The organism is Paenibacillus sp. Y280, assembly GCF_056786335.1.
On record NZ_JBXCIW010000001.1, the window covers coordinates 403701 to 519043 of the forward strand.

Consider the following 115343-nt stretch of genomic DNA (forward strand, 5'->3'; position numbering starts at 1 on the left):
TTTCTTACGGCGCTGGACAATGACAATATGGCTGATCAGCTTGCCAGACATCCCGATCGGTTCACCGGCTTCGCGTATCATTCCATTGAAGAACCAGGGGCGGAAGCGGAGCTGCGCAGAGCTGTCAACGAACTTGGGCTAAAAGGCTATAAGCTGTTCGGGCCGCTAATGTCCATTCCCTTCGATGATCCCTCCCTTACTCCCATATGGACCTTTCTAGCAGAGAAACGGCTGCCCGTACTCATTCACTTCGGCTTGCTTGGCCATGCCGGAGGTATTGCACATCATCCGAACATCAGTCCTTTAGCTATCTTCAATACCGCTCGCAGCTTCCCCGATATTCCGTTCATTATTCCGCATTTCGGGGCGGGGTATTTTCAAGAGCTGCTTCATCTGTGCTGGAGCTGCCCGAATGTCTACGTCGACACATCCGGCTCCAATCAATGGATGCGCTGGATGCCATATGAGCTGACGTTGGAATCGGTGCTTCGCAAAACCTATGAGCTTATAGGGCCGGAGCGGATCATCTTTGGGACGGATGCAAGCGGCTTTCCTAGAGGCTACCCTTACCGGTATTTGCAGGATCAGGTTCGCGCTTGCCGAGAGCTGCGATTCAACGAGACGGATATTGAGAACATTTTTGGCAATAACGCAAGGCGGCTGTTTGGGCTTACGCTGACTCAGAGCATGAGCACGCAGCAGTATGGCAGAAACGAGCAAGCATAATCGTTAGTATACAAAGAGGAGTGGGTATGGATGAATGGCCAAAAATGGATGACATTATTATCGGGACTGCTCATTGTTATTGTTGCCTTAACCGGCTGCGGCAGTGGAAATAAGAGCAGAGGCAATGAACAGGCAAACACCGCAAAGGAAAATAACAATGACAGCACAAGCTCCCCGGAAGCGGAAGCAACGGATAAAAAAGTAACGATTGAATATTGGCAATATGAGTTTCCGGCCAAGGTCGAGCTGATTAACGAGCTCATTAAAGAATTTCAATCGGCTCATCCGAACATTACGATCAAGCAAACCAACTTCCCCTATGACCAATACAATCAGAAGGTTGCAACGCTAGTTCCTGCTGGCAAAGGCCCAGATATCATCAACCTCTATTATGGCTGGCTGCCGAAATACGTTTCCTCTGGTTATTTGCAGCCGCTGCCTGAGGACGTTTTCCCGACTGCAGAGATTGAAAGCAGCTTCTATCCTCTGGTGAGTGCCGCCAAAATCGACGGCTCCTATTACGCTATCCCTACCGCCGTAAGAACACTCGCTCTTTTCTACAATAAAGATCTATTGTCCAAAGCCCAAATTACAGAGCTGCCGACCAGTTGGGAGCAGCTGGTCGACGTATCCAAGAAGCTGACGGAGATTGACGCCAAAGGGCAGTTCGTTGTTGAAGGCTTCGCTTGGGAGCCGGGCGCGCAGTTGCACCATTGGTATCGCGACGGTCTGCTGCATCAAGCAGGAGGACAAGATTTGAGCGAGGACCGCCGGCAAATTTTATGGACGCAGACGCCGGCAGGCTTAGAGGCGTTCCAGTATTTGATCGATTTTGCTATTAAGCATAAAGTCGGCATTAACGGCTTCTACGAGAACGACAGCAACGCCTTTATGACCGGCCATGCAGCAATCAACATTGACGGCTCCTTCCGGCTTGGCTCGATTAAGAAGGACTTTCCTGATCTGAAGTACGGCGTAGCCCCGCTTCCGTCATACAAAAGCAAGTCCGCTCCGTCCTCCTTCTGGGCGAATGCGATTCCCAAAAACGTAGAAGGCGACAAGCTAAAGGCTGCTTCCGAGTTTTTGAAGTTTCTGACCAGCAAGGAGGTCCAAGAACGATGGGTCGAACAAATCGGCGAGCTGCCTGCACAGAAAGCAGTTGCGACGCAGGACAAATACGTTAACGACGAGAAGCTTGGCCCATTCATTTCCCAATTGAACGACAGCCGAGCCCATTTCTTCATCGACGAAACGCAGGAAAGGACGCTGTTTGTTGATGCGACAAATGAAGTGCTGCTGAACAACGTCCCTGTAGAAAAAGCCTTTCTAGATCTTGCGGCCAAAACACAAAAGCTTTATGACGACTACTGGGCGTCGGTCGACAAGAAATAACCGGCAGCCTTGGCAGGAGCGCCAGCCTAGTGCGGGCGCTCCGTTTCTAATGGAGAAGGAGGCGAAATTCATTATGCTGGGGCATGCTCTACGTTTAACCGCACGCAAGGGCCGCGAGCTGATTCGCATACGGCTTACCTACCGTACGCAGCGTTATTTGTTTATCTATATCATCCTCGGTATTCCCCTGCTGTACTTTCTGAGCACGCGATTGCTGCCGATTCTATATGCCTTCAACGTAAGCGTGCGCGAATGGGATTTATTGTCCGCTGACAAGCCATACGTAGCATTCGCTAACTTCAAAGCGTTGTTTGAGGACGAAATCTTCCTGCGGTCGATCGGCAATACGTTCAAGTTCGTTCTGCTGGGCGTGCCTGGGCAATTGCTTGTCGGCCTGTCCGTCGCACTCCTGCTGCATAACGTGCGGCGACTTCGCGGACTCTTCCGTACGGTATACTTCATCCCCTACGTGACCAGCATCATCGCAGTCAGCTGGGTATTTCGCTGGATTCTTATGCGCAACGGCTGGTTAAATGAAACACTATTAAACCTAGGTCTCGAGCCGCAATTATTTTTGCAATCGCCCCGCCAAGCTCTGATTCTCATCACCTTGACGATGATTTGGCAAAGCATCGGCTTTCAAATGCTGATCTTCATGACCGGATTGGAAGCAATTCCGCGAATGTACTACGAGGCTGCTTCTATCGATGGCGCCGGAGCATGGCGGAAATTCCATCTTATTACGCTGCCGCTGCTTAATCCCGTTATCGTATTTTCCGCCGTCATTGGCGTTATTTCCTATCTGCAGTCCTTCGGGCAGGTGCTGAGCATGACGAACGGAGGGCCGTTAAACGCCACAACCACCATGGTGCTTCACATCTACAATTTGGCGTTTCAGCAGTTTAAGATGGGGAGCGCTGCGGCAGCGACCGTCGTGCTGTTCATCGTCATTTTGGCGCTCACCTTGCTGCAATTAAAAGTGTTGAATAAAAAAGTGGAATATTGAGGGGAGGCCGAATACGTGAGTTCATTAAAGGTATACAGATTGCGCGGCAAGTCGCCCGCAGCGAGGGTGAGCACCTTCATCATCTACCTGCTGCTTGCGGCTGGCGCCTTAACGATGCTGTTTCCGTTTTTATGGATGGTCGCCACCTCCTTTAAGCTTCCGCAGGATGTTTACAATTTGCGTCTCATTCCTGAGACGATTACGTTCGGCAACTATATCGCTATTTTCGAAAAGGCTCCCTTTGGCGCTTGGATCAAAAATACGCTGCTTATTTCCCTCATCGCTACAAGCACCGTTCTGATCTTTGATACGGCGGCAGGCTACGTACTCGCCAAATTTTCGTTTGCGGGCAAGCAGCTTATCTTCTTGCTCATTATCAGCACTTTAATGGTGCCAACGGAAATGCTTATTATTCCTTGGTATTTGATTGCAAACGATTTGGGATGGTCCGATACATATTGGGGTGTGCTGTTTCCCGGCATTATTACGGCATTCGGCATCTTTCTAATGCGGCAATTTATGGACTCCATTCCCTCGGACTTGCTGGATGCAGCGCGAATCGACGGATTGAACGAATGGCGTATTCTGCTGCATATCGCTATTCCGATAGTGAAGCCGGCTATCGTAACGTTGATCATTCTTACTTTTATCGGCAGCTGGAACCAGTTTATTTGGCCGCTTATCGTGCTGCAAACGGAGTCGAAGTTTACGTTGCCTGTCGGAATCGTCTATTTCTCCAGCGAGCTGAAGGATACGAGCAATTGGATACTGATTATGGCAGGGACGACGATTTCCATCGCGCCGCTAATTATTCTCTTTCTTATCTTTCAAAAGCAAATCATTCGCGGAATCGCACTCAGCGGGATGAAGTAACCGGTAAAGGTGATGAGACTTAGCAAATCAAACTGCCGAATGATTCTGAAATATGGTCGTATGAAGGCTCTTGGGATGAGTGGGGGGAATGCTGAGGACACCGAGGACGAGATCAGCAAATGCCGAAGTCTGCAAGGATTGATAGACTATATAGGAGAAGAGGAGAAGGGAGCAACTGCGCTCCCTTCTCCTCTTCTTATTACAGTAATAAAGCAGCTATTAATACAGTTTTTGCAGAGCATTCGTATCATAGTCAAGCAGCTCATTCGTGCGATGATCGCGAATTTTGGCTGCCCATTCGGGATCAGCCAGCAGCGCCCTGCCTACTGCGACCAGATCAAACTCCTCATTTTCCAGCCTCTCGATCAAGCCTGCAAGTGAAGCAGGCTGCGCAGCATCTCCACGGCTGCTTCTAAATTCATTGTCGAGACCGACAGAGCCTACCGTTATCGTCGGTTTTCCTGTCAGCTTCTTCGTCCACCCTGCCAAATTCAATTCGGATCCTTCAAACTCCGGCTCCCAATAACGCCGTGTCGAGCTATGAAAAACATCGACTCCCGCGTCTGCGAGCGGCGTCAAAAATTGCGAAAGCTGCTCCGGCGTCTCCGTCAGCCTTGCCGTATAATTGCCAGCTTTCCATTGCGAGAATCGGAGTATGATTGGAAAATCATCCCCAACAGCCCGTCGGCATGCCTCTACAACCTCAACCGCAAAACGAGTTCTCGCAGCGATATCTCCGCCATAGCGATCGGTGCGCGTATTCGTTTTGTCCCAGAAAAACTGATCGATTAAATAACCATGTGCGCCGTGAAGCTCGATACCGTCAAACCCGATTCTAGCTGCGTCTGCCGCAGCCTGCGCGTATGCTGCAATAACATCCGCGATTTCATTTTCAGTCAGCGGCTCCGTTATTTTCTCACCGGAAAGATTCAGCCCAGAGGGCCCGATCGGCAATGCTTCCGGATTAGGCAGATCGCCGATTTTGCGCGTTAACCCGATATGCCACAGTTGCGGAACGATTTTGCCTCCGGCCTCATGTACCGCGTTTACGACGTTAGACCATTGATTTAATGCTTCCTCGCCGTGAAAGTTAGGCACGTTAGGACTAGCCCCAGCTGCGGGATGATTTATAAGCGTCCCTTCGGTAACGATAAGTCCGACCCCGTTCTCCGCACGGCGGCGATAATAGGCGGCTACGTCCTCTCCAGGAACTCCGTTCGGGGAATATCCTCTAGTCATCGGCGCCATCACTATTCGATTAGCAACCTCTAGCTTCTTTGATTTAAAAGGCTTAAACAACGCTTCAACCGCTACTTCGTTCTTCGCAGTAGACATTTGGATTCCTCCCGTGTATTTGTTATGGATACAGTTTCACTTTTACAATCCCATATTACCACTAATTACCGTGTATTCCCAGTATTTTAATTGTAGTTCACTCAACTTTATGAGGAGCTCCCTTTCCGGTATACGGCCGATCGCATTCTCATATATAATCCAGCTGTTTCCTGTCATGGAATTAATCCGAACATAATAGAATTAATCCGAACATAGCTGTTTTATTTCGTTAAAGAGCAGTTGAATAGTATGAACAGGAAAAGCTCCATCTATTTTTTCCGAACAGAGGGCAGTTTGAGCATTTAGCTGGAAAACCTCCCGTTAATCGGAGCATTTTATCTCAATTTGGGTCAAAAAACAAAAATATAACAGGAGAAAATCCATCTAATACGAAATTTTTCCACAAATCCCTCAATATAGATGGAGTTTTTCCCGTTAATCTTGCTTCCTGTGGTTTCAATTCAGCCTCAACCACAAGCGCGGCAGCGAAATTAGGATGATGCATCCTTTCAAAACCAATCGCATTCTCTCGTTCTAGGTGACGCATATTATCCGGGTTTTCGCTCAGCGAAGCCCATTCTGCACATGGACCAGTCAAAGGTTGTATTTTGGATTTTTTCGCATAAGTCCCACAGATTATCAATTAGCCGCACTTCAATATTTCTACTAATTAGTTCTCCAAATAAATCATGAATGACAATCGTATTGACCGGAATCTGACATTTCTCACTTACGTAATACCCAGCGCAACGATCATTAAGATAAAAACCGGAAGTATCGAATTCATACAAATATAGTTTAGTGCCTCTCATTATTTCAAACCATTTATGCTCGATTGCCACAACATGGCTGGAGGAACTTGAGGATAAAAAATCTCTTTTATCTTCTTCGGTCGTCGTTTCATTGCAATGATAGGTCACTCTCGGACAGTTTCGCGGCGTAAGGAAGTTAGGCAAGCATTTTTCATTTATCGCCCAAACTAACCCTTTCTCCTGATCAAAATCCTTTCTCGCAGGTATTCTAGGTTTAAAAATAGAAATATCATTTTCCTCGCTTACATGAAACAATCTCATTTTATACCGCCCTCCCGTATTTTCAATAAGCTTTATCTCATCTCCATAACTCCATACCGCCTATTATTTAAACTATAAAGCAATGTTTCCATTTTTTCTATAATCCCTGATGGCAAAAAGGCTGCGCCAAAAGTCATCAATGACCTGGCACAGCCTGGTTTGGTTACTCTGATTTCTCCTCTGGAGGGAGCAGCACGATACGGCCTTCCCCTAGCTCCACGCGGAGCTTATTGGAGTTTTTGACGCCAATCGATTCCAAATAGTTTGCCGGCACCTGCAGACGGCCGGCTTTATCAAGCACGGCATACTCGACATGCGTGCCTTCTTCGTCCTCTGCTTGATCAAGCTCGGCAAGCTCCTCCGCATAGGACCGCCTGCGCAGCATCTCGGATGAAATCTTGCCGTCGCGGATAGCGGCTACGCGGTCTACCTTCTTCGCAAGCTCAGGATCATGCGTAACGATAACAACCGTAATGCCAATCGTCCGGTTCAGTTCGCGGAACAAATCCAATATCTGATTCGCCATACGCGAATCTACAGATCCTGTCGGCTCATCCGCAAGCAGCAGCTTCGGATGATTCGCAAGCGCAATGGCAATCGCGACCCTTTGCTGCTCGCCTCCGGACAGCTCATACAGCTTGTTCGATGCGCGGTGGCTAAGCCCGACAGCATCAAGCAGCTCCTTCGCCCGCCAACGCTTGCGGCTGCCTGTCAGCAATATCGGAAGCTCTACATTTTCGAGCGCCGTCAAATACGGAATAAGGTTTCTCGCATTATTTTGCCAGACGAAGCCTACGCTCTCGCGTTTGTAACGCACAAAGTCACGTTCCTTGAACTTCAGCATGTCTCTGCCGTCAACCGTCAGCTTGCCGGCCGTAGGACGGTCTAAGCCCCCGAGCATATTAAGCAGCGTCTACTTGCCGCTGCCGCTGTTGCCGATGATCGCCATAAGCTCGCCGTTTTCAATATGAAGATCGAGGCCTTGCAGGGCGAATACCTCTAGGTCGGCTGTTTTGTATATTTTGACCAGCCCTTCGCAATGAATCATCCGTCAATCCTCCCCTAGCTTGATCGCTTGATGGATGCGCAGACGGGACAGCATATAGGCCAGTATGCCAAGACCGAAGAGCAGCATGAAGCCGACAAGTATATAGATGCGCATTAAATCCGACGAATCGAACATCACCTTAAACGGCGGTACGAGGCTGCTCGGATTAAAGGCGATTTGAAAGTTTGGCACATACAGGAGGCTCGCAGCATTGCCAACGCCGATTCCGATAAGAACGGCAACCCCGGATGTGAGCAACTGCTCGACGCCAAGCTGTCAGCACGACCTCCGCACCGTTGCCATATTTGATCCGGTCTTCCGTATTATTGTTGATCGTTCTTGCGGCCGAGGCGCTGAATACGCCTGTCGCTATCGTCATGATAAGGAAAATCATCAAAAATTGGTATTGCGAGCTGGAGCGGCCGACCTGTATCAACGTCGCATATACGGAAGGCGGCCACCATTTTTTGCCGATCCAGTATATGAGTCTAAGCACCCATGGATACAATCGCAGCAGCAAGCCCGCCCCCATAATAAACAAAGCCGGAATAACGAATTGCAGCGGATCGATGTTTAGATCATCAGCATTCAGTCCCAAGCTTTGCAAATCAGCAAGCCGCTTTCTAAACGTATACAAGCCGTAAATAGCGAGCGCCAGCGCAATGACATCCAAAAACATTTTATGCCACGCTAATGACAAAGCTGCCGCTAAGCTCGCTAAGGTCCGTATCCCTAAAATAGGGGTCGTCATCCTGTTTTTTCTCAAATACGCCTACCGGTTTAAACTTTATTTCCCCGGCAATTTTACTGTCGTCCACAAAAAAATTCAGAATCGAGCACTGTTTTGAACTGTATAAATCCCCGCTCTGTAACAAGCACCTCATAGACGCCGTCTACCGGCTGCTGTTCCGCAGGCATTCTGCCGTCCGTCAGCTTAATATGGTTCTCAAGATCTGAGAAGGAGCGGAGCGCCATTGTTTTTACCGATTTTTTTGCATTCGGCTCCGGGTCGTTTTTCGGCCTAATCTTCATCGACTTGGATTGAAAATCGACGACCAGCTCCTGCACCGGAATTTGGAAGCCAGCCGCTGCTTGCTCATGTATGTATCGATTCACTTTCGTATAAATCTTATTCATTTGCTCAGGCGTTTCTTTGGTATAAAACAATTTATTGTATTGATTGCCCGGATAGACGCTCTTCTTGGTTTGCATCGTCTCCAAATCCTTGACCAGCATTCGCGATAATACCGCTTCCGAGTAAATAGGCATGCTGCTTACCAAGGCGACAGACATAACTAATCCAATAAACAAGCTCGCGACCAACCACATGTTTTGCACCATTTTGCGAATAATCATGACGAACAAAGCCACTCGAAAACCTCCCAAGCGTAAACGACTGATACCACTCTGGTGGAAATATGTTATTGCAGTACGACGATCGCGCCTTCTTCCAAGCCTTTCGTGATTTCAATTTCAGTCGAGCCTTTAATACCAGTCTCCACATCGATCTCACGAATTTTATTGCCTTCCTCCAGTGTTCTTACGAACGTTCGGCCAAGGAAGCTGCGAACGCCGCTGCGCGGAATCTTCAATATATCATCACGCTGCTGCAGAATGATTTTCACATCTGCGAAAGCCCCTATCGACGCGTCGCTCGGCACTTTCGGCACTTCGATAAACAAGGTTTTGGAGTAACGGTCTTGGAGCTGTTCATTCAATGTTGTTGGAGCGGAGGATGGCGTCTGCACCACTTTGCCCTGCAGCTCCTGCGAGCCGAACTTAACCAAAGCCGGTTAGCCGACGTCTACGCTGCTAATTTCCGCGCCCGCTTCGACCCGAAGCGCCACGCGCAGCTTCGATGGATCAGAAATAATGACAAGCGTCTGATAGGCCTCGACAATATCGCCTTCCTCTAAATCCTCGACGAAAGTGACCTGACCGTCCATGCCGGCAACCAGCTGCTTGCTATTGAAGGTTTTCATCAGCCGCTCCAGCTTTAAGTTCTCAATTTCCATTTGCAAATTGGCAATATTAAGCGCATCGCTGTCTCCGCCTAATTTGGCTTGCTTGAACGACAGCTTAGCCTTTGCAACCGCCAGCTCCTGTTCCTTCAATTGAATGTCTAAATTATTTACATTCAGTTGAACGAGCACATCGCCTCTACCCCGCCCGACAGCTCGAACGGCCGATGATGCATGCGCCCCTTCAATCCAACCTGCTCCAATGCCTGGACAGCTGCCTCCTTGCGGCCGTTCGCTGCCAAGCCGGCAACCCGCAATATAAACTCTACATTCTCATAGGCTGACATAAGAGGGATGAGCGCGAAGGATTGAAAAATAAGTCCCATTTCCTTGCGGCGCACCATATCTCTCTCTTGATTCGACATCGCGGTCAAGTCACGTCCTGCAAACGTAATTTGTCCTTCCGTCGGACGGTCCAGCGCGCTTAACAGGTTAATAAGCGTTGTTTTGCCCGATCCGGATCTTCCTTTGAACGCAATCAGCTTGCCGGATGGGATTGATAAATCAACACCCTTCAGCACAGTAACTGCGCTGCTTCCCCGTCCGAATGTTCTTTTTAAAGCGCTTGCATAAATCATATCCTGCGGTATCGGCTGCATCTAGAAGAAAACCCCCGTCTCCAATAAAACGTTTTCATTTGTATCATTTTCCATTTTAAACCCATCTAGCATGATGTACAAGCAAATCTATTACTACTAAAATAATAATAAAAAAGCCTTCAATCCCTGCTTCAGGATTAATAGGCTTTACGGGAACTTATATGTCAATATTTAGGAAAAAGATAACGGCCGTTACAGTTATAATGCTTAAAATAGTAGAAACAAACACGGACTGCGAGGCAAATTCCGCTTCATTGTCAAACTCCACCGCCAGCAGGACGCTGCTGAGGGAAGTCGGTACAGCTGACGATACGATTAAGGCTGCTGCCGTCAGCTTATCGAGTCCCATCAGCCATACGATCAGCCACGCGAGCAAAGGGCCGGCAATAAGCCTCAGCATGCCCGACAAACTTACATCAATAAGGAGGGAACGTTTGATTTTCCACTCCATATTGCCAAGCTGAACGCCGAGCGTAATGAGCGCCGTACCGATAAACGCATCAGCCAAATAGCCTAGCGGCGCAGCAATAGGCAGCGGGATCGCGACATGGAAACCTCTCAATAGAAAAGCAAGCGGGATGACGTAAATGATCGGCATGGAAATAATGGTCCGCCATATCGCACGCATATCGGCTTTATGCGCGTTGACGCTATAGATCCCGTAGGTATTGGGCACAAATGATTGCGTCATCATAATCAGCACCTGAATGGCAAGCGTCTTCTCGTTCCCGGCAAAAGCAAGCTGATTAAGCGGTATGCCGTAATTGGCGCTGTTATAGAATAGAACACTGTTGCGCATAGCGCTCTTCATGCTCGGTTTATACCCTCTCAAGCGGATAACGACCTCTACGATCACATACTGTACGACCATAAATACGACGAAGAAAAATAAGATTTTGCCGATCACTTGAACGGAAATATCGGTTTTGTATAGCAGGTCGAACATAATCGCCGGCGAAAATAAATAAAAATTCAGCTTCGACAACGTCTTAATATCCAGCTTAAACGCACGCTGAATGATTATGCCAAGGCCTATCATAATGACCATCGGAAGTACATTCGTTATCAATATATGAACAAAAATATTCATTACTGCATCTGCTTCCTTCTATTATATAGTTTGGGTAAATGGCCGAGTCGTCCCTCTATCGTTTGCCCCACTAATTTTAATAGGTTCATCGTCGATTAGGCAAGCTTACATTTGGATGCATGCAAAAACGGACAGCCGCCGTTCTTAGCCAGCGCTGCCCGTTTAGATCTGCTTATGCTACTATAGCTGCTGCTCCTGCTGATACAGCACCGTTGACAAGTAACGCTCGCCGTTGCTTGGAATAACAGCGACAACGCGCTTGCCCGCGCCCAGCCTCTGCGCCAATTGAATCGCTGCGAAGACAGCAGCTCCGGAAGAAATGCCTCCGAGAATCCCTTCCTCCTTCGCTACCCTTCTTGCCGTTTCAAAGGCATCCTCATTGCTAACCTGAATGATTTCATTATAAATGTGAGTGTCCAGGATCGATTGAACGAAGCCTGCTCCGATGCCTTGAATTTTGTGCAAACCGGGAGCTCCGCCAGAAAGAACTGGCGACGAAGTTGGCTCAACGGCTGCAATATGAATGTTCGGAAAGCGCTCGCGCAGCACCTCGCCCGCGCCTGTAATCGTACCGCCTGTTCCGACGCCAGCTACGAAACCGTCCAAATTGCCGTCCAGCGATTCAATCGCTTTTACAATTTCCGGGCCGGTCGTTTCGCGGTGGATTTTCACATTAGCCGGATTGTCGAATTGCAGCGCCGGAAAATAGTCAGGATGCTTCGCCGACAGCTCCTGCGCTATCCGAATAGCTCCCTTCATGCCTTCTTGACCTGGCGTAAGCACTAATTCCGCGCCGTATGCCCGCAGCAGATTGCGGCGTTCCAAGCTCATCGTTTCCGGCATAACTAGAATCGCCTTGTAGCCTCTAGCCGCCGCAACCAAAGCGATGCCAATCCCCGTATTGCCGCTCGTCGCCTCAATTATCGTATCGCCCGGCTTCAGCTTTCCTTCATGCTCCGCCTCTTCGATAATGCTGATCGCAATGCGATCCTTTACGCTGCTGCCTGGATTAAAAAACTCCAGCTTCAAATAAATTTCCGCGCTTCCATCCGGCACCACCTTATTTAAACGAACCAAAGGCGTGCTTCCTATCAATTCGGTAATATTATTAACTACGAGACTCATCCGTCCTGCCTCCTTTAATAAAAATTTTTCTCTTCATCTCTCAATTAACGCTTTTGTTTGTCGAGAATGCTGGTGGGAGCGGCTGCTTCAACCTAATTTGCCCAGCTCAGTCTCCTTGCTCCCTTGCGAGTGGCGATACATCTCATCATAATAACCCCCGCGCTTAAGCAGCTCGGCATGTGTGCCGGACTCCACAATCTCGCCCTTATTCATGACCAAAATTCGGTCGGCTTGCATAATCGTTGACAGCCTGTGCGCAATGACGAGAGTCGTCCTTCCAACCGAAACGCGCTGAAGCGCCGATTGAATAAGCGTTTCCGTATGAGAGTCCAGATTGGCTGTCGCTTCGTCCAAAATTAATATTTTCGGCTCAAAAACGATAATTCTGGCGAATGAAATGAGCTGCCGTTCACCAGCTGATAAGCCGCTTCCACGCTCAGAGAGCTTTGTGTCATAGCCGTCCTTCATTTGCAGAATCAATGTGTCCGCGCCCACAAATTCACAGGCCCTGATAACCGCCTCCCTCGAAATACTCTCATCAAACAGACGCACATTATCAAGAATAGAGCCTGAGTAGAGATACGGCTCCTGTTGAACTAAACCTACGATGCGATGAAGAGATTGTTGCGGAATATCGCGAATATCGGTGCCGTCAATTTGGACGCTGCCCTGCTGCACATCGTAAAAGCGGCATAACAAGCTGATCAACGAGCTTTTGCCCGCACCGGTCGTACCTACTATTCCGATCATGTCACCGGCTTGAATATGAAGATCGAGATTGCGAATAATCGGGCTGCCTGCCGTATATTCAAAGGAAACCTCATTAAAATCAATTCGACCCTCCACGTCTGCCAGCGGCAAGTCCTTCGTTGCCGGCTTATCCGACACATCGGGCTGGATCGAAAATATCCCCCATATCCTGTTCACCGCTACCGAGGCCGATTGCAGCGTATTCCATTGCTGGGTAATCGTGTTGATCGGCTGGAAAAACTGGCGAATGTACGTAATGAAAGCATACAGTACGCCGAATTCAAGCGCGGAATCAAGAACAGCTAATCCGCCGAGCCATGTCACTAAAGCGATCGATAGATTGCTCAAAATTTCAAACGATCGGTTAAACAGCACGTTAGTACGGATCTCCCGCACATTGGCCTGAAAGTAGGAATTATTGCGCTCGGTGAACTGCTTTCCCTGCTCCTTCTCTTGGTGAAACACTTGAATCAAATTCATGCCAGACAAATTTTCCGCTACAAATGCAACAAGGCGGGATAAGCGAGTTCGAGCCATTTGATACGTTTTGCGCATATAAGAGCGAAAACCCATTGCGATCAATGCAATAATCGGCAGCAAAATAATACAATACAAGGCCAGCGTTACATCCAATTGGAACATCAGCACAATTATAAAAATTAACGTCATTCCATCCCGCATTAAGCTGAGCAGCACCTGACTAAAAAATTGGTTCAAAGCTTCCGTATCGCTTGATACATGAGTGATAAGACTGCCGCTAGGCACCTTGTCAAAATAGGACATCGACAGCTTCGTAATATGCTCGAACAGCTGCTTGCGAATTTTTGCAACGATGCTTTGCCCGGCGTATTGCAGCAAATTATTCTGAACATAAGTAAACAGCAGGCTCAATAACGACAGCAATAAATATACCGCGCCAATTAAGAGCAAGCCGCCGTAATCATTTTTGCCTGCCATCAAATTGTCGTCAATCGCAATTTTGACTAGAAAGGGCTGCAGCAGCTCCGCTGCAATCGCAATAATGGTACAGAAAAACACCCCGATTAATGCTAATCGATGCGGCTTGATATACTTCGCTAACACTCGAAAGGTTGAAATGTACTTAGGCTTGGCGGCTGGCTGGTTAAGATCCGTCTTCTGATCCATCTGCCAATTATTAATGGCCTGCGGCATGCTGGCTTCCCTCCTCCTGAATCGCGTGGAGTGTGGCGTACAGACCTTGCTGTGCAAGCAATTGCTCGTGCGTGCCCCGCTGTACGATCTCCCCCTCGTCCATCACGATAATTTCATCCGCATGCTTCAATGCGCTAATTCGATGAGCAATCAAAATCGTCGTCTTCCCTTTTCTGCTCGCGCGTATGGATTCAATAATATTCGTCTCTGTAACTGAATCAACGGCGCTTACGCTGTCATCGAGAATCATGACTGGGGATTCCTTGATAATGCCTCGGGCCAGACTGGTACGCTGCCTTTGTCCGCCGGACAATGTTACGCCCCTCTCGCCGAGCTTCGTCTCGAAACGATCTGGAAAATCAATAATATTATTATAAATTTGCGCTTGCTTAGCAGCCGCTTCCACTTCCTCAAGATTTGCATCGCGCCGATAAAAGGCAATGTTCTCTTTAATCGTTGTGCTGAATAAAAAGCCGTCCTGCGGTACGTAAGCGATCTGGCCGCGCAAGCTCTCCAGCGTCAAATCGCGAATATCGGTTTCATCAAACCATATCGTGCCGGAAGGGGGATCATACGTCCGCAGCAGCAGCTTCATTAAGGTCGTTTTGCCGCTGCCCGTCCTGCCCACGATGCCTAGCGTTGTTCCTGGCTTAATGTCTAAATTGATATTGCGCAGCGCCTCCTTAGAGGTATCCTCATAGGAAAAGGACAGATTATGAATGTGTATGCCGACATGCTGAAAATCGATAGCAAGCGCATCCTTTAATTGTTCAATATCCGGCTTCTTGCTGAGCAATTCATTCAGCCTCTCTAATGAAGCGCGTGAGCGCTGCATCGTATTTATGACGTTGCCTATTTGCTGCAGAGGGTTCATTAGCATCCGAATATAAAACATCAGCGCAACAAAGCTTCCAAGCGAAATCTGCTTCGTAATCGTCAAATATCCTCCAAGCGTGAGTGCGATAATAAGCGACAGCGAGCCAAGAAAAGGAATGAGCGCTTGAAAGAAAGAGGATACACGCACGAGATGCAGCTGATTGTCACGAATCCGATCAACCGTTTCGCCGAATCGGTGATTCATAATCGACTCCACCGCGAATTTTTTTGTCACGCGTATGCCGCCGAACTGCTCCTCTGCGGACTCCGTCATCTTGCCGAGCGATTCCTGAACCGTCGAAGAACGCTTACGGATCACTGGTCCAAATTTAACGACGATGATTGGAATGATAAGAAGCGGAACAACGCAGGCAATAATTAAATAGATAGGAATGTCACTGAGCAGCAGCATCGTGACCGTCGCTGCCAACAGGATCGTCGCGCCGGCCGTCTGATTGACACCCATCGAGATCGATTCTCGAACAGATGTCACGTCATTCATAAAGTAGCTTAGCAGCTTGCCGACACCATTCTTCGAATAGAAGTTTTCACTTAATCCAGTAAAGTGGTTAAATAACTTCTTCCGCGTCAAAAACTCAAACAGCCGGCCGACATACATGACCAAATATTGCGCGACGCCGCCGATTAGGACAAAGCCTGCCCCAATGCCGAGCAGCTGCCAGCTATAATTTACGACAGCGGCCTTGGACAGTTCCCCAGCCTGCAATTCGTTCGTAAAGTCGCCGAGCACCTTCGGAAATTGAACATGAATGCTGTTTGCAATGAAATGGAACAAGATCGAAAAGAAATAAATGTGCCACGTCGCCTTAAAAAAATCAGCTAATAATCGTTGTGACTTCAAATGATGATCACTTCCTGTCCGTTTTTTCATTCTACCAGCCCAGTTCGTTCTACGCCTTCGACAAACCACCTTTGAGTAAATGTATACAGTATTAGCAGAGGCAAAATGATTAAAAATGATGCAGCCATCTTAAGCGGTTCGATAAATACGCGTAATCCTCCCTGATCCGACTCCATACTGAGCGATGCATTCAGCTTCGCCATTCCGATTGAAAGGGGGACATCCGCAGCGCCAAACATGTACATAGACGGATAATAAGCGTCGTTCCAAGTCCACACGAATGAGAATAAAAAGACAACAACGATGGCCGACTTTGAAATCGGCAGCATGACACGGAAGAAAATACGAAATGCCCCTGCTCCATCCATTCGCGCTGCTTCCTCCATTTCCTTCGGAAGGGCCGCAAAAAATTGGCGGAAAATAATAATGAACAGCGCTCCCTTAAGGCCATGACCGAACAGCGCCGGTACGACCATCGGTAAAAACGTATTGATCCAGCCCAAATCCTTAAACAGCAGGATAGACGGCAGTATCGTGACTTGCGGCGGCATAATGAACGTAAACAGCAGCGCAGCAAACAAAAGCTTCTTGAAAGGAAAATCCAAGCGGGCAAATGCATAGCCAGCCACCGCGCAGGATACAACCTGAAGCACAGCTACCAATCCCGAGACGCTGAGGCTGATTGTGAAGCTCTCCGCATAATTCAACAGCTTGTAGGCTTCGGCCAAATGACCGCCATAAATCGCTCTGGGTACCCAAATGACGGCTGGATCAAGCAGATCGCCTGCATTTTTCACCATCGTCGCAACCATGTAGAATACCGGCTTCAAATAAATGAAAGCTACGTCAATAAGCAGCAGGTACATAAATAGTCGGAAGAACAAGCCCTTGTCTGCTTCTATTCCGACGAGCTTCAACCTGATTTGAGCTATTTTCCTCATGAGGCACCTCTTTCCGGTTAGCGCTTGATCGCCAACGATTTATTTACTCTGCTGAAAATCAACATCGCTATCCCGATGAATAAAAGTACAATCATGAAGTAAATCCACGCTAACGCGCTTGACACGCCGTAGTTCTCCGTCGTTACCTTACTGATAATCGGGTTGGATGGGAAGGTGAATAAATCGACAATCGTATAAATGACGTTTAAGAAAATAAACGGGATGAGGCCTGGCAGCGTAATTTTCCAAAATGTGCTCCAAGGACCAGCTCCGTCAATACGGGCAGCCTCATAGACCGATCCCGAAATTGTCTGGCGTCCAGCAAGGAAAATTAAGATTTGAACCCCGGAGTACCAAAGGACAAGCACAAAGGAACCAATCACATTCTCGATCGGAGTGGCCCATGCAGCTGGAATATAATCTGCCAGAGAGGTGTCGACACGCAGGCCTTCGATGATCGACAGCTCGCCTTCGCCCTGCGCAATGAACTCGGTAATAATTTGACCCGATGAGAAAATAACAGGCAGGAAAAAAATAACCCGAAACAACGTGCGGCCATAAAACTTCAAGTTAAGCATAATCGCAACGAGCTGTGAAAATACGATAATAATCGGTATCATAATGAGCGCTTCCCTCAAAAAAGGAAACAGGTCATCATAAAGCAATCCGCCGTCCGCGAATAAAATTTCACGGTAGTACTGCAAGCCAACCGGCGTTGTATTAACCCCTGTTATCGTAATGCGCACCTGATGAAAGCTCATATAAAGCGAATAACCGAGTGGAAAAGCAACAAATGCCAGAAATCCGATTACCCATGGCGCTATGAACAACGAGCCTTCCAGCTTGCGGAGCGCTGCCGAATTCACATTTCTTTTTTTAGTCATCGCGCCCCGCCTCCCGTCTTCAAGATAAAGCTTTTCCCCTCAACTCGAATGCTTCCGTCTGTGTACGGCTCTGCGTTGTAATTAACGATGATCGTTTTGCCGCCTTCATAAACCGTCTCTTTAACGCCCGAAGCAATTGTTCTATGACCGATAATAAAGCGATCCTGGACGTCGCCAAGTGCTTCATTCATTCGCTGATATTGCTCTGCGGCAGATTCCTTCCAATCCCGATAGTTCATGCTGTAGTACCAAACGGAATATGCCTGCTTGAATTTCCCATAAGAAGCAGCGGTGAATACATAGGAGGGATAAGCGCCGAGCTCGATGCTGCGCAAGAAGTCGGTATTATACTCATCACTCAGATTCGCCCACTCCGAAGAATAAGTAACGAGCCCATGCAAAACGATTTGAGAAAACGGGACCGCTTCATCCACGAAAATATCATAGGAATAATCATCTGCGATCCGATGGATATGGTTAACCCCAGCAAGTGAATAGAAGCTGGCGTTTTCTATGCCGGCGCCGCCAAGCTCCGTTTTCACAAGCTCAATCAGTACTTGCTGGCCCGATAATACCTCGGCCCTGCTCGCTTGGTGGCGGCTGTTGAAGTCAGTATTCAATACGCTGCCGATACCGCCCGTAAAGAGAAGGCCATCCGCGCCAAGTGATTTATAATCGTCTAAATCAGACTTTGCCTCCTGAATGCCAAAAAGCGGGCTAGTGAGCGTGATGGTATCGCCATTTATACGGTTATGCTGCTCCTGCAGCGTGCCCGCCAAATTTCGCAGACCGTCATTAAGCGCCCAGAAGCCGCCGCGTCCGCTGCTGTTCAATGAGTAATTGGCCGTCAAATATACGGAAGCATTGAGCTCGTGCGCTGCTTTAATAAAGGACTTCATCCCGTCGTTTCCGCCAAGCCGCTTATCCACCGGGAACAATCCTCCGTAGGAACTGTAGCCCCATTTTTGCCACCCGGCATATATGACTGATAGATTGGCTATTCCTGCATCGCGGAGATCCTTCACCATGACCTCCGCCTGCTTGGTTGTCGTCCCCTTAATGTAGTCATCCCACAGCAACCCTTGCTTCAAATCGGCGCCAATAATATCGACATAAAGCGGAATGCCGGAAGTTGACGCTTTTAGCCGCTCCAAGCCGTTTTCTTCTACTAAATAGTTTCGATACACCGCCGCCATCGCCGTATAGTCGGTCTTATCTCCTTCAAGCGGATAATACCTTGTTGACCGTGACGGCGCTTCGAATCGGTTCTTACTATAGGTATAGAAGCCTTCATTTCCTTGCTTGTTCGTGCTTTGGAAAAACTTGATCCTATACTGCCACTCCGGGGTTATCCAGTTGGATTGTCCCAATGCTCCGGCAGGAGCGGCGAACAGCTTCGCATATTCCTCTCCATCGGTCATGACACCCAAAAATGACTGTTCACCAGACTTTAATCCGAAGATCGGCATTTTGATTTCCTGTCGGTTTGTTTGCTCGTTATAAAATGCGATGTCAGCGCCGTACACATTTTCGCGGTAGGTCGATTTGTCATTTGTACGGTTCTCATCGAACCTTATCAATGCTCCCGCGCCATCAGGCAGCAGCAGGTAACCGTCCTGGCCGCGCGAAGGCTCAGCGCCGAACAATGGATACAGCTTCAGATTCAATAAGCTAAGGTCGCCTTCTTCAATCTCGCTGTCAATGACCTTCGTTTCCACATAATCGCCCTCGAGTTTAACCTCAACTGGAATTTTAAATTTTGAACGTTCAAAGTGGAAGGTAACCCGAAAACCGTCCTTCACCGTTTGAAAATTTTCGAGAACGCCCTTCTCCTCCATCCAATTGGTCAGCTTCGACTGTGATTTGGAGTTGGACGCATCTATATATTCAAGCATAATCGGTGACATCAAGCTGCTCTTCCACGTCCCGCTCGTCGTCTCTGACTCCCAATATTCCGGATTCGGATAGGAGCGCCATAGCTTTCCTGTCTGTTTGCTCTCCAGCTTGAAATGTGCGGTTCTCTGATCTACCCACAGTACAAAACGGTCGGATTCTGATGCTTTGCTGAAGCCTTCTTCAACCGGAAGACCCGGTTCTACAGGCTGCGAAGTTTTTACCGCCCCTTCCGAAATACCAGGTGAACCAATTGAAGCAACAGCTCCTCCCTGCTCCTCCGAGTCTATGGACGTCCGTGTATATGACTGAAGCACCAACAATCCGATAAGCAGCAGCGCAATTATGCCCGAAGCCGATAGGAAAACGATCGTATTGCGTTTCATCGGATCGTCACCTCCTGATAAACCGAATAAATAAAGTTAATAAGCTCCGTCGTTAAGCTGAACACGATAAATAACAAAACCGCGCATATAAGCATCGTCAGAACAGACAGCAGCAAATTAATGATCGTTTCCCCGACGCTGTAATTTTGAATACCCTGTACCTTCCAAAATATAAGCAAAGCGACCCAGCCGTACAAGCCATATTCAAGAAACGTAAATATCGATTGCTCACTGAGCGTCAGCACATTAGATAAAAGGGTTAAAGGCACTCCAATTAGGAGGAACGGAAAAAGTGCATACGCGCTTCCATAAACGACGTCCCGAAAGCGGCCTTCTCCTTGATTTAAGGAGCTTACCAAATAATTGCATATGACAAAGCCAAGCCATATAACAATGAACTGTATGAGAACTGTAATAATTTGAAGCTCTACTATAATAGAAGGATTAAATATAAAGCTCGTGCCCGCCTGCATGACCGCGTAGGACGCAAGAGCAAGTGTGAGTATAATGAAGCTGCTAAGGGGACCGCCCTTTTGCTCGTATCTAATAGCATGAAAGCCGTCAATGGGGTGCCTCATCACATAAAAAACATGCTTCAGCTGTTCAATCAACGGATTTGCAGCCCTGCTGCTTATCTTCTTGCGAACCTGCCAGCCCAGCCTTCTTGCTCCAAATCGCGCCACCAGGAAAAGAATGGCCGCGCCGATCAGTACGTTCATAAACAAACCAAAATGGGATTGAAACCAGAGCAGACGATTTTGCCAAAAAGAATCGGAATAGCCCTGTGCAGAGCCTGCCAGTCTGAATAGCTGCTGCGCCCGTTTGTACTCCCCCTTCTTATAGGCTGCCTTCGCCAGTCCTAAAATCGCGGGAGCGTAATAAGCATGCAGCCGATTGACCTCCTGCCATAACGGCTCGCTTTCCTCATATCGGCCATCCTGCGTAAGTTGATTCGCTTTATGAACGAGTGCTCCGAATTCCGAGAGGCGATAGGTCTGCACAATATTATTTTCACTGTCCAGAATAAACAAATCACCCGCAGCATTCGTTTCGATCGCTGTCGGCATTTTGACAATACCGAGCTTTGTTGATGTATCTCCGAGCACTCCGCCCCAGAAGAAGAGCAGATTGCCGTTCCCGTCGTATTGACTGACGATATTAAGCTTAGAATCAATGACCGTAATGTTTCCATTGCTATCAACGGTCAAATCATTTAATTGCGGGCCGCCTGTGCTCCCTCCTCGGTACACATATTCCCCGTAGCTGCCATCCGATAACGTATCCGAAAATTCACCTTTGCCCGCAAGCTGATCAAGCCCGGCAATATTAAGCTTCTTCAACTGGCCTTTTTGAACTTCCTTCGTTACGGTATAGATAAAACCGCTATCGTCCTTGTCCGCGCTGGAAATCGATCCTGGCAGCTTGCTAATTTCCCGTTCATACATTTCGCGTGTATAAAAAAAACGTTTGATCGAATCCGTAAGGGAATAGCTCGTTTTATTGCCTCCGAAGAAGCTTTGAAACTCACCCTTCGGGTCAAGCTGCAGCAGACCTTGGTATCCGCCCAGCGTCGCTATATACAAGAAGCCCCTTTTATCCACGACAAGCTTTATCGGGTCAAACTTGAACTCCTCCGGGATAAGCTTCGACTTCGGTCTGTCAAACGCTAAGAGCAGCTTGCCGTCGGCATTCAATCGAACCACCCTGTGATTGCCTGTATCCGCGATGTAAATATCGCCGTCCTGGTCTACGTATAGACCTTGCGGACGATTAAGGGGACTGTCCGGAGAATCTATGATGCGGATCAGCTTGCCGTTAGCATCTAAATGCACAATGCGATTGTTGCCCGTATCTGCAATATAAATATGATCCTTATGATCGATAAACAAATCCTGCGGCTGATTAAACGGCGAGAAGACGGCTTGGCTCGGATTAGCCGGATTAGCTATGAACAGCTCTTTGCCGATAATCCCTGTCGGCGTGTAAGCAGCTTGCATCTCAAACAGCTGGTTGTAATTGTCTTTATAGTAGGTATGATAAGGGACATCCGCGAGAACACGCTCCGGATGAATGGATACTAGTGTTGCAAATGCCGCAATCATAAGCGGCAAAAAGCGAAATGACAGCCGCTTAAGCATCAGCTTAACCCACCTTTCTTATTTAATGCCGGAATGCGCCATCGTCGTAATAACCTTGCCCTGCAGGAAAATAAATACGATTAAATTAGGTACAAACATAATTAGCGATGCGACAGCCGCCGCTCCCTGCATCGAAACGTTGTTTGCCAGATTATTAGTGAGGGTAGATAGAAAGAACGCAAAGCTTTTCATCTCATCATCGAGCATAAATAGCGCGGATGTCTCTACATTGCCCCATGAATTTTGGAAGGCTAGAATGGCGACCGTTGCGATAGCCGGCATGCATACCGGCACGACGATACGCAGAAACAATACGAATTCATTGGCTCCGTCGATACGTGCTGCCTCAAGCAATGCATCGGGTATTTGATCAATGAATTGCTTGAGCAGAAACACGCTGATCGGCATAGCCATCATCGGAAGAAGATGCCCGAGATACGAATTCATAATACCGAGATTGCTGACGACGAGATAACGGGGTATTTGCACAACTTCAGGCGCAAACATTAGCGTTAGCAATATCGCCGAGAAGACGAGCTTAGCGCCGGGAAACTTATGTTTCGATATCGGAAAAGCACAAAGCGCGCTTACTCCCGTTACGAGGATGATCGCCATACTCGAAATAAACAAGCTATTGAACAAATAACGAATCATCGGCACCGTCGACCGCGAAGTAACTGATAGAAGCTCGTTAATATTTTGCAAGGAAGGTTCTTGAACGAAAAAAGTTGGCGGATACACGAAAAGCTCATGATAGGGCTTAAAAGCATGATTGAAAATATATACGATTGGCAGCAGCATAAAAATGGACATGACGACCATTAACAGAGTCAGCAGCTTCTGGAAGCCGTCCATCGATTGCAGCCGAGAACCCTTTCGCAGCAGCGATAGCCAGCGCAGCATCACTCATCCTCCTTCGAGCCGAATAAGCCCCAGCTTAATTTATTGGATGCGTACATAAGCACCAAGAGGAATACCGAAATAGCCGCAGCGTAGCCCATCTCGAAGCGTATAAACCCAAAATCGTCGATATGATTAATGATTAAGTGGCCGGAATAAGCAGGAGTCGGGTTCGTACCGGACAGCTCTACGCCGATCGCTCCCGTCTTAAAGGTCGTCACAATCGCCATCACTGCCCCAAACAGCATTTGCGGTTTCATCGATGGAATCGTAATGTACCAAATTTCCTGCAAGCGGCTTTTCATCCCGTCTATTCTTGCGGCCTCGTAATAATCGCGGTTTACATTAAGAATACCCGCCAGCATCGCCAAGAAGCCTACTCCCATACTGGACCAAAGCGTCACGATAATCATCGAATTCATCAGATACGAAGGATCGGTTACCCAGAGCTTCGGCACATCGATAATGCCTAGACGAAGCAGCACGCTGTTTAAATAGCCGATTCTATCGCCAGTCAGCATTGGAAGCCATACAATCGACATCGCGATACCAATCGTTAGCGAGGGTGTATACATAGCCAGCGCAAACCATTTGCGCGATTTATCAGGAAGCTGAGAGATGAGCCATGCCAGCATAAAGGCGGCAAAATAGCCGCCAGGACCGACGATAATCGCAAATTTAAAGGTATTCGGCAAAGCGTGCTTCAGAAATAATAAATCCTGCGATATGAGATACTGAAAATTTTGCCAGCCAATGAAGCGCGGCGGCTCAATCGCGTTGAAATAAGTGAAGCTGAGCGCGACGGCCGCCAGTACCGGAATAGCAATGAAGGCTATAAAGCAAAGCATAAACGGAGCAATAAATAAGTAGCTTAGCCGGTATGACCATATTTCCCTCAAAAGGCTGGGAGGAGCTTTGACAGCGGAATGCTTCGCTTCCTTCACGACCGTTTTTGCGTTCGTTTTTTGCGCTACCGCAATGCTGCTGCCGGACAGTTTACCTGACATAATCGTCCACTCCTTCCCATGGCGAATTTACTTTCGGGAATTCGAGCGACTTGAGAGACTTGCCAGTCTCGTCGATAAACCCAAATTCCTGCTGCTTTCGTCTTAGCTCCCGATTGACATCGAGTATAGCCGCTTCAAGCGATGCCCGGTAGTTCATTCCATCAACGACTGCGCGAACCCACGCATTGTTAAGCTCTCTGCCGAGGAAATAACCGCCAGGCGGATTCACTTTATCCTTATACCATTTCCACTGCTTCAAAATGACATTTGCATCCTCGGTTTTCCACGGAAGACGAACGAAAGCCTCGACATTGGATGTGTTCCAACGGAAGGATACGCCGTTGATTGACTCCAGATCAGATCCATAACGTTCCTGCACGTCGGTAGAAACCCACCATTTCATAAACTCCCATGCTTGTTCCTTCTTGTTTGAGGCTTCAAAAATAACGCCTGTCGTCTGCGCGCCTCCTGCCCAGCGGCTGATTGTGCCGTCCGCTTGCTCGGTGCCTGGAATCATGGCAATTCCCCATCTGCCGTTAAGCTCCGGCGCGGCCGCGGCAAGCTGAACATACATGTTATAATCCGAAATGCCAATCGGCATCGTACCGTTGCGGAAATGCTGATAGAAGCTCGGGACTTGCTTCTCAAGCGCATACGTATTGAACAAATCAGTCCACTGCTTGAAAGCTTTGAAGCCTTCAGGCGAGTCAAGCGCCGTTGTGAAGCCGTCCGGATCGTAAAACTCCACGCCATTTTGCAAAATGAACGGAAGAAATTCTCCGGGGTCTACGTAAAAGTTCATAAAATTTTGCTGCAAGGCCGGAAGCATATCGTAGACATCCTGCCACGTCTGCGGAATTTCCAGCCCCAACTCCCGCATGATATCCTTACGGTAATACAGCACCTGGAACGACTGCGTCTCCGGAACGGCATAATAACCTTTGTCATAATAAAGCGGCAGCCAAGAGCCTGGACTAAACCGGTCAAACATCTCGTTAAAGTCAGAAAATTGCGTGAGATCAGTTACGCTGCCCCTGATCGCATAATCAACCGGCAAATCCTGCGATAAGCCTAGCGCGATATCAGGTTGAAGTCCCGCTGCATTCGACATGACAAGCAGCTGAGAGTTCGGCAGCAAATTAACTTTGACCTTTATGCCTGTGGCCGGGGTAAACAACTCATCCGTCAGCTCCTGCAATTGCGTCACATAGTCCCGGCCGCGCTGAACCCATACATTAAGCTCTTTATCATCCATATCGCTGAGGCTTTCTCTCGAATGGAATGAGTAAAAGAAATTAGCAAGCTGCCCCACCGTCTTAGCACCTAATGACGCCGTCATTTTCGGAAAAGCCTTTTCGATCGGCGCGATGTAAATCTCGTCAAGCTGCAGAGGCTGCTTATAAAGATTCACAACATAGTTATTAATCTTCTCATCAATGGACGAGATCTCATCCATATGGTAGGGAATGTCATCAATCGTCTTCAACAGCTCGCGCAAATCGGAGGCCGATGAACGGAAACCTTCGCTCGTGCTGTCTTTGCGGCCATTAACCACTGCCATTTCGTCGGCCAAAACATCCAGATTGACTGCGGCCATTTCTAGCCGTTCTCTCAGATCCGGCAAGTCCCGAGCGATCTTCCAGGTTCGGTTGCGATCCGTTTGGCCGCCTGTAAGGGATCGCAAATCCTGATCAACCGTTCGGAGCAATGCACTTAAATTTTCAATGCCGCGTATGATTGGACTGACCGTGGAATGCGTAAGCGCCATCGATAAGGTGTGCGGCCCCTTCTCTAAATAAATGGCATATGGCTTATCTTCTTCATCTGACAGCACCGTACCTTGCCAAGAAGAGGCATAAGGGAATCTATAGGTCAGAAATGCATCAAAAGGGATTTCTCCGTCAATGCGAACGGTTCGAAAAGATGCTTTCTGGGAGAAGCGGCTTTGCAGTGTTCGCAATGCGATTTTGTACAGACCGCTCTCCGGCGCCTCGAATGTCCACGCAACCTCTTGATTCGGCCAGTCCCAGCTTACGCCCCCAACGGTGTTGTACGTAATTCTCCCCTTTGCAAGCGGGACGGATCGTTGATCGCGATCAAACATCATTTGGACAGACGGATCATTTTTGGAGGTCATTTGCTCAGCTTGCAGCGTGATGACCTTCGCCTCTACCGGCTCGCTCGCCGGATAGGAGGCCAATGACTCCTCATAGGTCAAAAGCTTCTGCGGCGGCTGAAGCGAGATTTCGCTTATCGCAACGGGCTCATAGCCTTCGAAGCGAAGACTGTGGACACCCTTGGTGAAATGCCACTTCAGAGGCTCAGCATAATTTGCGCCTGAGTCGATGAATGGAACCGTTGACCATGTGGATATATCGACGGAGGTGGGACGAATCTGGTCACCGTCTTCGTTTTTTTGCGGCAAGCCGCTATCCTTCCACTGTCGGTAAAGGGTAATAGAGGAGGCTTCCCGAAAAGGACGCTTTCCGTCTACTGTGACATCCCACACAATGGGGCGTGTAAAGCCCCTGCCAAGCAGCGGATGATAGGAGGCATGAATTTCATATAGCCCATCCTGCGGGACATCGACCGTATACTCAATCCAATTCGTATTGGTTGAATTCCAAATTAACACATCATTCTTCTGCTCGTAGCTCCCGGTATGAATGACTTTATCATCGGATCTCCCGGAAGGAGCCGCTGCATGAATGATGACCTGCTTATCAGCAGGCTTCACCCCCTGCTCCTGCAGAGTGCTTATCACTTTCGCATAATAGGGCTCAAGGTCAGCCTCGGCAAGCGACGAACTTTCCCACTCTACGAAAGCTTTTTCTAATTGATTAGGCCGATATGGACCCGCTTTAACCGCAGTATCGTCCCCTGACATCCAACCTATGAAGAAAAGAATTAGCAGCCCCACTGCAACAAGCGGAAATGCAAATTTAAACGTTTTTGAAAGTAAGATAGTGCTCACCATATAACAGCGCGCTCCTTTCCGAACGACTCGTTAGACCGTCATTCGTTTCCCGCTGTCCGTATCAAAAAACAAGGCCTTGGACATATCCGGGACGATCCGAATCTTCTCGTTATCCTCGCAATGATAATGGGCATGGACCCTTACGACGAGCAAACGGTCTTGACCGATATTCAAATGCAAAAAGCGGTCGGCACCCATCAGCTCGCTGACCTTGTACTCACCCGTAATAATGGCATCCGAGTAAAGACCCTCCGGTCCAATATTTTCCGGTCTAATGCCAAGCGTTACTCGTTTGTTCACTTTATTGTGATGCCTGAGAATGGCCGCAGCCTCATGATGAATCGGAAGCTCAAAGCGTGAGGCTCTGAATTTAAGAACCCCTGGAATGTCCTCCGTTATTTTCCCTTCAATAAGATTAATTTGCGGGGAGCCGATGAAGCTCGCTACGAACATATTGGTTGGCGTCGTATAAACGACCTCAGGCGTATCGATTTGTTGAATGATGCCTTCCTTCATGACAACTATCCGATCGGCCATCGTCATCGCCTCAATTTGATCATGAGTGACATAAATAAAGGTAGCTCCCAGCGTTTTATGCAGCTTAATGATTTCCATGCGCATTTGCACGCGCAGCTTGGCGTCCAGATTGGACAGCGGTTCATCCATGAGAAATACTTGAGGGTTGCGAACAATCGCTCGGCCCAGTGCTACACGCTGCCGTTGTCCACCAGATAATTCTTTCGGTTTTCGGTTTAAGTACGGCTCAATCTCCAATACGCGAGCTGTTCGGCGCACCGCCTGATCAATCTCGTGCCTAGGATGCTTGCGAAGACGGAGACCAAATGCGATATTCTCAAAAACGCTCATGTTCGGATAAAGCGCGTAGTTCTGAAACACCATCGCAATATCGCGATCTTTCGGCGGCAGATGGTTTACCAACTGCTCGCCGATGTAAATTTCTCCCTCGCTAATATCCTCCAATCCTGCAATCATGCGAAGCGTTGTTGATTTTCCACAGCCGGAGGGTCCGACGAACACAAGAAATTCTTTGTCCTTTATCTCAAGGTGAAAATCATTCACGACAATCTGCTTATCCTTGCCATATCGTTTGTACAAATGATTAATGCGGATGCCTGCCACAAGACCACCTCCCCTAAAATATCGTTTTATGGCCTATTGCGTTTTTCCAAGCGTTTCGAGATCTTTCTCAATGGCTTCCTGTGCGGTCCGAAGCGCTGTATTCACATCCTGACCGTTGACAGCAACGCTCTTGGCCGCTTCGTTTAAGTGCTTGCGCACCTTGCTTTCGAACTTATGAGGCTTAATGACGCTGCGCGGCTCCGCCTTGAATATATTTTCAATTTTCTTTCCGCTTAGCACGGGAATATCCGCTCCGTACAGTTGTTCGAACGCTTCGCCCTCTACAGTAGGTACTCGGCCGTTGCGTGCAAGCAGCTCCTGCCCTTCATCCGATAGCACATTTGCAATGACTTGGAAAGCTTCATCCTTATGCTTGCTCGATTTCGTCACGATTAAGGAGTGGATGTTAGCCGCTTTGCCTGTGCCCAGGTTTTCGCTGAAGTTTGGAAATGGAGCAAAATCCCAGTTCAGCTCTGTGCCTTGCTGACGCAGTTCTTCAAGCGGCCCGAGTAAATGTGCGATATTGAAGGGCAGCATAGCCAAATTTTGCTCATTAAAAAAAATGTCATCATCATTCGCATATTCAAAGCGGCCATCAGACCCGATATAGCCTGGGACCTCGAAGCTCTTTTGCAAGGTGTCGAACACTTTCTTCCAGCCCGGTGTCGTTACATCTGCTTTGCCGGCAGCCGGATCAACAATGAACAGGTCAAGGCCGGATGAGATATTAGTAGGTCCGAATAAATCAATGCCGATATAGTTAACGCCGTTATCCGTTCTAGTTACCTGCTTGCCCAGCTCGATTATCTCATCCCAAGTGGATTGGTCATCCTTCGGGTACGATACGCCGAATTTATCAAAGATGTCTTTGTTATAGAAGAGAACCGGAAGATTGACCGAAAATGGAATAGCCGCCAATTCGTTAGGCTCCGAGTATTTCTTAATCGTGTCCAGCACTACAGGCTTCAAGCGGCTTAGGTCTGTTTGATACTTATCGACATAAGGCTGAAGGTTCTCGACTAAATCCAAATCCTTAAAGGTTGTCGATACTGCTGATGTACTTGCGAAAATAATATCTGGTACCGTGCCCGCTGTAATAAGCGGCTCCAACTCAACATCCTCGGGAGCATCTACCCATTCAAGCGTAATATGCGGATACTTTTTCTTAGTGGTCTCCACTAGTATTTTTTGAAATTCTGTCTCCGTGACCGTAATTCCGGCTCTTAACACCTTCAACGTGATCGGTTCGGGACTGCTTTCCTTTGCACCATCTGTTTCATTGCTTGTGCTTGTATTCGTGTTCGATTCCTCCGGCTTGTTTCCGCTATTTGATGCGCAAGCCGTTACCATAGCCAATACCAATATCACACTAATAAAGAGCAAACTTATTTTTCTCATGTTCATAGACCCATCCTTTTTTGATTTCAAATTTATAATCATACAAAAAAGAAGACGCACTTCTAATACAGAAGCACATCTCCGTTTTTACGGTCGACCTACAATAACCTATTAATCATAAACAGAAAAAACATCCACAACTGAGGCATATTTCGCTTCAGTCCGCGGATGTCCTCTCATGCTGCTGTATAACTTCTAGTTAAATACGAGATCACATGCTTCTTCCGGCATCCAGCGCTTGTCTTTGCCTTCCCATTTCACATTGCAGCCGAGCGGATTTGTCAGAGGCACAGCTACTTCACGGCCTGCCAAATAATCCTCCAGCGCATTTTCCAAATCGTGAACTGTAATTTTTTCCGCGTCTTTCGGAGAGTCCGTAGCGCGGCCCGTGTAGATAAGCTTGCGATCCGCATCAAATACGAAGAAATGCGGCGTTCTCAGTGCACCGTATGCCAAGGCAGCTTCTTGCTTCTCGTCATACACGTACGTCCATGGGAAACCATGTTCTGCAATGCGCTCTACCATCTTCTCATAAGAATCCTCCGGATAAGCCGTAACGCTGTTCGAGCTGATGCCGACAAACGACACGCCTTGCGGCGCATACTTATTAACCGTTTGACGCGTTACCTCATCCGACCCCTTTACAAATGGACAATGATTGCAGGTAAAGAATACAACTAATGCTTTTGAATCTGCGAAGTCGCTTAAGCCATAATGCTTCCCATCTGTTGCAAGTAGATTAAAATCTGGAGCCTTTTCACCAATTGCTAACGTAAAAGCCATAATTTTTATCATCCCTTCTTCTATTATGTAGGTTCCACCGGTGTAAGGAATAAAAAAAGGAGACATTCCCTTGATAGGGCATGTCTCCGGTTTTCCGGTAGGATCAGCTACATTTATAATATCATACTATTCCTATCTGTCAAGTATGTTTAATATTTTCGACAAAACGCTTATGAACCTGATCGGCCCCTAAGCCATGTTATAACGCTACTTATTCGTCTTCTCCAATGATTCAAGATCCTTGTCGATCTTCTCCTTGGCCGTACGGAGCGCCGTGTTCACATCGATGCCGCCTACCGCGATGTCCTTAGCCGCTTCGTTCAAATACTTCGAGATTTTACCTTCATAACGATTCTCGGCGTTCAGATTGCGCGGCTTCGTTTTGAAAATATTTTCTATCGTCTTTCCCTTCAACACTTCAATATCCGCTCCATACTCCTTCTCAAGCTCCGGGTTGTTTAATACGGATACCCGGCCATTGCGGGTAATGATTCGTTGGATCTCATCAGACAGCAAATAGTTAAGCACCTGATAAGCCTTGTCCTTATGCTGACTCGTTTTTGTAATCGCGAATCTGTGCACATTGATTTCTATACTGGTGCCTAACGCCTCTTCAAAGTTCGGCTGCGGCGCAAAGTCCCAGTTCAGCGTTATTCCTTCCTTCCGCAATTGCTCAAGCGGGCCGACAAGCTGTGCCAGGTTATGCGTATACATGGCTATGTTCTGATCAACGTAGAATACATCATCCTTGTCGATATGGCGGTAGTCATCATCTGGACCAATAAATCCAGGAATTTCATATAAACGCTTTAGTACGTTATAGACCTTCGTCCACTCGGGAGAAGTCACTGCCGCTCGATTCGTCGCAGGATCAATAATATCGAGCGATAGCCCGCTGCCCAGTCTTCCCGCCGCCAAGTCGATGCCGATATAATTAACGCCGTTGTCCGTCCGCGTCAGCTGCTTGGCAATATCGAGAATTTCATCCCACGTCTTCGCTTCATTAATGTATGGCACATTAAATTTATCGAAAATATCCTTATTTACGTAAACAACTGGTAAATTAACCGAGAATGGAAACTGGTTTCCTTCAGACGATTGATTGATTGCGGAAACAACCTCAGGCTTTAAGCGACTTTCATCGTAGCCGTACTTCTCCTTTAATGGAGCTAAATCTGCAATCAAATCCTTTTCCTTCAGCTCCGCGTAGCCTCCGCCGAATATGATATCAGGTACAACCCCTTGGGTTAGCAGCGGTTCGATTTCCGACCCTTCCGGAACATCGATCAGCTTGATTTTGATATGCGGAAATTTCTCCTCCACCGGCTTAAAGTAAGTATCCACCTCTGTCTGCGTCAATGTCACTCCGCCGTACTTAAATATAGAAAGCTCCACTTCCTTCGGCGCTTCCGTTTCCTTTGGTTCTTCGGACGGAGAGGATGCTGCTTCCGCCGAACCGCTGTTCAACTTATTCGTGGCGCTCGGGGTATTGCCTTGTCCGCATGCCGCAAGAAAAACTGCTAACGCAACTAAACTGATCAAACTAATCAAAGATTTCTTCCTCATACAAACCACTTCTCCCTTATAAGTGATTAATTCCCATTACGGACCCGTCGCAAAATCGGAGTCGTATCATTGGCTGCCATAGATATCCTTCCATTGCTTCCCCAACCGATTACCGACCGCCAGCTGCCCAGCTTGTTGCTTGCTATTAGCTCTTTCTCATCCACTTCAATCTTTTCGTCGGCATGATACGCGACATAAAGGGCATCCACAGGACAATAGGCTTCGCACATGAAGCAGGTTTGACAATCCTCTTGCCTTGCGATGACGGGCAGCCCGAATTCATTTGTATCAAACACATTAGTTGGACATACTTTCACGCAAAGATTGCACTGGATGCACCGATCCTCGCTTACAAGCTCAATCATATTGTTAATGCCTCCTTAATAACTACTGGCTGCGGTACGTCCGTGCGAATGCCCGGAACCGCCTCTGGTTGAATTCGGATGTCTTCAAAGCCTGAAAGGAGCAATCGATGGTTCAACGCCGGATCAAGCTCCGGATACTCTTTCATCGTATGCATGCCTCGGGTTTCCTTACGCGCTAAAGCAGCGGTATACATCCATCTCGCATTGGCAACCATCGCCGCCGCCTCTCTCGCTTGAACGCGTCCCGTTGTCGTCGGCTGCACCTTCCCCTGTACGAGCGGCCAGAGCTTATGCAGTCTCTCAAGCGATGCTTGCAGCACCGGTTCACTGCGGAAATAATTAATATTGAGCGGAAACATCTCACGCTGCACCTGCTCGACAACACGGCGGGATTCGATGATATCGCCTGACGCAGCCGTATGCTCAAGCCCGTAACGACCAGCAGCACGAAGAGTTCGTTGCGAGGCTTGTTTTGTTTGCTTAAGGGAATATTCGGCAGCGCCCTTTCCTGTCCAAGTTCCGGAAGCTATCGCCCAGGAAGCATTGTAGGCCCCTCCGCCTGAGCGAGCGCCCGCCGTCTTCTCGCGGGAGGCGGCATCACCCGCGGCGAAGAGCCCCTGCACAGAGGTTTCGCAATAATCTCCTACAAGCCGAATACCGCCGGTACCGCGAATCGTTCCTTCGTAACGCATAGCGATCGGAAAGCGCTGCGTGAACGGATCGATGCCGGCGCGATCAAAGGGAACGAACCAAAGCGGCGTTGCAGCTCTTATTATTGCCTGCTTCTCAGGCGTATTGCCCTGCGTGAGCGTGGCATATACAGGACCTTTTGCCAGATGCTTGGCGAAGAAGTGGTCCTGTCTTGGACCGCCTTCATGAAGAACATTGCCTTCCTCATCATAAAATGAAGCGAATCCTAGAACTCTGTTCCTCGTCACTGTGCCGAAAGCAGCAGTCGTTGCATATTGCCGGCTGAATTCCATGCCGGAGAGCTCAACGCCTAATTCGGCAGCCATGAGCTGGCCATCCCCTGTTTGAACGTTGCAGCCGAGCCCTTTGCTAAGAAAAGCGCAGCCTCCCGTAGCAATAACGACCGCATTCGCCCGCACCTCCCATGACCGCCCGTCTAACCGCGCGATGCCTCGAGCTCCGCCAACCCCGTGCTCATCCACGAGAAGTTCCAGTGCCGGATGCTGATCCAATATCGTAACCCCAGCCTTCTTTACGACACGCCGCATGAGCTCCATATATTCCGGACCCTGCATATGAGACTTATACAAATTCCCGTTATCATCCAAAGGAAACCGATAGCCCCACTTCTCCACAAGCTGTATATTCAAATATGCTTGTTCCATTAGCCTGTGAATCCAGACGCCTTCCGACAAGAATCCGCCGGATTTCAACCGATCCTGCACAGACTCCTCCCGTTTCTTAACGTCAGGCTCCACGTAGAGAAAGCCTGTTCCGCCGGGAGCGGTTGCGCCGCTTGTCCCCAAATATCCTTTATCGACTAAAACCGTCTTTGCTCCATGGGAAGCAGCGCTCCATGCCGCCCAGGCAGCAGCAGGCCCTCCTCCAATAATCAACACATCAGCCGTTATCCTTATATCTGTCTCCGCACTCACCGCAGATCCTCCTCTATTCAAAAAAATAAAAGATGTATCTCGTTATGAAATACATCTCCGTTTATACGGTCGAAATCTCTATACCAACATCCTCATCTTTATGTTTTGATAGTTAATATACTATCACTCAACCTGCGGCGGCTTGTTGGAAGCTCCTTATCATGGAACGAGGCATCAAGCGTATCCAGCCCCCCGCGATAGCCTAGTGCAATAACCGCATGAAGCGCGATGTCTTCCGGAACTTGCAGAACCTCGCGCGCCAACGCGTGGTCGAAGCCTCCCACTGCCCTCGTCGATAACCCAAGCAGCGAAGCTTGCAGCGCCAATGTCGCCCAGGCTGCGCCGGCATCAAAGGCATGGGCTCCGTTCAGATCACCGTTTTCCTTTACCTTTGCTGATGCAAGTAAAAGCAATACCGGAGCTTTAGATGTCCAAAGCTGATTTCTCGGCTTTATAAAGGTTTGGAACACTTCAAGCTCCCTAGCATCCTTCGCTACGAAAAAACGCCATGGCTGAGCGTTGCTTGCGGAAGGCGCCCAGCTTGCAGCCTCCAATACGGTATAAAGCACTTCATCAGTAATCTTCGCATCGGAATAAGAACGAGGCGACCATCGGTTCAATATAAGCGGATGGACAGGAGATTCAGGTTTCCTGTTCTCCGCAACCTCCTTGCTGTATTGCTGCAAACCTTCTGCTTCAATAATATGACGTTCAACCTTGCTCATGCTCATCCTTCTCCTCTTCTACTATACGTTTTATGTTCTATGTTCTAGCTTGTTTGGACATTAACATCGGATACTCCTGCTGCACGGACTGGACGCTGCGGCAATATACGATTTATAAAAGATGTTTTATCAATCGCCGCCAGCTTCGTTCTTCCCGGACCCCAGCCAATTGTTGCTCTCCAGCTGCCCAGAACGCCGCGCTGCGCCAAATCGCTCTCATCCACTTCGACTATTTCATCTGCATACGGCGATACGTAAAGCGCATCAACCGGGCAATAGGCTTCACAAATAAAGCAAGTCTGGCAATCCTCTTGCCTAGCGATGACGGGAGCGCCGCCTTGCACCTTATCAAACACGTTAGTCGGGCAAACCTTAACGCATAAATTGCATTGAATGCAACGATCCTCGCTTACAAGTTCAATCATCCTGCTTGCACCTCCTTCAGGTCTCCCGCCTGTGCAGCAGCGGGTATATTATGCTCTGGCGCATTTGTTTGAGCAGGTGCTGCCGACTCAGGCCGAACCTGAATATTCTCAAGACCGGATACGAGCAGACGATATTGCTGCTTCGGATCGACATCCGGATATTCGGCGAGTACATGAAGCCCTGCTCCGCGTGACTCTTTCCGTGCGAGCGCTGCGGTATAGATCCAACGCGCTGTTGCTGCCATTGCCGCAGCTTCCCTTGCATGCACCCGGTCATGCACCGTAGCAGGAGCTTGCCCATTTACTTTGGTCCATAGCTGGTTCAGCCTATCAAGCGACTCGGTTAAGCCTGCCTCCGTCCGAAAATAATTGATTTCAAGCGGCAGCATTTCGTTCTGAATCGCTTTAACCAATTCGCGGGTATCAACTGCTTTCTCACCAGGCCTCGATTCCTCCTGCAGGCCATATCTTCCCGCAGCGCTTAACTTGCGCGCTCCAGCATCGACAGAAGAGGATAGCGCGAATTCCGCTGCGCCTTTTCCTGCCCATGTTCCGGAGCAAATCGCCCATGAAGCGTTGAACGCCCCGCCGCCTGATGCTGCGCCCGTAATTCGCTCACGCGTTGCGGCGTCTCCTGCCGCATAAAGCCCCGATACCGTGGTCGCGCAATCTTCGCTAACAATCCGGATACCGCCTGTACCGCGAACCGTTCCTTCATACCGCAGCGTCAGCGGGAAAGGCTCCGTAAAGACATCAATGCCTGCACGATCATATGGCAAAAAGAAAATGGCATGGGATTCTCGAAGGATAGCTTGCTTCTCAGGTGTGTCTGCTTTATTCATAATGGCATACACAGGCCCCTCCAGCAGCTTTGACGCCAGAAAATCTCCATTGCGCTGTCCGCTCAGCTGATTGCCGTCTTTGTCGTAATATGTCGCCCAGCCAAGCAATCGGGAGCGAGTATTCGTGCTATACGCCGGGCTTGGCGCATAACGCCGCGAAAACTCCATGCCGGAGAGTTCGGCGCCAAGCTCGGATGCCATTAAGTATCCGTCCCCGGTAAGTACGTTGCAGCCGAGACCTTTGCTGAGAAACGCACAGCCGCCTGTCGCTATTACAACGGCATTGGCTCGAACCTCCCATTCACGGTCTTCCTGCCGAGAAATGCCGCGAGCGCCGCCGACTCCTCTCTCATCGGTCAGAAGCTCCAAGGCGGGCGAGTGATCCAATATTTTGACCCCAGCCTTCTTGACGACACGACGCATTAAGCTCATATATTCAGGACCCTGCAGATGATCGCGCATCGGCGTACCGCTCTCATCACGCACGAAAGGATAGCCCCACTTTTCCACAAGCTCTAAATTAATGTAAACCTGATCGAGCACGCGATGAATCCAGTGCCCCTCCGCTAAGTACCCCCCCGACTTTAGACGCGCCTGCACGGCTGCTTCTCTTAGTTCTTTATCAGGCGGCAAATACAGCAAATTTGTTCCGCCAGGCGCAGTCGCTCCGCTGGAGCCGAGATATCCTTTATCTACAAGTATCACTTTGGCTCCTTGAGATGCCGCACTCCAAGCCGCCCATGCGCCGGCAGGTCCTCCGCCTATAACCAATACGTCCGTAACAAGTTTCAAATTTTCCTGTTCGCTCATCGTTATGCCTCCGTTACGTATCATGTTTGGAATCCCGTCGCCTACAAAAAAAAGGAGATGCAGATTGATTATCCAATCTTACATCTCCACATATATGGTCGATGGCTGCTAAGAAAAAAAGAATTCCTAGCGGTATAGTATGAATTTAAAATTATTTCGAATGTTAACACCTCTGAACATTTTTGTCAACATGTTTAGCCGACTTAAGATTTGCTTCGCGTGTGGATCGTTTATTGCACGGCATCCGTTTGCGGGAATTGCAGCTCATACAACTGATTGTAGCGCCCTTGACGGATTAGCAGCTCGTCATGCGTTCCGTTCTCTACGATTTCACCTCGCTCCAGTACATAAATCTGATCCGCCTGCTGAATGGTAGACAGGCGATGCGCAATAACAAGGCAGGTACGTCCCGCCAGCAATTGCGCCAGCGCATCTTGAATGTATTGCTCCGACTCTGTGTCGAGTGAAGCGGTAGCCTCATCAAGAATAATGACCCGAGGATTTTTCAAAATCGCCCTAGCAATAGAAAGCCGCTGCTTCTGGCCGCCGGACAGCTTCACTCCCCGCTCGCCGATTTGCGTTTCATAGCCTTGCGGGAACGAATCAATAAAGGCTGATGCATTCGCCGCCCTAGCTGCTGCAATGACCTCCTCTTCCGTCGCATGATGATTGCCGTACCGGATATTATCCCCGATCGTCCCATTGAATAAAATGATATCCTGCGACACGATTCCAATCTGCTCCCTAAGCGAAGCCAACGTAATATCCTTCAGCGAAAAACCGTCAATTGTTATTTCGCCAGACTGCGGATCATAAAATCTAGCGATGAGATGAGCAATCGTTGTTTTGCCTGAACCTGATGATCCGACAAGCGCGGTCACCTTGCCCGCTTCAAGCTCCAAATAAAATTTTTTCAATATGGTAGAATCTTTGGTATACGCAAAATCAATATGATTAAACACGATATGCCCGCTTGCTCGCGGCAGCTTAATCGCTCCCTCCTTCTCTATGATTTCAGCATTCGTGTTCATAACCTCCATAATGCGCTCATAAGCGGCAGCCGACTGCTGGATCGTATTAATAATTCGGCTAAAATGGCGAACCGGGTTTTGCAAAAGCCGCAAATAGGCGATGAAAGCAACAATCGTGCCAACTGTCATCTGATTCTTCATCGCAAGCCATGCTCCAAATACAAGCACGATAGCGAGGCCCAGAAAATTAAGCAAATCAATAATAGGCTCATAAGCTGCCCGCAAGCGAGTCACCTGAATATTCGCATCCATATTCCGCTTTGTTCGCTCAGAGAAACGATCCGATTCGTAGTCCTCTGCGGTAAACGCTTTAATAAGACGTATGCCTGTTAGCGTATTTTGCAAATGGTCGCTGACATCGGCTACAGATTCCTGTACCGTTCGGAAGGAAGAGCGCAATCTTTTGCCAAAAAATTTGGTCGTCAGAATCATAAACGGGAAGGTTGCGAGCAGCAGCAGCGTCAGTCTCCAATCAATCCAAAGCATATAAATCGCAATTGCGGTAAAGGTGAAGAAATCAGTAAACAATTGCATCATGCTGGAGGAAATCATTTGCTGAAGGATGCTTACGTCATTCGTAACTCTAGACATCAGGTCGCCGGTACGATTGCGGTCAAAGAAAGCTACGTCCAGGCGCTGCATATGACGATACAAATCGTTGCGAAGATTGTACAGCACCTTTTGGCCGATAGAGGACATCAGAGTAGTGCTCGCATAACGCAGGGCGCCAAGTGCGATCGCCGCACCCAAAACACCGCCGCCAATAAGAAACAGCTTGGAAAACAGCTTTTCTGGAATAATGTGATCAATCGTATAACGCGTTAATTGCGGAACGATAAACTCCAGCAGCGAAATCGCGATGACGCAAGCAACGGAAGCGATTAGCAAGGGCAACTGCAATCGTGCATGAGTATATATTCGCACGAACATGCTGAATATGCTGGCTGGATTCGCCTTCTCGCCGGTGCCGAATTTCCTCATGCCGCCCAAGCCGCCGCCTTGCCGATGCATCGGAGCGGAATTGTGACGTTCGCTCATGCTCCTTTCCCCTCTTCGCCGCCGCTTTCCGCTTCAGCAGCTACTTGGCGAAGCGAGAGACGCAAATGCTCGAGGATCGTACGCAGCTGCGCCGCCTTCCTGCTGTCGTTCACAACCGCTCGTTCTGCCGCCTTGAGCAAATGAAGCAGCTCTTTGCCGGCCGGTGTTAATCGCCGATTCGGCTTGCTTCGATCACACGGAGCGCCTTCCTCCTCAGCGCAGCCATACTCCCGCCGATCCAGGCCATTAGCGGCATTCTCCTTCTCCTCAAGCAAATAAGCTCTGCCGTTATCCGTTATTTCAAAAATCTTCTTCTCATCCTGCTTGGAGGATTCCACAAACCCCTGGTCCCGCAGCATCTGAAGGGTAGGATAAATCGAGCCTGCACTCGGCTTGTATGTACCTCCGGACTGGTCCTCAAGTGCTTTCATCATTTGATAGCCATGCATGCTTTCTTGCTCAAGCAGCGCAAGCAAAGCATATTTCACTCCGCCGCGGCTAAAAAATCGTCTGCCCGAGCCGCTCATATCTCTTTCATGGGCATGATGCAAAAACAATCGTTCCTCTGGCTGCCATTCTCCTGTCATCCCGCATGCTCCTTTATTAACGATATATCGTATTATTTTAAATATTATACGATATATCGTTAATTGGCAATTACTTATTGCGTAATAGACAGCTGCTTGGATGCTGCCATACCTAAGGCTGCTTAACCGCTCCGCTATTTTTCCCAATCGATTATCAGAACAAGATTTCCGCCAAAAAAAAGGATATCTTGTGCTGCTCTGATATCCTAAATTGATACGATAGAATGTATGTAGTTAATGAATTAGCTTATAACCGCTTCTTTCGCGACTTGCAGACCTGCTGTCACGTCGTCAACCTTCGCCAGCTTCGCCTGCTGCTAGTCGCGGACCTTCTGGCGGCGCTTCTCCAGTGTTCTTCCTAATCTGGGATTTCATCGTATGAACAAAAAAACCGGAGACATGTTATGCAAAATGTCTCCGGTTATCCGGTCGGTAATGATTAGTATTCATATGAAAATAATGTACTTTAAATAATAAGAGTACCGCAGGGTGATGTCAACCATCATCTCTGCAGTTATTTGGCTCAGTATGCGGACAATACTCTTCCTGCATGAATATCCTGCTCGGCTACAAACTCGGCTAGCTCCACAATTAAATTGCCTTTCCCAAAGGATAAAAACTTTCTTCCTTCCTCGGTCTGCCCCTGCGTCATAAAGTCCAAAAAACGAATGATCATTTTCCGTCTGCGTTTAATTTCAGGATAGCCATTATCGTACAGCCACTGATCAATCGTATTATAAATCCCGCGATTCAGTCGATACATGTGCAAGCAATAATGATGAAATGCCAAATCAGGCCATTCGTATACGCCTATAGTAAGGTTGTTCTTCATTATCTCTGCTTCCGGGCAGCAGAATGAGCTTTCTCCGTGTCATAGCGACTGCGCTCTGTCCGATCAATTTGAACGATTTGCCCGTTATGAATCGTAATTTGAATGACACCGAATTGAACCCCTGTCAATTGCTCCTTAATCCGTTTCAACCACTCATCAGCAACCTCAACCGGTCTAGACATAATCAACACCCTCTCCAAAGTTATGTTTGCAGCCCTCTTAGGCTTACAATCTAATCAACCGAAGCTGATTGTCTATTCGTATTGCTCGAAGAAGGCGCCCATCTGGCGGCTTCCAATATCGTGTAAAGCTCTTCATCGGTAACGCGCTGCTCCGAGTAGGAACGCGGCGACCAACGATTCAAAATAAGCGGGTGTTCCGGATAATCCGGCCGCCGCGCTTCGGCAACCTCCGGACTGTAATTTGACTCAAGTGACTGAGTGTAAGCATGTATTTCCGAGAGACTCACCCTATTGCACCTCCCTTTATGAAAAAAAAGGCGCACGACAACCGATTCGGCATTCGGTTGGCATGCGCCTCCAGTTTTCTAGCGAGCGCGAATGTAAATAAACTACAGCGATACTAATGCCATAATTTCTTATTCGATTCTCATTTCTATATCCGACTAATTCAATAGGATAAATTAAATTTACCATAGATGTTTTCTATTCGTCAACAATTATCCTCTCAAGCTGGCGTTTATGCATAATGGCAGCAAGCATCGGCTTCGTGTGCAGCGCTGCCCGCCAGCCCCTTCAGCAATAAACAATATTTGCACGACTACAAATATATTCCAATAATCCAAATTGAAGCCGGAACACCTGGGAACTGGGCATGCATATAAAGGCCGAACGTCAAGCATGCAATAACGGAAGAGAAAATATATTCGAGCAGCACCACCCAGCCGACCAAGAAGCCTGCATAAGGATGGATAGCTTTCTAAACACAAGTATATGCGGAAGCGCTTTTATCCCTCCGTGAACACAGCATGCTGTGCGTTTTCTCTCGGTCCAGTCCGATGTTAAAAAAAAAAGACCTTTGCATCACTTGCCTAGATGCAAAGGTCTTTTGTCTTCTTGTGCGATCAAGAAACCTTGAATTTTGCTGACGTTTCCGCAAGCTCATTCGTAAGGTTATCAATCGTTTCAACCATATTCGCGAGCTGATGTACAGTAGCCGATTGCTCCATCATCGTCGCAGTCACTTCCTCTACCGATGCAGATACTTCCTCTCCTGCGGCAGAGAGGCTTTGTGCCGATTCCTGGACCTCGTCTCTATCCTTTTCCATACGGGCAACTTCACTTGCCATTGCTATAATCTGATCCGTAATCTCCATTATTTTATCCAAAATGGTATTGAACGCCTCTTGCGTCTCACCGACGAATTCATCCTGCTTCACAGCGATATTACGAATTTCTATCACACTGTCATTGTTCTCTGCGACGAACGCAAGGTTGTTTTGTATGATCGTGTTAATTTCATTCGACTGCTTAGAGCTTTGTTCTGCAAGCTTACGGATCTCAGATGCAACTACTGCAAAGCCTCGCCCATGCTCGCCTGCTCTTGCAGCTTCAATTGATGCGTTCAGTGCTAGCAGGTTGGTTTGCTTGGCAATTTCATTGATTGCTCCTGTAATTTTGCTAATAAGAGCAGAGCTTTCTTGAAGCTTATGCGTAATTGCAGAAATTTTTTGAACTTCTGCTTCATTTTGATCGTTAATTTGAATCAGATTATTGACAACTTGATTGCTTGTGTTGAATACTTTGACGATTTCTTCTGCCCTTTCCTTAACGGATTGGACTTTATCATTCATAGAGGCGAACTTCTCGCCAAATCCATAAAACTTATCGACGATATGCTCTGTATCAAGCGACTGCGATTCCATTGCTTTTGCAATCTCCATGGATGTTACCGAAGTCTCGCTAATCGACTGAGCCGTTTGCTTTGATGACTCCTCTAGTTTACTTGTACTTGAGTTAAGAACCAAAATCGTTTTATTCATATTTGTAATTAAATCTTTGTTTTGTCTCACCATGCTATTAAAGCTATCAGCCAAATCTTTAAACTCGCTATCGTACTTCCCGCTTGCCGCTACTGTAAGATCACCTGATGCCAATTGTTTAAAAAGTCTTGTTAATTGAGCAATCGGTCTTGTGATGTAACGCGAAAGAATGAATCCAAAAGCAATTGCCACAATAACCGCTAGAGTTGTAATCAAATACATTTTTTGAAGCATATCTTTAACAGGACGTTTAATGTCATCATAGGAATCAATAACGGAAACAACCAGATCAGCGCTCGGAATTTGATTGATTCTAGCATAATCGTTGCCAAGCTCCATTGTTTGCACTTTTATTTTCTCGGTAGCTTTATCCGCTAGAACCGATTGAATGTCTGAATTATCATCGACACTCTCACCAATTTTAGATGGATCCGTTGAATGATAAAGTATGGTGCCTCCTCGGCTAATAATTTCAATTTTTCCATTTGCATTAATTTTAATATTGCCGAGCTTATTCACAAAAAACTTACTGTCTACCGTTGCGGCAAAAACACCGATTGTCTGCCCGCTCTCGTTCAGAATGGGATGCGAAAAGACGAGTATAATCTTACCTGTGCTCTTCGATTTGATGGCGTCTGAAATAAAGGATTTCCCCTTCATTGCTTCAAGGAAGTATTCACGATCAGAGCGTGATTGGCCAATGTTATCGGCATTTGTACCCGTGACAATAACACCATTGGAATCGATAACCAGAAATGACTCATTGCCCTTCGTGCCTTTAAAGCCTTGTAAAATGGTTTTGTTAGCTTTCGTAAATAAAACATTCAATGGGGAGAAAAACTGAGCATCAGGCATCGTTCCTGCTTTGCGTAGCTTTAGCAGCTCTCGATAGGTATTGTCATTTGAGGCTAAAAACGTGGACTGCTCCTGCAACTGAATGGCCGTCATTAGTCCTTCGCCGATTCGGTCAGCATTCGCATTTATTTCATCCTTGCTTTTTGTCAGCAATAATTCCGATGAGAATAGGTACATCGTGAACGCAGTAGCAAACAAGATAATAATCACCAATAAACTTATTAATACAGGAAGCTTAATTTGCAATGAAGTGTTTTTTGCTTTATTTAAAACTTTATTTTGCCATCCCATTATGTATAATCTCCTCTGTGTTATGTCCCCGTATTATGTAAGTTTTTAATAAAAAATAGTTCCTCCTTCCATCATGTAAATAGTGATTCTTTCATGAAAACACATGAATTTCCTATCACTAAAGCAGGAAATTGACCAAATCGTAGCATCGGCCCTCTTTAATGTCAATGACTTCCTTAATTCAACACAAAATGTTAATATTACGTATTAATTCTCTTTGTCTCTCCATCAGTACTTTATAAAAGTGGAAACGAATCGCCTAGCTTTGAATACAATGTTAAAATACAAATTAGTAAAATGATGGGATGGAGTCAGATGAATGGATTAGGATCTTCAATCGGCGGCGGCTTCAGCTTGATGTTTACGATCGTCCCGGTATTTATTGGCATCATATTTATCCTTGTCATAGGCGGGATCTTGTATTCTATTGTCAACCATGCCAAAAATGCTAGAGCTCCACAGGAATCAAGCTACGCCCGCATCGTATCCAAGCGGATGGATATCGGCCATCATACGAATCACCATAACCATAACGGTATCGGGCACTCGACGAACTCATCGCGAACCTACTACTATATCACCTTGGAATTCGATCCTCCGTTTCCTGCGGCGTGTAGCAAATGTTGTCGTACACCACATCAAACCTAGGGACCCAATCGCTTGACCGAGCGCAGCAGAATCGGTTCGATCCAACTGTAGCCATCGACGCACCATTATCGTTAAATTGTAAATTTTTTACTTAAATATTTGTTTCAAAAAGACGGTATCCGTTTATATATAACTAAGTTGAACAAACGTTGGTCAACATGATCAACAAATAACCAAACGAGGAGAGATGACAAATGTCACGAGAAAACTCTAGTAACGGCGTATTGTTAGGCGCAATTGTAGGAGGTGCCATCGGTGCCATTTCGGCTCTGCTGTTTGCTCCAAAATCAGGCGCAAACCTTCGGGAGGATCTCTCGAACAAGTTCAAGACGATCAGCGAGAAAACAAAGGATATCGCCACTGCGGTGGGACAAAATACGAAAGAGCTCGCCACTACTGTCGGGCAGAACACAAAGGAACTAGCCAGCAACATCAAAGATGAAGCCGGCGATCTGGTCGATCATGCTAAAAAATCAAACCAGACGATTATGGATTCCTTTTCCTCCGCTAAGGATGACGTCAAGGATGGACTTGCTGCCTCTGGGAGGTAACACGATGAAAACCGAACTTGAAGAAACAACAAACTCCATGGCCCCAAACGAGGAAGAAATGATCAAGCTGGGCGAGGATATGGAGCAGATGGAAACCAATGCAGAGGTTATTGAGCGGGGTCTGATTCCAGACCCCGCTCAATAAAATGCAATTATTATCAAAAAACACCCTATCCATATCGAATATGGATAGGGTGTTTTTATGATTAATGTCAAAGGATAAAATCCGGACGCTGATCCACGAGCAATACCTTGAGTTTCTCGATCGCCCGTTTCTGAATGCGTGATACGCTCATCTGCGATACGCCTAGCTCTTCGGCGATATCCCGCTGCGATTTGCCGCTATGATAAGCTAGCAGAAGCACTTTCTTCTCCTCTGCCTTCAGTTGATCCAGCGCCTCCTCCAGATCCAGACGATTATCGACATGCTGATAATCGTCCTTGTCCGAACCGATGAGATCGCCAATCGTTGCGGCGCTATCCCCTTCGCTAGATAAAGGCGTATCAAGCGATACATAATGATAAGATTCGCGGCAGGACAGCACCTCAATTGTTTCCTCTACCGAGAGGTCAAGATGGACTGCGATTTCCTCCATTTTAGGCGAATGTCCAAGCTCCACCGTCAAGTGATCGATAGCCTGCTGGATAAGCAGGCCCTTCTCTTTAATTCGTCTTGGCACTTGGATATACCATGATTTATCACGCAAGTAGTTTTTCAGGTGGCCGATGATGCTTTTCATCGCGTAGCCTTCAAACGGAATTTCCCGCGAGCTGTCATACTGCTTGAATAAGCGAAGCATAGAAAGCTGGCCAACCTGATACAAATCCTCATAGAGGTCAGGCCGACTGCGGGACATTTTGGCGGCTGCCATCCTCACGATCGGTTCAAAATGCTGCAGCAATACCGTCGCGGTATCGTTGCAGCCTGTCTCCTGATAAAATTTCATTTTTTCTATCGTTTCTTTTGGATCCAGGCAGGATGAATTCACGCTCATGCCATCTCCTCTTTCCTACCAAATAGCTTGGTGAGAATCACCTCTGTACCTCTTTCGGAAAAGATCTCCACCTTATCCATTAACGCATGCATCATGAATAGGCCAAGCCCGCCAGCCGTCACTTCTTCCAGCTTCTTATCGTGCAGGGAGACGGACTTGCTCAGCGCAGGTTCGTATTTGAAGCTTTCGCCCTCATCTTTAATCCGAATGGACAACCCTTCTTGCTCAAGCTCGAAGCTGATGTCTACTACACCAGGCTGCGCATTGCTGTAAGCATGAAGCACAACGTTTGTGCAGGCCTCCGTAACCGCTACCTTCATATCTTCAATTTCCTCATACGAGAAACCTGCTTTATTCGCAATGCCAAACAATGTCAATCTTACAATATCGATATATTCCGCCCGCGCCGGAATCGTCAACCGAATGAATGAGTTCATAGTTTCTTCTGTCCTCTCTTGTATGTTCCTATTATAGCTCATATGTTTTTGACTTTATTCCAAACTCTTATCGTGGATATAACACCGTCATAAACCGTACTTATTAATCCAGGCTCTCCTGCCGGCTTTGCTTTCTTGCCCTCGCCTTTTATGGAGGCAACCACGCTTGCGGCTGACTCCTTGGCTGCTCCGGTAAACGAATGCAGGGCATGGCCAAGATCATTGACGGAAGCAAATAGCACGTCCAACGAGCTAAGCTTCGATCTTACATCACGAGTCATCGCATTCGTATGATGAACGGCCTCTTTCACTTCAACACTGATCTGCGTTACCTCTGTTCGCAATGATCCGATCGTGACTCGCATCTCTTCCAACGTGCCTCGTAAAATTTTCAACGTTTGAATGAGCGAATACAAGAGAACAAGAAACGCAATTGCTATAACAGCAATACTGATCTGCATTAACATATCCATCGTTGTCACCACTTTCTTTTCTTTTTTTCATAAGTTACCCGCTATTGCCTTATTTGAATCAGCTGGCATGCTTAAGTTGTTAATAGCAGGAAGAAAATTGTCAATTGCCTTATTCATGATATAATTGAAGGATTCTATTAAATCGATCATTGAAATCAAAGGAGCTTATCATGCTTAGTAATCTACGATTAAATATTCGCTCGAAAATTTTAATCGGCTATTTTCTTATCATTTGTTGTTTAGGAGCATCCATTATTGTAGTAAGCGACAGAATATCGTCCTTGCAAAGTGAAATTGAGTCGATTACAAGCCGTGATATCGAAGTCCATAATTTGATTACGACCATTCGCTATAATGCCGTCAGCATGGAGACTAGCCAGCGAGGGTATGTCATTACCGGCAATGAGTCTTATTTAGAGCCGTATACGGAAGGGAAATCGGAATGGGAGGCTAACTACAATGCCTTGTACCAATACATCGCTGATGACCCGACTACACGCAAAAGTCTTGAGGAGATCAAGCTTACGATCCAAAATTGGATCAATGTAGCGGGCGAGCCTACCGTCGCTCTTCGCAAGGCGAACGACACGCAAGGGATCATCGATTTCTTTAATGAAGACATAGGTAAAAAAGATATTGATGCCCTTCGCACGCAATTAGAGACACTGCGCCAAAAAGAGATTGCATCCACTAAAAATCATATTATGCAGCTTGAAAACCGGAACGATATGCTCGTTATCAGCCTGTATGTCATGCTGCTCGTCGTTTCCGTTGTCGCTCTCATAATCGTTTCATTTGTATCTGGGACTATCGTAAAGACGATTAAAGATGTCGTAAAATCGATAACCGACATCGCCTCTGCAGGAGGGGACCTCTCCACACGAATTAAAGTAAACACACGAGATGAGATCAGAGATCTCGCTCATGCAACCAATGCGCTGCTCGACAACGTAAACGATCAAAACTGGATTCAAACAAAGGTCGCCGAGGTGGCAACTATGAATCAGGGAATTAACGATATGACGACGTTAGCAGAATCCTTTCTTTCAAAGATTGCTCCCATGCTTAACGCAACCTATGGATTATTTTATATGAAGCAAGGAACCGGCGATCAGCAGAAGCTGATCAAAATCGCCTCATATGCCGTATCAGGAGAAAGTGCTGGACATGCCAGCTTCCGTATGGGCGAAGGCCTCATCGGTCAAGCAGCGCAAGAGAAACGCAATTTTCTGCTCAATTCGGCACCTGACCATCCCATCAGCATTACATCAGGACTTGTATCGGTGCAGCCGAAGAGCATTCTAATCGTTCCGATCGAATTTGAAGGAAAGGTAGCCGCTGTCGTGGAATTCGCATCCGTTGAATCGTTTACTTCACAGCATTTGAAGCTATTGGAGCAAATCGAAAATTCATTTGGCGTTGCAATCAATAATGTTATTGGCCGCATGGAGGTCGAGCGTCTGCTCAGCGAATCGCAGGTGTTGACGGAGGAGCTGCAAACGCAAACCGAGGAGCTTCAGACGCAGTCGGAGGAGCTGCAGATGCAGCAGGAAGAAATGCGCATGACCACCGAGCATCTCGAGGAGCAAAACCTGTTCGCCGAGCAGAAAACGAAGGAATTGGAAAAGGCGAAGGAAGAGCTCGAAACGTATTCCGAGCAGCTTAAGAAAAGCTCGCAGTACAAATCCAACTTCCTTGCCAATATGTCGCATGAGCTTCGCACTCCGCTCAACAGCATATTGATTTTGTCACAGCTTCTTTCAGAAAATGAGAATGAAACGTTGAATCCAGAGGAAGAAGGGTATGCTAAAGTCATCCATACGTCCGGCAATGATCTGCTTACGCTTATTGATGACATTCTCGATTTATCCAAGATCGAGGCTGGAAAGGTCATTTTGATGATGGATGAAGTAAACGTCAGCGAAATACCAGAGCATATGAAGCTTCTATTTAACCCTGTAGCTGAAAACAAAGAAATTGCTTTCCATATCAACGTAGATGAAAATGTCCCTCCTGTGCTCTATACAGACGGACAGAGATTGCAGCAAATTTTGAAAAATGTATTGTCTAACGCTTTTAAATTTACGGAGCAAGGGAACGTTTCTCTGAATATTCAAATCGCCGATCCGCAAAGCGTGATGCAGCATCTTCCTAACCACGCCGACAAAGAGGTATTTGCTATATCTGTAACCGATACGGGCATAGGCATACCGCTTAACAAGCAGAAGTTAATCTTTGAAGCGTTCCAGCAGGTTGACGGTGAAACCAATCGTCAATATGGCGGTACTGGGCTTGGCTTATCGATCTGCAATGAATTCAGCAGACTTCTCGGCGGACGCATTACACTCGAAAGCCAGCCGGATATGGGCAGCACCTTTACACTCTTTATACCAAGCTTGCCGGATATGGAAAAAGAGCAGCTTTTCTCGTTTCATCAGGAGATAGCAGCAGCCTCTGAGCCTTCGATCGTCGTACAAGCACCCGGCATCATCGAACAGACCGATAATGATCTTGTTCTAGCGGACAATGAGTCCTCGCTTTTTGAAGGAAAAAGAGTTCTGCTCGTAGAGGATGATTCACGCAACGTATATGCGTTGGTCAAATCGCTGGAGAATAAGAAGTTTAAAGTGACAGTAGCCAGCAACGGAAAACAATGCATGGACATTATCAACAAAAACACTGACTTCGATCTGGTGCTCATGGACATTATGATGCCCATCATGGACGGTTTTGAAACGATGAAAGCGATGCGGCTTGTTCCCGCAATGCAGGATACGCCAATCATTGCGCTCACAGCGAAAGCGATGAAGAGTGACCGCGATAAATGCTTGGAGGCAGGTGCCTCCGATTATATTAGCAAGCCTCTCAATATGGAGCAGTTATTTTCGCTTATGCGGGTATGGCTAACAAAGCAGGTGGGTAATTGAGCAAGGAATGGAATGAGGAAGACTTCATTAATGAAGATGCGTTAACGCAAGACGAGCTGGAGCGCATAGAAATCAATTTGCTGCTTGAAGGCATTTACAGCATTTACGGCTTCGATTTTCGAAACTACTTGCGCTCATCGCTGCGTCGGCGTATTTATCATCGGATAAATCTTGAAGGCTTGCCGACGATAACGTCGCTTCTTGAGAAGGTGCTTCATGAGCCTAAATTTTTCGATAAGCTGCTGAATGATTTCTCGATAAAAGTAACGGAAATGTTTCGTGATCCCAGCTTTTTTGCATCTTTTCGCAAGGACGTCATTCCGCTGCTTCGCGAGCTTCCCGAAATTCGGATATGGCATGCAGGCTGCGCGACTGGGGAAGAGGTTTACTCGATGGCTATCCTACTGCATGAGGAAGGTCTGCTGGATAAAGCTAAGATCTATGCAACGGACATGAATGAGCATGTCATCGAGAGTGCAAAAAAAGGTAAATTTCCGCTTAAGCGCATGCAGTCCTTTACGAAAAATTATTTGCAGGCTGGCGGGACCAAGGAGTTCTCCTCCTACTATACAACCAATCACGAGCATGCAATGTTCCATTCTTATATCAAGGAAAACATGATGTTTGCGCAGCATAATCTTGCAACGGATCGTTCATTCAATGAATTTCACGTCATTTTATGCCGGAACGTTCTGATCTATTTTGACTCTGAGCTTCAAAAAAATGTGCATCAGCTGTTTTTCGAAAGCCTTGCATTGGAAGGCTTCCTGGCCTTAGGCAATATGGAATCGCTCTTAACCCCACATAAAAACAAATACGCGGACTTTAATGCGCCAGAGCGAATTTTCCGCAAGATGAGCAGTTAAGTTTAATAAAAATAGAGCCAGATTCCTTAACCAAGGAATCTGGCTCTTATTGTTATAAGGCCGCTGTTTGGTTAGCAATAGAAGCCGTGCGGGCTATCTTGATCGAAGCACTCATCGTCACCTTTTTCGCATGGCTGCGCAGCTCTTCCTCCGAACCCGCTAACGGCTTCTCCATCCGGCTTAATTCTAGCAATGCCGCTTTTGCCGCCTCAGCTGCGAGAACCTCATCTTGCAGGATGAAATGGGCAACCTGATAGGTGAACTGCTCAAGTCCTCTTAATCGTTGAAGCTTATGATCCCTTAGTAATGCTGCGCTCATAACGTTCATAAGTATTCCTCGTCAAATCAATTTTTTATCGTTTCGTTGATTTCAAAATTTAACAAATGAAGCCTCTTTAACTCATCTTCAGCCTGCTGTTTGTCGCCAACAAAAGCTGCACGACCTGTGAACAGCAGCTTCCCGTTTGAAATATCAATTACGGCTGCTCCAGGAACGCCCGCTTGATTAAATAGAATGTACAAACGGTTTAATCCAAACTGCACCTTTTTAATCTCGTCCACACCTAGCTGCTCAGCCGATACCGTTGCATACGCGTTTTCATATTTCTTAGTCTGAGGGTTATAACGCGTTAAGGTAAGATGCTGAGGATCGTATTCTGCAAAATATAAATATTCGTTTTGCTCGCTTTGTACCCTTTCAGTGTCAGCAACCGATTCCCAAATCATTTCGGGTAATTCAGTCAATAAACCAGTAAGATACGAATAGGAGTAATACTTCTCGCTGAGCTTTTCTGCGTATCGAGTTGCTTCATCCTGCTCGTTGACCGTCACTTTTTTAAAGATAAAATAAACGTTTTCGGTCGGAGTCAAATATCCATCGGTTGTTATGGTTGAAACTTGTATTCGTTCATCTTTTTGATTGCTTTCGGTGCTTCCCCAAGACTCAAGCTTTTTATTTCGCATCAGCTTCCCACTCGTCATATTCATCACGAATACTTCGTATTCACCACTTTGCTCATTGTCTGAATAATATGTACCAACCAGAATATGAACCTCTTCATCCACTCGCTGTACATCTAATATACTAACATGTCTTAGCTTCCTAGCCCGCTCAAAGGACAGCTCGAATTCCGATATTTTGTCTGTTGTTTCATTAAGAAGACTTAGCTGAAGTGCAGCAAATGGTTCCTTAATTCCCACTTTTTCTAAGGCTATGTCTGCATAAATCACCCACTCCATATCACGGTAAAAGCCCTCCGAATTCTGTTTTCCGCGCATAAAGTTCTTATGATCAATGATCAACTGCTGGAATCCAGACCGGCTATAAAACCATGAATCTGCTTCAGTTAATCCTAAACGAAAGTTATTCGTGTTCAGGACGCTATACTCGCCTCCAGCTGTAGCTACTTTTAAAGGTTCGGAACTCATGTCCCCATAATAAGAGCCCGATAAGCTAACAGCTTCAGCTTCCCTTGGGTCACCTTGTATAATTTCTAGTGTGTATTCCGGTAGATGATTTTGTTTGCCGTACGAATAATAAGTGCCAATTCCGCTTACAGCGAGCACTGCAATAATGATGGATAACCAATAACGTCTCATTTACATTCTCCTTACACCGTAATCTTTTTGGCAAGCAGCCTCATTCCAAGCCATACCGATAAACAGAGCACAAGAGCGCACATGGTCATTTCTATGGCGTATATTTCTTTTGGATATACATAGGTGTAACGCTTACCATAACCAAGAAATAAGATAGGGGAAATAACTGCTAACACACAGCCCGCCAAATACAGCACGCCATATAAAATCCCCAAACGGCGATAGCTTCTTTCCAGCAATATAGCAGTGAAGATAGCTAATACCGCAATCGTCCCTATTCCGTAATAGTAGAGAAACTGTTCAAACTGCCTTGGTATAAGCTCAACAAGCGCTTGATTGCGGCTTATGGCGTCCACGATATGAGAATCTGCTCTCTGATCCGCTGGCACAACGAGCTTGAATATCATTTTTTCGACAGGCAGCAGCGCCAATTGAAAGGAAACAAAGCCGAAAACGAATAGGAGAAAGGCAGATATTTTGGCTAAATAAATGTTGCGCCTTGCAGTTGGCAGTACAAGCAAACGATAAATAAACGTATGACGCCCAAACCACTCACGGTACCAGATGAAGAAGACATATAAGGCAAGTACACCTATACATGCGAGTATGGGCAAAATAAACCACATCTGCGTATTAAACATCGCCCACTCAAAAGTAAGCAGATTCGGTGCGGGTGCTTGATAGCTGTCTCCCATGTTCAGCGGCAGCTCTTCTTTCCGTCGAGACAGTTCTTTGGTAAGTGTTAAGATTAGAGCGCTAATCTGGGAGATAGCCGTGATTCCCATTAAGACGGCAAGCACCCAGCGAAAGCGATGCACTTCCATATGGACCAGCTTCAAATATCGGTTCATGCTCTGTACACCTCTCTCATGACATCAATGACGGATTTGCCTTCCTCGCTTCGCATTTCTTCGCAGTTGAACGAACGGCTAACCTTGCCATCCTGCAATAAAACAGCTTTATCGATCAAATGCTCCATCTCTCCGATTTCATGCGTCGTGAGCAGCACGCCCCTGCCCTCGATCAAGTCGCTCGTAAATACTTCCGTAATCGATTCGCGGCTGAATAAGTCGATGCCGGAAAACGGCTCGTCCATTAATAAATAATCGGAATCTTGTCCGAGACCGAGCAGCAGGTTGAATTTAGCAGCGGTTCCTTTCGATAAGTTGCCGATTCTCTCCGAGTACTCGAGCCGAAAAAATTGCATAAGCTCGCCTGCACGTTCCTTATTCCAGCTGTCATAGAAGTCTGCCATAAACCGGAGTGCTTCAGATAGCTTCATACCGGGCATCATCGCCAGATGGTCAGGAACGAAAGCTATCCTCTCATAGAGGCTTGGGCTTAGCGATTGTCCATCAATTAGGATAGTGCCTCCCGATATCGGAGTCAGTCCCATGATCGCCTTCAATATCGTCGACTTGCCTGCTCCATTCACACCAATCAGGCAAGTTATTTCTCCCTTATTCGCAGTAAAGGACACGCCGCTCAGCACATCGCGGCGGCGATAACGCTTGCGGATATCTTTGACCTCAATCATGCTCCGGCCCTCCTTCCTCATATTTGCTTTTGACTAGCTGCAGCAGCTCATTAATTGGAACATCAATTTTCCTTACCGACGCCACAAAGGAGCTAACCGCTTCACCGATTAATTCCTCCCTTATTTGATTAAGCAACTTTGTCTCCGTTGTAATTCTGCTAGGAGAGTTTCCTTCCGTTATAATCAACTGCTGCTCCTCCATTTCCTTATACGCTTTCTGTACCGTGTTCGGATTAATCTTCATGACGCTGCCTAGCTCCCTCCGTGAGGGAATAATCTGACCCGCCGCAAGGTGACCCATTGCAATTCGTTCTTTAAAATACCTCACTACTTGCAAATAGACAGGATCCCTCGTATTAAACGCAACTTCTGTCCACCCGTCGTATATGTCCATCGTGATCACACCTCACATTCCTAACAAGCATGTGTATTACGTGCATAATACACTTCATAAACGTATTATGCACGTAATACACTTAAAAGTCAAATGATGGAATCTTTTCCTGATGACGCCTCCAGCACATCATAAAAAAAGAAGAGGAAATGACGCCAAGCGTCGTTTCCTCTTCATCTATCACATTTAACTGCTGTAAATGCTAATGCTCTGCAGCCGCGTTCAAATATTTGGTCAGAACAACTTCCGTTCCATCCTCTAACTTGTTAACCTCTACCTCGTCCATCAGCGCCTGCATCAGATAGATGCCCAAGCCGCCAACGCGGAGCCCGCTAACCTCTGCCTCCGGCAGAGGCGCAGCCTTATCAAGTGCATCAGGCACAATGAAGGCTGAGCCGTTATTTTTCACTTTTATCGTTAGTACCGTATCATCATGCTCAAAGGTAATGTCGATGATACCCTTATTTGCCTTCTGATCGCCATGGATCACTGCGTTATTACATGCTTCAGAGACGGCTACCTTCATATCCTCGATTTCTTCAAAGGCGTAGCTCATTTTCGAAGCGATTCCAAATAGACAGATTCTGACCATATCGATATAGTCTGCATGGGCTGGTATTTGTAATCGAATGGCGTTCATGCTTGGGCCTCTGTCCCTTCTATTAAATATCGGGAAATGCCTGTTAAATCAAATAAACGTCTAATCGCAGCCGGAATATCGCGTACAAAAAACGGCGCGTTTAGCTCATCACGTAGTTTAAGCACCGAAACGATAATGCCAATTCCGGTACTGTCGATATATTTTAATTGCTTAAGATTAAGCACCAATGCTTTATCCGTTTTGTTCATGACCAGCTCCAAGGCTGATCGAAGCTGCGGCACCACCGATAAATCCAGTTCTCCGTTTACATGAAGGATATATTGATCCTTCGTTTCTTCCTGTACAACTTCAAATTGCTCAGCTTTCATTCTATTCACTCCGCTCGCGTTTGTTTAATAAATAGTAGCAATATAGTTCTCCTAGTACAAGATGACAAGCACCTCTTACATCGAAAAGCTGTAGAAGTAATGAATGGACGTTAGCTTCTGTGTATCCGAATTGACAAACAGCTTTAATATCGCTTCATTTCGCTCGAATGCAATACCATCCTCCGTCACATAATCGGGCTCTCCCAGCGCTTCCTTAATCGCTTCAATCGTTGCTGGAATCTCTACGCCATCCATTTGGAGCGTTTTGGAGCCCTCCGTAATTTCCACGAAATTAACCATTCCGTCACTGAATACAACATTCATATTCGGGTACTCATAAATCTTTAATTCCTTTAAATGCGGATCTTCCGAGATGCTTTTAGGCTCGCCAAGCTTCTTCACAACACTGCTGGGATCATCATAAAGGGTGATGCCGTTGATCGCTTGAAGTGTAAAACGCTGCTTCGCCACCTCTGGATTGTTAGCTTCCGCTTCGGCTCCATTTGATGCATAGGTAACTTTCGTTACGGTTGAGGGAGGCATAGAAGCTTGCATCATTTCATCGGCTGCTTCAGCAGATGCCTCAGCCATCACCTTGCTTGCACTCATTGATAAGGAATAGGTATTCGTCACCTTTCCGTAATCACTCGAGAAGGCGAATATGCCTCCGATCAAGCAGCCGATAATAATAATATTCTTCATATGAACTCCCTCCTTTTGCGGGATTGTCATTCATCTTTTTGCTTATACGTACATATAAACCATATCCGATGCCTTGAAACAGAAACAAGCGATTTATTTTATAAAAATATCATTTTCAACGTTTAATGCCCGAAGCCTTACTTCGTTGCGATCATAACCAAGCAAATATCATCCTTCTGGCTTTCATTGCTATGCTCAGCGATAAAATCGCCAACCATCGCCGCATGCTCATCGGCTTCTGTTTCAATTAACTGTTTCACCAAATTATCGATCTTATCCGCTTCGTTATCGCCTAATGATTCGCTTAACCCATCAGTGTAAAGGACAAGCTTCATATGATCCATGTAGGTTAGGCTTCCTTTTTGAATATCTATGCTTGGAAACAATCCAATCGCACAGCAGCCCTCCGTCAGAAGCTTCTCCTGATCACCAATCAGCAGCTTGCCAGGAGGATGTCCGGCGTTTACGTAATCGATCGTCCGCTTATTTGTATCAAGCACTAAATAAATTGCCGTAAAATAGTAGTTAAGCAGCTCTTCCTTCTTATATAGCTGGTTCATATATCGGTTCAGCTCGTGCATGACTAGATCAGGCTCTGTTATACGTGTAATTGTATCCTTGAGTACCGAGGATATATACATGCAGACGAGCGAAGATGCAATGCCGTGGCCCATCATATCGAGTAAAATAACGCCATAACGGTTTTCGTCAATGCGGTGCCATGCGTAAAAATCGCCAGCAAGCTCCGTTGAGGGCTGATAAATCGCGCTTATGCCAACATTCTCATCATTAATCGGCTGGCTTAACACGTTTCTTTGCACTTTTTTGGCAAGCTCCAGCTTAAACTTCACCTGCTTGTCCCTTTCTTTATGCCAATCGATTTCCCGCTTCAGCCTGAGTGCTGATCTTATCCGTGCCAGCAGCTCCATCTTATTAATAGGCTTCATCACATAATCACTGGCGCCGGCATCAAGCGCCTCCGCCATTTTATTCGAATCCCCAAGCGCCGTAACAAATATAATCGGAACATCCTTATAGCGCTCCACCTGTAAAATTCTTTTGCACGCTTCTAAGCCATCGATCTCAGGCATCATCATATCCATCAAGATCAAATCCACATTCGTTTTAGCCTCTGTGTCGGTATCAATGTCCATGAGTGCGTATAGCTCCATAGCCGATGACGCGATTTTCAAATCCTTATAGCCTGCTTTATTTAAAATGGCTTTAATAATAATCTGATTCGTAGCGTTATCATCCACGATTATAATACTCATATGCAAGCTCCCTTTTACTCCAGTTTCTACACTTCATATTCTGAGCCTAACGTTACAGAGAGTCAACTTTTAAAGCATATAGTTGAACAAAGACCTATCCTCCCGGATAGGCCTTAGTTCGCTTCGTTTCAATCAATGGAGCACTCGCTCGCTTAAACGACGTAGTGCGGATAGTAATAAACGGCTGGGTCAAATTCTTCGCCCGTATACTCCTTGCCGCCCCAAGCGATTACCAAAATTTTATCCTGATCCATCTCGCGTTCTAGACGCTGAGAGTCCTGCTCGGAAATGCCGAGCGATCTCATCTTAGCCCGCAGCTCATCTCCGTTCGAGCGGAAAATGTTCGCGATGGCCGTTCCGAGGCCTTCCTCGGCAATGCCGATTTTCTCAGCATCGGTGTTGTCGACGATCCGTTTCGTCCGGTCCTTATCATGCGTCAGCACAAAAATCTTGTCCTTCGCATAACCTTCCGTTTGGAATTTATACACCTGCTCTTGAACCTCGACAGCATTATTGACCGTGTGCACCTTCGTACTTGTTAGATTATTCATTGTAACTCCTCCTATTATTCATTTTATTTTTGATATTGGTTTGTTTCTCTTGAACGAAAGAGGTTAACTAATCCGTCTTCGTCCTACAATGAGAGATACGATAAAGAGAATGACAAATACGACGAATAGTATTTTTGCTATCCCAGCTAAAGCGGAAGCAATTCCTAAGAAGCCGAATATGCCTGCGACGATTGCAAAGATTAAAAATAATAATGCCCATCCTAACATTGGAATCACCCTTCCTTCGAAATTGTTTTTGTTTAACTTGTCATGTTATTAACCAGCCCTGCGCCCTTTGAAACAGTATAATTTTAGGTTTCCAGCATCCAAATAACGCTATTAATGAAGAAATAAAAAGTGTCGTTTTTAAATGTTTCAGAAGCGGTTGTTGAGGTTAAGAGACTTCACCAAATAAATCAAATCGATAATAGAAAAGGCTGGTGAGATCGATGGAAAAACAGCGTATACACGTTAATGGCATCGATTTAGTCTATGAAGAATGTGGAAGTAGTAATGGAAACGTAATCGTATTGCTCCACGGCTTTTGCGGCTCATCCCAATACTGGCAAAAAATTTGTCCGATGCTGAGCGATCAGTATCGTGTCATCATCCCGGATCTCCGCGGTCACGGCGAGTCCTCGTCACCTGAGGGGACCTATACAATGGAAGCGATGGCAGAGGATATCTCAGCCCTCCTCCAGGCACTGCGAATCGAGAAGGTCGTCATGTTCGGCCATTCCTTGGGCGGCTATGTAACGGCTGCATTCGCGGATAAATATCCAGAGAAGCTGGCTGGCTTCGGGCTCATTCATTCGACTGTGCTGCCGGATACTGAGGCGATTAAGGAAAAACGAGCTGCAGATATTGAAGCCATACGCGAAAAAGGCATAAGCAAATACCTTTACAGCATTATCCCCGAATTGTTTACCGATGCGAAGCTCGGGGAAATGCGCAATGAGGTCAATGAGCTGATCGGAGTCGGTCAACAAATGCAAGAACATGCTTTGATCTCCACGCTTTTGGGCATGATGCAGCGTCCTGACCGCAGCCATGTGCTCGCCAAGGCTAAATATCCTGTCCTGCTTGTAGCCGGTGCAGAGGATGCCGTCATTAAGCCTGATGACACCTTCACGGTTACGAGTCTGGAACAGCCTGAAACGACCTACAAATATCCTCATATCCTTGAAACAACGTTTGAGGATGTGGCGCATATGAGTCTTGTGGAGGTATCCGATCAGCTTTCCAGGGTCATGTCTACTTATTTAAAAACACTCTTGGAGCGTGAGAAAACGAGAACCGAGGGAAAAACCGAAATGCCTACCCCGCATTGAATTAGATCGCTTTTTATTCAAAAAAATGATTCAAATCGTGTCCGATTGGGTAAATATGAATAGGCAGATAACCCCTATCATCCGATATCATCTGTCATAAAAATAACTGGAGGTGCTAGTTACTATGAGTAGTACGAATACTTCTTATCGAACGGGAGAAATTGTTAAGCATGATGGCAACTACATTTCACAATCAGGCAAGAAAGATAAGCTGCAAAAGGGAGAAAAATTCCCTGCTTGTCCTGTTAGCGGTAATGAAACAACTTGGAGCAATGCCGATTAGCGCTAAATAACGACGATCATAATAAGCAAGGGCTGTCCTTTAGAAAGTAGATCACCTACTTTCTGGGGCAGCCCTTTTGGCGTTTTTCACCTTCACACCCGCTAACTTGTATGGTAGTATGGTAGTGTGAAACCGAAAGGGATGAGCCTATGGATTATCAAATGCGTCCGATGCCTTTCTCCACTAGAGATGTGGTCTATACGCAGCTAAAGGAACAAATATTGAAGCTTGAGCTTCCGCCCGGAACATCTTTATCAGAAAATGAAACCGCTCTCTTGTTCAAGGTCAGCCGCACGCCTGTTAGGGAAAGCTTTCTCCGCCTTGCGCAAGAGGGGCTAGTCCAAGTGCTTCCGCAGCGCGGCACTTTCGTTTCCTTAATCGATACGATGCTTGTTGAAGAAGCGAGATTTATGCGGGAGCAGCTGGAGAAGGCCGTTATTCTGCTCGCTTGCGACCATTTTCCGGAACCATTCCTTCTGCTGCTCGAAGAGAACCTTCGCCGCCAAGAGGAATGTGTACGACTCGAGGACGATAAAAGCATGCTGGAGCTTGATGATGCTTTCCACCGTATTTTGTTCGATGGCACCAGCAAGAGCCATACTTGGTCGATTATGCAGCAGATGAATGCCCACTTGAATCGCAGCCGCATGCTGAGGCTGGTCGATGACCACAGCTATGCGCATCTCTATGAGCAGCATCGCTCCATGGCTGACGCGATAAAGGCACAGGACGGCAAGACCGCCGAGCGCGTGATGAAGGAGCATCTTTCTTTGAATATTGCCGATCAAGCTTTGCTGAAGGAGAAATACCCTAATTATTATAAATGACAATAGGAGGATCGATTGGCATGCAGATGACGTTCAGATGGTTTGGCGAAGGAAACGATACGGTCCCGCTTAGCTATATTAAGCAAATTCCAGGCACAGAAGGCATCGTCTGGTCGCTTCACGATATGGCGGCAGGCGAGGAATGGCCGATGGAGCGGATTTTGGAGGTTAAGCGGCAAGCAGATCAAGCTGGCCTGCATATTGACGTAGTTGAGAGCGTTAACGTACATGAGGATATTAAGCTGGGTCTCCCCACCCGCGATCTATACATAGACAATTATAAGAAAACAATCGAGAAGCTGGGCAGCGTTGGCGTCAAAGTGATCTGCTACAACTTCATGCCGATTTTCGACTGGCTGCGCACCGACCTGCACAAGAGGATGGATAGCGGAGCTACCGCATTATTTTATGAAAATAACCGGATTGCAGGTGCCGACCCGTTCCAATTAGTTGAAGAAATCAATGCCAACTCTGCATTGACGATGCCTGGCTGGGAGCCGGAGCGGCTTCTGCATTTGACTCAGCTGTTTGAGGCGTACCAAGGCGTGACGGAGGCTCATTTGTGGGAAAATCTCCGTTATTTTCTGAATGAAATTATACCGGTCGCAGCCCGCTGCGGCATTCGAATGGCCATCCACCCGGATGATCCGCCATGGCCGGTGTTCGGGCTGCCGCGCATTATGACCTGTCAGGAAAACTTCCGAACGTTTTTGAAGCTTCATGACAGCCCTTATAACGGCATTACGCTGTGCAGCGGCTCGCTTGGCGCTAATCCGAGCATTGATATTATTGCGATGATCCATGAGTTTGCGGACCGCATTCCGTTTGCGCATATCCGCAACGTTCGCGTTTACGACAACGGAGATTTCATCGAGACCTCCCACCGCACGCAGGACGGCACAGTCGATATCGCTGGAATCGTGCGCGCGTATCATGAAATTGGATTTACCGGCTACGTAAGACCCGATCACGGCCGCCATATTTGGGATGAGCAGTGCAGACATGGATATGGCTTATATGACCGCGCGCTCGGCATCATGTATTTGTGGGGACTTTGGGATGCTTATCAGCTTGCCGCTGCTTCTACTGGAGAGCAGGTGGCATCGGCATGAGTAAGCTTCCCAAGCATGAATCTCTCAGCGGTAAAGTAGTGGTCATTACTGGCGGTGCAGGCGTGCTGTGCCGTGTCATGGCGCTTGAGCTTGCGCGTCAGGGAGCGAAAATTGCGATACTCAATCGTACCACGGAGAAGGGCGCAGCAGCAGCCGAAGAAATTAAAGCTGCAGGCGGTATCGCGATTGCCGCCCCTTGCGACGTGACAAGTCCGGAAAGTACAAGAGCAGCCGGCGCTTCGGTGCTTGAGCAGCTAGGCCCATGCGATATTTTGATCAATGGCGCTGGCGGGAACCATCCGAGCGCGAATACAACAAACGAAACGTTCAAGCCGGAGCATCTGAATGCGGAGAACATGACGACGTTATTCAACTTGAGCGTAGAGGGCTTCCGCAGCGTCATGGATCTCAACTTTGTCGGCACGCTTATACCAACGCAAATTTTTGCTGAGCAAATGCTGGGGCGGCAAGGTGCAACCATTATCAATATTTCGTCGATGAGCGCGCCGTCGCCGATGACGAGAGTTCCTGCCTATAGCGCCGCCAAAGCTGCCATCGTCAACTTCACCCAGTGGCTGGCGGTACACCTAGCGGAGCCTGGGATTAGGGTTAACGCGATAGCCCCCGGCTTTTTCTTAACGGAGCAGAACCGCAAGCTGCTGCTGCACGATGACGGCTCCTTAACGGATCGGTCGGGCAAAATCATCTCGCATACGCCGATGAGGCGCTTTGGCAAGCCGGAAGATCTGCTAGGCGCTTTATTATGGCTCGCTGACGAGACGACTGCCGGCTTTGTTACTGGTGCGACCATACCCGTTGATGGCGGATTTTTAGCTTATTCCGGCGTTTAGCCCGCAGCCTGCAGATTGATTGCCGTCACGCTTTGCTCCTTAATGTCGATTTAATCCTCCGTATGAGATCGGCCATATTATGCCACCCTACAGGAGGAAAGGAGGGGGAATTGCTATGACATCATCCAAAGGCCGCCGTGAAAATGCATGGAACCAGCGTAAGCATACGCAGCATCCGCATGGCAAAGTGAAGTCGCTTGAAGAGCTGAGCCAAGAAGACGACAACGCCAAAGCCAAGCAAGATTCATAAGCAATAACCGCAGCTCCGTTCGATAGACAAAACCTCCGTCCGTAGGCTAAGCCCTGGGTCGGAGGTTTTTCAAGCATTGCCTATATTCATAGAAATATGTGTCGCCAAATCTCCCTTCTCGATTTCCGCCTCTACAAGCTTCATTTGCCCTACTCCTTTGCTCCATCATATAACGCTGCCAGACTAACCCACAAGAAAGGAGCCCCGACAGTTTTTACGCTGCAGGGACTCCTTCTTCACGTCAATCGCCGCAGCTCATAGAGATCGCGCACATTGCATTCAACAATGTCTGCTATTGCGATCGCGGCTTTGAGCGGCATCATTCGTTTATTGTCGATATAATCGACTATCCGTTCGGGTCTAATCCGCAGCTCTGCCGCAAGCTTTTCCTTCGACATGCTGCGTTCGGCCAAGCGCTGCTCGAGCAGGCAAGGGCCAAGCTCTATTTTCATCGTGCTGCTACCTCCATTAATGGAACGTACAACACCAGTTTAACCAAACAGCTCTTTCTCTAATACTGCTGTTAAGCTGCTTACGCCCTAAGCGAGTAATTGCGCATCTGCCACAAGCTGCACATGCAGCTTGGCTCCCAGTACGAGCGCGCGCTCATCCAGATCGAATTGCGGATGATGCAGAGGATTGATGATTCCTTTATCCTTATTGCCGATGCCGATTAGAACCATCGCACCCGGAGCCTTGTCCAAATAATAGCTGAAGTCCTCACCGGCAAGGCTTGGCTTGTCTAGCACGCTAGACTTTCCATGGCCAAACACTTTCTCGCCTGCTCGCTGCACCAGCTCTACAGCGGAAGCATCATTAAGCAGCGCCTTTCCCATGCGGAACTGGGTCTCATATTCGCCGCCAAACCGATCCGCACATGCGGCTGCACATCGTTCGATCAGGCTGCGAATGCGATCTACCGTGTGCTGCTCGAAGGCGCGATACGTACCTTCTACCTCGCCTGACTCTGCAATGGCGTTAATGACCGTCCCTGCTTGGAGCCTGCCAAAAGCGAAGGCTACCGGCTCGTGAGGGTCTACGGCGCTAGCTACTGCAGCACGCGATTCGGTTACAAAATGCGCGGCCATCAGAAGCGCGTCAGCCGCTAAATGCTGAGCGCCGTGATGGCCTGATCGTCCTCGGAATGAAACTCGGAAATGCGAGGATGCCGCCATCGCATATTTGCGGTGAACAGCGACTTGCAGAGCAGGCAGCTCCGGCCATACGTGGAAAGCAAAAGCGGCGGATACCTCGTCCGCCGCCCCGCTCTCGACCAAATCGCGCCCGCCGCTCAGCAACCTGCCGTCAAGCGGACTTACAGCAGCTCCTTCTTCCGCAGGCTGGAACACGAACCTTACTGCTCCTGCCAGCTGCTCCCGGAACCTGCTTAAGCCAAAGGCTGCTGCAAGCAGCATCGTCATATGTGCATCATGCCCACAGGCGTGCATGGCTCCATCGATAGTTGACCGGTAGTCGACGTCATTTCGCTCATGAATCGGCAGCGCGTCCATATCGGCTCGCAGCAGAATCGTCTTCCCAGGCTTGCCGCCGCGCAGCAAGCCAATGACGCCTTTTCCAAAATGGTTCCCGACACCCCGCTGAACCTCAAGGCCATAGCTCTCCAGCAGCTCGGCAATTCGCTCCGAGGTCCGATCTACGTCATACATCAGCTCGGGCTGGCGATGGAAATCCCGTCTCAGCGATATCCATTCCTGCTCCCGTTCCTCCAGCAGCGTAAAAATCGGAGCCGTATTCATCTCGTTAGCTGTTCACTTTCTCTTTGGTATAGCGATTAACCGGTACCTGCAAGCCTAAGTTGCCGCGAAGGGTATCGGATTCGTATTCCGTACGATAAATGCCGCGCTCTTGAAGTATCGGCACAACGAGTTCAACAAAATCTTTCAAACCGCTCGGAATGGAGGAATGAATAATGAATCCGTCAGCTGCGTATTCCTCATGCCACTGCTGAATGAGATCGGCAACCTTCTCCGCCGTACCGACGAACAGGCCGCGCGGCGTAGCCGATTGCAGCGCAACCTGACGTAGCGTCAGATTTTGCTCCTTCGCTGCTTTCTTGATTTTGTCCGTGCCGCTGCGGAAGCTGTTTTGACCTAGATCGCCAAGGTCAGGGAACTGTTCATCAAGCGGATATTGAGAGAAATCATGATGCTCGAAGAAGCGTCCCAAATAGTTCAATGCGTTCTCGATCGTCACCAGTCCAGCCAGCTCTTGGTACTTGCGCTCAGCCTCTTCCTCCGTGCGTCCAATAATAGGACTGATTCCTGGAAGAATGACGATATCATCCACCGAACGGCCCTCAGCTACCGTGCGGTCTTTTACATCCTTATAGAAGGCTATTGCCTCCTCAATGCTCTCGTGGCCCGTGAATACAGCATCCGCAGCCTTGCCTGCCAGCTTCTTGCCGCTCTCAGAGGAGCCAGCTTGGAAAATAACCGGATGCCCTTGCTTCGAGCGGGCAATATTAAGCGGTCCTTGAACGGAGAAATACTCTCCCTTATGATCCAAACGGTGAAGCTTAGTCGGATCGAAGAATACGCCGGACTCTTTATCTCTTACGAAAGCATCGTCTTCCCATGAATCCCATAGGCCTCGCGTCACTTCCAAGTACTCTTCTGCAATTTTGTAACGCTCGTCATGCGTCGGGTGATCGGTTTTGCTAAAGTTGCTCGCAGAGCCCTCAAGCGGTGAAGTTACCACATTCCAGCCTGCACGGCCGCCGCTAATATGGTCTAGCGAGCCAAACTGTCTAGCTACCGTAAATGGCTCACTGTATGAGCTTGAAAGCGTGCCGACAAGTCCGATTTTCGAAGTGGCTGCCGCAAGTGCGGACAATATCGTAATCGGCTCAAAGCGATTTAAGAAATGAGGGATTGATTTCTCGTTAATGTACAGACCGTCAGCGATAAAGACGAGGTCGAACTTGCCCGCTTCAGCCGTTTGTGCTTGCTGCTTATAAAATTGAAAGTTTACGCTCGCATCAGCCGGAACCTCTGGATGCCGCCATGCCGACACGTTGCCTCCTACACCATGAATCAACGCGCCAAACTTAATTTGCTTGCGATTCGCCATTTTAAACAGCCTCCTCAATCAATTGTAAGTATATTTGAGTTAGTCCGTAGTTATCATCTCAACGATGTGTAATTTGCTTCTATTAGGTTTGCAATAAAGCTGCTTCCTTTAATGGAAGCCAGTAGCTCTTGACAAGCGTTTCCCCGTTCATAATATCTTTGTCGTACGCTCTCTCAAAGCCCAGCCGCTCATACAGCCTTACGGCTGAATCCATCATATCGGAAGTATGGAGATGCAGCGTCTCTGCGCCTGAATCCCGTGCAAGCTGAGCGCTGGCGCGTATTAAATCCGTCGCAACGCCATAGCCGCGTGCTTTCTTCGATACGGCGAGCAGGCGTATAATCGGGGATTGGATATTAAGGTCAGGACGTCCGTATGCTTCTTCAGAGGAATCGAATAGGAATACACTTCCAACAACCTCGCCATCCAGTTCCGCAACCAAACGAGCCTTTGTAGCCGCGCTGTCAACGGATGCCAGAATGCTTTCCTTATATTCAATCCAGCGCGGCTCCGGCAGCACTTGCTCATATTGACCATACGCATCGAGCAGCACTGCAAGGGTCGCATCGCGATCCGACAGCTCGGCATAGCGAATGATTACTGCTTTAGCTGACATGTTCCTCCACCCGCTCTCCACAAATTTAATGATCAAACTTTAAATGGTATGGTTAAATGGTGCAGCTAGAGCCCTGAAAATCTGTCTCTCCCTGCTTGATCCGGCGAATTTGCGCTAAGTGACCTTGAATGTGCTTAACAAAAGCAGGCACGATAGCAGCAATCGTTACCGGCTCGCCTTTAAAGTTAATGCCGGTCTTGTTCCATTCTTCCTCTGTCAAGCGATTAAACAATAGGCTGTTATATTGAACAAATGCGCGAGCGGCAGTAAGGATTTCCTGTACATCTCCCTCGTTTGCCTTCTGGCCGGATACCCAAGCATCTTGGTTAAAGGCTGGAAGTCTTGCTTCAGAGCCAGACAAAATCTCGCGGATTCGAAACGATACGATAATGCTATGATCGACAAGATGGGTAAGCACTTCTGTTACGCTCCATGATGCCGGCGCAGCCTTCCATTTCAGCTGTTCCTCCGACAACCCCTTGATTTCTTCCTCAATTTGATCATACGCCTGTAAATATGCTTGAACATCGACAGTTGACTGGCTCATGTAAGCTCCCCCTTATAAATAGCAAAAATGATCAACATGTTACTTAGTGAAACGGCTAATCTCGAATATGCCAAGATCAAAGCCCGTATCTTTCTTTTCCAATATATTCGCCAAAATCTCACCAACAACGCTTGCGAATTTAAAGCCATGACCGGAGAAGCCTCCGGCGAGCAGCACATTGGCATGCTCGGGATGCGCATCGATAATGAAGTCTTCGTCGGGCGTAAACTCATATTTGCATACTGCGCTTTGCAGCAGCTTGCCTGCTGCGCCCGGCACAAAGGCATCAAGCGCGCGGCGAAGGTCTTCCTCGTCTTCCGGGTAAGCGCCAAACGGCGCTAGCGGCTCGCCGGGCGACCATTCCACTCCCGTATCATGACGGCCGATCTTAATGCCAGCGCCTCCGATGCTCGGAAAGCCATAATAGCCGCCAGCCGCGCCGCCCCAAGTAAAGCCTGGGAAGACGCCTGCGTCAAAAGCGGGCGAGCTCGTTTCGAACCAGCCGACCACCTTGCGAACCGCGCGAATCGGCAGATTAACGTGAGCCGACAGCATTTTGAACCAAGCGCCTACGGTAACGATGATTTGCGGAGCAGAGTACGCTGCCTCTTCTGTATGCACGGTTACGCCGGATGGTCTAGCCTCGATATTCGTAACGAAGCTGTTCACAAGCAGCTCCGCGCCAGCTGCGATTGCCTGCTGCTTGTAAGCAGCGACACATTGCTCGCTATATAAGTAGCCTGCATTTGGCTCATATATCCCTTGAAAGGAATCCGGGAGCTGAATGCCTGGAAAGCGGCGGTTGATCTCGGCCGCGCGCAGCAGTTCGACATGAACGCCATTCGCGGCAGCGTCATCAAGCCTGTCTTCGTAATTGTAAAAGCTCGTTTCCGCCATGTTCAGCACGCCTGATCGCTCAAGCAGCTTAAGGCCGGTTGCTTTCTCGAGCTCCAGCCATCGCTCATCAGCGCGAAGCGCCATCTTCACATACGTATCGCCGCCATGGTAAGCATGTCTGATAAGCCTTGGCTCTCCATGATGGCTTCCCATGTTATGCGGCGGATCAAAAGCGTCGATGAGCAGCGTCTTCGCTCCTCGCGATGCCAGCTCATAGCCGGCGCTCAACCCCATCGAGCCTGCTCCTACAACGATTACATCATACGATTTCGGAATGTTGTCGTCCTCCCGGCAAGCCCTCTGCCGCCAGCTTGCGCAAAGCGTCAGAAGCTAGTGTGGCAAAAAACGATGCCGCTATCGGCAATGCCTTCTCATCCAAATCAAATGCCGGATGATGCCATTCCTGCGGACCGGCCGTACCGAGAAACACGAACAGTCCCTCCGTTTCTTTCAAATAGAAGGCGAAGTCCTCGCCTGCCGGAGAAGGCGTCGGACTCACAACAGTTAAACCAATTGCCTCTGCCGTTGCAGCAGCTTGATCGGCCCATTTCTGATCGTTCACGACAGCCGGCGGCCCTTCAATCCACTTCACTTGCGCCTTAGTTGCGAAAGCTGCGGCAACGCCACTTACAACCTGCTCGAAGCGTCCGCGAACCGTCTGGCGGACATGCTCGTCAAACGTTCGCAGCGTGCCGTCGAATACCGCCTTGTCGGAAATGATATTCCATGCGGTTCCCGCATGCAGCCTTGTTACACTGACGACCGCGCTGTCCAGCGCGCTTACGTTCCGGCTTACAATCGATTGCAGCGCCGTAATAATATGAGCCGATGTGACGATCGGATCAAGGCCAGCCTCTGGTACTGCAGCATGGCTGCCTCGTCCTTCAACCTCAACGGCAAAACCATCGGCTGCCGCCATAATCGGACCGCCCTTGATGCCAATCGTGCCAACAGGAAGATCCGGCTTGTTGTGCATGCCGAACACCGCATCCACGCCTTTCAGCGCTCCGCTTGCAATAAGCTGCCCCGCGCCTTTTGCTTTCTCTTCGGCGGGCTGGAACAGAAAACGTACCGTCCCCTGCAGCTCCTGCTCCCGTTCCTTCAACAAGAAAGCTGTTCCGAGAATCGAAGCGGTATGAAAATCATGGCCGCAGGCATGCATCTTGCCTGGTATTTTGGAAGCGAACGGGAGTCCCGTCTCCTCCTGTATCGGAAGTGCATCTATATCTGCCCGAACCGCAACAATTGGGCCGCCCTGCAGCCCCCCAACCTCTGCGATTACGCCAGTTTTGAGCCCATAATCGACAATTCGAATGCCTGCATCCGTCAACCAGCCGAGAATGGAAGCCGTCGTCTCGTATTCCTCATGTGACAGCTCCGGATGCTCATGCAGCTGCCGCCTGATGGCAACTAACTGCTGCTCAATGGATTCCGCCGAGAAACGGCTCATACCAATTCCCCTTCGAATGCTTCCTTCAACAGCTCAAAGGAACGAATCCGTTTGGCAAAATCAGGGATAATCGTCGTAAAGACAAATTCATCCACGCCGTATTGCTCTTGAATTTCAAGCAGCCGCTTTCGAACCGTTTCCTTCGTGCCTCTCGTAATATCCGCATCTCTTTCTTCAGCCGTAAATTCCTCACCCGCTTGTCTAGCGAATTCCTCCGCCTGCTCGAGCGAGCCGACGTTTACCGTCTTGCCGCTTGCGAGCGTAACTCTAACGCTCTTGAAATGTCCCGCTAACGCGTTTGCTTCCTCCTCCGAATCTGAAGCAATGACAGACAATGCAAGAATCGTCTTCGGCTCTGCGCCATTCGAACGATTAAAGTTGTTTCGGTACGTATCAAGCGCTTTGCGAGCTGTGTCTGGATCATTGTTAATGAAGAGAGCGAACGCATACGGATACCCTTTCTCCGCAGCCAGCTCCGCACTCGATACGCTTGTGCCGAGCAAATAGATGTCAGCGGGCTGCTTCGGCAGCGGACTTGCTTCGAGACCTGCAAGCGGATGGTCTTCACCAGCCTTGCCTATAAGCAGTTGCTCGAGCTCGGTCAGCTTCTCCGCCAAGGTTGCGGATTCTGATACGCCCTTCTGCAGAGCCTTTGTCGAACGAGGAAGTCCGCCTGGTGCACGGCCGATTCCAAGCTCAACGCGGCCTGGCGCTAAAGAAGCCAGCACGTTGAAATTTTCTGCTACTTTATAAGGACTGTAATGCTGGAGCATAACGCCGCCTGAACCGATTCGGATCGATGTGGTCTGAGCCAGCAAATAAGCAATAAGCACCTCTGGCGAGGATCCGGCCATGCCTGGTGAGTCATGATGCTCCGATACCCAGAAGCGCTCGAACCCAAGCGTTTCTGCCAACTGCGCCAGCTTGACGGTATTCCCTAATGCTTCAGCCGCTGTTTGCCCGGGGAAAATAATACTTTGATCCAGAATGCCAAATTTCAGTGACATATTGATTCGCTCCTCTATTGGTTAGATGGAATAGACACCTTCAGGTGTGATCCGTTTCAAAAATTGCCTTGTTCTCTCTTCCTTTGGATCATTGAAAATCTCGCTTGGCTTGCCCTCTTCGACGATGACGCCGCCATCCATAAATACAACATGGCTGGCAACATCCTGCGCAAAGCCCATTTCATGCGTGGCGATAATCATCGTGATGCCTTCCTTCGCGATTTTGCGAATAACGCCAAGCACCTCGCCAACGAGCTCCGGATCAAGCGCCGAGGTTGGCTCGTCGAACAAGATGACCTCCGGATTTAGCGCAAGCGCACGAGCGATGCCAACGCGCTGCTGCTGTCCGCCGGAAAGCTCGCTCGGATAGGCATCCAGCTTGTTGCCAAGCCCAACCTTCTCGAGCAGCTCCACGCTTTTTTTGCGTGCCTCGTCCTTCGAGAGCTTCTTCACGATAACGAGACCTTCCATTACATTTTCCACAGCCGTCTTATGCCTGAATAGATTATATTGTTGAAAAACCATAGCCGTCTTCTGACGCAGCGTATGGATGTCTTTTTTGTCTGGACGCTTGCAGTTTACGTTAAAATCGTCAATGGAGATTTGGCCGTCATTTGGCCTCTCCAAGTAGTTGATGCAGCGAAGCAGCGTCGTTTTGCCGGAACCGCTCGGTCCAAGTATTGCAACGACCTCGCCTTTCTCAACGGTAAGGTCAATCCCCTTCAATACCTCATTGCGTCCAAAGCTCTTTCTAATTTGTGTCAGCTTAATCATGAAACACCGCCTCGGTTGTAAAGGTTAAAGCGCTTCTCGGCTAACGCGGTCAGCCGCTCAATAATAAAGGTTAATCCCCAGAAAATAAGGGCTGCTGCGAGGTAAGCCTCAAAAAACTTCCAATTCGTCGTGGCTACGATTTGCGCTTTTGCATTTATATCCACGACCGATACTGTAAATGCCAGCGTCGTCCCATGCAGCATGCCGATAACGGAATTCGATAAGTTAGGCAAGCTTGCTGCGAAGGCTTGCGGCAAAATAATTCTTCGCATAGCCTGTGAGGTCGTCATTCCAATGGAGTAGGCCGCTTCGATCTGTCCGCGATTAACGGCAAGGAGGCCTGATCTCACTACTTCCGACAAATAAGCGCCAGCTGTAATTGAGAATGAAATATAAGCGAACCCGATCATTGGAATAGAGATGGATCGAAACGATAAGCCAAGCGCTTCAGCTATTCCGTCAACAATAATCGGCAATCCGAAGTAGATGAGCAATAAATGGGTTAACATCGGTGTTCCTCGGATAAACGTTACATAGGATGCAGCGATGGGATGAAGGACAGGGACCTTATACAATCTTATGATCGCAATGGATGTTCCAATGATGAGACCGCAAAAAATGGAAACGGCCGTTATCGCCAAAGCTGTAGGCACCGCCGTTAACAGCTGAAGAAATGCCGTCCATATGAATGCAAAATCAAGCTTCATTTTCCCTGCCCCCTCTGCTAAAGCCCTGCCTTATTTCCAGCCACTTCGTTTTCCTTTTTCTCAAGCTGAGCTCCTTGTCATCCGAGGCCAAACGGCGCTCGTGCTTCAACAATTTGCGTTCTAGAAGATGGAACAGCTTCTCAAGTCCGAAGCTAATGACAAAGTAGATAATGGCAAGTGAGATATACGTTTCAATAAAATGTCTGGATATAATGGCGAGCGTCTGCGACTTGCCTGTCAACTCCATAATGCCAAGCGAGAAGGCGAGCGAAGTATCCTTCAAATTGGCAATGACCAGATTGGAGAGTACCGGAATCGAAATAGCGAGCGCTTGCGGAAGTACAATTCTAGTGAATGCTTGAAATCCCGTCATGCCAATCGCGTAGGCTGCTTCAACCTGTCCGCGGTCGACTGCGTTTACGCTGGCTCGGATCATCTCTGCCGCAGACGCTCCGATGTGCAAAGCATATGCCAGAATGACAAAATACAATGCCGGCACTTTAGCAACATCCAAGTTAAATTGCTTCAATATTTCAGGAAGGCCGTAATAAAACAAAAAAAGCTGAATCAATATGGGAGTTCCTCTAAAAAAAGAAAGGTATACTTGCGAAAACCGTCTTAGAACAGGTATCTTGTAAAGCTGGGGAAGGGCGACGATAAATCCGACGCCCAGACCAATTACGATAGAACTCACTACAATTAGAAGAGTGATTTTCAAAGTAGGCAGCAGCTTTACTAGATACTCGAACACATAGCTGATATCAAATGGTTCTCCCACCCTAGCATTCTCACCTTTCACTCGCGTTTATTTTTCTTTGGAAGTAAAGTCGTTGCCGAGCCATTCTGAGCTTAGTTTAGCTAGCGTACCGTCTGCTTTCAGCTCTCTAACTGCCTCATCGACCGCATCAGCAAGCTTCTTCTGTTCAGGATCATCTTTGCGGAACATAAACAAAATATCCGCTTCGCTCAGTGCCGGGCCTGTTGTTTTTAGTTCTTTCTTCGAATCGATGAGCGAGAGCGTGAAGTCAGCAGAAAGGAATGCTTCTACGCGCCCTGAGGCTACTTGCTCTACTTCATCGTTCGCGCCGCCGTTTTGGTACACGATTTCAATCGCGTTGTTGTTTGCTTTGTTATAGTTCTCCAGAATTGTCGAAGCCGCGCTCGTTGCCGTCGTCAATACTTTTTTGCCTTTAAGATCGTCCAGCGTTTGAACGGAATTATTGTCCTTCGCCACTACGATTTTGTTTCTCCAGTGCGCATATGGCTCTGAGCTGAACAAGTATTTCTGTTCGCGTTCTGGATTTTTCTCCATTTCGTGAGCAACCAGATCGATTTTTTTCGTTTCCAAGCTAAGAAGCAGGTTTGTAAATTCAAGTGTCTGGATATCGAACTCGTACGTTGGAAGACGTTTGTCGATTTCTCTTACAAGCTCTACGTCAAAACCAGTCAATTTGCCGCTCTCGTCAATAAAGCAAACTTGAGGAAATTGCGTTCCTGTGCCTACAACGATCTTCGTTACTTTTTCGGAAGCTTCTCCGCTTACTGGTTCTGCATTAGCTCCGGCATTATTTTCTTTGCTGCCGCAGCCTGCAAGCGTTAGTGTAAGGATAAGTGCGATTGATAAAATAAACAGTTTCTTCATTTTGTTCTCCCCCAAAATCAATTAGTTTTTGAATCCTTATAATTCCTACCTGTTAAGTAAGGATTAGCGTTGAACATACTTTACCATCTGATTGAGGACTTCGTCAATGCTATTCCTTATAGAGATCTTCTATAAGTGAATTAATATATCCGATTTCCTCCTACGCAATAAAAAAGCCCGCTGCTTCAGATAGAGCAGCGGACGAATAGGCTTAATTGCATTATTCCAATCGGCTTTACTGACATTACAAATGTATCATGGCAAACCGTCTTTTTGATAATAGAGCTTTTCTATAACAGCGATTAAATTGCCGATAAGCGCAAGCTTGCTTCCGCCATTTTCTTGCCGATTTCCGTAATGGCTTCTAGAAATTCAAGATGCTCCCCATGCTGCGAAATCAGATTGGTTTGCAAAGATATGCCCTCGGTTTCGGGAACGCGAATCGGATGCAGCTTGCCTTCTTGTATTTCCTGCTGGGCGCACAAGCCGGGTAGAAAGCCGATACCTGCCTTCTGAATAACGAGTTTTTTGGCCATTTCAGAATTATCGGTATGGAATTGAATATTGGGCGGTGACTCTAGATGTTCAAAGATGCGATGAATACGAAGCCAGTCTAAGGAGCCGCATTCAAAAAATACGAGCGACTGCTCCGCAATGGCTTCGATCGTCAGGTTTTCCGTCGTTAAAAAAGGATGCCCGTCATAGGCATACAGCCGGATCGGGTCCTCGTAAAATTTTGTTGATTGCAGGCTCGGATGAGTTACGTTGCGCACAAAGCCAATATCTACTTCTTTGCCCAGCACTTTATTCATAATCTCATCCGTTGTGCCGGTGACCAGCTTATAATGCGTATTGGGAAATTTCAGCTTTAAACGCGGCAACAGATCCGGAATAATATAATTGGAAACCGATACGGTGCAGCCGATTCGGAACTCATTCGGAAGCGACTTCTTCTGATTGATATGGTGCTTGCCCTTCTGATAAATAAGGAGCAGCTGCTGCGCGTATGGCAAGAAACGTTTGCCATCCTCTGTAATTTGAATCTGCTTGCCTTGCCGGTCGAACAGCTTGCAATCGAGCTCCTGCTCAAGCGATTTAATCCGGGCCGTTACGGAAGGCTGGGACAAATATAAGGCATCAGCCGCCTTATTGAAGCTCCCGCAATGGATAACGTAGACGAACGCCTCGATATTTTCAATATTGATAGGAAACACCCCTCGCTCACCTAATACCAACTAAACCAATAAGAATATATTAATTAAAAATAACAAACTAACCGTTCGCTGTCAATCAAACAATCGTTTAATCGCATCCCGTTCAGCTATTCCTTCTTTGATTTCAATACAAAAAGCCGTGAATGAACAATGTTCACTCACGGCTTACCTATCTATCGAGGGAATGTCTTATTGCTTGGATTGGTGTTACCGCTTCGGCCTCTGAATTTCTGAAACTGTTTACGCAGATACGGAAGGATAAAGAAATCGCAGCCGAACTTTCCAGCGTTCGCACCAGCCACGAATACGAGCATCCCGATCAGCATAAGCCATGGGTTAGTCGATACGGTGCCTGCGAACATGAACATAAAATTCATCAATATTCCAAAGAATGCTGCAGCTGTCGTAAGCGCGCCTAGAATAAGTCCAAGCCCTACCAGAAATTCGCCAAAAGGAATGAGTATATTAATGATTTTGGCATTCGGCAGTGCAAAATGCTCGAGAAAGGCTGTAAATGTCGGATAAACTAATTCATTGGTGCCCTTATCCACTACAGGATTTCCAATTGCACCCTTCAAAAACCCGCTTGCATCGAAGCCGCCTAGCTTATGCCAGCCCGCGCTCAGCCATTGCCAGCCCAAGTATACGCGCAATATTAGCATTAACGCTGCTGCATATTTATTTTCACTTAGCCATCTGATCACCATGAGGTTCAGCTCCTTTTTTTATGATCTATTTTCACTATAAGCTTTATTCAACTGCCTGTATGTGATTTATTTCACAATAAAAATGGTATTGACGCCCTATAGCTGTGATGTTAGGCTCGCTTGCCCTTGCCACACCTTTAGTTTAGGGTATTCTTTTCCATTTTGTATGTCGGGGAACTCCCTTTACTATGGCTGCATAACACGCTTCCTTATGATGTGAGGATTGGAGATGAATCAGGATTCAGGGGCTGCGGCTTTTTTTTCAGAGGAAAATTTCGAGAAGCTAAACGGATCATGTACACCAAAAAAGTAGAAGTGAACGGGTATCTATTTCAAGAGGGCGAATCGGCAGTCCAAGCCTGAATAACCCCATGGAGTTTTATACCGCGATTGAGACAATGCTCGAACTCCGGTCTAAAGTAAAATTTATCTTCTGGAATGATACGATTCTTCCACAATAGCATTAGAAAGAAACCTCCATCAAAGTGGGTAGTTAATACTTCAACAGAGGTCAACGGAAAGAAAAAAAAGCCGTAGAATGAACAATGTTCACTCACGGCTTAAGATAATTATTGAGGGTATGCTTTATTCCCTAAATTTGTATCATCGTTACGGCCTCTTAATTTCTGAAACAGCGTTCGCAGATACGGAAGTACAAAGAAATCACAGCCAAATTTTCCTGCGTTCGCCCCTGCCACGAATATGATCATTCCGATCAGTATAAACCAAGGGTTAATCGATACGGAGCCTGCGAACATGAACATGAAGTTCATCAATAGTCCAAAGAATGCTGCAGCTGTTGTAAGCGCGCCTAGGATAAGTCCAAGCCCAACCAACAATTCGCCAAAAGGAATGAGTATATTAATGACTTTGATATTCGGCAGTGCAACATGCTCAAGAAACGCGATGTATGTCGGATAAACTAATTCATTAGTGCCCTTATCCACTACGGGATTTCCGATAGCGCCCTTCAAAAATCCGCTTGCGTCAAACCCCCCTAGCTTTCCCCAGCCTCCGCTCAGCCATTTCCAACCCAAGTATACCCTCAGTACAAGCAGTAAACCCGCCGCATACTTGTTTTCATTTAACCATTTAATCACCTTGAATCCGCTCCTTTTTTTACTGTTCTATATTCAATAAACTTGTTGTGCTGCAAATTTGCGACCCATTTTCACCATAAATGGACAGCATATTGCAAGCCTGCTTATAAAGTCGTTTTGTATGCCGAAATCGTTTCAATAAGATTCTTTAGCTTTTTTTGCAAAACGATGGAGCGCGCCTTCCTCGTTAATCGGAATATCGAGTCCTTCTCTCACCCATTGGCGATCGTCGACATATAGGATATTGATAAGCTGAAGGGGAGTGACATACATCTGGAGGTTAAGCAAGCTTCCAATTGATGGGACTATGAAACAGGATACAGGGGTTGCTGATTTTTTCAGAGGAAATTTCGCGAAGCCAAAAGAGGCATGTCTACCAAACAAGCAGCAGCTCACGGGTAACCTAGTATTTCGCTCAATTTCGCTGAATGAGCACCGATTAACGGGAGTTTTTCCAGCTGAATGGTCTATCAGGCTTCTCTGAGGAAAATGAGATGGAGTAATTCCTGTTAAGCTTATGCAGTTGAAAAAATTAGAGGACGCTGCCTAGTTTACGATTTATTCCACAGTCATTTTGATTTCTTCGTACTTCTCGTCAAATGAGATCCGGAGCGACTTATTTTCCAAATACCACAAATTATCTTCTTCTATATAATAAGTAATGCCTTCTACGTCATCGCTTAAACCAATATTCCTTGGTTCATCCTTCGTAACGCCAAGCGAAAGACCCGGGTGAATGCTGCCACAGCCTCCCAAGCGGACATAGATCCGAACCGACTCCCCATCCGTTAAACCCATTTCTGTCTTATACCAGTGTGCCGCCGACTGTTCCACTACCAATTTCATCGCCGCCATCTCCTTTTGCTTCTGTCTCTCTCCATCATCACGAATATGCCCAATGGTGTCAACCCTTCAATGGCAGCTGACACTAATATTCTAGTACGAATGTCATTTAAATCGTAAACTACTTTTGGATAGATTCTTATTAATTATCATATTAATTTCTATCATGAAAGAATCGGGAATAATCAATTTCGTAATCTTTACAGCACCAATCAGGATCACAAAAAAAGCAAACCTGCCACAACTGGATTGCTCTTTTTCACCGTTTTGCTTCATTTTCTTAATCGATTTTCCGCTTCGAGCCGCTGGCATCCATCTCTGACTTGACTTCCTCAGGCAGCTTTTTCGAGGCACTTGGCACTTGTCTGGTCTTCTCGTTAATATCTTCTGATGAGCAGATGACGATGCTCACCTGACCGCCGCTCGCATAGGAGCGAATCAGAATCGGCTGATCGTATTTATTTTGGAATACAAAGTCAGGGCCGTACCAGCTCACGGTCGCATCGCGGCCGGGGGGGACATATTTTACATTTCGGCTGTGGGAATAACGTTTGATAATTTTGAGACCGGCACGGTCCACTGCATTGTATAGCGTGGACGATATTTGGCAAATGCCGCCGCCAACATCCTCCGACATCTCTCCTCTAACGATTACCGGAGCTTGCAAGTACCCCTTTTCCTTCGTTCTTTTTCCAACAACCTCATTAAACGAAAAATTTTCATTAGGAAATACAACATAATTATTGATTGCTCTTGCAGCTAAACTAACATTATGAGACCGATTTTTATTGCTGGCATTGTAATATGTAGCATATTGCCCAATTCTTTTAACCTTTATCGCCGATAAAAGCTCACTATCCACTCTCGGATAAACCGTCAACATGGGAACCTCCAGCTTCGAGAATCCCCCTTCAAATATAAAGCTGTAAAATTGCTCCGTAAACCTTTTCCGGTCGAGCCTGCTTCCCGCATGCTCAGCCACTATTCTTCCGACGCCATCAAGCGTCGCGTTAACCGGCGGCTTCTGCACTTGCTTTTCTAAATCATCCATAAATACATTTAGCTTGTCCTGATCAATCAGCGGTACGCCAGGAAGTGAATCGCTGAACTGAGCCCGATTCATCTCTATAATGGCATTGCCATCTTGCTCGATGATCAAAGGATCGGGATAATGTCCTTGCTGAAGCAACATCAATATGGCTAAAATCCACTGAAGTCCCATTACCGTTGATCCCCCCCATATGGTTAGTATGATTAGTATCCGAGCTAGTATGAATCATTTTGATCATAACCATACACGAATTTGTCTACATAATTAACAGCTGTATAGTTGAAAATAAATAGAGCCGTTAGGATGGAGGGGAGCGCGTGAAACGAACTTGGAGGCAAGGATCTGTCGTTTTTACGATAACGTCAATGCTCATTGCCACACTGTTCTTGCAGTTGTTACAGCCACATTCCGCATCAGCGTATGCGTTGAACCAGAAGCCTAAAAAATCAGATCAGAAGCTTCATCAAGACATGCTAACGATAACCGTTCGATCAAGCCCGCATGCTGCATTTATAAGTGATCTTCAAATAGAAAGCCGCGAAATGAATGCCGCTTTGCTTGAAGCGAAGCAAATAGCTGTTGCAAAAACCGCGGTTTTCCCCGATATTGATATCGCGCTATTGCAGAAGGATGGCGTGAAACATTATCGCTTGGAGCATTCTGGACAGCTTTGGAACGAGTCAACTGCTGTAAGAACGATTTTGCCGAAAAAAATTGCCGATAAGCTTGTGCGATTAGCGAATGGACTTCGCGTCCATCATTATGGACGATTGATTTCATGGCAGGAGTCGCAGCAATTGCTTCCGAACAAAAGTATATTTTCGGTGACTGAGCTCGAAACAGGGTTATCCTTTCAGGTGCAGCGGCGGGCAGGAAGCGACCACGCCGACGTTCAGCCCTTAACAAAGGAAGATACTCGCATTATGAAGCAGATTTATAATGACAGATGGAGCTGGAAGAGAAAGGCGGTGCTGATTCACTCAGGCGACGCTTGGATAGCAGCTTCTATGAACGGCATGCCGCATGGCGGGGACGGCATTCCAGAGAACGGCTTCTCCGGCCACTTCTGCATTCACTTTCAGGGCAGCTCGACGCACAAGTCAGATAACCCGGATCCAGCCCATCAGATGATGGTGCATAAGGCTGCTGGACAAGTACAGTCTTATTTGGACTCCTCCACCCCACTAGTATTAGCGAGAAGCTTCATTGAAATGCTGTATCATCAGGATCATGAAATGCTGATTCTGCTTGGCAAGGACTTGCCCAAGGAGGAGCTCGCTTCCTTCATGCAGCTCACGGAAACGCTGGTTTCGATAAGGGAGCAAACTCCGCCAAAGGCTAAAGGTAAGGAATTGCAGTCAGATGACAGCAATCTTGGCGAAGCATTAACGACTGAAATCAAGCTGCCCGTTTCGATTCATCAGTTAAACATGCCTCGTGATAATGGATATTACACTTTTATTTTCAAAAGAGAGTCAGCTAAGTCGCCTTGGCGGATTCAAGATATAGCCAGCTAATCCATTTGCGAAAAAAAGTCCCCATAGCTCGGTGATCCCACTGTCATGCAGGAGCTCACTCTCTATGGGGATCTTATCTTTCACTATTCCACTGCCACCCGTCAGCTTCATATTAGCGAGCTCAGTTGATCGGTGCCATTACCGCCATATCCTGCCGCGTATTCAACTCATTAACACGAGTAGCCCATGTTTGTGGTCATTAAGAACACATATGCTCTTAAAGCCATGGAGTAGCCAATATTTATGGTCTTTAAGCACACCTGTGTGCTTAAAGTGTGAAATCGGCGTGGATGTACAGTGAAAAAACCACTTTAAGCACACATATGCTCTTAAAGCCATGGAGTAGCCAATATTTATGGTCTTTAAGCACACCTGTGTGCTTAAAACGTGAATGAAAGCATTGTGCTGTGGTGTGCGCACACAGCATGCATGCCAACTGCGTTAATCCCTTCACCTTGCTTAGCAGCAAAACAAATAAACAGCGCCTATTCGTTTTCTTTATGTACATTTCTTTTACACCACATAATTATAAATAAAAAAAGCAGACTCTCCACTGGCCGGCTTGTTTGAACGATGGTCTCCTGTTCGTCTAACCATAAATTTGTAAAAGTATAGTGTATAATAAAAGAAAAACAAGCTGCTCTTGATGAAGAAACGTGGCAGGTTTTTACTAGGAGGCGGTTATTAAATGGACTATCGAAAAGAAACACCTGAAGAACAAAGGGAACGTTTAAGACAAGAGGAATTAAAAAATAACCCTTTTGGTACATATAGTGATGGAGTTAACCGTGCTGAATTTGGAAGTTTAACTGGTTTAGTTGGCGGTTTGCGATGGAAAGGAACCGGAATTATCATTTTATTATTGGTTATAGGGTATATAATCTATAAATTACTGAATGTCTGACCTGCTCCTGCTCGGTAGCCATATGGCTTACCAAACGTGAATCGGCGAGCCATCGTTAAATCGTATACGTTTTCCGATAAGCCGAAGGGTTGATGCTGAACATTCGCTTGAAGCTTTTGCTCAAATGATGCTCATCCGTGAACCCGCACTGCTCCGCGATCTGTGCCAGCGTTAAGGACGAGTTGACAAGGAGAAGCTTCACCTTATCCATTCTGAGATTAGCGGCATACACGTTCGGCGTCATTCGAAACTCCTGCTTAAACAGCCTGGTCAATTGCACTTGGCTAATGCTGAGCTCGATTGCGATCGATTTCAAGGATACACCCGCTTCCGCTTGCTGCTGAAGCAGTTGCACCGCGCGCTGCAGGAGCGGATTCTCGCTGTACAAAAGATTGATTTTGCGATTATAGCTTTCGATCTGATAGACATACAACAAATCCTTCAGCAAATGATTCTTGTAATCCTGCACAAGACTTGCCTTCACATAGCTAGCTTCGCGAAATAGAGAAAGAGTAGAATTCATTCTTTTATTATTCAGCATAACGAGCTTTCCAATAGGAGGCGAAGCGGCATGCTCCTTCTCCTTCTCCTTCTCCTCATGACCATTCAAGGCATCCCTCCACCGGAAGCCGATAAGATGAAAGGACAAGCCGTTTGTTTTGCGGTAAAAGGTCATTTCCGGTGGACAGAGCACCATTTCTCCCTTTACGGCCCTCTCGCTCACATTTCCCATTTTATATTCGAAGCTGCCCTCATCAACAATGAATAATGCCCAGTGATCGTAAGTATCCTCCGTCTTCTGGAAATGCGCAGCATCCTTCACGAACACATGGTAAATGAGCTCAGGCTCACGAAACCGATTGTGGTCCAACTTCGCCACTCCTCTACTGAAATTATATACAAGAGATACGACTATTCCATACATTATACAGTGTTCACTTGTCATATATAATTAAATTAATTACAAGTAGGAGGAGAGGCTAATGCGTACGGCTGCGTTAAATATTCCTGAATTGATGAACCGTTTTAATGAACAAGGTTACTTGGTTTTGCCGGATATATTGTCACAGGAAAAGGTAGCCCGCTTGAATGCGGCTATCGATGAGGTCCTCGCAGAAGAGCAGGATACACTTGCCCATAATATTTATAATAGCGTCGCCCGGCACGCGGAGATTGCCTCCTTGATCGATCAAGCGGAAATTCTTCCCTTAATCGTAAATTTGCTCGGCCACAATATTCAGCTGCATATCTCCCATCTAACGGTAAGAAAACCTAATCCAAATGATATAAAAACCGCATCCCACAGCTTTATCGACTGGCATCAAGACGGTCCTCATCCGCAGTTTCCGGTCATTGCTGGGTTGACGGCTACTTATTATATTAAAGTCTGCTATATTTTGAGCGATATGTCGCAGCCGAGCCGCGGCAATACGAAGGTCATTCCGGGCAGCCATAAGAAACCGTACAATCCGAACCATAAGGATGTACGACAGCAGCTGGATGGAGAGGTACAGGTATGCGGCAAGCCGGGTGATGTGTTTATTTTCGCGCAAAATCTATGGCATGCCGGCTCGATCAATCAATCGGAATTCACAAGAAGACAGCTGTTTCTCGGCTACAGCCCGATCTGGATGCGCCCGATCGACTATCATCAAGCAGACGAGAGTCTCTTGAAGGATGCCGATCCGATTCGCCGCCAGCTGCTTGGACAAATCAGCGACAATAAATTCAAATATTATGTTCCTGATGAGTCGATGGTGCCGCTCAAATCGATGCTGATAGGAAACGTCTAATTACCGGATTCAAACAAGGACCGCTTGCTCGCAAAATGGCGATGCAAACGGTCCTTTTCGATTAGCTCGAGATGTCCGACAGCTCCGACAGCAGCATGAGCACGAGCCCTTGGCCGTAAAGCGTCGGATAACAAGGGATGTCATTGTAAGCCTCGATTGTAGGCATGATCGGCGTGCCGCCTGAAGCGCCCGTAACCTCCCCGCTCGGCGCTACTTTGAGCATAATGGCGTCTGCCGCACGGTATGCCGCATTCAAGCAAGAAGCGTCAAGCAACCCTTGACGCACCGCTTTCACAATACCGCAGGCAATACCGGCGCTGCCAGATGTTTCGGTGTAAAAGTCGGGTCGATCCAGCACTGTAGCCCAAAGGCCATCTGATTGCTGGAAACGAATGAGGCTGCGCATAAGCAATTGATAGCGCTCAAGCGTTTCCTTCGGGACAGCCGCCAAGTCCTCCAGCTCTTCCAGTATCATCGGCACTGCTGCCGCTATCCATCCATTGGCTCTCGTCCACCGAGCGGCCGAAAGATGGTTTCGAGCCTCCGAGTTCCAGCCATGAAACAGCACTCCCGTTTCCTTATCCTGAAGCAGGCTTAAGTGCAACTCCAGCTGGCGAACGGCTTCCTTCGCATAGGCTGCATCTCCAGTGAGCCTTGAGAGCCTAGCCAAAAACATAACTGCCATAAATATCGTATCCGCCCAAACCTGCTCCGGGAATTTCACGTTTTCCGTAACGGTGTGCTCGAAAGCGCCTTCCCTTGTACGGGGCGCTTCCGACAGCATCCATTGTCCGATTCGCTTTGCTGTCTCCAAATAAACAGGGTAATGCGTATGCTCATAAAGCGCCGGAAAAACCGTATAGGGAGCCATTGCATTAATAACCTTCACCTGCTCAGCAAGGTGTAAATTATTTTGCGACCAGCGTATTAGCTCCGGCAGCGCTTCTGCTTCACCCGTTAGCTCATAATAGGATAAAATCGCGATGACGCCAACTCCCGGCACCCAGTCCCAATGGTTGAGATCCATGCCCCAGCTGCCGGAATGATCCTGCAGCATATAGCGATAAACACGATCAGCTGTTTGCTTTACCGTTTCAGACGATAACTTCGTTTGCATGACATCGATCCCTTCTCCGCAAAATGTTAGATCTCAGCTCATTTTCACGACTTCGATGATGCAGCAGGCTTCAGTCCAAGGGATAGCCTGATTGGATCGTCATTCAACAAAGCTTGCTGCTTGCCAGCAAAACTAGCGATCACAGCATCTTCCCGAGACTCTACCGTAATCTCTGGCTCTTCTTCGCCAATAACTAACGAGAATAGCACTGCAGCTTTGCTCATAGCATCGAAATCAAGCGTACATTCCTCACCTGCATGCAAAATAAGATCAAAGCAAATGATGTCGCTGTCCCTCGTGAGCTCCCATTTATAGTCGCCGCTTCGCTTCTTATCCTGATCCAGCCCGGCTTCAAAAGCCGCAAACAAGGTGCGTAAACTCACTTTACAGCCGCCAATCATTGCTGCTGCCCTTTCACCATCTGCTTCCGAGCTTACATGCTCCAAGCAGCCTCCAAGCTCTATGCGAATTCGAAAATCGGATGCTTCGATGCTGCCTTTAATTTGATCGAGACTCGGATGCGTGTCTCCCCCATCCGTTAGAAAACGGATGCCCAGCAGCAGCCGGTTCTCCTCTACTCTGCTGTTCAATACAGCCGAGCAATAATCATAGCCGTCATGCAGGACGCGCAGCTTCAAATAAGCCGCCTCTCCCCCATTGTCGAAATAGACAAGCAGCGGACGCGTTTGATTCCACATAATTTCCTCGCTGGACACACCTATCGCAAAGGCAGATGTCATATACGTCGTTGCCCATTTCTCCTGACCGGTGTGCTCATTTCGGGAATAAAGCTGATGGAGCTGCCTTTCCTCCGATTGGGTGAAATACGGCAAAAACGGCTGCGGACAGCGAATGCCGCTCCCAAACCATTCCGCATCATAAGGCTGCTCCTTCTCAAATGTAAAGCGAGCCGTATGATCCGTAGCAATCTGTAAAAACGACTTCGCGATATCCGTAAGTAGCGTACTGTAGCTGCGGCTGTGCGGGCCGGACCATTGCTTCGTTGCCGGATGAAAATGCTCAGCCACCATGCGCCAAACCCCATTGAGCAAATCCTCCGCCATTTTTTTGGCCTGCGTGCTCGCCGTTAATGTATAAATTTTGGACAGCTCAGTGATGGCGATAACCGAATAAGTAGGGCTGTTGAATTCATGGAACGTGCCAAGCTGACTCGTATAAGCATGAAGCCTCTCCAGCCTTCGAATACCGTAATCGGCGAAACTTGGCTGGCCGTAGGCTTCACCCGCGATAAGCGTGACGAATGCGCTCATTAGCGCGATATTCGTATAGTGAGGACCAACATCCCTCTTGATGATGGCATCGCATGCGCAAAAAACAGACTGACGGATCTGCTCCCGCAGCTCCTTTGGCAGCTTTTCGCCATGCCGGACTTCGATTTGGACGAGCTGTTTGCCGCAAAAGTCTGCCCAGTTCCAGTCTGGCGGAGACATTTTTTCCAGCGGCTCCTCATAAAACCATGACCATATGCCATATGTGTCGTTTGCAGGATTTTGGTCTTGCAGCGAAATCACTTGGCGGATGACAGCAAAGGCACGCACTGTACTGCTTGGCACCTCGCTGTCAAGCAGAGCCAGCGCATAGAGAATAGATGGATAAGTAGGATGAACAAGCGGGAACTCCTCTGCCGTTAGCGTCGTATGGTAGCCGGGACTATGAAAGGGCACCTTCAGCATATTTACTTCCGGGTCAAAACGCTCCTCCCAATTATGGATTTTTCCGAGCAGCAGCGGCTTATGATCGATTGGATTGTCTGTCCTATCCATATTTCCCATCCTCTCTTATTACGATATCCTCGCAGTCGCTGGCAAGCAGTCTTGGGCAGACAGAGAGCAGACCGCTGTAAAAGCGAACTGCTCTCTCCTGACGTTCTACTTGTATCCGTTAACTGTCGTGGTATGGAGCACAATCATCAGGTTATGGAGTCATAAGCTCTGCTCATCTCCTGCCATTCTCCGGTTTGCGGTTACTGGCGCGGAGTCAGTTGGCGCAGGAGTCACTGGATTCGGCGCAGCTTCAGGCACCTCCGGGTCAGACGATGCGCTAGGCGCCGGTGTTGCGCTAGGCGCTGGTGTTGCGCTAGGCCCTGGCTCTACTGCTCCAGTAGGTACAGGCGTCCCCGCCTCCGGTTCAATGACTGGAGCCTCTGCGACCGTAACGACGCAGCTCGCTGTAAACAAACCGTCCGTTGTCGTCGCCGTTATCGTTGCCGTACCCGCTCCTACCGCCGTTACTTCCCCTCCACTTACTGTTGCTACATTCGGATCGCTTGTGGTCCATGTTACCTCTTTATTCGCTGCATTCTCTGGCGTTATCGCTGCAAGCAAAGCAGCCGCTGGATCGCCGACCGCTAATTCAAGTGTGCTCCTGTCAAGCGTGATCCCGTTAATGCCTACCTCTGCCTGCCCGCCGATCAGCATCGGCTTGAATAGTTTAGACTGCTTATTGGACCCAATTCCACCGCCCCATTCCAGCCACCCTTTTCGGCCGTTGCCGTCATTCTCGTTCACAAGCGCGGACAAGCTCAGAATTCCGTCACTCGGAGCGATCGGCGACAATTCCGTCCAAGGCAATGCGAGCTGGTAGATCGTATCCTTGCTTGCTTCATCCCTCGTAATCTCAAGCTGGCGATTCGCAATCGGCCCGGTCAGCACGCCGGTCATCGCCATCCACCGATATAATTCCGGTCCGTTTGGCGTCAGCGCCATTCCATATTCGTACCATTCAGCTGCCTCTCCCGGCGTTCCCAAGGAAATGGCGAATTGCATGCTGTCTCCGCTCCAAATGGCATCTCCTGTTTTGGTTTGAGTGAATTGATCGTCATGAATCTTCGCTGACAGGTACAGGTAATCGTTATCGTAAGTGATCCAAAGATTGCCGCTTAGATCCTCCGGGCCATTATGCGGTACAACTCTTGAATTGCCTTCCTCAAACAGGTCGATGCCAGGCAGATCATTCACATCGTCCAGCGACCCATCCACCTGCACGGTACGGTTAATGATTGGCGTCATGCTGGCTACAGCGACATTTTTCAAATTGCCTGACAAAGACAATACGGTGCCATCCTCCAAATAGACGGTAAGCTGATGAGGCGTTAATGTGCCTGCTGGCAATGACGGTATCGGCAGATCAATCGTGTAATCCGAAAAGCCAGGCAAAACCGTATCATACGTTTCTGATTCGGTTGTCTCGCCCACCTGCCAATCGATCTGCGTCAGTCGCCTATCTATCGGTTTCGTATTGTCGATTCGAACTCTTAGAAAGTCGCTGCCCTCCTTCAGCACATGCTTGGCGAAAAGCTCCTCCGATTGCTTGACCACCACCGTATTTTTTAACTTGCCGACCTTTTTGCCTCCAATAACAAGCTCCGCTGTCGCTGTGTAGCTGCCCGGCTCGCTTATTCCCGGAAATACGGAATTATAGGTGCCGACTGCGGAAGCCTGTATGTTTTGAACCGCTCCCTGCAATTGAATGCGAGCCTTGACCGGCTGCCATGAGGAAGCTTTGTATACGGATAGCGTTACGCTTACGGGATCGTCTGTAAAGTACGGCTCGCTCTTAAGCTCGTATTTACTGCCTTGAACGACTTTATCGATTTTCCCTTGGACAAATAATGGTTCCTTGGAAGCCGTAATATAAATTTCCCCGTCCTTTGGCGTGTAGGTTGACGAGCGTCCCATCATGTCTGTTACGACTAGCGATTCCTTTGTTTTGAGCGTCAGATTAGTTTCCGTATCCGTTCCTGACCAAAGCACATGAATGGTTTTCTCGCCTTTCTTAAATTTATAGCGATAGATGCCGCTCGTAATCTCCTGGCCTGTTAAGCTTGCGCCTGTCAACTGCCGCGCTACCGTCGCCAGCGCAACATAACCCGGCTTTGGCGTATAGGCGCCGAGCGGATCTCCGCCATTATGAATGATGCCGAAATTATGCTCGTTATACTTCTTATCCGTTCCGTCGTCCATCAGATCGTACCAGAAGATTTTCTCCACGCCCGCTGCCATTCCGAGTACATACGTGCGTATCAAATACGCAGCCTGTGTTTTCTCATCCACTCCGCGAGGGTCAAGCTGCGTCGGCCAGCCAATCTCTGAGAACCAGATCGGCTTCGTCTGCCCGTTGTTATACGTCTTCACCAGCTGGTTTAATGAAGCTACCTCACTGAGCAAGCCTTCTGGCTTGTCGGGGTATCGGTAAGGGTGTACGGACAAGGTATCCATATAATTTAATCCGCCCAGCTCAAACAAATCCTCCAGCCACTCGGTCGGAATGCCTGCGGTTGCTCCGCCAAGCACATTCAAATCCGGACGCACCTCCTTGGCAGCCTCGTAGCCTGCTTTCATCAGATTGAAGTATACATCTGGCCTTGAAGCGGCAGGGCCATTCCCGCCAAATCCGGGCAGGTTGAACTCATTCCACATTTCTCCCCATTTGATTTGGCCGCCGAATCGGTTCAGTAACGATTTTGTATAATTTGCATAAGCAGCGTGGGCTTCTGCTGAATAAGGCGTTTGGAAATTATCGTAAAATTGATTGGAAAATGCGAAGGTCATAAGCGGATCGATGCTGTTCTCGAGCAAACCTTCCATGTAGAGGGTGAATTTTGGGTTATAGGTGTAAATGCCTTTTTTGAGCTCGATTTCGGACCAGAACATCGCATCCCGCACGCTTTTGGCGCCTGCATATTTGACGAGCGGAATCATCTCGCGGTTCCAACTATGGGCAAAATGCGTCTGCACGCCAAATGGTGATGCCGTCACCGCCGACAAATCAAAGGCGGGTACTGTCGCGAAGGTCGTCTCTGTTGTTTTGAGCAAAGTCCCCGATTGGTAAGCGGAGAGCTTTAAGCGGTAATAGCCGTCTGACTGAACCGGCACCTCCAGCCGGAGCTTGCCTCCGGTTACCGGAGCGTTTCCGGAAGAGTCAGGCTCTCCCCAAGCATCATAGGTTTGCCATGTGACGGTGTCCCCGGTCGTTAGAACATCAAAGATGCCTTTGTTCTTACCCGGGAAAACGTTGCCGACCTGCGTTTGGGCAATGGCAAGATCAGGTACCGCAACCTTGATTCTGAGATCGTCGAACCATACAGATCCGCTTTTAAGCCCCGTGCGCAAGCCGGCCCGTGCAACCTTGATCGTCATCTTCTTCAGCGACGGATGCCAAGCGCCGTCATTGGCACCTCCCCAGTGCGTATATTCACTGCCGGAATTAAAGGCATTAACGGTAACCTTTTGCCAATCCGTCGTCGGTTGAAGCACTAGCCTTTGCGAATGGTTTTGGTTAGTGCCGTCCATTAGAACAAGATAGATCGATGAAGCATCCGCTGTCTTTACCCAGAAGGATAAGCTCACAGCATCCCCCGGAACGATCCGTTTCGTCAGATACCGCTCCAATGCGACGTAAGAGCCCCCGCCATTGAAATCTCCGGTCACTTTGGCTGAGGAAAGTCCTGTTTGAAACGCGGATGGATCTCTTGTGAAGCTTCCTTGCGCCCCGGGGAATTCGGCTCCAAGCAGAAAGTCCCATACTTCATCGGAGTTTTCGTAGTCACCTGCCTGCAGCTCTGCGAATACCGCTTCCGCAGCCGCTGCCGGTTCATTATCGCCAAGCATACCGGATGCTGTCATGATCAATGCAAAGACGAGGAATAATGAAATTGCTTTTTTCATTATCATCATTTTCCATCCATCCTTTGCTACTCGAATCGGCGATTAACCCTTCCCGCAGAGCCAATATGGAAATACGGGAAGAGCCTTCCCCTCTACTTCAAATGATCTTTGTTCGTCTCATACCATTCCTGCACCAGCTTCTCAACATTTTCCCCGCCCAAGCGCTTCCATTCCTTGCGAATATCGTCCATTCCGGCCTGCGGCGTAAGCGCGCCTCCACCGGTGACGATTTTTGCTTCAATTTGCTGCGCGATCGGAGCGAACGTAGCAATCAGCTGACTCACCTCAGGAATATCAGGATTATAGGCAATGTCCCGCCGATATTTGTTTTTCATCGCTACTTCCAAGCCAGCCGCCTTAAGCTCTGCCTGCTCCTGGGAGATCGGGTCTTGGGCAGCCATGACCGCATACCATTCCGGCTTCGGATCCCATTCGTTCAGGATCGCGTATTCCCTTGCATAGAACACCTCTTTTTTGAACTGATCAGCATCGGTCTTCTGCGGAACTTCGCCTACGAGCTTATAGTGGACGTCCTTCTCCCCGATTCTGAGCGGCTCCCAGCCCTTCTCCAGCATCCAATCCAAAAATTTGACACCTGCTTCGATTTTGTCCTCTTTCATGTTTGTATTAAAAGCAATATACATGTTGGCCGGCACTTCCTGATAAAGACCGTTTTTTCCATACTTCGATGCGACTGGCTCCAGCGGCACGACTTTGGCATCCGGAACGTTTTTCTTCAAATCGACAAACTCCGCGCCCATCGACCATGAGCCGAGAAAGATGCCGGATTTTCCAGTCGTCCACAGCTGAAGCGAGCGCTGAAAATTCGTATCCGTAATATATTCCTTATCAATCAAGCCTTCGTCAAAAAGCTGCTTCTGCAAAGCTAGCGAATCGGTATACCGGTCCTGTATCCGGCCGAACGTGAGCTTGCCATCTTCCAGATACCATTGGTTCTCGTTATTGAAGAAGAGCGCCCTTAAAATTTGCACGCCATTGTAATTGAAGGTGATTGGCACCGTGTCCGCGCTGCCGTTGCCGTCTGGATCGCCTTCCTTGAATTTGCGGGCAACCTCAACTAATTCTTCTACTGTTGTTGGAGCTTTCAAGCCCAGCTTATCCAGCCAGTCCTGACGAATCATAATGCCGTGGTTGGCGATCGTTTCCTGTCCGCGCGCGCTTGCAATCGCATACATTTTTCCGTTGATCGTCAAGAAGGGCTTTAATTCCGGATGCTTCTCCAAATAAGCTTTGTACGTCGTGCTGTACTTTTCAATATACTCGTCAATCGGCTGGATCGCGCCCTGAGCAGCGAGCTGGCTGATGTAGCTGCGGTCATATTCCCATATCAGATCCGGCGCCGTGCCCGATGCGATCAGCGTATTCAATTTCTGCTGCACCTGCGTGCGCGGAACGGGTACCCATTTCACCTCGGCAGGAGCATTCTCATTGATCCACTTCGTCCAGCGGTTGTTTTCGTAGCTGCCTTCCTCGGTTGCCACTTCGCCCCGATCCAGGATGGAGACGCTGATCTCTTTCTTTTGCTCTACGACTGGCGCATCGGTTTCGTTCGGCGCAGCGGAAGGCTTGCTCGGCTCGGAGGTTTTCCCCGTGCAGCCAGCCAGCAGTACAACAACTAAGCTTGCCGTCATGATCAAATTGCGGATTTTGTTCATTTTCATCACACACATCATCCCCTTTTCCCTATCAACCTTTAACCGAACCGATTAATACGCCTTTCACAAAATGCTTCTGAAGAAACGGATATACGCACAGAATCGGCGTAACCGCAATAACGATAGCTGCCGCTTTAATGCCCTCAGGCGTCAGCAAAATTTGCCCAGCGCCCTCGCTGCCACCGGAATTGTTAAGCAGGCTTGCATCCACTTGATTGATCATTTGATACAGCTTCACCATCAAGGACTGCGACGTCGTTTTCGTAATATAGAGAAGAACGCTGAAATAAGAATTCCACCAGCCTACGGCGTAGAACAGCGACAAGGACGCGATGATCGGCTTGCATAATGGAAGCATGATCTGCATTAAGACCCGCCAATCTCCCGCTCCGTCCATAGCAGCCGACTCTTCGATCTCCTCCGGCAGCCCTTCCATGAAAGTCTTCATGACGAACATGTTATACGTGCTGACCAGGCTTGGCAGCCACAATGCCCAGTATGTGTCCATTAAGCCTAACGTTTTAACGAGAATGAAGCTCGGAATGATTCCCGAAACGAATAGCATTGTGAATGTAATGAACAGAAGCAGTCCGCTGCGTCCCATCAGGCGGCGTCTTGAGAGCGGATAGGCGGCAAGTATCGTCATGAGCATGTTGAAGGCGGTGCCCACAATCGTAATCAGGACCGTATTTCGCAAACCGATCAAGATTTGTCCGTCATCAAACAGCCGATCGTAGGCATGCAGGTTGAATTCAATCGGCCACAGCAGCACTTCTCCGGCTGTAATCGCCCGGCTGCTGCTGAAGGAAGCCGCTACCTCGTACCAAAGCGGGAACAGGGCGATTAAGGACGAGAGACCAAGAAACGCATAAAGGATGATTTTGCCGATCGAAGACAGCGCGGCGGCGGCTGAAGCATTCCTTTTCACCGTTACCATAACCCCCTTTCGCCGAATCTGCGGATCAGCCCGTTAACGCCCACGACAAGAATAAAGCCGATTAAAGACTGGAATAAGCCGAGCGCCGTCGTATAGCTGTAATTCATATTTTGCAAGCCGACCCGGTATACGTAGGTGCTGATGACATCCGCTACGTCCAGCACGGATTGATTTTGCAGCACGAGTGTTTGCTCGAGGCCAACATCCATCATATGCCCCATGCGGAGGATCAATAAAATGGCAATCGTGCTGCGAATGCCTGGAAGCGTAATATGCCAAATTTGCTTCAGCTTGTTTGCTCCGTCGATTTTGGCCGCTTCATAAAGTTGGGGATCGATCGAAGCCATCGCTGCCAAATAGAGAATCGTCCCCCAGCCCGCGTCGCGCCAAATACCGGATACCGTATAGACGACAGGCCACCAAGTCGAGTCTGCCATAAAATAAACGGGCTCTATGCCAAATTGTTTTAGAATCAGATTTACGACGCCTGTACTCGGCGATAGAATCGCGATCACAATTCCGCCCAGTACAACCCAAGAGATGAAGTGAGGCAAATACAACAGGTTCTGCACCGTTCTTTTGTACCACTCTCTACGTACCTCATTAAGCAGCAGGGCAAGCAGGATAGGCACCGGAAAGCCAAACACTAGACTGTAAATGTTCAGCAGCAGCGTATTGCGAAGAATTCTCCAAAAATCCAAGCTTGCGAACAGCATTTGAAAATGTTGAAAACCGACCCACTCGCTCCCCCATATGCCATCAATAAAACGGTAATTTTTGAACGCGATGATTTCGCCTGCCATCGGTGCGTATTTAAAGAGCACGTAAAACAAGATGACAGGCAAAAGCATCAAATATAAGTGCCGATCCCGCTTAAGCCGTATCCAAATCGTCCTCCCCCCCTTTATCCTCTTCTGTTTACGATTTGATCGTACACAAAGCGCAGGAGGCTGAATATAGACATGTTCTGTACCTGGTGTCTTTTATTGTTAAAGGGAAGGTCACCTTTCTTGAACTGGTTCATTATTTTGCTGTGACACAAGAGAAACCGCGTCATTACAAGGGAAAGACCGGGGCACCGCTTCCGCATCGGAAGTTAGCCGCCGTTCTTACGCCTCAGTCGATTCTTGCTCCGATAAATTGCTGATGGCATGCTCACGGTACTCTGTCGGTGTCATTCCCGTATATTTCTTGAACGTCCTAAGGAAGCTTCGCGTATTCATATATCCGATCGCCTCGGCGATATCGTTCACCTTCCTATCCTTATCCAGCAGAAGCGCCTTGGACGCGTCGATTCGAATTTCGATCAGATAGTCGATGAAATTTCGTTCGGTGTATTCTTTAAACTGCTTGCTGATATAGGTCGGGCTCAAATGAAACTGTTCGGCCAGCCGATCTAGGGACAAATCATTTTCATGGTAATGGCTTTGTATGTAGGTAAGCATCCGATCAATCGTGTCATTCTTTCCTCTTTGGCTTCGCTTGCTCGAAAGCTTGGCTGCCAGCTCTTCAAGGACGAAGAGAACGAGGCCCTCCGCTTGCTTCCAATCTTCACTGCGTTCGATTTTCTCATAGATGCTGTCCAGGTTGCCCATGGACTCCTCGGGGCCGATCCCGATCGAATCGGCGACCTGCAGCGCCTTCACGATTAAGTCGAACGAAAACTGGCGGATCAAGTCGGGAGGCAGGCCGAGCTCCACCGCCTTCTGAAAGGCTTGATGCACATCCTCCTTCATCTTGTCCGTATCCGCCCTCTTGAGCGCCTCCATAATTCGGCTCGCCTTTCGATTCAAACGGTAATAATCCTGACTGTCCAGCGGCTGTAAGTCCTCGATCGAGATAACGGAATGGCTGCCAAAAAGCATCTTGTAGCGGAGCGCCTTGCGCGATTCGCCGTAGGAGCTCTGAATTTCGCTCAATTCCTTGACGCCTCTTCCGACGCCGACCGTTGCGATTAAACCGAATTGCTTCTTAATGACCTCGAGTATCAGTTCCAAAATAGCGAGCGCGCGCAAATGATTCTGTTCCGCTTCGCCTTCCGCAAAGCTGAAGACCAGCGCGGCTCGTCCCCCTCCCAAATCGATAGCGGCACCCGCATTTTCTTTGCCCATCAGCTCTTCTGCCACATTGCAAAACACATACGTATAAAGCGTTTCATCCCGCGCGCTCAAGCTCCCTTCTGCTTTGCCGATCTCCGCCGTGCAGACAAGGAAGCGCTCCGGGTACAGCGTGATCCCGGTAAATTCAAGATGATGCCGCAAAGCTTGATAGTCCGTCCGGTAGCCGGTCAGCAAATCCATAATCAATCTCCACTTGAGCACCGATTTTGAATCCCGCACATGCTTCTCCAAATGCTCCCGATCCTGCATCATTTTCTCGAACACCGTCTCCAAATAGTTGAACCCGGCCGTATCAAATCGGTTATTCTTATCCGGTTGATAAGTGCCTGACAGCTTGCCGACAAGGCGGTCGAGCGGCTTGAAGGTTAAGCGATTGACATAGAACAATACGATAAGAGCAAGGATGACCATGCCGCCTGCCAAAATAAACAGCAGATTGCGTGTTAGCTGGAGCGGCTCGTAAATTTGAGATTCCGGCATGATGCTGACCATCTTCCAGCCCGTATACGCGGAGGTTCGGTAAAAAACCGTTTGCGGAACGCCGTCCAGCTTGATTGACAAGGAACCACTGCCCTCTTCCGAAAGGACGTTTTTGATGTAAGGGAGCTGTTTAAGATTTTGATAAAGCATCGTTTTATCGTCATGGCTGACGACTTTCCCATCCGCGTCAAAAATAAATAAATGGCCTGCCGTGCTGTACTCATAAACAGATTTGATCATGCTGTACAGCACGTTCTCGCTAATATTGACGGCAACTATGCCGTTGCGGTATCCCGGGCTGCTGAGCGTTGGATAGGAACGCACCAGCGTGACAACGTTTTGAGTCGTCGTTCCGTCCCACACCGGATGGGTCGTTATCCATTTGAAATAGCCTGGCATGTCCATATAGGCAGCCAGCCAATTATCAACTGGAGAAATGTCATTCATATAAGCCTTTTCGGTCAAAATATCGCCGTTTACAGCAGAATAAACGAAGATGGATGAGAAATTAGGGTTCGCATTAATAAAGTTTTTTAATTTGGTCGTTAGACCATAATAGTTGCTGTACTTTTGGGCATCGTCATCATAGCTGTCAAGCATGAAATAAACGAATTCAAGCTCTTCCATGAGAGCTAGCAGATCCTTCTCGGTCTGACGAAATGCCACTTCGATCTTTTGATCCACCTGCTTGAGAAGAGCGAGATTCGTATTAGTCAGATCATCCTTGAGCGGGCCTACCGTGCCCTGATAGGACATCCAGAAGGTCAAAGCAATAATGAGCAGGAAAATGCTTCCGTAAATGATCATTACTTTTCCCGAAATGCTTGATTTCATCTTCAACCTCCTCACCGGATGCAGCCTGTTCATTCAAATATATGCATCAAAGGAGTTCGAGATTATCCTTTCACTATCTTTTTAATGCAAGAATAGAAAAACAAATAAGAACCTTGCAGGTCTGCGGCAGACCTGCAAGGTTCTTTGGTACATACTTATATTTGTAATTCGTAATTCTGACATTCTATCTTGTACATATAAATGGTAAACATGATATAATTATGTGGGCATTTAGCCGGCCAGGAATGAGAAACAGAGAGACGTTAGAGAGAGGGGGATTGCGATGTTCGCGAAGCGCCTAAAGCAGCTGCGTAAAACGAGGAAATTGACCATGCAGGAAGTGGCCGATTACTTAGGGGTTGCAAAAAGCACGTATGCGGGATACGAATCCGGATACCGCCAGCCGACCATCGAATCCATTCAGACGATCTCGCGTAAGCTGCGCACATCGGCGGACTATTTGCTTGGGCTGACTGATTATACAGAGCCAACAATTGAGCTTAACCATAATGCGAAGGAATACTTGAATTATGAACAGCTTCACTGGGACGGCGTACCTCTGGAAAGGGACGATCTTGAGCTCATTCGCAGCTTGCTTGAACGAGTGCTCCGCGACCGCACCTTGCCAAAGGATGAGTAACGTGCCGTCACTTTAAAATAGCATTTCAACCGTTATTCGGTTGATGAAACCATTTGCGATTGGTTGAGGGCATTCAACCGCCTAGATGAAATCATCCGCCAATAGGTTAATGAAGTTAACCGCCCATCAGCTTCAGCATCTTCGCCTCGAACTCACCTTGGAGCTGAAGCATCAATGCGCTGAACTTTTGCTGCCATTCCTCTGTAATCGCTGGATCCACATTATCCTTCTCCGCATTGTCGATCTTCGTTTGGAAATTCGTATTGCATGTGTTCTCCACATTCGCAAGGCTATCCATCCACTTCTGATTTAACGCTTGGAAGGCGTATGGATCTGACTGATCCAACTGCTCAATGCTCGCTTCAGCCCCTACCAGCACCTCATTCATATCCTGTGTACATTTCGCTTGAAGCTGAATGATCTCTTGCTCGTATTTCTCGGACATGCTTACCGGCGGCTTTGTTGCTGGCGTTTCCGGATTTGTTCCAGGCTTTGTCGTTCCAGGTTTTGTCGTTCCTGGCTTTGTCGTTGCCGGTTTTGTCGTTGCTGGTTTTGTCGTTCCTGGTTTTGCCGAACCACCTGCATTCGGCTTCGATGCTGCCTCTTGATTAGGCTTCGCCGTTTGCGCAGGCTTCGTCGTTTCGACTGCTCCCGAGCCCATATCTGGCTGACTATCCTTAGTCGTCTCCTCTGGCAAAGCCGTGCCATCTCCGCCCACAGCCGGTTTATCGGTTGCTTGCCCCGCTGGCTTGTCTGCATCTGACGGCTTCACTTCTCCTACAGGTGCGGTGATAACAGGCTCTGTTACAGGCTCATCCAAATTTATCAGCTCTGCCTGCTCGTTCTGCGCCGCTCCATCCGCATTGACGACAAGCGCTTGCTGAGAGGATTCCTTCCAATAAAGCCCGCCCCATACAAAGAGCAAAACAATCGTTAAAGAGCCTAAAATAATATTAATCGTATCCGGTTTCTGAAAGCGAGGACGCCTTTTCCTTCGTACATGCCGTTGACTCATATGCGGCTACCACCTTTCGTTTGTAATAGAAAGAAGCCAGTCTTCTTTCTCCTATCAGAGAAGGAAGACTGGCTAGAGATTAAGAACGCATGATTTCCATAATAATAGCAGTCAACAGCTTGTTGACCTTGCTTTTTGTTTCATTGATCGCTTTGTTCTTCAGTGCATTCGATGCATTGACCTTGTTGATTTCATTAACGGCTACATTTCTTGCTTGCACAACCTCAAGAACCAATTGTGCTTTTTGCTCGTCATTCGTTGCCGCTTTCAGCTTATTGCTGATAGCCGCAAGCTCAACATCCAGAGCTTGAGCGATCTTCTTCAGCTCCTCCTTCGGATCCGTTTCCACTTCACCGTTAACGAGCGTCACCTCTTGCTGGAAGACCACTTTGGCTGAACCTCCGTAAGGATTGATCAGCGTCGCTTGAATAACTGCAGTGCCAGTAGCAACATTTTTCGGAATCGTTACTTTCCCTTTGGAATCGACAGTAACATCCTTGCTTCCCGATACTTTCTTCCATTTGAGGAAAGAGGATGGCAACGCTTTGTCAAACAGCTTCAGCGTATAATCATGCTGTCTGCCATTTGCCGTTACCTTCACTGCCGAAATAACCTCTGAGCGGATATAGGCGACAGTTAAAGCGTTAATCGCACGCTCATCATGCTTCAGCTTCACTTGGAATTTCAGTACAGCCGAACGAACGTCCGTAGATTTAACGCCTAAGTTGTAAAATGCTTCACTCAAGGCGTAGTCATCTTTTTCCGATAAAATTTCAGCCATAGCTTTCAGTAGCACTTCATTGATCTTATTCTTATTGCCAAGAAGCTGAGCGAGCTCCTTCGAATTCATATCCGAGATGATATCGCGAACTGTGCCTTCAATGCCCAGGCGATCATCGCCATCGCCGAACAGCAGCACAAGGAAATCATCCATCGTCAAATTCGTTACGCCGCCGGCAGCCGCAATCGTCTTCAGCGTAGCACGGAATTCAGGATTCGTTCGAATCGCCTCGATCGCCTTGCCCTCCGGATCATATTGGATGGAGCCTACGGCTTGAATGATTTGGAACAGGCTCTTCTTCAGCTCTTCTTGATTAGCCGTTGCCGGAAGCTTCGCCTTAATTTTGTTCCATACCGGATCTATAAGCGCTTGATCCTTGGCAAAGCTTAGCTTCGAGATCTCATCGCGAAGGTTGCGGACATCCTGAACATCCGCCGGGTCACCCGCTATCAGGGCAGCATGAAGCTTGTTCATTCGCTCAAGGAATTTCTCTGACGAGAAGTGATCACCCTCGCCTTCAACAGCCGTTAAAGCAACCTCTTTCTCGAAAATAACCTTCGCTGTGCCGCCGTAAGGATTGATGAACGTTGCTCTGATAACAGCCGACGCGCTTTCTGCGCCTCGCGATAGGGTAGCCTTACCGTTAGCAGACACGTTCACATTCTCGCTGCCGGATACTTTGCTCCACCGCAGCGCAAGCTGCGGAATAGCTACGCCAAATACTTTTAAACCGTATGCTTGCTCGCGGCCGTCTTCGCTGGTTTTCACCGTCTCTACAGCTGCAGCGCGAATGCCAGCAATAGTCAATGCCTGTTGAGCCGGCTCATCCTTCTTCAGCTTCAGCTGGAAGCTCGCCAATGTCGCATTAACGTCTTTAGTCGTAATCGATAAGCCGCTTAGAAGCGAGCTGACCTTATACGCATCTGTTTCACTCAGAATTTGCTCTGTTGCATTAGACACCAGCTTGGCAACTGCTTGCTTATCTCCAAGCAGGCGCAGCAGCTCCGTTGAGGATAAAGCCGCTATCTGCTTCTTAATCGAACCTTCAATGCCCGGCTTCAAGGCGCCGTCACCGAATAGATACACTAGAAGATCATCAATGACGAAGCTTGGCTCTCCGCCAGCTGCTCCAATCTCCTTAAGCGCAGCTCGGTATTCAGGATTCGAACGAATCGCTTCCAATCCGGATGCCTGAGAATCATATGGAATCGAACTGACCGCTTTGATCATGTCGAACAAGGCTGCCTTTAGCTTTGCTTGATCTGCAGTTGCCGGCAGCTTAGTCGCCAGCTTGTTCCAGATTGGGTCGATTAGAGCTTGGTCCTTCCTAAAATCAAGCCTGGAAATTTCATCCCGCAGGCCGCGAACCGCTTGAATATCAGCTGGATCGCCTGCTGCAAGAGCGCTGTGCAGCTTGTTCAGACGTTCAAGGAAAGGAGCTGCCGGAAATACCGTTTCTTCCTCTTGCGCTGTCGATAATGTAACTTCTTGCTCAAAAATAACTTTCGCAGGGCCGCCGTATGGATTAATCAGCTTGGCCTGGATGACAGCTTTACCGCTTGTCGCAGCTGCTGGTATAGAAACAACACCAGCTGGAGATACGCTTACCCCAGAATCGCCGGATACCTTTGACCATTGCAGCACGAACGGGATAATCGATACGCCAAACACGTTTAAGGTGTAGGTGTGAACGCGTCCGTCAGCGGTTACTTTCACATTTGGCTTCGCTGCCGATCGAATGTACGCTACGGTCATCGCACTAATTGCCGGCTCATCCTTTTGCAGCTTCAGCTGAAAATTCAGCACCGTTGCTCTTACATCCTGCGGCGTTACGCCAAGGTTCTTCAGAATCGAGCTGAACTTATAGGATTCTGTGTGGCCAAGCAGCTTCTCCGTCGCTTGGAGCAGGACGGCCGTAATGCCCTGCTTGCTACCGAGCAGCTGGATCAGCTCTTGTGGCGATTTCTCGGCTAATATGCCGCCAATTGTGCCTTCAACGCCTTTTCTGCTGCTGCCATCGCCAAATAGAAACACAAGAAAATCATCGATCTTAATATTCTCATCGCCGCCTGCGGCTGCAATCGTCTTCAAGGTAGCGCGATATTCCGGGTTCGTGCGAATAGCCTCCAGATCGGTGGCATCGGGATCATAACGGAAGGAGCCGACTGCCTTGACCAGTCGGAACAGGCTCGCCTTCAATTCCGCTTTATCGACGGATTCTGGAAGCTTGTCACTAATCTTATTCCACACCGGATCAATGAGCTGCTGGTTCGTCGCTTCATCAAGCCCGGCGATTTCATCACGCAAATTTCTAACCTCTTGCATATCCGTCTTGTCGCCTGCAGCAAGCGCGGCATAGAGACCTCTCATACGCTCCAGGAACACGCTAGACGGCAATTCGGTTTCCGCGGCATTCACCGTTTGAACAATTCCAAGCTTTTGGTACAATCCTTTCTGGCTTAGCGGCAAACCGCCGAGTGAAGCAGTAAGCATTGAAATCGCAAGCGCGGATAAGGTTACCTTTTTTCTAATCGTCATCTTTCGTTCACCTCTAGTTCATAAGTTTGGACTAAAATTGCAGAACGGGCATTTGCTGCTTTACGCCTTGATTCAAGCTAGGTCTGCCAACGGAATAATAAATAAATTCAGTGCCAATAAGATGCTCTTCCTCGAATACATTGCGACCGTCGATTAAAATCGGATTTTTCAACACGGTCTGCAGCAGCCCAAGGTCAACCCTCGAGAATTCCTCCCACTCGGTCAGCAAGCAAAGCGCGTCCGCATCCTTTGCCGCTTCCATCGCATCAGAGCACCATGTTACACCCTCTAATTGGTATATAGAGCGGAAGTTATCCATCGCGATAGGGTCATAGGCTTTAACCTTGACGCCGTTATCGACCAAATGCTGAATGATTTCGAGTGCCGGAGAATCACGTACATCATCGGTATTCGGCTTGAATGCGAGTCCCCATACCGCGATCGTTTTTCCATGCAGCTGACCTTCAAAAATCGTCTCCAGCTTGCGGATCACATTGAAGCGCTGATCCTGATTCACCTCGACAACCGAGCGGAGCAGCTTGAATTCATAGTCCACATGGCCGGCGATTTGAATCAATGCGCTCGTATCCTTCGGGAAGCAAGAGCCTCCATAGCCGATACCTGCCTTTAGAAACGACGGACCGATCCGCTTGTCATAGCCCATGCCCTCCGCAACCTTCGTCACATCGGCGCCAACCTTCTCGCAGATGTTGGCGATCTCGTTAATAAAGGATATTTTCGTAGCGAGAAAGGCATTGGATGCATACTTGATCATTTCGGCGCTGCGGATATCCGTTACGACGATTTGCTCGGTCAACGGAATATGCAGCAGCGTCATAACGTCTGACGCTCTTTGACATTCGGCTCCGATAATAATCCGGTCAGGATGAAGCGTATCTTGTATCGCCGAGCCCTCGCGCAAAAACTCCGGCAGCGAAATGCTGTCGAAGCGCTCGTTCGTGCGGGAGCGGATGAGCTCCGCCAGCTTCTCGTTTGTTCCGACCGGGACGGTGCTCTTTACCGCTATAATTTTGTAGCCGTTCATCGCCTCTGCAATCTCGATGGCTGCCTGATTAATGTAAGAGAGATTCGCCTCGCCGCTCGGCAGCGGCGGCGTTCCTACCGCTAAAATAATAATGTCCGATTGGCGCACCGCGCTTGGCAAATCGGTCGTGAACGATAGCATTCCTGCCTCGCGATTTGCCGCTGTCAGCTCCTTCAAGCCCGGCTCATAGATCGGAATCCCGCCGGCATTTAATGTATCAATCTTGCGCGGGTCCTTATCCACGCAGATGACTCGGTTGCCTAGCTCGGCATAGCAGACGCCTGATACAAGACCGACGTAGCCTGTTCCAATAACCGTAATGTTCATGCTTATCGCTCCTTCATCAAGTTTTTTATTTATACGGTGCAAAGCATCATAATCTCTTTCCAATCGAAAGCAAGCCGGACGATATCTTCTTCAATAAGCTCCGACCCCGTCTGAATCTCAATAATGTCCATTTCCGTTTCCGCGCGCAGGCTGTGCCGGCTTTCTTTGGAAATCGTCAACACATCGCCGCTCTTCACGCTGAAGCTCTGCCCGTTCAAGACCATCGTTCCATGGCCGGCAACAATCGTCCATACCTCATCTCTAAGCAGATGATACTGGTAGCTTAAGTTCTGTCCCGGCGCTACGCATATCCGCTTAGTCAGCACTTCCTTGCCATCCGGATATTTCAAGTAATCCAGCACTCGGTAGCGTCCCCATCGACGTTCCTCATACATCGGACGCTGATCGGAATGCTTCATGACTTCCTTGATCATAGGGCTTGACGCTTTATCCGATACGAGAATGCCGTCAGGGCTTGCTGCAACAACAACATTGGATACATTCAGCAGCGTAATCGGGATATCCAGCTCATTGATCACATGCGTATTTAGCGAGCCGCTGGTAATGATCCCTTTGCCGATTAGCGGCGTTTCGATTTCCTCGGTCAGCGTATTCCATGTGCCAAGGTCTTTCCAATCGCCCTCGTATGGCAGCGCCACGATATGGTTGGATTTCTCAACAATCTCATAGTCAAAGCTGTTTTTAGGAAGCTTGCCGTACTGCTTGAGCATCTCGTCGTATTGAATCGGAAACTCATTGACGATCAGTATATTAATGAGAAAATCCAGCTTGAATGCAAAAACCCCGCAGTTCCAAAGCGCAGCCTGCTCAATCATCGCTGCCGCTTCTTCTTCGCGGGGTTTTTCTCTAAAGCTGTGTACATCGACATAAGACGCATCCGCCTCTGCCGCAATCTCCGGAACGATATAACCGTATTTCTCGGAAGGATATGTTGGCTTTACACCCATTAGCGCCAAATCTGCACCGGATTCATTGAGTACCGAATCAAGCTCCTTCGTTTTTTGGAAAAACGATTCCTCAACATAAGGATCAACCGGCATAACAACTACCGTCTCGTTCAGGCTCACGCCTTGCACCGAATATAAATAGGTGGCTGCCAGCGCGATTGCAGGGAACGTATCTCTTCTCTCCGGCTCGACGATTACTTCGATTTCGCTGCCAAGCTGGCTATGAATCATGTCAACCTGCGGCTTGCTCGTCGCGATGTATGCATGATCGCGTAGGCCTGCTTTAGAAATTTGTCCCCATACGCGCTGAACCATCGACTCACGCTCGCCATCGGCGTTTTTGAGCACCTTCAAAAACTGCTTGGACCGCGACTCGTTTGACAACGGCCATAGCCGTTTACCGGAGCCTCCTGATAGAAGTACAATTTTCATACTGATTCCTCCTAAAAAGTTTTGTGGAGCTTTTGCTGCTTGAACAACTTCCAACATAACTCGCTTCGAAAATATAAGCTGTGTTTTATCGAGCTGTGCTGCTGTTGAACAGCTTCACATCATAACTCGAATCGAAAACAAGAGCTGCGTTTTGCGGAATACGTGTTACTAGAATGAGCTTGTGCTCCTTGGACAACTTCGCATTAAAACTTACTGTATTAGCATCGTTTTATGGGAAGGTACTTCTGTTGCCCCATAATTTAACAGGAAAAACTCCATCTAATTTGCGCAAATCAAAGCTCTTAGCACACTTAACAGGATTTTCTCCCGCTAATTCACATAAATGACCCAAAAATCGCGATTCTACCAAAATTACATGGAGGATTTCCTGCTAATGCAGCTATAAAGCGAATAAAGGTTAAATTAACAGGAGGTTTTCCTGTTAACTGTGCCGTGAGAGTGCAGGTTACCTTCTATTAGTTCAACAAATAACCAGCCAGCTCAGCTCTTCACTACTAATTGAGCCGATTTTACGCTGCTGGTCCATGTATTATAGTAATTCGAATTTTTGCCGTATGAATTGTCGAGCAGCGTGTTAGGCTTATCCATCAAGCAGGACAAGATATGACCGTGCAGCCTTGAGGTTTGCACGACGCGGTAGCCGCTGAAGCGCTTGACCGCTTTGTCGACCAAATAATCGGAATACTTGCCCCATATCGCCTGCATCGGAAGAGGTACGCCGCCCTTGGTCATCATCTGCCCGATTACCCGAATCGACTTCTTCTCGACTTTGTTGTAGAGGGAAGCCCAGTCCAAATGATCGCCCCGCCCCACCGCTTCAAAGCTCTCCTGCTCGCTCGTCTTCTCGATGTCGGTGCGGAAGAAGCAAAGCAGTTCCTTGCCAGGGCTGCTCTTAGGCAAAATCGGCCAAAGCTGATGCGCCATGTCCGGCGATAAATAAACGCAGCATTTATGAAACTTTTGAACAGCCAAGTCATAGGTTAAGGTGTCCCGCACGAAGAGATGCGTATCCTTATGGCTGTTGAAGAGGCGCGCTGTCCGCTCATACTCCGCATCGCTCTTAAAGTAAATCGTCTGCGGAAGCAATACGATCCGATGGTTTGGATAGCTGGCAACGATCTTCTCACGCAGCTTCTGATGCACCGGATACAGATCGCCGAAGTTCCCTCCGCCCTGCAGCACGATAATCTGATCGTTTGGAATCGTCAGCTTGTCTGGAAAATCAAGAACGCTGTACCGCGCTGCTACGCGGATTTGATTGTCCTTGAAGAACGCCTCTGCCCCTTTCATGATCAGCAGATCCCCGCCGTTGTTGTATACGGGATAGTCGATATAATAAATGCTTGAGCCTGGCGGGATCACCTTCAAGATTTGAAGAAGCTGCCTTTTTAGTTCCTCCATCGGGTGTATGTTCGTTTCCATTAGCATATCAGCGCGCTCCTTTACGTTGTTTTTTCTCATTTAAACGCTTGATCAGAAAACGGAAATCATTTTTATCAAACAGCATATTTCCAAGCCTTACCCTAAAAATCAACCGCATCGACGCCATCGTCACTGCCATGCGAATGACTGCGCCGATCAATAAGGCGAGCGCGATGCCGTTCAGCCCATACAACGGCGTAAACACGAAAAACAAGCCGATCGTTGCCGCCAAGGCAATCAACTGGCGCACAAGCACTAATCCCGGCCTTCCCATTGCATTAAATGCGGAAGCCAATATCCAAGAGCCTCCTCCGAGAATGCATTCGATAGACAGCAGATAGAAGGCATTGCTTGCTTCAAGGAACGGAGCCCCGAACAGGATGCCCATCAAATACCGGCCAATGAACATGCTCGGAATGACGACGATCGTCATAAGCAGCATCGATAGCCGGAATGCCCTGCCCACCGTGGCGATAATGGCTGATTTGTCCATGCCCGTAACCTTCGGGAAGACGACATTCGTAATCGCCATCTGAACTACGTTAAAGACGCGAGACAAAGCATATACGACCGTGTAAAGTCCAAGATCCCTTGCTGTCAGCATCGATAGAATGACGATCTTATCGAACTGCGAGTACAGCGTGCCGAGCAGCTCTACCCCGAACACTCTGCCGCCATAGCCAAACAGCGCCTTAGCTGCCAATCGATTGCCAAGCCCCTTCAGCCAGTTGATGCGGAGCGCATCCCTTATGCTGTATAAGGACCAAGAAACGACCAGCACGCTAGTCACGAGGAAGATGAGAGAAGCGTTCTTAAGACTTAAATCGCCGATCGCCCACAGCACCATTAGGCCTGCTAGATTGAAGAGCGGAACAAATAAGCGTACGCCGTTGTATACGTTGAACTTGCTTGTGCTCTGTGCCAGAGCCGATATTAAATTAATCGCAAGCAGAATCGGCAGCATAAGCACCGTATACCATCTAGCGATTTGAACGATGTCAGCGGGATAATTGCCCAGCCAGACCGGCAGCCAAATCCACGCGACCACGCCAACAATAATGCTGACCGGTATTTGGAAGAGGAAGCCTGCCCTGACAAAATCGCCGCCGCTGCCTTTGTTTTGCTTCATGTTATAAATAAGCGAGGTTGGAAGTCCGAATCCTACCAGTCCGGCGAGCAGTGTTGGCCAAAATAAGATGGCTGAAAACTCGCCCTTTCCGACAACGCCGAACATGCGCGCCGTTACGATCGAGGTCAGCGTGCTGATGACCATCACTAATAAATTAGTCGCGCTCGTCCGCATAATCGTCTGTACGAGTCCGTTTCCCTTCCATACTTTATGAATGGCAAGCTGTGACATCACAAGTCAACCCCTACCGTTATAACGCAGGATGCCGACAAGCGATCCGTTGCGGTAACATATTTTCACAACCTGGCTTATGAATCTCTTGAAATGAAAGATAGACAGCAATGACGTTCCAATCGCTTGAATCATTCGAATTGAATGCTTAACGACCGCAACTAGGCTTCTATCCTGCCGCTTCACCGCATCGCTGACGCCTTGCCAATAAATCCGTTTTAAAAACCACTTTTTCGTCGTTCGCTCTTTGGCGATCTTGTGCTGAACAGGCGCGTAAGGCGTATAGTACACCTTATAGCTTTCTCGAATTCTAGCGATCAGCTCGCTTTCCTCGCTCGACAGCAGGTTATTGCCGACCCGGCCGAGATCCTCGCGGAATGGCTTGTACTGCCCAAAGACGCTCGCCCGGAAAGCGACATTCGCACCATAGGGAATAGCTGGCGCCGGCATTTCCTTAATCTCGCTTGCATAATCGAGGATGGTAAACACCGAGCGGTGCTCTGCCGGAATCCAATCGGGCTCCGCCACTTCCCAAATGGGATCGATTTTGCCGCCGACGCAGCCGATCTTCGGATCGCTCTCGAAGACTTCCACAATTTGCCGCACCCAGTGGCGAGAAGCGATTGCATCGTCATCCAGGAATAGAATGAACTCGCCTTTTGCTTCCCGAATCGCCCGGTTGCGCGCAACCGACAGTCCAAGCTTGTCCTCGAAAATATAACGCACCGCAGGGCCGTGAATCCGCGCAAGCCCGCCAACCACGTCAGCCGTATTGTCCGTCGACCGGTTGTCGATCACGACGATTTCAATCTGTTCCCGCTCAAAGCTTTGAGCTAGGACGCTTTCTATTGCTTCTCCCGTATCCTTTGCCCGGTTATGGGTGCAGATGGCCACCGTTACCTTCATCCTTTATCCCCATCCTTGGTAAACTTTTTTTATCTTTTGCGCAATCGTGCTCCATTCGAGCTCCTTCAGCACTTCTTCGTACTGTGGCGAGCGCTGCTCCCTCTTCACATTCAAGGCTGCTTTCATCGCGTTCTCCAAGCCGTTATAGTCGTTTGGATCGTAGCTCACGACCATGTCCTCCTTGAAATACTCGTCGATAAAATCATTATCAGGCATGACGATCAGCTTTCTGAACGATAAGCCGAGAATCGCGGAGCCTGAGGTCGTAATCTCCTTGTACGGCATGACCATCACATCGACGGCGCTGATGAGATCGGCAACCTCCTCATTCGGAATGAAGCGCAAATCCAAGATGATATTTTCCTTATTCTCTACATGCTTCAAATAGGATTCCATCTGCTTGTCCGCTTTGCCGGCTACAATCAGATAGGATTGCTTCGTCTTCACCGCATTAAAGGCTTCTATTAAATCCTCGACACCCTTATAAGCTTTAATCGCGCCCAAGAACAAATAAATATCCGCATCCTCGCTAATGCCGTAAGCCTGCCTGCAATCCTTGCCTTTCGACTTGTACACGCCCAAATAGTGGCCATGCTTCACCACGAAGAGCTTGCTTGCCGGAACCCCGAATTCCATCATGACCTTTCGTTTGATCGACTCGGAAGCTACCAGCAGCTTGCTGCAAAACTTGCATATCAACCCTCGCATGAAGCGCTCCAGCCTCTTGTATTTCACCTGATGCGGATACAGGTTATGAATCGTCCAAACGAGCTGCACCTTCCGCATCTTCAAATAAAGCATCGTCATGACAAAAATGAACGATTTCACAATGAACAGCAGCAGGTTGCGATTTTGATAGGCATGATGCATCCAGTGGATATGGACAATGTCTCCTGCTCTCGCCCCGCCGACCTTCAGCATCAGCTTGCCATGCTTCAAATCCTTTACTTCCATACCTGCGCCGCTCAGCGAATTTGTCAACAGATCATTGTAAAAGTTCAACTCGCTTGATTTCGGCCACATCCATACTTTCATCGCCATACGCTCCCTAGCCTAACCAGAATCATTGCCGCAGGATATTCCCCAAAGCCTTTCTGCATTCTATCAGTTGTATCTGCGAATCCATTCATTCGTTACCTGGAGCTCGCGAATCACTTTGGCAGGCGTTCCTCCAGCCAGCACATTTGCCGGAATATCCCGCGTTACGACGCTGCCTGCCGCAATGACCGCACCTTGACCAATCGTCACGCCAGGCAAAATAACGGCTCCGCGGCCAATCCAGACATTATCCGAGATGACAATGTCTTTGCTTCCCGAACGGTCCTCCATGTCTACGGGGTGAAAGTTCGTATCGATGATGTTCACCATCGGACCGATTATCGTGTTGCTGCCGATTTGGATCGACTTCGTACAGCCAATGTCGAGGCCATAATTAAAAAACACATTATCGCCTACAAGCAGCTCGGCATGCTTCTCGACCGTAATCGATGAAGGAAACGGCTTCGCTTGAAAAGAAACATTTTTCCCTAAAAAAAATATGCCCTTGTTCTTCACGCTAAGCTTTCCTGAAATTCTGCCAAGCCTGCCTACCGAGCTCGTCTTAATCGGCAGTATCGCCGCTCCTTTTAGAACGGCTAGCAGCTTGCCGAAGCTAATTTGACTGTATCCTGTACTCATCCGTTCCTCCTGCCGCTTCCGACTTCATGTTTGGCGCGAGCAAACGGGTGTAGGTGGACTCCACTTTCTTCGCGATCGAGCTCATATTAAAATCATTCATTACGCTGGTGTAGCCGCGGCTGGACATTTCCTGATGGTCGACTTTTCCGTCATAAACGCGCTGGATCGTCTGATACAGCTCCTCCACATCGCCGTCCTTCACGATAAAGCCGCCATTCGTATGATGAATGATTTCGGGTGCTCCTCCGGAATCCGCTACGATAACAGGCGTCTCTACGAGCATCGACTCGATAATGACTCTGCCAAACGGCTCGTTAAGCGAGAAGTTGATCGTAAGATCACATTCCTTCATAACATCAAGCGGTTTTTTGCTGTAGCCATAGAAAATAACATGATGCTCGAGGCCATAGGAGAGCACCTTCTGGATCATATCGTTGTAATAGCCCTCCGATCCGTCAACGGAAGTGTCCCCGACGATGAGCAGCTTCCAATTGTTTCGGTTGCTGTCAGCCAGCTTTTTGACGGCTTCAATCATGAGATGATATCTTTTCCATTCCACGATTCGGCCGAACGTCCCGATGACAAGCGTGTCATCCTCCATAAACGTTCTTCTCTTCTTCGTCAAAGCGAGCTCAGGATCGACGCCATTGTAAATAATCGTTTTGTTGCTGCCCTGAATCGCGTTCGCTACAAAATGCGAGATGCAGATGACCTGGTCAAAAAAGCGAGGCAGCACGTTGTTGAACATACGCAAATGCGTATAGTCGCGGTGATGCCAGACCAGCTTGCTTTTTGCCAAAAACTTTAGCGGAGCCGTATACCAAGGAGCCCGCCAGCCATTGGCATGGACGACATCAATCTTATTTTTCCGAACGAATGACCTGATCTTAAGCACCGTTTCGATATAGCCTAATCCGAATTTCTGCTTAATGCTGCTCAGCTGCAGCGGGAAATGCACATATTCCGCACGAATCTCATTCAAATACGCCGCATCGCCGGGACTTAATAAGAAAATCCGGTATTTCGACGTATCCAAATAATTGATCAGATGAATGAGGCTTTGCTCAGCGCCGCCTTTCTTATCCGCGTGGGTCACAAACATGACGTTAACTTTTCGCTTGTCCATTCAGAGCACCTGCTTTACTTTATAACTGGCATTTAAGGACTGAATAAATTGCTTCAGCACCTCTTTATGGTTGTAATGCGTGCGCAAGAAGCTTTGCGACGATTCGAGCAGCGCCTTCGCCGCTTCCGGGTTATCGAACAGCTGCTTGATTTTCGCATAAAATTGCTCCGGCCTGTCGGCGACCATAATATGCTCATTATCTACAAGCCCGGTTCCCTCGTACCCGATGGAGGTGGAGATGACAGGCAGGCCGTTCTGAATCGCTTCAATCGTCTTTAGCTTCACGCCTGCGCCGTTTTGCATCGGATTAACGAACAGATACCCGCTTCTGTAGATGTCGTCGAGACTCTTCGGCGTATCATGCACGATCACATTCGTCATATCGTACGCTTCAAGCCAGCTCAGGCTCTGCTTTCGGCTGTTGCCCGCTATGATGAACTTGTACTCCGGCTCCTTCAGCATCAGCGGATGAATATGCTCGAGATACCACTGAATCGCCTCTCGGTTATTCGGCATAAACAAAGATCCGATAAATACCACATGCTTGCTTTGAAAATCGCTCGATTCGAAGCTGGCCTTCGTTACCGGTGGAGGCAAGAACAAGCTTTTTGCCGCTGGATTTTGCTTTTGAAAATTTTCAAATTCTTTGCTTGATATAAACAAATATTTGTCGACCTTCTCGAGCATTTTTTTCTGCAAAATTGCGAACTTGCTGCTCTCCATGTGGTAATACATTTTATGGACGACGTTTTTGGTGCTTCTGGCAAGCGCCTTGAAGTAAACCGCTTCATCGTTATGAACTCTTAAGATCGCCGTGTCTTGCTTGACCTTCGGATTTTGCAGCACCGGGTACACGTAATCGCCCTCGAGCAGCACATAATCGTACCCCCCCGTGAGCTTAACGTTTCTCAGCTCGCTTCTGGACTGCACCTGCATCGGAATGACGTGGAGCAAATCCGCAAGCTTGCTTCTGCGATCGCAGAGCGTAATTTCTTCTACATAGTCATATACCGCGTCCATTTCTTCCTTAGAAGGCGTCTGTTTGCCGCATACAAGCAGATGAAGCTTCCAGCCGAGCTCAGCGAGCACCTTGATTCTGCCCCAAGTGTCGACTCTTCCGCCATGGTCGGCGGGATATGGGAAATCACTGCACACTACAAGCATTTTCATTTGACTACCCCCGACCTTTTTGATGAACTCATTTCGTTCTTGCCAAGAAAGAGGCTAATAAAAGCAAACAGCAGCCAAACCTCGTACTTAATTTCCAAAGTAACGAGGAGCATCGAAAATAAAATAAAGATAAGCGCTAGAAATAAAATGGAGCTGGACTTTACTTTAACGATCAGGTTTTTGGCAAGCAGGTAAAAGAACAGCACTGAAACGATTCCGCCGAACATGACCCACTGGAAAAATCCGGATTTGACGCCTAAGTTTTTATCCGAGCCCGAATATTGCAACAGCTCCCCCGCATTAATTTGGCTTATGCCAAATAGGTTGTAATAGAAATGAGACATCAAGCTGATCGAATCATTCACATACTTATCGAAATACATGAGGTATGCTCCCGTGCCAACCCCCAGCGGATTGTGAAAAACGGTAGCCAGCGAGATAATGATCGTTCCCATTCGCGTGTAAGAAGATGTGTAGTTTTCGATGTCATTGCTAAACGAGCTGACCAGTCCCGCCGAAAAATTGGTAATGAACATGTACATGGCCAGTACGACTGAAATAAGCAATATGAAGTTTTTCTTTTTCCGAAAATCCAAAAATTTGACCATCGTCACGACGAGCGTGAGCAAAATAATAATCATGAACCCTTTCGAGCCGGTAATGAATACATAAAACAGAAAAAAGCTAGAAGCATATACGATGGACAGCGTTCTAGCAAAGCTGCTTAAATATTTGGTCAAATAAACGAGTATCGCAGAGTAGACAACGACAATCGAGCCCGTCGTGCTGCTCTCTGACGTAAGCATCCTAACCCGCCAATAGGGATGGCTCCCTGAATGCAAAGACATAAAGGCGTTTGGCATGCTCATAAGCTCCATAATCATAATGGCCGCAAGCAGCGTAACGACCGCTAGAAAGCAGCCGTACAGCATCTTAAAGCTTTTAATTTTGGAAAAAACGAGCTGCATATGCCGGATATAGAGCAGTATCAGCACAAAATAGATCAGCACCTTTATCGCTTTGCCCAGCAGTCCTTCCGAGCCAAAGCTGTAGCTGCCTTGTATGAATTGAACAAGCAGGTAGACGATGCTGATAAAGCTCAAATAAAGGATAAAGCCGAATAAATACTTTTGCAGCGTCGAGCCGTTCATTACCCGCTTATGCTTGGCGAGCATCGCAATCTCGCAAAATACGAACAACGGAAGCATTAAAATAATAGGCGATCTGCCGATCTCACCGATCATATTGACTAACGGGAAATCCTGATAGACGGTCAGCACCAGCATAAGGCTCAGATAGATCGCCAAAAAAAACTGCTCTTTGCTCTCTTTCTTGGCTAACTTATCATTAGTCGTAAGGTTGCTCTGCAAGCTTAGGCTCATCTTCTCTCCATCCCCGTAAATCTAGACATATTTTTTAACTGCAGCGGAAAATGAGCCTCTTCGTTTTTGCAAGGCATCCTCGTATAACCGCTCGATTTGGTTGTTCATTTGATTCGAATGAAATTTGTCTTGGAAAATATTCAGGCCTGCTTGGCCCATCGCTTCAAGCGTCGGCTTATCCAGCCTATGAACGATGTCTGCCAGCTCCTGCTTATTTTCAAAATCAAAGATATAGCCGTTCAGTCCGTGCCGGATAATTTCCGGAAGCGCGCCCCGATTGCTTGCAATGACCGGCTTCTTGTTCCGCAGCGCTTCAATGGCGACGATGCCGAAGCCTTCCCAGCGCGATGGAATGATAACCGCATCACAGGCTTTCATGTAACGGTCGATTTCGGAATTGTCCACCCAGCCGATCTTGACCGCATTTTCCGGGAAAACATATTCAACATCCTCCAGCACCGTATCGCCGACCAAATAGAGATGGACGTTCGCGAACTTATGCTCGTTGAATACATCAAGCAGCAGATCAAAGCCTTTTTGACGATCGAAGCGACCGACGTATAGCAAATTGATTTTGTCTGGCTGCGTCTCAAAAGGCGGCTTGTTAGAAGCAATCGTATCGGAAACGCCGTTGTACACGACCCCCGATTTCTCGGCTGGCAGCCCGTACTGCATAGCCATCTCATATTCATGCCTGGAGATGTTGATAATGTAGTCGGTACGGTGTGCCAGCACCTTCTCCACAAATGCAAAAATCCGCTTTTTCCACGACTTCGTGTCCATTAGGAAAGCCCATCCGTGCGCGTTGTAAATGACGACTGGCCTGCGGAACTTGAAAAAAAACAACGCTCGCAGGAAGACACCTGCGAACGTTCCGTGGACATGAATGATATCCGGTTTAAACGCCTTTACCTTGTGATGAATAGCTTTTATCGCTTGAAGAAAATATGCCGGCTTCCGCTTGTATGGATACAAGGACAAACGGTCTTGGCTAATCTGCAGCGATTCTGGGCGGGAGTTCTGCTCGGAAGCCATAAGATAAATATCATGTCTGCCCGCTTGGTAACTCAGCACTTCATTCAGGTGGGTTTCGATGCCGCCCTTAGTAAACTCCGATATATGCAGGACTCTTGCCATTTGATCAACTCCTCAAAAGTTTTGCGAAGCAAAAATTACTTCGTAAGCATAGGCCTAGTTTTGCGAAGCAAAACTTACTTCGTAAGCATAGACCTAGTTTTGCGAAGCAACATATTGTTTATTAATAAGCATCGGAGCTGACGACGGTTTTCACCGTTTTCAGCATAATTTTAATATCAAACCAGATGCATCTCTTCTCGATGTAGACCAGGTCCAGCTCAACCATTTGCTTGAAGGAAAGGTTGTTTCTGCCGCTTACCTGCCAAAGCCCGGTGCAGCCCGGCGTTACGGTCAGGCGTTGCTTGTCATACTCGCTGTATTCCGCCACTTCTCTCGAAAGCGGAGGTCTTGGACCAACCAAGGACATTTCGCCTCTAAGCACGTTAAGAAGCTGCGGCAGCTCATCAATGCTTGTTTTGCGGATTAGCTTGCCGATCTTCGTAATGCGCGGATCGTCCTTCATCTTGAACATAGCGCCTTTGATTTCATTCTTTTCCAGCAGATCTTTCAGCTTATCCTCGGCGCCTGTCAGCATCGAGCGGAATTTGAACATCCGAAACTGCTTCTCATTTTTGCCGATCCTTGTTTGATAAAAGAAGACAGACCCTTTCGGATCCTCCCACTTAATAAGGATAGCGATAATGATAAACAGCGGGCTTAACAGCATTAAACCGACTAGCGAACCAACAATGTCAATCGTTCGTTTCATAATCGAATACATCGTAACCGCTTCGCGATCATTACGCCTTGCGATTGCATTCGAATAGTAATCAGAGACGCTGACTACCGCTTCATCCTGTGGAGGTGTCATCTTCTATCACTCCTTCCGGCTAATAATTGCTTGCTGAGCTCCCGCTCCATCAATTCTTCAAGCTCAGTCATAAGCTTATATTTAAGTTCATTGTTCCTTAGGGCAAAATCGAGCGTCGTCATAATAAAGCCTAGCTGTTCGCCGACATCGTACCGAGTGCCTTGGAAGTCAAAGGCATATACACCTTGGTCCATATTGAGCTTTTGAATCGCGTCGGTAAGCTGAATTTCTCCTCCAGCGCCGCGCTCATGCCGCCCCAAATATTCGAATATATCCGGTGTCAGTACATAACGTCCCATAATAGCCAGATTGGAAGGCGCTTGGCCTTGCGGCGGCTTCTCTACGAAGCTGTTAACCTCGTATAGATTGTCCACCCGTTGTCCGGGGTCAACGATACCGTAGCGATGAGTTTGATCGACGCCAACCATCTGAACGCCAATAACTGAACGTCCAGTTCGTTCATACTGCTCTATGAGCTGCTTTGTGCAAGGTGTCTCGGCCTCAACGATGTCATCGCCAAGGAGTACGGCAAACGGCTCGTCGCCAATAAAATTGCGTGCGCACCATACAGCATGTCCAAGTCCTTTTGCTTCTTTTTGCCTTATGTAGTGGAGATTCACATTTGATGATTTTCTAACCTTTTCCAAAATATCGAATTTCCCTTTTTGCTCTAAAATATGCTCTAGTTCAAAAGCGATATCAAAATGATCCTCGATCGCCCGCTTACCTTTACCTGTGACGACGATGATGTCTTCAACGCCTGATTCAATTGCTTCCTCTACGATGTACTGAATGGTCGGCTTGTCGACGATAGGAAGCATTTCTTTAGGCATCGCTTTTGTTGCCGGCAAAAAACGGGTTCCGAGTCCTGCGGCAGGGATAATGGCTTTTCTCACTTTTTTCATTTGATTTCACCCTATCCTATTTATTTTTTTGTATTTACAGGGGCATTGAACCCCTCCTCACGTCACACCCTTGACGATTAACGTCTAAGGTCGGCTGACCCACAGCATGACCGAGTGCCTCCGGTGATAGAGGTGCAGGAGACATTACCTATATCCATTCCACGCTTTTAGCGACCAGGAGATCGACGCCTAAGCGTCCGTTTTTTCCCCGTAGTAGTAGGAATAGACATCCGAATGATTACGATTGATTTTATTGAGCACGACGCCGATAAGCCTCGCCTTCACATGCTCTAGTAAAGCTTTCGCTTTGAGCGCAACTTCCTTTTTCACTTTTCCTGAATCGACAACGAGAACGACGCCATCGCTTTGAGTCGCAACGATCTGAGCGTCTGTGACGGACATAATCGGCGGCGTATCGATAATGATGACATCATAACGTTCCCTAGCCGTCTTCAGCAGATCGGCCATTTGCTCTGAAGAAAGCAGCTCTGAAGGATTCGGAGGCGTTGGCCCCGCCTGAATGATCGATAGATTTTCCGTACCGGTGAACTGTATAATGTCCTCCAGCTTCATCTGGTTAAATAATGCCGTCGTTAAGCCGCTGCGGTTGGACTTTCCAAAGATATGATGCTGTGACGGCTTGCGCAGATCTGCATCAATAAGCAGCACCTTTTTGTTCGCTTGCGCGAAAGCGACTGCCATATTGGCGCATGTTGTGCTCTTGCCCTCGCTCGGCTTGGAGGAGGTGACCATAATGATTTGCAGCTTTTGGCTAATCGTCGAGAACTCGATGTTCGTCCTCAGCATGCGGTAGCCCTCTGATATGGGCGATTTGGGGTTTAACTCGGTAATAAGGTTCCATTTAGGAATCAAGCGAGACATTTTGTTCCCTCCCTGCTATCGTCTTTGTCGGTGTGCTGGTTCTCTCGAGCGAATCTCTCTCTTCGAACTTCGGAATAGACGATAGCACCGGAACCTGAAGGAGCGCCTCTATGTCTTCCTC

General features: G+C 47.9%; 109 protein-coding genes and 1 pseudogene (2 of these 110 cut by a window edge). 19 read left to right on the forward strand and 91 right to left on the reverse strand.

Features of this window, described 5'->3' with window-relative positions; all coding sequences use genetic code 11:
* The 4 genes in view from AC1TPC_RS01825 to AC1TPC_RS01840 are tightly spaced (at most 30 nt apart) and all read left to right on the forward strand, a layout consistent with a single transcriptional unit that may run on beyond the window.
* Positions 1-726: the 3' portion of an amidohydrolase family protein gene (locus tag AC1TPC_RS01825; RefSeq protein ID WP_482065161.1), read on the forward strand. Its footprint begins 243 nt before the window's first position; the window shows 726 of its 969 coding nt (coding positions 244-969); its start codon lies off the left edge, out of view; its stop codon occupies positions 724-726.
* 30 nt (positions 727-756) lie between these two features.
* Complete coding sequence (locus tag AC1TPC_RS01830; protein WP_482065162.1) at positions 757-2118, forward strand: extracellular solute-binding protein; 1362 nt, start codon at positions 757-759, stop codon at positions 2116-2118.
* On the forward strand, positions 2084-3124 hold the full coding sequence (locus AC1TPC_RS01835; RefSeq protein WP_482065163.1) for a carbohydrate ABC transporter permease: 1041 nt from the start codon (positions 2084-2086) through the stop codon (positions 3122-3124). Before AC1TPC_RS01830 ends, AC1TPC_RS01835 begins: the two co-directional genes overlap by 35 nt.
* A 15-nt stretch (positions 3125-3139) precedes the next feature.
* Positions 3140-3997 (forward strand): carbohydrate ABC transporter permease, encoded by an 858-nt coding sequence (locus tag AC1TPC_RS01840; RefSeq protein ID WP_482065164.1) that lies wholly within the window; start codon positions 3140-3142, stop codon positions 3995-3997.
* Positions 3998-4216: 219 nt separating this feature from the next.
* Here AC1TPC_RS01840 and AC1TPC_RS01845 read toward each other — a convergent pair whose 3' ends face one another.
* From AC1TPC_RS01845 to AC1TPC_RS02015, 35 genes and pseudogenes are all read right to left on the reverse strand, one after another.
* Complete coding sequence (locus AC1TPC_RS01845; protein ID WP_482065165.1) at positions 4217-5332, reverse strand: NADH:flavin oxidoreductase; 1116 nt, start codon at positions 5330-5332, stop codon at positions 4217-4219.
* A 548-nt stretch (positions 5333-5880) separates the two neighbouring features.
* The gene (locus AC1TPC_RS01850; protein WP_482065166.1) at positions 5881-6405 is read right to left on the reverse strand and encodes a DUF6886 family protein; all 525 of its coding nucleotides are present in this window, start codon (positions 6403-6405) and stop codon (positions 5881-5883) included.
* 163 nt (positions 6406-6568) lie between these two features.
* A pseudogene (locus AC1TPC_RS01855) lies at positions 6569-7453 on the reverse strand (ABC transporter ATP-binding protein).
* Between the two features lie 3 nt (positions 7454-7456).
* A complete protein-coding gene (locus AC1TPC_RS01860) occupies positions 7457-7645 on the reverse strand; it encodes a hypothetical protein (RefSeq protein ID WP_482065167.1) in 189 nt (62 codons plus the stop codon).
* On the reverse strand, positions 7620-8204 hold the full coding sequence (locus AC1TPC_RS01865; protein ID WP_482065168.1) for a hypothetical protein: 585 nt from the start codon (positions 8202-8204) through the stop codon (positions 7620-7622). The genes AC1TPC_RS01860 and AC1TPC_RS01865 overlap by 26 nt, the downstream gene beginning before the upstream one ends.
* A 53-nt stretch (positions 8205-8257) precedes the next feature.
* Complete coding sequence (locus AC1TPC_RS01870; RefSeq protein ID WP_482065169.1) at positions 8258-8824, reverse strand: hypothetical protein; 567 nt, start codon at positions 8822-8824, stop codon at positions 8258-8260.
* A gap of 50 nt (positions 8825-8874) precedes the next feature.
* Positions 8875-9240: a permuted SH3 domain-containing protein gene (locus AC1TPC_RS01875; protein ID WP_482065170.1), complete on the reverse strand. Its 366-nt coding sequence runs from the start codon at positions 9238-9240 to the stop codon at positions 8875-8877.
* Between the two features lie 6 nt (positions 9241-9246).
* Positions 9247-9606 (reverse strand): hypothetical protein, encoded by a 360-nt coding sequence (locus AC1TPC_RS01880; RefSeq protein ID WP_482065171.1) that lies wholly within the window; start codon positions 9604-9606, stop codon positions 9247-9249.
* Entirely contained in the window at positions 9591-10073 is a 483-nt protein-coding gene (locus AC1TPC_RS01885; protein WP_482065172.1) for an ABC transporter ATP-binding protein, read from the reverse strand. The genes AC1TPC_RS01880 and AC1TPC_RS01885 overlap by 16 nt, the downstream gene beginning before the upstream one ends.
* Positions 10074-10230: 157 nt before the next feature.
* On the reverse strand, positions 10231-11163 hold the full coding sequence (locus AC1TPC_RS01890) for an AEC family transporter (protein WP_482065173.1): 933 nt from the start codon (positions 11161-11163) through the stop codon (positions 10231-10233).
* A gap of 180 nt (positions 11164-11343) precedes the next feature.
* The gene (gene cysK / locus AC1TPC_RS01895; protein ID WP_482065174.1) at positions 11344-12288 is read right to left on the reverse strand and encodes a cysteine synthase A; all 945 of its coding nucleotides are present in this window, start codon (positions 12286-12288) and stop codon (positions 11344-11346) included.
* 87 nt (positions 12289-12375) lie between these two features.
* Positions 12376-14211, reverse strand: coding sequence for an ABC transporter ATP-binding protein (locus AC1TPC_RS01900; RefSeq protein WP_482065175.1), 1836 nt, complete (start codon positions 14209-14211; stop codon positions 12376-12378).
* Positions 14195-15949 carry an ABC transporter ATP-binding protein gene (locus tag AC1TPC_RS01905; RefSeq protein WP_482065176.1) on the reverse strand — a complete coding sequence of 585 codons (1755 nt, stop codon included), beginning with the start codon at positions 15947-15949 and terminating at the stop codon, positions 14195-14197. The genes AC1TPC_RS01900 and AC1TPC_RS01905 overlap by 17 nt, the downstream gene beginning before the upstream one ends.
* Positions 15950-15975: 26 nt before the next feature.
* Entirely contained in the window at positions 15976-16890 is a 915-nt protein-coding gene (locus AC1TPC_RS01910) for a carbohydrate ABC transporter permease (RefSeq protein ID WP_482065177.1), read from the reverse strand.
* Positions 16891-16907: 17 nt separating this feature from the next.
* Positions 16908-17774 (reverse strand): carbohydrate ABC transporter permease, encoded by an 867-nt coding sequence (locus tag AC1TPC_RS01915; protein ID WP_482065178.1) that lies wholly within the window; start codon positions 17772-17774, stop codon positions 16908-16910.
* Positions 17771-20053 (reverse strand): DUF5696 domain-containing protein, encoded by a 2283-nt coding sequence (locus AC1TPC_RS01920; protein ID WP_482065179.1) that lies wholly within the window; start codon positions 20051-20053, stop codon positions 17771-17773. Before AC1TPC_RS01920 ends, AC1TPC_RS01915 begins: the two co-directional genes overlap by 4 nt.
* On the reverse strand, positions 20050-22191 hold the full coding sequence (locus tag AC1TPC_RS01925; RefSeq protein ID WP_482065180.1) for a YIP1 family protein: 2142 nt from the start codon (positions 22189-22191) through the stop codon (positions 20050-20052). Before AC1TPC_RS01925 ends, AC1TPC_RS01920 begins: the two co-directional genes overlap by 4 nt.
* An 18-nt stretch (positions 22192-22209) precedes the next feature.
* Complete coding sequence (locus AC1TPC_RS01930) at positions 22210-23094, reverse strand: carbohydrate ABC transporter permease (RefSeq protein WP_482065181.1); 885 nt, start codon at positions 23092-23094, stop codon at positions 22210-22212.
* Positions 23094-24098 carry a carbohydrate ABC transporter permease gene (locus AC1TPC_RS01935; RefSeq protein WP_482065182.1) on the reverse strand — a complete coding sequence of 335 codons (1005 nt, stop codon included), beginning with the start codon at positions 24096-24098 and terminating at the stop codon, positions 23094-23096. Before AC1TPC_RS01935 ends, AC1TPC_RS01930 begins: the two co-directional genes overlap by 1 nt.
* On the reverse strand, positions 24088-27075 hold the full coding sequence (locus AC1TPC_RS01940) for an extracellular solute-binding protein (protein ID WP_482065183.1): 2988 nt from the start codon (positions 27073-27075) through the stop codon (positions 24088-24090). Before AC1TPC_RS01940 ends, AC1TPC_RS01935 begins: the two co-directional genes overlap by 11 nt.
* Before the next feature lie 30 nt (positions 27076-27105).
* Positions 27106-28215, reverse strand: coding sequence for an ABC transporter ATP-binding protein (locus AC1TPC_RS01945; protein ID WP_482065184.1), 1110 nt, complete (start codon positions 28213-28215; stop codon positions 27106-27108).
* A gap of 33 nt (positions 28216-28248) precedes the next feature.
* Positions 28249-29613 (reverse strand): ABC transporter substrate-binding protein, encoded by a 1365-nt coding sequence (locus AC1TPC_RS01950; protein ID WP_482065185.1) that lies wholly within the window; start codon positions 29611-29613, stop codon positions 28249-28251.
* Positions 29614-29808: 195 nt separating this feature from the next.
* Positions 29809-30396, reverse strand: coding sequence for a thioredoxin family protein (locus AC1TPC_RS01955; protein WP_482065186.1), 588 nt, complete (start codon positions 30394-30396; stop codon positions 29809-29811).
* A gap of 207 nt (positions 30397-30603) precedes the next feature.
* Positions 30604-31962 carry an ABC transporter substrate-binding protein gene (locus AC1TPC_RS01960; protein WP_482065187.1) on the reverse strand — a complete coding sequence of 453 codons (1359 nt, stop codon included), beginning with the start codon at positions 31960-31962 and terminating at the stop codon, positions 30604-30606.
* A 26-nt stretch (positions 31963-31988) separates the two neighbouring features.
* Positions 31989-32327 carry a 4Fe-4S binding protein gene (locus tag AC1TPC_RS01965; protein ID WP_482065188.1) on the reverse strand — a complete coding sequence of 113 codons (339 nt, stop codon included), beginning with the start codon at positions 32325-32327 and terminating at the stop codon, positions 31989-31991.
* Positions 32324-33952, reverse strand: a complete 1629-nt coding sequence (locus AC1TPC_RS01970) for an FAD-dependent oxidoreductase (RefSeq protein WP_482065189.1) — start codon at positions 33950-33952, stop codon at positions 32324-32326. The genes AC1TPC_RS01965 and AC1TPC_RS01970 overlap by 4 nt, the downstream gene beginning before the upstream one ends.
* Before the next feature lie 98 nt (positions 33953-34050).
* Positions 34051-34677, reverse strand: coding sequence for a nitroreductase family protein (locus tag AC1TPC_RS01975; RefSeq protein WP_482065190.1), 627 nt, complete (start codon positions 34675-34677; stop codon positions 34051-34053).
* Between the two features lie 44 nt (positions 34678-34721).
* Complete coding sequence (locus AC1TPC_RS01980; RefSeq protein ID WP_482065191.1) at positions 34722-35102, reverse strand: 4Fe-4S binding protein; 381 nt, start codon at positions 35100-35102, stop codon at positions 34722-34724.
* The gene (locus AC1TPC_RS01985; RefSeq protein WP_482065192.1) at positions 35099-36754 is read right to left on the reverse strand and encodes an FAD-dependent oxidoreductase; all 1656 of its coding nucleotides are present in this window, start codon (positions 36752-36754) and stop codon (positions 35099-35101) included. The genes AC1TPC_RS01980 and AC1TPC_RS01985 overlap by 4 nt, the downstream gene beginning before the upstream one ends.
* Positions 36755-36984: 230 nt before the next feature.
* Positions 36985-38823, reverse strand: coding sequence for an ABC transporter ATP-binding protein (locus AC1TPC_RS01990; protein ID WP_482065193.1), 1839 nt, complete (start codon positions 38821-38823; stop codon positions 36985-36987).
* On the reverse strand, positions 38820-39410 hold the full coding sequence (locus tag AC1TPC_RS01995; RefSeq protein WP_482065194.1) for a PadR family transcriptional regulator: 591 nt from the start codon (positions 39408-39410) through the stop codon (positions 38820-38822). Before AC1TPC_RS01995 ends, AC1TPC_RS01990 begins: the two co-directional genes overlap by 4 nt.
* Positions 39411-39933: 523 nt before the next feature.
* Positions 39934-40242, reverse strand: a complete 309-nt coding sequence (locus tag AC1TPC_RS02000; protein WP_482065195.1) for a hypothetical protein — start codon at positions 40240-40242, stop codon at positions 39934-39936.
* A complete protein-coding gene (locus AC1TPC_RS02005) occupies positions 40242-40424 on the reverse strand; it encodes a YezD family protein (RefSeq protein ID WP_482065196.1) in 183 nt (60 codons plus the stop codon). Before AC1TPC_RS02005 ends, AC1TPC_RS02000 begins: the two co-directional genes overlap by 1 nt.
* 50 nt (positions 40425-40474) lie before the next feature.
* The gene (locus tag AC1TPC_RS02010) at positions 40475-40711 is read right to left on the reverse strand and encodes a nitroreductase family protein (RefSeq protein WP_482065197.1); all 237 of its coding nucleotides are present in this window, start codon (positions 40709-40711) and stop codon (positions 40475-40477) included.
* 615 nt (positions 40712-41326) lie between these two features.
* Positions 41327-43390, reverse strand: coding sequence for a methyl-accepting chemotaxis protein (locus AC1TPC_RS02015; protein WP_482065198.1), 2064 nt, complete (start codon positions 43388-43390; stop codon positions 41327-41329).
* 315 nt (positions 43391-43705) lie between these two features.
* On the opposite strand from AC1TPC_RS02015, the gene AC1TPC_RS02020 reads away from it, so the two are divergent.
* The 3 genes from AC1TPC_RS02020 to AC1TPC_RS02030 all read left to right on the forward strand — a co-directional run bounded on the left by AC1TPC_RS02020 (position 43706) and on the right by AC1TPC_RS02030 (position 44734).
* The gene (locus tag AC1TPC_RS02020) at positions 43706-44038 is read left to right on the forward strand and encodes a DUF2500 family protein (protein ID WP_482065199.1); all 333 of its coding nucleotides are present in this window, start codon (positions 43706-43708) and stop codon (positions 44036-44038) included.
* 194 nt (positions 44039-44232) lie between these two features.
* On the forward strand, positions 44233-44589 hold the full coding sequence (locus AC1TPC_RS02025) for a YtxH domain-containing protein (protein WP_482065200.1): 357 nt from the start codon (positions 44233-44235) through the stop codon (positions 44587-44589).
* Positions 44590-44593: 4 nt separating this feature from the next.
* Complete coding sequence (locus AC1TPC_RS02030) at positions 44594-44734, forward strand: hypothetical protein (protein ID WP_482065201.1); 141 nt, start codon at positions 44594-44596, stop codon at positions 44732-44734.
* A 67-nt stretch (positions 44735-44801) separates the two neighbouring features.
* Here the strand turns inward: AC1TPC_RS02030 and AC1TPC_RS02035 are convergent, their stop codons facing one another.
* The 3 genes from AC1TPC_RS02035 to AC1TPC_RS02045 are packed head-to-tail and all read right to left on the reverse strand — an operon-like array spanning position 44802 to position 46494.
* Positions 44802-45584, reverse strand: coding sequence for a sigma-70 family RNA polymerase sigma factor (locus AC1TPC_RS02035; protein WP_482065202.1), 783 nt, complete (start codon positions 45582-45584; stop codon positions 44802-44804).
* The gene (gene rsbW / locus AC1TPC_RS02040; RefSeq protein WP_482065203.1) at positions 45581-46021 is read right to left on the reverse strand and encodes an anti-sigma B factor RsbW; all 441 of its coding nucleotides are present in this window, start codon (positions 46019-46021) and stop codon (positions 45581-45583) included. Before rsbW (AC1TPC_RS02040) ends, AC1TPC_RS02035 begins: the two co-directional genes overlap by 4 nt.
* Before the next feature lie 38 nt (positions 46022-46059).
* Positions 46060-46494 (reverse strand): DUF948 domain-containing protein, encoded by a 435-nt coding sequence (locus AC1TPC_RS02045; RefSeq protein ID WP_482065204.1) that lies wholly within the window; start codon positions 46492-46494, stop codon positions 46060-46062.
* A 170-nt stretch (positions 46495-46664) separates the two neighbouring features.
* Between AC1TPC_RS02045 and AC1TPC_RS02050 the strand changes: the two genes are divergently transcribed.
* Positions 46665-49421, forward strand: a complete 2757-nt coding sequence (locus AC1TPC_RS02050) for a CHASE3 domain-containing protein (protein WP_482065205.1) — start codon at positions 46665-46667, stop codon at positions 49419-49421.
* Positions 49418-50287, forward strand: a complete 870-nt coding sequence (locus tag AC1TPC_RS02055) for a CheR family methyltransferase (RefSeq protein WP_482065206.1) — start codon at positions 49418-49420, stop codon at positions 50285-50287. The genes AC1TPC_RS02050 and AC1TPC_RS02055 overlap by 4 nt, the downstream gene beginning before the upstream one ends.
* Before the next feature lie 52 nt (positions 50288-50339).
* Here AC1TPC_RS02055 and AC1TPC_RS02060 read toward each other — a convergent pair whose 3' ends face one another.
* The 11 genes from AC1TPC_RS02060 to AC1TPC_RS02110 all read right to left on the reverse strand — a co-directional run bounded on the left by AC1TPC_RS02060 (position 50340) and on the right by AC1TPC_RS02110 (position 57541).
* Positions 50340-50615 carry a hypothetical protein gene (locus tag AC1TPC_RS02060; protein ID WP_482065207.1) on the reverse strand — a complete coding sequence of 92 codons (276 nt, stop codon included), beginning with the start codon at positions 50613-50615 and terminating at the stop codon, positions 50340-50342.
* Positions 50616-50632: 17 nt separating this feature from the next.
* The gene (locus AC1TPC_RS02065) at positions 50633-51886 is read right to left on the reverse strand and encodes a hypothetical protein (protein WP_482065208.1); all 1254 of its coding nucleotides are present in this window, start codon (positions 51884-51886) and stop codon (positions 50633-50635) included.
* Positions 51887-51897: 11 nt separating this feature from the next.
* Complete coding sequence (locus tag AC1TPC_RS02070; protein WP_482065209.1) at positions 51898-52737, reverse strand: hypothetical protein; 840 nt, start codon at positions 52735-52737, stop codon at positions 51898-51900.
* Positions 52734-53423 (reverse strand): ABC transporter ATP-binding protein, encoded by a 690-nt coding sequence (locus AC1TPC_RS02075; protein WP_482065210.1) that lies wholly within the window; start codon positions 53421-53423, stop codon positions 52734-52736. The genes AC1TPC_RS02070 and AC1TPC_RS02075 overlap by 4 nt, the downstream gene beginning before the upstream one ends.
* Positions 53416-53817: a GntR family transcriptional regulator gene (locus AC1TPC_RS02080; RefSeq protein ID WP_482065211.1), complete on the reverse strand. Its 402-nt coding sequence runs from the start codon at positions 53815-53817 to the stop codon at positions 53416-53418. The genes AC1TPC_RS02075 and AC1TPC_RS02080 overlap by 8 nt, the downstream gene beginning before the upstream one ends.
* Before the next feature lie 202 nt (positions 53818-54019).
* Positions 54020-54457 carry an anti-sigma B factor RsbW gene (gene rsbW / locus AC1TPC_RS02085; RefSeq protein ID WP_482065212.1) on the reverse strand — a complete coding sequence of 146 codons (438 nt, stop codon included), beginning with the start codon at positions 54455-54457 and terminating at the stop codon, positions 54020-54022.
* Positions 54454-54786, reverse strand: coding sequence for an STAS domain-containing protein (locus AC1TPC_RS02090; RefSeq protein WP_482065213.1), 333 nt, complete (start codon positions 54784-54786; stop codon positions 54454-54456). Before AC1TPC_RS02090 ends, rsbW (AC1TPC_RS02085) begins: the two co-directional genes overlap by 4 nt.
* 75 nt (positions 54787-54861) lie before the next feature.
* Positions 54862-55488, reverse strand: a complete 627-nt coding sequence (locus AC1TPC_RS02095) for a hypothetical protein (protein WP_482065214.1) — start codon at positions 55486-55488, stop codon at positions 54862-54864.
* Positions 55489-55625: 137 nt separating this feature from the next.
* Entirely contained in the window at positions 55626-56762 is a 1137-nt protein-coding gene (locus AC1TPC_RS02100) for a SpoIIE family protein phosphatase (RefSeq protein WP_482065215.1), read from the reverse strand.
* A 152-nt stretch (positions 56763-56914) separates the two neighbouring features.
* On the reverse strand, positions 56915-57313 hold the full coding sequence (locus AC1TPC_RS02105; protein ID WP_482065216.1) for a YflT domain-containing protein: 399 nt from the start codon (positions 57311-57313) through the stop codon (positions 56915-56917).
* 63 nt (positions 57314-57376) lie between these two features.
* Entirely contained in the window at positions 57377-57541 is a 165-nt protein-coding gene (locus AC1TPC_RS02110) for a DUF1328 domain-containing protein (RefSeq protein ID WP_482065217.1), read from the reverse strand.
* 221 nt (positions 57542-57762) lie between these two features.
* Here AC1TPC_RS02110 and AC1TPC_RS02115 point away from each other — a divergent pair, with 221 nt between their 5' ends.
* The 6 genes from AC1TPC_RS02115 to AC1TPC_RS02140 all read left to right on the forward strand — a co-directional run bounded on the left by AC1TPC_RS02115 (position 57763) and on the right by AC1TPC_RS02140 (position 61967).
* The gene (locus tag AC1TPC_RS02115) at positions 57763-58644 is read left to right on the forward strand and encodes an alpha/beta fold hydrolase (protein ID WP_482065218.1); all 882 of its coding nucleotides are present in this window, start codon (positions 57763-57765) and stop codon (positions 58642-58644) included.
* 124 nt (positions 58645-58768) lie between these two features.
* A complete protein-coding gene (locus tag AC1TPC_RS02120; RefSeq protein WP_482065219.1) occupies positions 58769-58927 on the forward strand; it encodes a hypothetical protein in 159 nt (52 codons plus the stop codon).
* Between the two features lie 149 nt (positions 58928-59076).
* Positions 59077-59754: a GntR family transcriptional regulator gene (locus AC1TPC_RS02125; protein WP_482065220.1), complete on the forward strand. Its 678-nt coding sequence runs from the start codon at positions 59077-59079 to the stop codon at positions 59752-59754.
* 20 nt (positions 59755-59774) lie between these two features.
* A complete protein-coding gene (gene uxuA, locus AC1TPC_RS02130; RefSeq protein ID WP_482065221.1) occupies positions 59775-60866 on the forward strand; it encodes a mannonate dehydratase in 1092 nt (363 codons plus the stop codon).
* Positions 60863-61717 carry an SDR family oxidoreductase gene (locus tag AC1TPC_RS02135; RefSeq protein ID WP_482065222.1) on the forward strand — a complete coding sequence of 285 codons (855 nt, stop codon included), beginning with the start codon at positions 60863-60865 and terminating at the stop codon, positions 61715-61717. The genes uxuA and AC1TPC_RS02135 overlap by 4 nt, the downstream gene beginning before the upstream one ends.
* A gap of 115 nt (positions 61718-61832) precedes the next feature.
* On the forward strand, positions 61833-61967 hold the full coding sequence (locus tag AC1TPC_RS02140; protein WP_223285630.1) for a DUF6254 family protein: 135 nt from the start codon (positions 61833-61835) through the stop codon (positions 61965-61967).
* Positions 61968-62203: 236 nt separating this feature from the next.
* Here AC1TPC_RS02140 and AC1TPC_RS02145 read toward each other — a convergent pair whose 3' ends face one another.
* The 17 genes from AC1TPC_RS02145 to AC1TPC_RS02225 form a co-directional block, all read right to left on the reverse strand.
* Positions 62204-62419 (reverse strand): helix-turn-helix domain-containing protein, encoded by a 216-nt coding sequence (locus AC1TPC_RS02145; RefSeq protein ID WP_482065223.1) that lies wholly within the window; start codon positions 62417-62419, stop codon positions 62204-62206.
* 87 nt (positions 62420-62506) lie between these two features.
* The gene (locus AC1TPC_RS02150) at positions 62507-63724 is read right to left on the reverse strand and encodes a M20 metallopeptidase family protein (RefSeq protein WP_482065224.1); all 1218 of its coding nucleotides are present in this window, start codon (positions 63722-63724) and stop codon (positions 62507-62509) included.
* Positions 63725-63728: 4 nt separating this feature from the next.
* On the reverse strand, positions 63729-65057 hold the full coding sequence (locus AC1TPC_RS02155) for an LLM class flavin-dependent oxidoreductase (protein WP_482065225.1): 1329 nt from the start codon (positions 65055-65057) through the stop codon (positions 63729-63731).
* Positions 65058-65139: 82 nt separating this feature from the next.
* Positions 65140-65673 carry a GNAT family N-acetyltransferase gene (locus AC1TPC_RS02160; protein ID WP_482065226.1) on the reverse strand — a complete coding sequence of 178 codons (534 nt, stop codon included), beginning with the start codon at positions 65671-65673 and terminating at the stop codon, positions 65140-65142.
* Between the two features lie 52 nt (positions 65674-65725).
* Positions 65726-66220, reverse strand: coding sequence for a DinB family protein (locus tag AC1TPC_RS02165; protein WP_482065227.1), 495 nt, complete (start codon positions 66218-66220; stop codon positions 65726-65728).
* Between the two features lie 39 nt (positions 66221-66259).
* Positions 66260-67393: an N-methyl-L-tryptophan oxidase gene (solA, locus tag AC1TPC_RS02170; RefSeq protein WP_482065325.1), complete on the reverse strand. Its 1134-nt coding sequence runs from the start codon at positions 67391-67393 to the stop codon at positions 66260-66262.
* Entirely contained in the window at positions 67377-68567 is a 1191-nt protein-coding gene (locus AC1TPC_RS02175; RefSeq protein WP_482065228.1) for an amidohydrolase, read from the reverse strand. The genes solA and AC1TPC_RS02175 overlap by 17 nt, the downstream gene beginning before the upstream one ends.
* Entirely contained in the window at positions 68564-69574 is a 1011-nt protein-coding gene (locus tag AC1TPC_RS02180; RefSeq protein ID WP_482065229.1) for an LLM class flavin-dependent oxidoreductase, read from the reverse strand. Before AC1TPC_RS02180 ends, AC1TPC_RS02175 begins: the two co-directional genes overlap by 4 nt.
* A 21-nt stretch (positions 69575-69595) precedes the next feature.
* Positions 69596-70348, reverse strand: a complete 753-nt coding sequence (locus AC1TPC_RS02185) for an amino acid ABC transporter ATP-binding protein (protein ID WP_482065230.1) — start codon at positions 70346-70348, stop codon at positions 69596-69598.
* Positions 70345-71055 (reverse strand): amino acid ABC transporter permease, encoded by a 711-nt coding sequence (locus tag AC1TPC_RS02190; protein ID WP_482065231.1) that lies wholly within the window; start codon positions 71053-71055, stop codon positions 70345-70347. The genes AC1TPC_RS02185 and AC1TPC_RS02190 overlap by 4 nt, the downstream gene beginning before the upstream one ends.
* Positions 71045-71833: an amino acid ABC transporter permease gene (locus AC1TPC_RS02195; protein ID WP_482065232.1), complete on the reverse strand. Its 789-nt coding sequence runs from the start codon at positions 71831-71833 to the stop codon at positions 71045-71047. The genes AC1TPC_RS02190 and AC1TPC_RS02195 overlap by 11 nt, the downstream gene beginning before the upstream one ends.
* A 27-nt stretch (positions 71834-71860) precedes the next feature.
* The gene (locus tag AC1TPC_RS02200; RefSeq protein WP_482065233.1) at positions 71861-72697 is read right to left on the reverse strand and encodes a transporter substrate-binding domain-containing protein; all 837 of its coding nucleotides are present in this window, start codon (positions 72695-72697) and stop codon (positions 71861-71863) included.
* A 302-nt stretch (positions 72698-72999) separates the two neighbouring features.
* On the reverse strand, positions 73000-73902 hold the full coding sequence (locus AC1TPC_RS02205; protein WP_482065326.1) for a LysR family transcriptional regulator: 903 nt from the start codon (positions 73900-73902) through the stop codon (positions 73000-73002).
* Positions 73903-74084: 182 nt separating this feature from the next.
* Positions 74085-74618: a DoxX family protein gene (locus tag AC1TPC_RS02210; protein ID WP_482065234.1), complete on the reverse strand. Its 534-nt coding sequence runs from the start codon at positions 74616-74618 to the stop codon at positions 74085-74087.
* 569 nt (positions 74619-75187) lie between these two features.
* A complete protein-coding gene (locus tag AC1TPC_RS02215; protein WP_482065235.1) occupies positions 75188-75718 on the reverse strand; it encodes a DoxX family membrane protein in 531 nt (176 codons plus the stop codon).
* Positions 75719-76276: 558 nt separating this feature from the next.
* Positions 76277-76564 (reverse strand): HesB/YadR/YfhF family protein, encoded by a 288-nt coding sequence (locus AC1TPC_RS02220; RefSeq protein ID WP_482065236.1) that lies wholly within the window; start codon positions 76562-76564, stop codon positions 76277-76279.
* A 277-nt stretch (positions 76565-76841) separates the two neighbouring features.
* Positions 76842-77783: a VanW family protein gene (locus AC1TPC_RS02225; protein ID WP_482065237.1), complete on the reverse strand. Its 942-nt coding sequence runs from the start codon at positions 77781-77783 to the stop codon at positions 76842-76844.
* Positions 77784-77929: 146 nt separating this feature from the next.
* Here AC1TPC_RS02225 and AC1TPC_RS02230 point away from each other — a divergent pair, with 146 nt between their 5' ends.
* Both AC1TPC_RS02230 and AC1TPC_RS02235 read left to right on the forward strand, forming a co-directional pair.
* A complete protein-coding gene (locus tag AC1TPC_RS02230) occupies positions 77930-79129 on the forward strand; it encodes a hypothetical protein (protein WP_482065238.1) in 1200 nt (399 codons plus the stop codon).
* A gap of 688 nt (positions 79130-79817) precedes the next feature.
* Positions 79818-80033, forward strand: coding sequence for a DUF6366 family protein (locus tag AC1TPC_RS02235; RefSeq protein ID WP_482065239.1), 216 nt, complete (start codon positions 79818-79820; stop codon positions 80031-80033).
* A 55-nt stretch (positions 80034-80088) separates the two neighbouring features.
* Here AC1TPC_RS02235 and AC1TPC_RS02240 read toward each other — a convergent pair whose 3' ends face one another.
* A complete protein-coding gene (locus AC1TPC_RS02240) occupies positions 80089-80904 on the reverse strand; it encodes a helix-turn-helix domain-containing protein (RefSeq protein WP_482065240.1) in 816 nt (271 codons plus the stop codon).
* A gap of 112 nt (positions 80905-81016) precedes the next feature.
* Between AC1TPC_RS02240 and AC1TPC_RS02245 the strand changes: the two genes are divergently transcribed.
* Positions 81017-81826 (forward strand): phytanoyl-CoA dioxygenase family protein, encoded by an 810-nt coding sequence (locus tag AC1TPC_RS02245; RefSeq protein WP_482065241.1) that lies wholly within the window; start codon positions 81017-81019, stop codon positions 81824-81826.
* 61 nt (positions 81827-81887) lie between these two features.
* Here AC1TPC_RS02245 and AC1TPC_RS02250 read toward each other — a convergent pair whose 3' ends face one another.
* From AC1TPC_RS02250 to AC1TPC_RS02280, 7 genes are all read right to left on the reverse strand, one after another.
* Positions 81888-82943 (reverse strand): glycoside hydrolase family 88/105 protein, encoded by a 1056-nt coding sequence (locus tag AC1TPC_RS02250; protein ID WP_482065242.1) that lies wholly within the window; start codon positions 82941-82943, stop codon positions 81888-81890.
* A gap of 44 nt (positions 82944-82987) precedes the next feature.
* Positions 82988-84727: a hypothetical protein gene (locus AC1TPC_RS02255; protein ID WP_482065243.1), complete on the reverse strand. Its 1740-nt coding sequence runs from the start codon at positions 84725-84727 to the stop codon at positions 82988-82990.
* Positions 84728-84886: 159 nt separating this feature from the next.
* Positions 84887-88639, reverse strand: coding sequence for an Ig-like domain-containing protein (locus AC1TPC_RS02260; protein WP_482065244.1), 3753 nt, complete (start codon positions 88637-88639; stop codon positions 84887-84889).
* Between the two features lie 83 nt (positions 88640-88722).
* Complete coding sequence (locus tag AC1TPC_RS02265; RefSeq protein WP_482065327.1) at positions 88723-90312, reverse strand: extracellular solute-binding protein; 1590 nt, start codon at positions 90310-90312, stop codon at positions 88723-88725.
* Positions 90313-90337: 25 nt separating this feature from the next.
* Positions 90338-91234, reverse strand: a complete 897-nt coding sequence (locus tag AC1TPC_RS02270; RefSeq protein ID WP_482065245.1) for a carbohydrate ABC transporter permease — start codon at positions 91232-91234, stop codon at positions 90338-90340.
* A 2-nt stretch (positions 91235-91236) separates the two neighbouring features.
* Positions 91237-92094, reverse strand: a complete 858-nt coding sequence (locus AC1TPC_RS02275) for an ABC transporter permease (RefSeq protein ID WP_482065328.1) — start codon at positions 92092-92094, stop codon at positions 91237-91239.
* 258 nt (positions 92095-92352) lie between these two features.
* Positions 92353-94677, reverse strand: coding sequence for a helix-turn-helix domain-containing protein (locus AC1TPC_RS02280; RefSeq protein ID WP_482065246.1), 2325 nt, complete (start codon positions 94675-94677; stop codon positions 92353-92355).
* A 283-nt stretch (positions 94678-94960) separates the two neighbouring features.
* On the opposite strand from AC1TPC_RS02280, the gene AC1TPC_RS02285 reads away from it, so the two are divergent.
* Entirely contained in the window at positions 94961-95317 is a 357-nt protein-coding gene (locus tag AC1TPC_RS02285; RefSeq protein ID WP_482065247.1) for a helix-turn-helix domain-containing protein, read from the forward strand.
* Between the two features lie 115 nt (positions 95318-95432).
* Here AC1TPC_RS02285 and AC1TPC_RS02290 read toward each other — a convergent pair whose 3' ends face one another.
* The 17 genes from AC1TPC_RS02290 to AC1TPC_RS02370 form a co-directional block, all read right to left on the reverse strand.
* A complete protein-coding gene (locus tag AC1TPC_RS02290) occupies positions 95433-96332 on the reverse strand; it encodes a hypothetical protein (RefSeq protein WP_482065248.1) in 900 nt (299 codons plus the stop codon).
* Positions 96333-96411: 79 nt separating this feature from the next.
* The gene (locus AC1TPC_RS02295) at positions 96412-99651 is read right to left on the reverse strand and encodes a hypothetical protein (RefSeq protein ID WP_482065249.1); all 3240 of its coding nucleotides are present in this window, start codon (positions 99649-99651) and stop codon (positions 96412-96414) included.
* Positions 99652-99682: 31 nt separating this feature from the next.
* Positions 99683-101023: a UDP-glucose dehydrogenase family protein gene (locus AC1TPC_RS02300; protein ID WP_482065250.1), complete on the reverse strand. Its 1341-nt coding sequence runs from the start codon at positions 101021-101023 to the stop codon at positions 99683-99685.
* A 29-nt stretch (positions 101024-101052) separates the two neighbouring features.
* Positions 101053-102423, reverse strand: a complete 1371-nt coding sequence (locus AC1TPC_RS02305; RefSeq protein ID WP_482065251.1) for a sugar phosphate nucleotidyltransferase — start codon at positions 102421-102423, stop codon at positions 101053-101055.
* Positions 102424-102924: 501 nt separating this feature from the next.
* The gene (locus AC1TPC_RS02310) at positions 102925-103872 is read right to left on the reverse strand and encodes a polysaccharide pyruvyl transferase family protein (RefSeq protein WP_482065252.1); all 948 of its coding nucleotides are present in this window, start codon (positions 103870-103872) and stop codon (positions 102925-102927) included.
* Position 103873: 1 nt separating this feature from the next.
* The gene (locus AC1TPC_RS02315; protein ID WP_482065329.1) at positions 103874-105226 is read right to left on the reverse strand and encodes an oligosaccharide flippase family protein; all 1353 of its coding nucleotides are present in this window, start codon (positions 105224-105226) and stop codon (positions 103874-103876) included.
* 6 nt (positions 105227-105232) lie between these two features.
* A complete protein-coding gene (locus AC1TPC_RS02320; RefSeq protein WP_482065253.1) occupies positions 105233-106132 on the reverse strand; it encodes a glycosyltransferase in 900 nt (299 codons plus the stop codon).
* 3 nt (positions 106133-106135) lie between these two features.
* Positions 106136-107167, reverse strand: coding sequence for a glycosyltransferase family 4 protein (locus AC1TPC_RS02325; RefSeq protein WP_482065254.1), 1032 nt, complete (start codon positions 107165-107167; stop codon positions 106136-106138).
* Between the two features lie 69 nt (positions 107168-107236).
* Positions 107237-107809, reverse strand: a complete 573-nt coding sequence (locus AC1TPC_RS02330; protein ID WP_482065255.1) for a DapH/DapD/GlmU-related protein — start codon at positions 107807-107809, stop codon at positions 107237-107239.
* Positions 107784-108935: a glycosyltransferase gene (locus tag AC1TPC_RS02335; protein WP_482065256.1), complete on the reverse strand. Its 1152-nt coding sequence runs from the start codon at positions 108933-108935 to the stop codon at positions 107784-107786. Before AC1TPC_RS02335 ends, AC1TPC_RS02330 begins: the two co-directional genes overlap by 26 nt.
* Positions 108936-110105: a glycosyltransferase family 4 protein gene (locus AC1TPC_RS02340; RefSeq protein WP_482065257.1), complete on the reverse strand. Its 1170-nt coding sequence runs from the start codon at positions 110103-110105 to the stop codon at positions 108936-108938.
* Positions 110102-111487: a hypothetical protein gene (locus AC1TPC_RS02345; protein WP_482065258.1), complete on the reverse strand. Its 1386-nt coding sequence runs from the start codon at positions 111485-111487 to the stop codon at positions 110102-110104. Before AC1TPC_RS02345 ends, AC1TPC_RS02340 begins: the two co-directional genes overlap by 4 nt.
* A gap of 21 nt (positions 111488-111508) precedes the next feature.
* The gene (locus tag AC1TPC_RS02350; protein WP_482065259.1) at positions 111509-112624 is read right to left on the reverse strand and encodes a glycosyltransferase family 4 protein; all 1116 of its coding nucleotides are present in this window, start codon (positions 112622-112624) and stop codon (positions 111509-111511) included.
* A 121-nt stretch (positions 112625-112745) separates the two neighbouring features.
* Entirely contained in the window at positions 112746-113435 is a 690-nt protein-coding gene (locus tag AC1TPC_RS02355; protein WP_482065260.1) for a sugar transferase, read from the reverse strand.
* Positions 113432-114340, reverse strand: a complete 909-nt coding sequence (gene galU / locus AC1TPC_RS02360; protein WP_482065261.1) for a UTP--glucose-1-phosphate uridylyltransferase GalU — start codon at positions 114338-114340, stop codon at positions 113432-113434. The genes AC1TPC_RS02355 and galU overlap by 4 nt, the downstream gene beginning before the upstream one ends.
* A 189-nt stretch (positions 114341-114529) precedes the next feature.
* Positions 114530-115222 (reverse strand): CpsD/CapB family tyrosine-protein kinase, encoded by a 693-nt coding sequence (locus tag AC1TPC_RS02365; protein ID WP_482065262.1) that lies wholly within the window; start codon positions 115220-115222, stop codon positions 114530-114532.
* Positions 115203-115343: the 3' end of a YveK family protein gene (locus tag AC1TPC_RS02370; RefSeq protein WP_482065263.1), read on the reverse strand. It continues 612 nt past the right edge of the window; the window shows 141 of its 753 coding nt (coding positions 613-753); the start codon falls outside the window, past its right edge; its stop codon occupies positions 115203-115205. The genes AC1TPC_RS02365 and AC1TPC_RS02370 overlap by 20 nt, the downstream gene beginning before the upstream one ends.

Coding starts and splice junctions, on each gene's coding strand:
- AC1TPC_RS02080 (WP_482065211.1), bottom strand. CDS start 53,817: ATGGACATATACGACGGGTGGACAGAAGTTGCGTTTAATACGAGGGAT.
- AC1TPC_RS02045 (WP_482065204.1), bottom strand. CDS start 46,494: ATGGATATGTTAATGCAGATCAGTATTGCTGTTATAGCAATTGCGTTT.
- AC1TPC_RS02310 (WP_482065252.1), bottom strand. CDS start 103,872: ATGCTAATGGAAACGAACATACACCCGATGGAGGAACTAAAAAGGCAG.
- AC1TPC_RS02295 (WP_482065249.1), bottom strand. CDS start 99,651: ATGACGATTAGAAAAAAGGTAACCTTATCCGCGCTTGCGATTTCAATG.
- AC1TPC_RS01995 (WP_482065194.1), bottom strand. CDS start 39,410: ATGACAGGAGAATGGCAGCCAGAGGAACGATTGTTTTTGCATCATGCC.
- AC1TPC_RS02120 (WP_482065219.1), top strand. CDS start 58,769: ATGAGTAGTACGAATACTTCTTATCGAACGGGAGAAATTGTTAAGCAT.
- AC1TPC_RS02125 (WP_482065220.1), top strand. CDS start 59,077: ATGGATTATCAAATGCGTCCGATGCCTTTCTCCACTAGAGATGTGGTC.
- AC1TPC_RS02000 (WP_482065195.1), bottom strand. CDS start 40,242: ATGAAGAACAACCTTACTATAGGCGTATACGAATGGCCTGATTTGGCA.
- AC1TPC_RS02250 (WP_482065242.1), bottom strand. CDS start 82,943: ATGCAAACGAAGTTATCGTCTGAAACGGTAAAGCAAACAGCTGATCGT.
- AC1TPC_RS02025 (WP_482065200.1), top strand. CDS start 44,233: ATGTCACGAGAAAACTCTAGTAACGGCGTATTGTTAGGCGCAATTGTA.
- AC1TPC_RS02110 (WP_482065217.1), bottom strand. CDS start 57,541: ATGTTAGGATGGGCATTATTATTTTTAATCTTTGCAATCGTCGCAGGC.
- rsbW (WP_482065212.1), bottom strand. CDS start 54,457: ATGAACGCCATTCGATTACAAATACCAGCCCATGCAGACTATATCGAT.
- AC1TPC_RS02030 (WP_482065201.1), top strand. CDS start 44,594: ATGAAAACCGAACTTGAAGAAACAACAAACTCCATGGCCCCAAACGAG.
- AC1TPC_RS01935 (WP_482065182.1), bottom strand. CDS start 24,098: ATGTCAGGTAAACTGTCCGGCAGCAGCATTGCGGTAGCGCAAAAAACG.
- AC1TPC_RS02135 (WP_482065222.1), top strand. CDS start 60,863: ATGAGTAAGCTTCCCAAGCATGAATCTCTCAGCGGTAAAGTAGTGGTC.
- AC1TPC_RS02185 (WP_482065230.1), bottom strand. CDS start 70,348: ATGATTAAGCTGACACAAATTAGAAAGAGCTTTGGACGCAATGAGGTA.
- AC1TPC_RS02100 (WP_482065215.1), bottom strand. CDS start 56,762: ATGAGTATTATAATCGTGGATGATAACGCTACGAATCAGATTATTATT.
- AC1TPC_RS01965 (WP_482065188.1), bottom strand. CDS start 32,327: ATGATTGAGCTTGTAAGCGAGGATCGGTGCATCCAGTGCAATCTTTGC.
- AC1TPC_RS01835 (WP_482065163.1), top strand. CDS start 2,084: ATGACGACTACTGGGCGTCGGTCGACAAGAAATAACCGGCAGCCTTGG.
- AC1TPC_RS01900 (WP_482065175.1), bottom strand. CDS start 14,211: ATGCCGCAGGCCATTAATAATTGGCAGATGGATCAGAAGACGGATCTT.
- AC1TPC_RS02050 (WP_482065205.1), top strand. CDS start 46,665: ATGCTTAGTAATCTACGATTAAATATTCGCTCGAAAATTTTAATCGGC.
- galU (WP_482065261.1), bottom strand. CDS start 114,340: ATGAAAAAAGTGAGAAAAGCCATTATCCCTGCCGCAGGACTCGGAACC.
- AC1TPC_RS02140 (WP_223285630.1), top strand. CDS start 61,833: ATGACATCATCCAAAGGCCGCCGTGAAAATGCATGGAACCAGCGTAAG.
- AC1TPC_RS02335 (WP_482065256.1), bottom strand. CDS start 108,935: ATGGACAAGCGAAAAGTTAACGTCATGTTTGTGACCCACGCGGATAAG.
- AC1TPC_RS02260 (WP_482065244.1), bottom strand. CDS start 88,639: ATGATGATAATGAAAAAAGCAATTTCATTATTCCTCGTCTTTGCATTG.
- AC1TPC_RS02095 (WP_482065214.1), bottom strand. CDS start 55,488: ATGAAGAATATTATTATTATCGGCTGCTTGATCGGAGGCATATTCGCC.
- AC1TPC_RS02220 (WP_482065236.1), bottom strand. CDS start 76,564: ATGAAATTGGTAGTGGAACAGTCGGCGGCACACTGGTATAAGACAGAA.
- AC1TPC_RS02365 (WP_482065262.1), bottom strand. CDS start 115,222: ATGTCTCGCTTGATTCCTAAATGGAACCTTATTACCGAGTTAAACCCC.
- AC1TPC_RS02020 (WP_482065199.1), top strand. CDS start 43,706: ATGAATGGATTAGGATCTTCAATCGGCGGCGGCTTCAGCTTGATGTTT.
- AC1TPC_RS02190 (WP_482065231.1), bottom strand. CDS start 71,055: ATGAAGCTTGATTTTGCATTCATATGGACGGCATTTCTTCAGCTGTTA.
- AC1TPC_RS02340 (WP_482065257.1), bottom strand. CDS start 110,105: ATGAAAATGCTTGTAGTGTGCAGTGATTTCCCATATCCCGCCGACCAT.
- AC1TPC_RS01885 (WP_482065172.1), bottom strand. CDS start 10,073: ATGCAGCCGATACCGCAGGATATGATTTATGCAAGCGCTTTAAAAAGA.
- AC1TPC_RS02210 (WP_482065234.1), bottom strand. CDS start 74,618: ATGGTGATCAGATGGCTAAGTGAAAATAAATATGCAGCAGCGTTAATG.
- AC1TPC_RS02090 (WP_482065213.1), bottom strand. CDS start 54,786: ATGAAAGCTGAGCAATTTGAAGTTGTACAGGAAGAAACGAAGGATCAA.
- AC1TPC_RS02345 (WP_482065258.1), bottom strand. CDS start 111,487: ATGAGCCTAAGCTTGCAGAGCAACCTTACGACTAATGATAAGTTAGCC.
- AC1TPC_RS02160 (WP_482065226.1), bottom strand. CDS start 65,673: ATGTCAGCTAAAGCAGTAATCATTCGCTATGCCGAGCTGTCGGATCGC.
- AC1TPC_RS02200 (WP_482065233.1), bottom strand. CDS start 72,697: ATGAAGAAACTGTTTATTTTATCAATCGCACTTATCCTTACACTAACG.
- AC1TPC_RS02075 (WP_482065210.1), bottom strand. CDS start 53,423: ATGATTGAGGTCAAAGATATCCGCAAGCGTTATCGCCGCCGCGATGTG.
- AC1TPC_RS02180 (WP_482065229.1), bottom strand. CDS start 69,574: ATGTCACTGAAATTTGGCATTCTGGATCAAAGTATTATTTTCCCCGGG.
- AC1TPC_RS02275 (WP_482065328.1), bottom strand. CDS start 92,094: ATGCTTTTGCCTGTCATCTTGTTTTACGTGCTCTTTAAATACGCACCG.
- AC1TPC_RS02065 (WP_482065208.1), bottom strand. CDS start 51,886: ATGAGACGTTATTGGTTATCCATCATTATTGCAGTGCTCGCTGTAAGC.
- AC1TPC_RS02175 (WP_482065228.1), bottom strand. CDS start 68,567: ATGAGCCGTTTCTCGGCGGAATCCATTGAGCAGCAGTTAGTTGCCATC.
- AC1TPC_RS02105 (WP_482065216.1), bottom strand. CDS start 57,313: ATGAATAATCTAACAAGTACGAAGGTGCACACGGTCAATAATGCTGTC.
- AC1TPC_RS01960 (WP_482065187.1), bottom strand. CDS start 31,962: ATGAGGAAGAAATCTTTGATTAGTTTGATCAGTTTAGTTGCGTTAGCA.
- AC1TPC_RS02330 (WP_482065255.1), bottom strand. CDS start 107,809: ATGAGTACAGGATACAGTCAAATTAGCTTCGGCAAGCTGCTAGCCGTT.
- AC1TPC_RS01915 (WP_482065178.1), bottom strand. CDS start 17,774: ATGACTAAAAAAAGAAATGTGAATTCGGCAGCGCTCCGCAAGCTGGAA.
- AC1TPC_RS01865 (WP_482065168.1), bottom strand. CDS start 8,204: ATGACGACCCCTATTTTAGGGATACGGACCTTAGCGAGCTTAGCGGCA.
- AC1TPC_RS02255 (WP_482065243.1), bottom strand. CDS start 84,727: ATGGATAGGACAGACAATCCAATCGATCATAAGCCGCTGCTGCTCGGA.
- AC1TPC_RS02245 (WP_482065241.1), top strand. CDS start 81,017: ATGCGTACGGCTGCGTTAAATATTCCTGAATTGATGAACCGTTTTAAT.
- AC1TPC_RS02320 (WP_482065253.1), bottom strand. CDS start 106,132: ATGAAGGTAACGGTGGCCATCTGCACCCATAACCGGGCAAAGGATACG.
- AC1TPC_RS02300 (WP_482065250.1), bottom strand. CDS start 101,023: ATGAACATTACGGTTATTGGAACAGGCTACGTCGGTCTTGTATCAGGC.
- AC1TPC_RS01950 (WP_482065185.1), bottom strand. CDS start 29,613: ATGAGAAAAATAAGTTTGCTCTTTATTAGTGTGATATTGGTATTGGCT.
- AC1TPC_RS02005 (WP_482065196.1), bottom strand. CDS start 40,424: ATGTCTAGACCGGTTGAGGTTGCTGATGAGTGGTTGAAACGGATTAAG.
- AC1TPC_RS01845 (WP_482065165.1), bottom strand. CDS start 5,332: ATGTCTACTGCGAAGAACGAAGTAGCGGTTGAAGCGTTGTTTAAGCCT.
- AC1TPC_RS01955 (WP_482065186.1), bottom strand. CDS start 30,396: ATGGCTTTTACGTTAGCAATTGGTGAAAAGGCTCCAGATTTTAATCTA.
- AC1TPC_RS01925 (WP_482065180.1), bottom strand. CDS start 22,191: ATGCTTAAGCGGCTGTCATTTCGCTTTTTGCCGCTTATGATTGCGGCA.
- cysK (WP_482065174.1), bottom strand. CDS start 12,288: ATGAGTCTCGTAGTTAATAATATTACCGAATTGATAGGAAGCACGCCT.
- AC1TPC_RS01910 (WP_482065177.1), bottom strand. CDS start 16,890: ATGAGGAAAATAGCTCAAATCAGGTTGAAGCTCGTCGGAATAGAAGCA.
- AC1TPC_RS02035 (WP_482065202.1), bottom strand. CDS start 45,584: ATGAGCGTGAATTCATCCTGCCTGGATCCAAAAGAAACGATAGAAAAA.
- AC1TPC_RS02290 (WP_482065248.1), bottom strand. CDS start 96,332: ATGAGTCAACGGCATGTACGAAGGAAAAGGCGTCCTCGCTTTCAGAAA.
- AC1TPC_RS01985 (WP_482065192.1), bottom strand. CDS start 36,754: ATGAGCGAACAGGAAAATTTGAAACTTGTTACGGACGTATTGGTTATA.
- AC1TPC_RS01830 (WP_482065162.1), top strand. CDS start 757: ATGAATGGCCAAAAATGGATGACATTATTATCGGGACTGCTCATTGTT.
- AC1TPC_RS02355 (WP_482065260.1), bottom strand. CDS start 113,435: ATGACACCTCCACAGGATGAAGCGGTAGTCAGCGTCTCTGATTACTAT.
- AC1TPC_RS02015 (WP_482065198.1), bottom strand. CDS start 43,390: ATGGGATGGCAAAATAAAGTTTTAAATAAAGCAAAAAACACTTCATTG.
- AC1TPC_RS02235 (WP_482065239.1), top strand. CDS start 79,818: ATGGACTATCGAAAAGAAACACCTGAAGAACAAAGGGAACGTTTAAGA.
- AC1TPC_RS01850 (WP_482065166.1), bottom strand. CDS start 6,405: ATGAGATTGTTTCATGTAAGCGAGGAAAATGATATTTCTATTTTTAAA.
- AC1TPC_RS01980 (WP_482065191.1), bottom strand. CDS start 35,102: ATGATTGAACTTGTAAGCGAGGATCGTTGCATTCAATGCAATTTATGC.
- AC1TPC_RS02315 (WP_482065329.1), bottom strand. CDS start 105,226: ATGTCACAGCTTGCCATTCATAAAGTATGGAAGGGAAACGGACTCGTA.
- AC1TPC_RS02165 (WP_482065227.1), bottom strand. CDS start 66,220: ATGAGCCAGTCAACTGTCGATGTTCAAGCATATTTACAGGCGTATGAT.
- uxuA (WP_482065221.1), top strand. CDS start 59,775: ATGCAGATGACGTTCAGATGGTTTGGCGAAGGAAACGATACGGTCCCG.
- AC1TPC_RS02280 (WP_482065246.1), bottom strand. CDS start 94,677: ATGAAATCAAGCATTTCGGGAAAAGTAATGATCATTTACGGAAGCATT.
- rsbW (WP_482065203.1), bottom strand. CDS start 46,021: ATGAACTCATTCATTCGGTTGACGATTCCGGCGCGGGCGGAATATATC.
- AC1TPC_RS02305 (WP_482065251.1), bottom strand. CDS start 102,423: ATGAAAATTGTACTTCTATCAGGAGGCTCCGGTAAACGGCTATGGCCG.
- AC1TPC_RS02285 (WP_482065247.1), top strand. CDS start 94,961: ATGTTCGCGAAGCGCCTAAAGCAGCTGCGTAAAACGAGGAAATTGACC.
- AC1TPC_RS02225 (WP_482065237.1), bottom strand. CDS start 77,783: ATGGGACTTCAGTGGATTTTAGCCATATTGATGTTGCTTCAGCAAGGA.
- AC1TPC_RS02150 (WP_482065224.1), bottom strand. CDS start 63,724: ATGAATACGGCTCCGATTTTTACGCTGCTGGAGGAACGGGAGCAGGAA.
- AC1TPC_RS01930 (WP_482065181.1), bottom strand. CDS start 23,094: ATGCTGCGCTGGCTATCGCTGCTGCGAAAGGGTTCTCGGCTGCAATCG.
- AC1TPC_RS01975 (WP_482065190.1), bottom strand. CDS start 34,677: ATGAGCAAGGTTGAACGTCATATTATTGAAGCAGAAGGTTTGCAGCAA.
- AC1TPC_RS02115 (WP_482065218.1), top strand. CDS start 57,763: ATGGAAAAACAGCGTATACACGTTAATGGCATCGATTTAGTCTATGAA.
- AC1TPC_RS02265 (WP_482065327.1), bottom strand. CDS start 90,312: ATGAAAATGAACAAAATCCGCAATTTGATCATGACGGCAAGCTTAGTT.
- AC1TPC_RS02145 (WP_482065223.1), bottom strand. CDS start 62,419: ATGAAAATAGAGCTTGGCCCTTGCCTGCTCGAGCAGCGCTTGGCCGAA.
- AC1TPC_RS01920 (WP_482065179.1), bottom strand. CDS start 20,053: ATGAAACGCAATACGATCGTTTTCCTATCGGCTTCGGGCATAATTGCG.
- AC1TPC_RS02155 (WP_482065225.1), bottom strand. CDS start 65,057: ATGGCGAATCGCAAGCAAATTAAGTTTGGCGCGTTGATTCATGGTGTA.
- AC1TPC_RS02325 (WP_482065254.1), bottom strand. CDS start 107,167: ATGAAAGTATGGATGTGGCCGAAATCAAGCGAGTTGAACTTTTACAAT.
- AC1TPC_RS02060 (WP_482065207.1), bottom strand. CDS start 50,615: ATGAACGTTATGAGCGCAGCATTACTAAGGGATCATAAGCTTCAACGA.
- AC1TPC_RS01990 (WP_482065193.1), bottom strand. CDS start 38,823: ATGAGCGAACGTCACAATTCCGCTCCGATGCATCGGCAAGGCGGCGGC.
- AC1TPC_RS02070 (WP_482065209.1), bottom strand. CDS start 52,737: ATGAACCGATATTTGAAGCTGGTCCATATGGAAGTGCATCGCTTTCGC.
- AC1TPC_RS02350 (WP_482065259.1), bottom strand. CDS start 112,624: ATGGCAAGAGTCCTGCATATATCGGAGTTTACTAAGGGCGGCATCGAA.
- AC1TPC_RS01890 (WP_482065173.1), bottom strand. CDS start 11,163: ATGAATATTTTTGTTCATATATTGATAACGAATGTACTTCCGATGGTC.
- AC1TPC_RS01940 (WP_482065183.1), bottom strand. CDS start 27,075: ATGGTGAGCACTATCTTACTTTCAAAAACGTTTAAATTTGCATTTCCG.